Below are 115343 nucleotides of genomic sequence, written 5' to 3'. Positions count from 1 at the left end.
CTGGATCTGGTTCTGCTGCTCCGAGACGCCGCCGTTGGCGAACTGCACGTCGGCCTTGTAGCCGCCCTTGTCCAGGCCGTCCTTGAACAGGTTCTCGGCCAGCACCCAGTTCTCCGAGGTCTTCTGGGGCAGTGCGACGCCGATCAGGGAGCCCTTGTCGAACCCGGAGGTCGAGTTCGACTGCTGGGCGCTGCCCTCGCGACCGCCACAGGCGGAGAGGGCAAGGGCGGCGGCAGCCACCAGGGCGACCGCGGCCTTCGTGAACTTCTTCATGGTTCCTCTTCTTGGTGTGTGTTGCATCAGTGATCGGCGGCTGTGCCGACCAAGGTCTGGGGTTGTTCGGGCGGGTTCTGCCCGGTGGGTCCGTTCGGCTGCTGGTCGACGGATGAGAGCGAGGTCTGGTCGGGCAGGTCGGACGACGACTGGCGACGCTGCAGCCCGCGGGTCAACAGGCCGGTGATGGAGGGCTTGCCCTGGGACTTGTTGTAGACGTCGAAGGCGACGGCGACCAGCAGCACGAGGCCCTTGATCACCGAGGTGGTGTCGGCGCCGACGCCCATCATCTGCAGGCCGTTGTTGAGCACGGCCATCACCAGGCCACCGATCATCGACCCGACCACGGTGCCGACACCGCCCGAGACGGCTGCCCCGCCGATGAACACGGCGGCGATGGCGTCGAGCTCCCAGCCGACACCGTCGAAGGGCCCAGAGGCGGTGGAGCGGGCGACGAAGATCATGCCGGCCAGCGCTGCCAGCACCGACATGTTCACCATCACCAGGAAGTCGATGCGCTTGGTCTTCACGCCCGACAACTGCGCCGCGTGGCGGTTGCCGCCGACGGCGTAGACGTGGCGCCCCAGGATCGTTCGTCCGGCGACGAAGCTGTAGACCAGCACGAGGGCCACCAGGATCAGACCCGAGATCGGGAACGAGGTGCCCGGACGGCCGGTGGCGAACATGTAGGTGAGGAAGAAGATGATGGCTGCCAGGAGCACGAGTTGCACCGCCGTGACCGCGAACGGACGAAGCGTGACCCCGAGCTTGGCCTGCTGGGCGCGACGACGCAGGGCGAACACCACCAGCAGAGCGATGGCCAGCAGGCCGAGCAGCATGGTGAGGTTGTTGAACCCGGTGTCCGGCCCGATCTCGGGCAGGTAACCGGCACCGATCTGCTGGAAGTCGGCCGGCACCGGGATGGTGTTCGACTTGCCCAGCATCTGGTTGAGTCCGCGGAAGAGCATCATGCCGGCCAGCGTCACGATGAAGGCGGGGATGCCGGCGTAGGCGACCCAGAATCCCTGCCAGACACCGATCGCGGCACCGATCAGCAGGCCGATGATGATGCCCACCCACCACGGCAGGTGCGCGTCCCTCATCACCAGTGCCACCGAGATGCCGGCGACCGCGGCGACGGAGCCGACGGAGAGGTCGATGTGGCCGGCGATGATCACCAGCACCATGCCGATGGCCAGCACCAGGATGTAGGAGTTGCCGTTGAGCAGGTTCATCAGGTTGGTGGGGGTGAGCACTCGGCCCCCCGATTGCCACTGGAAGTACAACACCAGGGCCAGCAGGGCGAACAACATGCCGAACTGGCGGATGTCGCCGGAGAAGAGTTCCTTCAGAAGTTTCATGCGCTGGGCTCCTCGTTGGTCAACGCGAGCAGGTCTTCGGCCTTGGCGTTGTCGTCTGTCTTGGTGGTGCCGATGGTCATCAGCCGCATCAGCGACTCCTGGTCCGCCTCCCCGTGGGGCAGGCAGCCGGTGATCCGTCCCTCGGCGATGGTGTAGATGCGGTCACACAGGCCCAACAGTTCGGGCAGTTCCGACGAGATCACCACCACGGCCTTGCCGGCGTCGGCGAGCTTCTGGATGATCCCGTAGATCTCGAACTTGGCGCCCACGTCGATGCCGCGGGACGGTTCGTCCAGGATCAGCACCTCGGGCTGTGTGAACAGCCACTTGGCGAGCACCACCTTCTGCTGGTTGCCACCGGAGAGCTTGGTGACCCTCTCCTTGACGCTCGGGGTCTTGGTGCGCAGCGAGCGCCGGTAGTCGTCGGCCACGGCCACCTCCTGGTCACGGTCGACCACTCCGTGGTTGCTGATCCGGGCCAGGTCGGCGATCACCGTGGTCGCCTGGATGGTGTCGAGCGGGTTGAAGCCGAGGGTCTTGCGGTCCTCGGTGACGTAGGCCAGGCCCGCGCGGATGGCCTTGCTGACGGTGCTCACGTCGGCGTGGCGCCCGTTGATCCGTACCTCGCCCGAGACGTACTGCCCGTAGCTGTGGCCGAACAGTGACCGCGCCAACTCGGTGCGTCCGGCACCCATCAGCCCTGCGAAGCCGACGATCTCGCCACGGCGCACGTGGAACGAGTTCTGCTTGCTGACGAGGCGATCGGGCACCTGCGGGTGGCGCACCGTCCAGTCGCGCACCTCGAGCAGGGTCTCGCCGATGTTCGGGGTGTGGTCGGGGAAGCGGCTCGACAGTGGACGACCGACCATGCCCCGGATCACCCGGTTCTCGTCGATGTCGGCGGTCACGGGGAAGCTCTCGACGGTCTTGCCGTCGCGCAGGATGGTGATCGAGTCGGCCAGCGCGGTGATCTCGTTGAGCTTGTGGCTGATCATGATGCAGGTCACGCCGCGCGAACGCAGGTCACGCAGCAGGTCGAGCAGGTGGGCCGAGTCGGTCTCGTTCAGGGCGGCGGTGGGCTCGTCCAGGATGAGCAGCTTGACGTTCTTGCTCATCGCCTTGGCGATCTCGACCAACTGCTGCTTGCCGACGCCGATGTTCTTGATGGGCGTCTTCGGGTTCTCGACCAGGCCCACGCGGGCCAGCAGCCGGGCCGCCTCGAGCTCGCTGCGGTTCCAGTTGATCACTCCCGACGAGGCGAGTTCGTTGCCGAGGAAGATGTTCTCGGCGATCGACAACTCGGGGATCAGCGCCAGTTCCTGGTGGATGATCGCGATCCCGGCCGCCTCGGACTGGCGGATGTTCGAGAACGATGCGGGCTTGCCGTCGAACTCGATCTCGCCCTCGTAGCTGCCGTGCGGGTAGACGGCCGAGAGCACGTTCATCAGGGTCGACTTGCCGGCGCCGTTCTCGCCGCAGATCGCGTGGATCTCACCGCGCCTGACGGTCAGGTTGACGTCGTCGAGGGCCTTCACGCCGGGGAAGGTCTTGGTGATGTGGCGCATGGCCAGCAAGGTGTCGCCGGGGCGGCTGTCGTCGCTCTCGGCGGTTGGCTCCACGAAACCGGGGCCCGGGTTTGCCCCGGCTGCGGACAGCGGGGCGTGACTGTCGGTCATCTCACTCCTGTGACGTCGTTGTCAGGTCGTCGCCTCAAGCTAGGCCCTGAACCGCATGCGGTCAACTCTTGAACGCAAGCTATCTGCTTCAATTCCAGCCCTGGAGGGCGGGTCGCCTATTGCAGGCGCAGCGCCTCGGTGCGGGCCACCAGGGCGGCCGCCCCCAAGGCCGCCGCAGTCGACCCCAGCTGGCACCGGGTGATGACGGTGGTCTGCGCCACCGCCGGGATCACATGCCTGACGAAGGCCCGCTGCACGGGGTCGAACAGGGGCGCCCCGGCCTCGGCGAGGGTGCCACCGATCACGACTGTTGCCGGGTTGACCACGGTGCAGACGGCAGCCAGGGCCTGTCCGATCGCCTCGCCCACGTCCTCGAGCACCCGGAGGGCGGGCAGGTCGCGCTCCTGGGCGAGAGCCACGACACCGGCATCGGTGAGGGAGGGCAACCGGCGCGCGCGGGCCACCAGCCCTGCCACCACGGCGGACGATGCGACCGTCTGCAGGCAGCCGCGGTTGCCGCAGCGGCAGATCTCGCCACGGGGCACGACCTGGAGGTGGGCGATCCGGCCGGCCGCTCCCACCCGGCCGGAGACCAGGCGGTTGTCGACCACGAGACCGACCACCGGCTCGACGCCGAGGGTCAGGTGTGCCACCGAACTCGAACTGGCGTAGGGGCCCCACGAGATCTGGGCGAACGCGGCCAGTGCGGCGGCCGGTTCGAAGCGGCACTCGTACGAGAACGTGACCTCGGCCAGCGGCGACGGGTCGATGTCGTCCCAGGTCGAGAGCCGGTCGTCGCCGGAGAACGCATGGGTGGCCGGGGGTAGACCGATGACCGCTCCGATCACGTCGTCGACGGTGATGCCGAGGTCGTCCAGCAGGTCGTCGGCCTGTCGGCGCAGTTGTTGCAGCTGTCCCGACGGGGTGGTCGCCGTCAGGGGGACGTCCACCGATCGGAGCACCTCGTGATCGGTGCGGGCCAGCACCAGGCGCAGTCGTCCCTCGCTCAGGTCGGCCCCCACGCAGACGCGGGCATCGGCGCGTAGCGCGATCTCCATCGCCCGCCGGCCGGAGTCGATGACAGGTGTGGTGGTCACCCGCGCGGCAGCGCTGAGCTCGCGGACGATGTTCGAGATGGTGCCCGTCGACAGGCCGGTCAGTCGGCTCAACTTGGCCTGGGTGGTCGGTCCGCGCTGGGCGAGGGTCTCCACCACCCGCTGGGTGTTCTGGTGGCGAAGGGCAGGCTGGGAGCCGGGCTTGCGGCGCGCGTGCTTCGGCTGTCCGGGCATGGGCGACAGTGTGGAGCGACTTCGTTGCTGTCGTCAAACAGTGAACGCGGGCGGTCAGCCGCGGCCGGCCGGCCCCGGCAGCTCCCCGTTCGCGATCTGCCCGTTCGCGATCTGCCCGTTCGGGGTCTGCTCGTTCGGCACGGCGCCGCCGAAACGACGGTCCCGGTTCACGTACAGCTCGACGGCGTGCCACAGGTCACGGCGGTCGAAGTCCGGCCACAGCCGGTCGAGGAAGACCATCTCGGCGTAGGCCGACTGCCACACGAGGAAGTTGCTGGTGCGCTGTTCGCCCGAGGAGCGGACGAACAGGTCGACCTCGGGCACGTCGGGGCAGTAGAGGTAGCGCTCGAGCCGGTCCTCGGTGATCCGGTCGGGATCGATCCGCCCCGCCTTGGCGTCGGCCGCCAGTCGGCGTACCGCGTCGACGATCTCGGCTCGTCCACCGTAGTTGACGCAGAACTGCAGGGTGAGGGTGGTGTTGTTCCGCGACTGCTCCTCGGCCGCCCTCAGTTCGTGGATGACCGACTTCCACAACCGGGGTTCCCGGCCTGCCCAGCGGATCCGTACCCCCATCGCGTCGAGCTGGTCGCGGCGTCGATGGATCACGTCACGGTTGAAGCCCATCAACCACCGCACCTCGTCGGGGGAGCGCTTCCAGTTCTCGGTCGAGAACGCGTACGCCGACAGGTACGGGATCCCGAGCTCGATGGCGCCGGCGATGACGTCGAACAGGGAGTCCTCGCCCCGTGCGTGTCCCTCGGTGCGCTTGAGCCCACGCTGTTTGGCCCATCGCCCGTTGCCGTCCATCACGATGGCGACGTGTCGGGGCAGGTCCTTGGCGGCGATGACCGGTGGTCTGGCGCCGCTGGGGTGGGGCTCAGGGGGTCGGGGCGACATGGGGCTCCTCACTGCAGGTGGGCGAGCATCTCGGGGGCGTCGGCCAAGGTGGTGGCCGCATTCGCCAGGGTCACCGACACCGGGGTGATGAAGACCACCGGGATCTCGCCGAACCCGTTCTCCCAGTCACGGCGCGGGGAGGTCACCACGGGACGACCGGACCGCACTGTCGACAGGGTAAGGGCTGCCTGGTGGGCCAGCAGCTTCGGGTCGCGGTACTCGGTGGCCACCACGATGCCGTCGGCGAGGGCCTTCAGCCCCGCGGGCGTTGCTCCGGCCGAGACCATCAGGGGCAGTGGTCGGCGGTTCAGCTCGAAGGCGGCGCGCGCCGGTGCGATGAAGTCGTCGGTGGGTAGCAACAGGCCGTCCATGGGTTGGTTGAGGTAGGTGGCCTGGATGGTGGTCGACAACTGCTCGGTCGCCCGCCCCGGGTCGAGATCGGGCACCTCGACCTGGGTGTAGTAGAGCCTCCCGGTCTTGGTGATGGTCGGTGAGTCCGACCGGTAGGGCAGGCGCTGGACGAACGTTCCCCGGAGCCGGGCGGCGCCGGCCTTGTCGTCGGGTGCCAGACCGAGGCTCTCGACGTTCCAGCGGCGACCCTCGGTCTGGCCCAGGGCCGCTGTCAGGGCGGCGGCCTGGTTGAAGCCGCCAGCCCAGTCGTCCCAACCGACGAAGACCGAGCACATGCCCGTCGACACCTGCGGTCGCTCTCCCAGACACAACACGCTGGCCCCGGCCTTGACGACTGCCGCCAACTCGTCGGCGGGTTGGTCGGAGTGGGGAAGTTCGACCACCAGGGTGGGAGGAGGGTGGTCCTCGAGGTCGCGGACCCTGGTCCGCAGGTCTGCGGTGTTCCTCACCTGGGTGACGTCGAGGTCGAGTCCGGCAGCAGCGTAGGCCGAGCGCAGGAAGGGCCGCAGCGCCGGGTGGCCCGGGGTGCTCGGAGCGAGCACCAGCGTCTCGACCGCCCCGGCACGGGCGAAGTCGACGGTGACGGATTCGGCGTCGGCCTTGTTCGCGCAGCCCCCCAGCACCAGCGTGGTCGCCAGGGCCAGGGCACCGGCCCAGACACCCACGCTTCGCTTCACCCGTTCAGGGTATCCGGTGGGAGAATGGACGACATGCCCAGCTACCGTGACGAAGCCATCGTGCTGCGCACCCACAAGCTGGGCGAGGCCGATCGGATCATCACCTTGCTGACCCGCACCCACGGCAAGGTGCGAGCGGTGGCGCGCGGGGTGCGCCGCACCAGTTCGAAGTTCGGTGGACGGCTCGAACCGTTCCGACACGTCGATCTGCAGGTGATCGAGGGACGAAGCCTCGACATCTGCGGCCAGGTGCAGCAGTTGCACGCGTGGTCCGAGCCGATCCTGGCTGACTACGAGCGCTACACGGCCGGGCAGGTGATGCTCGAGACGGTCGACCGGTTGGTCAGCGTCGAGAACGAGCCCGCCCTTCGCCACTACCTGCTGCTGGCCGGTGCCCTCAGGGTGCTGGGGGAGGGAACCACCGACGGGCCCCGTTCGGCCGGCATGATCCTCGACTCCTACCTGCTGCGGTCCCTGTCACTCGCCGGCTACTCACCGGCCCTCGACTCGTGTGCGGCCTGTGGGCGCGTCGGGCCGCATCCGTTCTTCTCACCGTCGTCCGGAGGGATGGTCTGCGGCGGCTGCCGAGGCTCAGGAGCGGTACGGGTGTCGGCGGACGCGTCGGTCCTGCTCGCCGCCCTGGTGCGAGGGGACTGGCCCTCGACCCGTGCGGCCACGCCCATGGTGCAACGTCAGGTGAGCGGAATCGTCTCGGCGTTCGCGACCTGGCACCTTGAGCACGGGCTGCGTTCCTTCAGCCACGTCGAACGCAGCTTCTCAGCGGTCGTCGGTGAGCTGGACCCGGCCGCGGATCAGTCGGCGCAGTCGCTGCAGAGCCCGTAGAGCTCCAGTTCGTGGCCGGCATCGCTGAAACCGTGTTGGCGGGCCACTCGATCGGCCCACGACTCCACCTCGCTGGCGCTGATCTCGACGGTCCTGCCGCAGGTTCGGCAGATCAAGTGGTGGTGGTGCTCCCGGGCGGCGCAGGCCCGGTAGGCGATCTCTCCCTCAGGTTGTCGGACGGCGTCGAGCTCGCCGGACTCGGCCATCGACTGCAGGGCCCGGTAGACAGTGGCCAACCCCACCGACTCGCCGCGCAGTCTGAGGTCGTCGTGCACCTGCTGGGCGGTCCGGAACTCGTCGGTCGCGGCCACCAGTTCGCGGATGGCAGCACGCTGCTTTGTCCGGCGGACGGGAGGGGTGGTCTGCGACGTGGTCATCGTCCCCAGTGTGCCATCAGCCCAGCCTGCAGCCGCAGTCCGGCGTTGACGTCGGCTGGCTGGGCTTCGCAGGGCGGCCGGGACAGGGGAGGCTAAATTGGGCTCCGTGATCGTGCTCAACCGCTTCCGGGTCCCTGATGAACGCCGCGACCTGTTCCGCGAACAGGCCGCAGCGGCGATGGGGGTGCTACAGGCCAGACCGGGACTGATCTCGATCGAGCTCGTGCAGAACGTCGACGAGCCCGACCTGTGGGCCCTGGTGCACGTCTGGGACGAGATCGGCTCCTACCGGAGAGCGCTGCAGGGGTACGAGTCGAAGATGACGGTCGTGCCCATGCTGTCGATGGCGGTGGACGAACCCAGCGCCTACCTCTCCCCGGAGCTCCTCGGCGAGAACCGACCGCGCGGCAGCTGAGGCGAACGCCAGCCCGAATGGCGTGCACCGCCGATGTCGTGTCGGTGCTCACCGCTAGGCTCGATGCATGGCCACAGACGTTCACGCCCAGCCCTCCGCGCTGCCCACCCACCGCATCCTGCTCACCTCGGAGAAGAGCGTTGTCGCGCTGAAGATCAGTCGCGGTGACCTGCCTGCCGTGCTGCACTGGGGAGACCCCCTCGGCGACCTCTCGGTCGACCAGTTCGAGGCCATGGACTCCGTGCTGGGCGGCTCCGGCATGAACAACGGCGTGCCCGCCGACTTCCACCGCACCGCACTGGTGCCCGAGACGTGGATGGGCTGGACGGGTCGTCCGGGACTGAGCGGTTCGCGTTCGGGCAAGGACTGGGCCCCGAAGTTCGTGGTCAACCAGGTGCTGCTCGACGGTTCCGAGGCGGATCCCGATGCCGTCGCCACCGGTCACGTGCTGCAGGTGCGGGCGGGTTGCGCCAGCACCCGGCTCGAGCTGGCCATCGAGGTCGAGATCGACGATGCCGGCCTCGTCCGGGTGCGTGCGACGGTCACCAATGGTGGCGACGACGGCTACCAGGTGGGCGAGCTCAACGTCGCCCTGCCCGTGCCCTACCGCGCCAGCGAGGTGCTCGACACTGCCGGTCGTTGGGGCAAGGAGCGCGTGCCGCAGCGCACCACCCTCGGTGTCGGGGCGCACGTGCGTGAAGGACGCCACGGCCGCACCGGTGCCGACGCGGCCACCATCGTGCACCTCGGGGAGCCCGGCTTCGGGTTCGCCGAGGGCGAGGTCTGGGGCGTGCACGTGGGCTGGTCGGGCAACCACCTGCACTACGCCGAGCGCGTGCTCACGGGTGAACAGCTGGTCGGAGGCGGTGAGATCCTGCTGCCCGGTGAGATGGTGCTCGCCAACGGACAGTCCTACGCCGGCCCGTGGGTCTACTTCAGCCACGGCCACGGCCTCGACGCCATCGCCCACCAGAACCACGCCTTCCTGCGCCGGGTACACCCGGTCGGCACCGATCGTCCGGTGACCATCAACGTGTGGGAGGCCGTCTACTTCGACCACGACGCCGACCGTCTGATCGACCTGGCCGAACGCGCTGCGGCCGTGGGTGTCGAGCGGTACGTGCTCGACGACGGCTGGTTCGGATCCCGTCGCGACGACCACTCCGGGCTGGGCGACTGGGTCGTCTCCCAGGACGTCTGGCCGCAGGGCCTGCACCCCCTCATCGACAAGGTGCGTGAGTTGGGCATGCAGTTCGGGCTCTGGTTCGAACCCGAGATGGTGAACCCCGACTCCGACCTCGCGCGCGCCCACCCCGAGTGGGTGATGCAGGTGCCCGGTCGCATGCCGTTGGAGTCACGCAACCAGTGGGTGCTCAACCTGGCCGTGCCCGAGGCGTACGCCCACGTGCGCGACCAGATGATGGCGCTGCTCAACGAGTACGAGATCGGCTACATCAAGTGGGACCACAACCGCGACCTGCTCGACGCCGGCACGGCTCCCGACGGCCGACCCGCGGTGCACGAGCAGACCCTGGCCTTCTACCGCCTCGTCGACGAGCTCAAGGCGGCCCACCAGGGGCTCGAGATCGAGTCGTGCAGTTCGGGTGGTGCCCGCATCGACCTCGAGGTCATGCAGCACTGCGACCGCGTCTGGGTGAGTGACAACATCGACCCGACCGACCGTCAGCAGATGCTCCGCTGGACGACCCAACTGTTGCCGCCCGAGCTGATGGGTTCGCACATCGCCTCCGGGGCCTCGCACACCACTGGTCGCCACCACGACATCAACTACCGTGCCGCCACGGCAGTGTTCGGTCACCTGGGCATCGAGTGGGACCTGAAGCAGGCCACAGACGACGAGGTCGCAGCGCTGAAGGCGTGGGTGCAGTGGTACAAGGACAACCGTGCCCACCTGCTCGGCGGCACCTTGGTGCGGCTCGACACCCAGCCCGGGGTCTTCGTGCACGGTGTGGTCACAGCCGACCGCGGCATCTTCTCGATCACCCAACTCGAGATGTCGACCACCTGGACCATCGGGGCCATCCGTCTGCCCGGGCTCGACCCAGACGCCAGCTACCGGGTCAGCGAACTCGAACTGACGCAGGTACGTGGTGCAGTCGTTTCGCCCACGGTGCTGACCGGACGTCAGTTGGCCACCCACGGCATCCTGACCGGCGTCGGGGTGCCCGAGCGAGCCCGCATCGTCATCGCGGAGCGAGTCTGACGTGGGCGTGTGGATCGCCCTGCTGAGGGCGGTCAACGTCGGTGGGCGGAAGTACCCCATGGCCGAACTCCGTGCCGCCCTTGAGGCGGCCGGGTTCGCCGGGGTGCAGACCCACATCCAGACCGGCAATGTTCGTCTGGAGTCGCCGCTGCGCTCGCGGGAGAAGCTGGAGGACGCCCTTGAATCCGTCTTCCTCACCGACCGGGGGTTCGAGGTGAGCACGATCGTGCTGTCGACCGCCGAACTCGGTGGGATCGTGGCCGACGTGGACGACCTGGCTGCCACGTTCACGCCCAAGGTCGGATCGTACGTGTCGGTGATGAAGCGACAGCCCTCGGCGGCGGTGGCGCGCGAGATCGAGCAGATGTCGACGACAGGGGAGAGGCTGGTCGTCCGCGGCCGGGCCATCCACCTGCTGGTCGACGTGCCGTTCAACCAGGTGCGGACGAACTTCGCGAAGATCGAGCGGATCAGCGGACCATCCACGAACCGCAACGACCGGGTGCTGCGGGCACTCGCCGCGAAATGGGGCTGACGGGGCGCGCGGCGTAGGATCGTCCGTCGTGACTGTCACCACCACCGAGTTCGCACCCCTGCGCCTGCACGCCCCGAGCCGGCGCGACGCCGTCGTTGCCGAGACCCCGGTGGTGCTGGCCCCGATGGCCGGCATCACGAATGCGGCCTACCGCCAGCTCTGTCTGGAACAGGGCGCAGGACTCTATGTCTGCGAGATGATCACCAGCCGGGGACTCGTGTACGGCGACCACCGCACCAAGGCCATGCTGGCCTTCGCCCCCAATGAGCAGGTGCGCTCGGTGCAGTTGTACGGGGTCGACCCGGGCATGGTGGCCGAGGCCACGACGATCCTGTGCGAGCAGTACGGCGTGCACCACGTCGACCTCAACTTCGGCTGTCCCGTGCCCAAGGTCACACGCAAGGGCGGGGGAGGGGTGCTCCCCTGGAAGCGGGACCGGCTGCGCCAGATCCTGGAGGCGACCGTCGCGGCCGCCGACCCGTTCGGGGTGCCCGTCACCATGAAGACCAGGATGGGCATCGACGACGACCACCTCACCTACCTGGATGCCGGCCGCATCGCCGAGCAGTCCGGCTGTGCCGCCATCGCCTTGCACGCGCGCACTGTTTCACAGGCCTACGCGGGTCAGGCCGACTGGCGCACCATCGGGGCGCTGGTGGAGCACGTCGAGATCCCGGTGCTGGGAAATGGCGACATCTGGGAGGCCGCCGATGCCGTGCGCATGATGCGGGAGACCGGTAGCGCCGGGGTGGTGATCGGTCGCGGATGCCTGGGTCGCCCGTGGTTGTTCCGTGACCTGGCCGACGCGATGGCCGGCCGTGACACCCGGGCCCTGCCCAGTCTCGGCGAGGTCGCCGCCATCGTGCGCCGGCACGCGGAACTGTTGGCGGGGGTGATGGGTGAGAAGCACGGCCTGACCGACATGCGCAAGCACATGGCGTGGTACTTCAAGGGCTTCCCGGTGGGTGGGGAACTGCGCCATGCGCTCGCCATGATCTCGACCTTCGACGAACTGGACAGCCTGCTCGCGCAACTCGACCACGACGCTCCCTACCCGCAGGGAGAACTCGGACGACCGCGCGGACGCCAAGGCAGCCCGCGCCACAAGGTGGTCATGCCGACCGGTTGGCTGGACGACACCTCGGGCTGCGAACTCGACCTGGCAGAAGCCGAACTGGACAGTTCCGGCGGTTAGCCGACTGCGCCGGCCACCCCGGCGAAGAAGACGACCAGGCTGACGATCGGTGCCACGATCGCGCCCACCATCGCGATCAGCCCCTTGGTCTTGGTCTGCGGGTGCCGCATGGCGCGGATGCCGAGCACCAGACCGACGATGCCCACGACGATGGGCACCAACTGCAGCAGCACCGAGCCCCCCAGTTCGAGGGCATAGCTCGACTCTGCCGCGGCGGCGTCACCCTCGGAGTTGGAGAGGGTGACGTAGTTGGCCGCGGCGGCGGCGCCCCAGACGCTCAGCACCACACTCACCACGAAGGCGGAGCCAACCAACACCAGGGGCACGTTGCCCCGTGGTGTGGGGCCGGCGGGCTGGGCTTGGTAGGGGGTGGCACCGTAGCCGTAAGGAGCAGGCACCTGGCCGTACTGGGAGGTTTGCCCGTACTGAGGGGGCTGGCCGTACTGAGGGGGCTGCCCGTACGGAGGCGATTGCCCGTACTGAGCGGGCTGGCCGTACTGGTCCGGCTGGTTCGCCGAGGACTGCCCCCAGGGTTGCTGGGGAGCCTGCTGGTCCCAGGAGGGCGTCTGGGCATTGCCCGGCGTCTGTTCCCACGGTCGCTGCTGCCCCCATGGCTGCTGCTGAGGTGCCGGCTGTTGAGGGTTGTTTGCCGAGGGCTGGTTGGTCATCGGGAGGCTCCTTGTCGCGTGCCATCAGTATTGCCCACGGCCCCCTCCTGCCCGCGACTGGCACACTGACTGGCGTGTGTGCAGAACAACCCGATGCCGTCGTGATGCCCCGAGCACAGGCGTGGGCAGCGACCCATTCCGGCCACCCCGCTCCCAGTGGGGCCGACGTCGTCCGCGCGCACCGTGACACGGACGCCCACCTGCAGGCCCGCGACGTCACTCGTCAGGCCCGGGAGGAACGGGAGGACGCACTGCTGGCGCCCGGGGCGACCCGGGCACGTGGGGCAGGAAACCGTGCCATCGAGGAGGAACCCGACAGCGAGCGAACCTGTTTCGAGCGTGACCGGGATCGCATCATCCACTCGACCGCGTTCCGGCGACTGGCGGGCAAGACGCAGGTCGTCGTCGCACCCCGCGACCACCAGCGGACCCGTCTGACGCACGCACTCGAGGTGTCCCAGGTGGCCACCTCCATCGCCCGCGGGGTGGGTGCCAACGTGTCGCTGACCGAGGCGATCGCCATTGGCCACGACTGCGGTCATGGCCCCGGCGGACATGCGAGCGAGGACGCCTTCGACGCCTTCATCCCGGAGGGTTACGACCACGGACCCTGGGGGGCCGACGTCGTCCTCAGCGGCCTCAACCTGTGTGCCGAGACCCTGGACGGCATCCGCAACCACTCCTGGTCGAGACCCGCTCCGATGACCGTGGAGGGCGAGATCGTCAGCTGGGCCGACCGCATCGCCTACTGCGCCCACGACCTCGAGGACGCCGTTCACGCCGGCATCGTGCACCTCGACGACCTGCCCCGGCTGGTCGCCGAACGGGTCGGACGAACCCGTGGCCAGCAGTTGGGGCGGTTCATCCGTGCTGTCATCGCCACCACCCAGCAGACCGGGCAGGTGGGGATGGATGCCTACACCGCTGGCGCACTGGCGGCGCTGCGGGCCTTCAACTATGAGCGCATCTACACCCGACCCGAGTCGTTGGCGCAGTCCCACGTCGTGGTCGAGGTGCTGCACGGACTCGTGGGGGCCTACCTGGCTCGTCCCGAACTGATGCCGGCCGAGTACCGCACCGAGCAGGACCCCGTCCGGGGCGCTGTCACCTACGTGGGCGGCATGACCGACCGGTTCGCCTTCGACCAGGCCGAGTTGGTGCTGGGGTGGGGTCCGGACCGCCTGCCCGAGGGCATCGGGCGAGGCCTCGGCTGACCGTCACGGCCGCAGCGAGGCGACCAGGTCGACGGGCAGCAGCTTGGCCGCCCGGATGAGTCGGTGTGAGACGGTGACGGTCACGAACTGACCGGCGAGGATACCCACCAGGACCAGCACCTGGGCGGCCCCTGCCTGGACAGGACTGCCACCACCGAGCATGACCCCGATGAAGGCGCCCGGCAGGGTGACCAGACCAGTGGTGCGGGTGGAGTCGAGACTGGGCACCAACGACTCGGTGGCGTGCCGATGAGTGACCTCGTCGATCGCCTCGGATCGGGTCAGTCCCACCGACAACCCCGCCTCGTACTCGGTGTGCGCGTCCCGCAGCGCAGCGAACAGGCGTCGTCCATTGAGGGTGTGCACGCTCATCATGTTGCCCACCATGATCCCGGCGATCGGGATGATGCTGATGCCGGTGAAGGGTGCCACCTGCAATCCGAAGATGACCAGCAGCACCGGTAGGGCACCGGAGGCCATCGCCAGGGCCACCCAGGGCCAACGCCGCCGGGTGCCCGTCCGCGTCGCCGTGGTGTGCACGCCGATCGCGAACATCAGCAGCACGAAACCGACGGCCGCCAGTGTGTTCTGGATGGCACCGACGATGATCGCCGACACGGCCGCCAACTGCAGGGCCGCCCTCACCGAGGCCACCAGCAGGGACCGCCGCAGGGGCAACCGCCCCCAGGTCGCCGCGACCGTCCCGATCACCACCAGGACCACCAGGGCAACGGCGAGTTGCCAGGAGGGTTCGACGGTCACACCCGTGAACCTACGCCACGCGGGCGCGGCTAACATGTGCGCCATGGCCGGCCGCATCAACGACGAAGACATCGCTCTCGTCCGCGAACGCGCCCGCATCGATGACGTGGTCGGTTCGTACGTGTCCCTGCGCAAGGCCGGTGGCGGCTCGCTGAAGGGCCTGTGCCCCTTCCACGACGAACGCACGCCGAGCTTCCATGTCACACCGAGCCGCGGCTTCTACCACTGCTTCGGCTGCGGTGAGGGCGGCGACGTCATCAGTTTCGTGCAGAAGATCAGCAACCTGTCGTTCGCCGAGGCCGTGCAGCAGTTGGCCGACCGCGTGGGGGTGCAGCTGCGCATCGAGGAGGACGGACGCGGCGGCGGCCCCCGCACCCAACCCGGCACCCGGGTGAGGATTCTCGAGGCCAACGCCGCCGCCGCGGAGTTCTACGCCAAGCAACTGCTCACCACCGATGCGCTGGCCGCTCGGCAGTTCATCGACCAGCGCGGCTTCGCGCGCACCGACGCCGAACGTTTCGGCGTCGGGTACGCGCCGCGGGGGGGCCGTGACCTGCGCCACCACCTGAACCGGGCGGGATTCGCCGACGACGTCCTGGTGGCGGCCGGACTGGTACGCGAGGCGGGGTACGACTTCTTCCAAGGGCGGGTGCTGTGGCCGATCCGAGACTCGGGATCGTCCACGCTTGGTTTCGGGGCACGGCGCATCTTCGACGACGACCGCATGCCGGCGAAGTACCTCAACACCCCCGAGACCCCGGTGTACAAGAAGTCGCAGGTGCTCTACGGGCTCGACCTGGCCAGACAGCAGATCGGGAAGAAGTCCCAGGCGGTGGTCGTCGAGGGCTACACCGACGTGATGGCCGCCCATCTGTCGGGTGTCGACACCGCGGTCGCCTCGTGTGGCACCGCGTTCGGTGACGACCATGCCCGCCTGCTGACCCGGCTGATGGGCAACCACGACGCGTTCAACGGCGAGGTGGTGTTCACCTTCGACGGGGACGAGGCCGGTCAGCGGGCCGCGCTCAAGGTGTTCAGTGGTGACCAGAACTTCATCACCCAGACCTACGTGGCCGTCGAGCCCAACGGTCTCGACCCCTGTGACCTGCGTCTGCAGCACGGTGACGCGGCCGTGCGCGAACTGGTGGCCAGGCGAGTGCCGCTGTACACGTTCGTGATGCGCAATGCCTTGTCGGGCCATGACCTCGACCGCGCCGACGGACGGCTGGCCGCCCTGCGTCAGGCTGCGCCCCTGGTGTCGTCCATCCGCGACTCGAGTCTGGTTTCCGGCTATGTGCGCGAGTTGGCGAGCATGCTCGGCATGGACGTGGACGAGGTGCGTGCCGAGGTCCAGCGGGTCGGCAAGCGGGGAATTCCCCCCGAGCGGGTACTTCGTCCGACTGCTCCGACCCCGGCGACGGACGAGCCGGCGCTGCTGTCGTCTGTTCCGTTGCCTGACCCGGGTGACCGGGCGACGGCCGTGGAGCGGGGCACCTGCAAGCTGATGCTGCAGTACCCCCTGCTGTTCGATGCGGAATGGAACGGGGTCAGCAGTGACGACTTCTCCCACCCCGCCTACCGGGCAGTCTTCGAGGCGCTGGCAGCGGTCGTCTACACCGGTCCCGAGTGGTCGGAGCGAGTGCTCGAGTCGATCCAGGACGAGGTGGTGCGCCAACTGTTCACGGGACTGATGGTGGAGCCGCTGCTCCGGGAGCCCGACGAGGCCTACGCCACGGCATATGCCGACCGGTTGAAGTTGCTGCGGGTGACCCATGACCTGCGCAACCTCAAGTCGAAGTTGCAGCGCACCAACCCGGTCGAGAACACCTCGGCCTACAACCAGATGTTCTCGCGGTTGCTCGAATTGGAGGCCACGCGCAAGCAGTTGCAGCAGTCGGGGATGGGCGCGCTCGACTGATCCGGTCGCCTGCCCTCGGAGTTCTTCGGTGCGACCGTGTGTGGCGGGCACCATGTCAAGGGGTGTGGACAACGTGGTGTTGTCCGGATGCGGACTCCACAGGTGTCGTCGCTCCCCGGCGCCATCGCCCCTTCGAGGGTGGGGTGGGATCCATGACAAACACACGCCCCACCCGGTCCGCCCTGTTGAGCGCGGACGAGGAGATCGACCTGGCCCGCACCATCGAGGCCGGTGTCCTGGCCCGCGCCGCCCTCGACGGCGACTTCGACACCGACGCACCCCTCGACGACCTGCAGGCGTTGACGGTGGCCGGCGACGAAGCCTGGCAACGCATGTGGCAGGCCAATGTCGGGCTGGCCGGGATGCTGGCCGGGCGGGTGTCCCGACGTCACGGTCTTCCCGAGGACGACCTGGTCAGCGAGGCACAACTGGGCCTGGCCGAGGCGATCATGCGGTGGGACCACCGGCGGGGAACCCGGTTCTCGACCACGGCGTGGATCTGGATCACCAGTCGACTCCAGCGGGCGCAGCGCGAACTTTTCACCCAGCGCGATGAGCTGCGCAATGCAATCGACCTGCCCGAACTGGTCTCGGACGAGACCGCGGACGAGCAGATCCTGGACGAGCAGCCCCCGGCGTGGCTCGATGACCTGCCCGTGCGGGAACGGACCCTGCTGCAGCTCCTGGCGCGCCCCGATGCCACCCCTGCCCGGGTGCGAGCGCAACTGGGGCTCAGCCGCAGCGCCTATCACCGGCTGCAGCAGCGGGCCCGCGAGCTGGGTGCGGTGGCGTGGAAGTCTGCCGCCTGAGGCAGACTGGGATGGTGTTCGGACGAAAGACGTTGCCCCCCGCGGTGAGCCGCGACCTCGAGTCCCGGGTCCCGGGCGCACGGGCGCTGGCCTGGGCCGCAGGCCCAGACGACTCATGGGCCGTCGCCCTCGACAGCGCACTGGCGATCGGCCGCCGGGGTCAGTGGGAGGTGCACGGCTGGCACCTGCTGCAGGCGGGCGGATGGAACCGTGACTCGTCCTCGCTGCGCTGGACCACCAACACCGACGAGCGCGGCAGCATCGTGTTGGACGACCCCGGTCGCGTGCCCGAGGTCTTCAACGAGCGGGTGATGGCCTCGATCGTGGTGCAGCAGAACTTCGACGCACCGGGCGGAGGTCGGGTGATGGTTGCAGGCAGGCGGGCGCTGGGAGCCGCTGGTGGCGCAACCGTGTGGCAGGCGGTCAGCCAAGGGCGAGCTGACCTGGACGACCCCCAGGTGCGTGCTTTCGTGCTGGCCCGCACCACCGAGCTGCAGGAGCAGTACGACCTGTGATCCGGGCCTCGAGGATTTTTGTTCTCCGGTGCTGCTCTGCTAGCGTTTCCAAGCGTGCTCGAGAGAGCCGCACAGCGGCAACGCTGATCCCCTGTAGCTCAATTGGCAGAGCATTCGACTGTTAATCGAAGGGTTGGAGGTTCGAGTCCTCCCGGGGGAGCAAGACTTCGCCAAGCCCGTCCCACCAGCGCATGTGCGCTGGTCAGGACGGGCTTTCGTCGTTCCGGCGGGAGCGGGCACCCACGGCCCCGGCCGTGGGCGCCCAAGGTTCAGCCGTGGGCTCGGGCCACCTCGTCCAAGGTGTCGAGGAAGTTCTGCGCCCACCGGTCGATCGTGTGCTCGGTCACCTGCCTGCGCAACGCCGACATCCGGCGGCGCCGCACTCGCGGCCCGTCGGTGGCCGCCTGCATGAGCGTCTCCTTCATGCCGTTCAGGTCGTACGGGTTCACCAGGTAGGCCTGCTTGAGTTCCAGCGCGGCCCCCGCGAACTCGCTCAGCACCAGGGCGCCGTCGTCGCTGCCGTGGCAGGCGACGTACTCCTTGGCGACCAGGTTCATGCCGTCGCGCAGGGGAGTGACCACCATCACGTCGGCGATCGAGTACATGGCAGCCATCGTGTGACGGGGGAAGGAGGCGTGACGGTAGACGATCGCCGATCGTCCAACCCCTCCCACCTCGGAGTTGATGCGACCCACCAGCAGGTCGATGTCGTCACGCAGGCGCTTGTACTCCTCCACCCGCTCCCGGCTGGGGGTGGCGACCTGCAGCAGCACGGCCTCCGACGGGTCGAGCTTGCCCTCGGCGAAGAGTTCTCCCATGGCCCTGATGCGCTGGCGCAGACCCTTGGTGTAGTCCAGTCGGTCGACGCCCAGGAAGATCACCTTCGGGTTCCCGAGGTCTTCGCGCAGTTGTCTGGCCTCAGCCTTCACCTCGTCGGACTCGGCCAGTTCCCGGAAGCCGTCCGTGTCGATCGAGATGGGGAAGGCCTTCGCGACCGCCACCCGACCGTCGCCCAAGGTGATCTCGCTGCCCTTCACGGTCACCTTCTCGGGGGCGTGGCGTCGGGCGAGCCGCAGGAAGTTCTGCGCGCCGCCGGGAACCTGGAACCCGACCAGGTCGGCTCCCATCAGGCCACCGAGCAACTGTCGACGCCACGGGATCTGGTGGAACAGCTCGACGGGTGGGAACGGGATGTGCAGGAAGAAGCCGATCTTGAGGTCGGGTCGCAGTTCCCGCAGCATCGTCGGCACCAGGTGCAGCTGGTAGTCCTGCACCCACACGGTCGCGCCGGGGCCGGCCACTTCGGCCGCCCGCTGGGCGAACCGCTGGTTGACCAACTGGTAGGAGTCCCACCACTCCCGGTGGAACTCGGGGAAGGCCACGGAGTCGTGGTAGAGCGGCCACAGGGTGGCGTTGGAGAATCCCTCGTAGTACTCGTTGACCTCCTGGGCCGACAGGGGCACGGGCACCACCGTGAAACCGTCGTGCTCAAACTCCTCGACGGTCTCGTCGGGCGCTCCGTGCCACCCGACCCAGGCACCGCCCTTGGCTCGCATGACGGGTTCGAGGGCCGTCACCAAGCCACCGGGCGAGGTGCGCCAGTCAATGGTTCCGTCGGGCGAGACGGTGCGGTCCACGGGAAGTCTGTTGGCGACGACGACGAACGGGGCGCCGTCGGTGGGGGCAGCGGTCAAGGCTCACTCCTTCAGTCATTCCCACCCTAGCGGTGCCTCGCGGAACGTTGTTCCTTGTCAGCTTCGCGAGGCGCCGCCACGAGCCAGCTGACTAGGGTGGGGGCATGAGCTCATGGCAGGTGACCACCGACCGAGGGCGGGCCTTCGTCCAGGCGATCGTGGACGACCCGGGGCACGCCCTGCTTGCCTTCGACTTCGACGGCACGTTGTCGCCGATGGTCGAGGATCCCGCGGTCGCCTTCATCTCCGACGATGCCCGCGCCGCTCTGCTCGCGCTCGGCTCGAGGGTCGGTCAACTGGCCATCGTGACCGGACGACCGATCGATGCGGTGCGGCAGCTGGCCAGGCTGGACGATGACGACTTCGGCCACCTGGTGGTGCTGGGCCAGTACGGCGTGGAGCGCTTCGACTGCGCCACCGGGGTGGCCCGGGTGCCCGAGGTCTCGGCGGGATTCCGCGATGCGGTCGCTGAGATCTCGTCGCTGGTGGAGGAGAGAGCCGCCAGCGATCCAGCGCTGGGCGGCGTCCACCTCGAGGACAAGGGTCGTGCACTGGGAGTTCACACCCGCAGGGCGGCCGATCCCCAGCGGGCGCTGGAGACCCTCACCGGTCCCGTCGCGGCGGTTGCAGGCGCCCACGGGCTCCACCTCGAGCCAGGCAAACTGGTGCTCGAGGTCAGGGAACAGTCGACCTCGAAGGCCGAGGCCCTGCGCGAACTGATCGAGCATGGCTCACCGAGGACGGTGATGATGGCCGGGGACGACTTGGGTGACCTCCCCGCGTTCGAGGAACTGCACCGGTGGGCCGCCCGGGGGGTGGTTACGGCTGCCCTGGTGTCGGGGTCGACCGAGAGGCCTGAGTTGGCCGCCCACGCCGACCTCCAGGCGGACGGTGTGGAGGGAGTTGGGGCCTTTCTTGCCTGGCTGGCCGCCGAACTCACCACCAAGGTCACCACCAGGGCTGATCGGCAAGTGTGACCGGGGCGCCCCGGCGCACCGCTTCCTCGATGGCGAACCCGATGGCTGCGTCCTGGCAGGCCTCCGCCAGTGGGTAGGGCCCGGGCGCTGACGATCCCGCTTCGGAGTCCGACACCCAGGTTGCCATCTGTGCCAGGACCGCCGCGGTGGCGTGCTCATCGTCCGACCAGCGTCGACCCGGCCACGGGTTGCGCCACAGCACGTGGTCGCCGTGGCTCAGGGTCTCGGAGTCATAGCCCGACATGTCCAGGTCGTGCCCCGACTGCCGGCGTTCGATGCGCGAGCTGAGCACCGTCTCGGGTCCTCCCCAGCGCAGCACCTGCTCGCCGTCGAGTTCTCCGTGGGTGCCGCGCACCACCAGTCGGCGCACCCGCAGCAGGTTGCGGGTCTGCAGGTCGGTGAAGTCGTAGACGCCGCTGCGACCCTCACCCGGGGCGCCGAACTGGATCACCGCGTGGGTGGTGGTTGCATCCGTGGGCGCCGGGTCGGGAGTCCACCCGGCGCGTGACAAGGGCTGCAGCAGGGGTGCGGAGGTGGTCGTCGCGGTCACGAGGGCGGGGCCGGGACGGGCGTCGAGGTGGGCCCGCATCAGCGCCACGGCATGGTAGAGCTGGGTGGAACTCACCTGCACCTGGGTGGGAGTGCCGAGGGCTCCTGAGCGCACCAGCGCCAGCCGGGCCGCGTGGGAGGGGTAGTGCGGGTACTGCTCCGCCACCTGCACCAGGCCGGAGCCACCCACCTGTGACCACAGGGTGTCCAATCCCTCGAGGTCCGCTGCGGGTGGGGTCTCGCTCAGGATGGGGAGCCCCAGGTCCACGGATTCGGCGATCACCGCGGCGGCGCTCGTCCACCCCACGGACGAGACGACGAACCGCGCGCCCGTGGTGGCCACGGCCTCGGCGATCGATCCGAACGAGGGAGCTGGGGTCTCGCGCGGGCTGCGCACCACGATGCCGGCGCAGGTGACGCCGATCCCTCGCGCCGCCTCCCACCAGGCGCGGGAGCGGTAGCCCCACCCGACCAGCACGAAGGAGGGGGCAGGCTCAGGCGTGGTCATGCCCGGAGGTTAGCGGAGAGCGCTCTCCGAGCGGGCGGCTTGAGCTGATGCCGAGGCTCGCGCCGAACGGGCTCAGGCGCAGTCGACGCAGAGATCGGGATTGACCACGCCGAATCGGGCCAGCAGTCCGAAGAGCTTGCAGCCGACGCACAAGCCGAGCACTGCCTCGAGGGCGGGGAACAGCACCATGATGGCGCCGACGGCCCAGACCACCGCGATCGGCCACGACGCGGAGGTGACCAGTGATCCGACCCAGGCGACGGTGGCCAGACCGGTCATGGTCGCCCCGATGCCTGCTGCGAACTGCTTCGGTGCCGAGGCGGTGGGGCGACGGCCGACCGAGACGCGCGGACGCACGAACCGCTGAATCACGCGCGAGGTGACACCCCAGCGCGGGCCGAGGATCGTTCGACTGAGGAAGTCCGCGAACAGCACGGCGAAGAGCCACCACTGCTGGGTCAGCAGGGTGACCAGCACGACGACGAGGACGAGACCGGCGACCAGACGGACGGTCACGTCGTCCACGGATTCGGGCCAGCGGCGGCGGGCGCCGATGGCGCCGATCGGGAGGGTGGTCGTCATGACTCCTGCTTTCTCAGTCGATAAGCAGAGGTTATGTGAGGCGGTAGCGGCGGGCAACTCGGAGCGCGTCGGGCAGCCGAAGGTGGGCAGGACGGGTGAACCGATAGAGTCTGCGGGTCGCAGTCTCGGCGCACGGGGGCGTTAGCTCAGCCGGTCAGAGCAGGGGACTCATAATCCCTGGGTCGCGGGTTCGAGCCCCGCACGCCCCACCCCACACCTGATGGCCAAGCCGTCACGCTGGGCCCAATCAGAGTCCACGCTTCCCACCTTCGGCGCATCCGTCCGGTAGAACAGCAGGTGTCGTGGGCTGCGCCAGCGGCCATCACCGAGGGAGAAGCACATGCGCATCGTTGTGATCGGTGGGAGTGGCCACATCGGGTCGTTCCTGATTCCCCGCCTCGTCCGGGGCGGCCACGAGGTCGTGAACATCAGCCGCGGGACGTCGACTCCCTACGTCGACCCCCCGGAGTGGCAACTGGTCGAGCAGGTGGTGGCTGACCGCCAGCGGGAGGACGCCGAGGGGAGCTTCCCCGACCGAGTGCTCGGGCTCGGTGGCGAGGTCGTGATCGATCTGGTCTGCTTCACCCTCGCTTCGGCCGGCGCCTTTGTGGAGCGGTTGCGGGGCCGGACCGGGCACTACCTGTTCTGTGGCTCGATCTGGAGCGCGGGAGCCAGCCGGGTCATCCCGATGTCGGAGGAGAACACAACCGAACCCTTCGGCGAGTACGGCATCGGCAAGTACGAGATCGCCCGCCTGTTGAGGCAGGAGACGGCCAGCGGGGGACTGGTGACCACGAGCCTCCACCCCGGACACATCAGCGGCCCGGGTTGGGCACCCATCGGCCCCACGGGCAACCTCGACCCCACCGTCTGGACGAGGCTCTCGTCCGGCGAACCAGTCAGGATCCCCGGTCTGGGTGCGGAGACCATGGCGCACGTGCACGCCGACGATGTCGCCCAGTCGTTCGAATGTGCAGTCGAGCACCGGGACCAGGCGTCAGGCCAGGAGTTCTACATCACCGCCGCCGACGCGCTCAACGTGCGCGGCTACGCCACCCTTGCTGCGTCCTGGTTCGGCAGACCGCCCGTGCTCGAGTCCGTCTCGTGGGAGGCCTTCAGGGAGGGCTTGGCCCCCGAACACGCCGATGCGAGCTGGGAGCACCTGGTGCGAAGTCAGAGTTTCACGATGCAGAAGGCGCAGCGGTTGCTCGGTTATGCGCCGAAGTACAGCGCAGGCGAGACCGTCCAGGAGGCTGTGCGGTGGTTGGTCGACCATGGACGGATCGAGGTGGCCTCGCCCCTCGTGGTCTGACCCGGCCCGGACATGGATCGGGGGCGACGTCCGTGGACGCCGCCCCCGACCGGGAAGACCCATCAGGCCCTGACCACTCAGGCCTCGAAGGCGATGGCCTCACCGGTGCGGTGCGACTCGAAGGCCGCCTCCAGCACCTTCAAACAACGCAGCACCGTCGAGATCTCAACCAAGGGCTGCTCGCGTCCCTCGATGGCGGCGACCAGGTTGGTGTAGAAACCGTCCATCGACACCGGGATGCGCGGGATCGGCAGGATCTCAAGGTTGTCCTGCACCTTGGCGCGGGCGGCGTAGTCGACGAGCCGGGGCGCCATCGTCTTGGTCATGCCCTGCCCTGCCAGCACCGGCACCGCGTCCGAGTCCTTCTCGAGGTCGTGCAGACGCACGATCTTGCCGTTCAGGTCCCAGTCCTCGATCTCGGCGGTGCCGTGGGCACCCTCCATGTGGAAGTTGGGTCCCGAGATGAAGTTGTTGGTCGTGCACGCAGCCACGGCCTCCACGCCGTTGTCGAACGACAACTGGATGCGGAAGCCGTCGTCGACCTCGTGGCCGGCGATGTGCGAGAGACGGCAGAACACGCGGTTGAGCTTGGCGGGCACCATCAGCAGCAGCCGGTCGACGAGGTGGACACCCCAGTCGAGCACCATGCCGCCTCCGCGAACGGGGTCGCGGCGCCAGTCGCCGGGGATCCCTCGGGACCCGTCGACGCGGGACTCGACGTAGGTGACCTGACCCAGCGTCCCCTCGTCGAAGAGCTGCTTGATGACGAGGTAGTCCTCGTCCCAGCGGCGGTTCTGGTGCACGGTGAAGACCTTGCCTGCCGCCTCGGCCGCGGCCATCACTTCTTCCAGCTCGGCCGAGTTGAGCATGGCCGGCTTCTCGGTGAGCACGTGCTTGCCGGCCGCGAAGGCCGCCAGTGCGATCGGGTGATGCGCCTCGTTGGGGGTGGTGATCACGACGAGATCGATCTCGGGATCAGCCAAGCCCTCCTCCAGCGACGCGTAGCCGTGGAGTCCGGCGGTCTCGGCCTCCTCGATGGCGCGGGGGTCGACGTCGACCACGCCCTTGACCGTCACCCCCTCGGCTGCCGCCAGCTTGCGTGAGTGGTAGATGCCCATCGTGCCGTAGCCGACGATGAGGGCCGCATGAGTCATGGGTGAAGCTTCCTGGGGTGGGGGTGAATGGATGTTCAGTCAACTCTTTCAGACCCGGGCGACCCGATGGCAAGTGCCCACGCCAAAGCGCGCCAACGGGGCGATCAGTCGTCGTGACCGAGCAGCCCGAGCAGGGTTCGACCCACACCCGAGTCGTCGTGGTCGCCCGCGACCGGCAGCCCCAGTTCGTGCAACGACGGATGGGCATTCGACATCACGAACCCGCGCCCCACCAACTGCAGCATGGCGATGTCGTTGGGCATGTCACCGAACGCCACCGCCTCGGCTGCCGCGATGTCGAGGTCGTCGAGCACGCGCTGCAGTCCGCTGGCCTTGGTCACCCCGGGCGACGAGATCTCGAGCAACCCGGGGGAGACCACGAACGACCACGTGGGGGTGAGCCGGTCGCCGATGAGTGGGGCGAGTACTTCGGCGAGACGATCTGAGGGCAGGTCCGCCGAGCGGACCAGCAGCTTGACGGCTGGACTGACGTTCAGGGCCTCGTCGATCGGACGAACGGTGGCGCCCGGAACGGCCACGGTCGAATGAGCCAGGTAGACCTCGTCGCACGACCACCCGTCCACGTGTTCCAGTGCGAACCCGAGCCGGGAGTCGGCGCCACGCAGGTCGCCGATGACCTCCGCGACCACGTCGACGTCGAGGCTGTCGTGGGAGGTGACCACTCCACCGTGCAGGTCGTAGCGCACCGCACCGTTGCTGGTGAGCACGTGCAGGTCGAGGTCATGGAGGGGCTCGAGCACCTGCAGCCAGCGCCACGGCCGGCCAGTGGCCACCACCACCTCGATGCCACGATCGGCAGCCTCACGGAGAGCGCGTTGGTTGAGCCCGGAGATCACACCCTCGGCATTGAGCAGGGTTCCGTCGAGATCGGTCGCGACCAGTCTGGGCTCGGTCATCACAACTTCTTGTTCGGGGTGGGTGACCCACCCGACTTCGACCCCTGTGGGTCGGGTGACTCATAGCTGGCCGACTTGGTGGGGGAGTTGTGCCCCCCCGAAGACCCCGGCGACTCCGGTGAGGCCGACTGCGAACCCGAGGACGACGGCGAGGCCGATCCGCCGCCGGAGGCGGAGCCGGTGGTGGGCACCGGCGGTGGTGGGGAGACCGGGGGCTGCTTGGAGAAGATGAGGACGGCGATCAGCAACGCGAGGGCGGCCAGCAACAGCATCAGCAGCCACGCCACCAGGGTCGTCACCCATCCTGCGCGGTCGGTTCGTCCCGGCCACGGCAGCGGCCACAGGCGCGACGTGCCCGGCTGCTGGTTGTTGCGCCAGTGGAGGTCGTAGTCGGGGCCGCTGGGGCGTCCCAACAGCGACGTACGGGACAGGTCGACCGCTGTGAGCAGACGCTCGGCCTCGGCGACGGCGCGCGGGGAGCCGTCGTAGGCCAACGCCACCCACGGCGCGAGCGGGGCATGGCCGGGATCGACGGGATCGTCGTCCTCGGAACGGAAGGTGTGGGCCAGTCGGCCCTCGTCCTGGCCACGTCCGCCGCGGGCGATGACGGTGTCGATGTGGAGCTTGTTGACCTCACCGGCCAGGCGGTCACGAGCCGCGGCGTCATGCGCCGCGCCGTCGGAGAGCACGATCACCATGACGGGGGTGTTGTCGTGATCGTCGTGACCGACGTAGGCCACCCCGGACGGCCCGGCAGTCAGCCGCGCGTCCAGCCAGAAGTCACCCACCTTGGGTGGGTCATCGGGGAACAGCGCGGAGGCGGGTCCGGCGTGCGGCAGGTCAGACATCACCACCCATCTCACCACATCGCCGGAGCACGGCGGCTGTGGACCCGAGGGGGCGGTATCGTGGCCAAGGCGTAATCACCCCGAGCACCTCAGGAGACGTGAGTGACCAACCCATCAGGGCCACAGGCGCCCACCCGGACTGGGGCCCACGGGGGCATGACCACCAAGGAAGCCTCTGAACTGCTGGGGCAGGCGATCCAGCAGGTGCAGAGGGTGATCGTGGGCCAGGAGCACATGGTCGAACAGTTGATGGTCGGGTTGCTGGCCCAGGGGCACGTCCTGCTCGAAGGCGTTCCCGGTGTTGCCAAGACCTTGGCCGTGCGCTCGTTCGCCACCGTCGTGGGTGGTTCGTTCGCACGCGTGCAGTTCACCCCCGACCTGGTGCCGTCCGACATCGTCGGTACCCGTATCTACTCGGCGAGCAAGGAGTCCTTCGACATCGAGCTGGGCCCGGTCTTCGTCAACTTCGTGCTGGCCGACGAGATCAACCGAGCGCCCGCCAAGGTGCAGTCGGCGATGCTCGAGTTGATGGCCGAGAAGCAGGTCTCCATCGCAGGCGTGACCTACCCGGCCAAGAAGCCGTTCATCGTGATCGCCACCCAGAACCCGGTGGAGTCCGAGGGCGTCTACCCCCTGCCCGAGGCACAGCGTGACCGCTTCCTGCTCAAGGTCGACGTGCCCTACCCCCGCGGCAACGAGGAGTTCGAGATCTTGCGCCGTATGAGCGTGCGGCCTCCCGAGGCCAATGGGGTGCTGAACCCCGACCTGGTGCTGCAGTTGCAGGACATGGCCTCCAACGTCTTCGTGCACAACCTGGTGGCTGAGTACATCGTCCGCATCGTGCTCGCCACGCGCACCCCCGACGAGTTCGGCATGCCCGACCTCACCAGCGTCATCCAGATCGGCTGCTCCCCGCGAGCCACGCTCGGACTCGTGGCGGCCGCCCGTGCCCTCGCCCTCATCCACGGGCGCGACTACGTCATGCCCACCGATGTGCAGGCCGTGGCTCGTGACGTGATGGGGCACCGGCTGGTGCTCGGTTTCGATGCGGTCGCCGACAACATCGAGCCCGCCAGTGTGGTCGAGCGCATCCTGGCCATGGTGCCCGCACCGACGCCGGTGTGGAACCAGCAACAGCGCCAGGCCAGCCACGAACAGGGTCGATACAACCCCGAGTTCCGCTGACCCGGTGTGGCGGACCAGATGACCCAACACCCGTCCTTCGCACCGCCACCGGGCCCGCCGCTCGGCGGAGCCCCAGCACCGAACCGATCCGACGTCGGGGTCGCAGCGACCGTGCTGGCCGCCCCGACAGGTCCGAGCCTGCCGCTCAACCGGCTGGCACCCGAGGCTGCTCTTCGCCGACTCGAACTCACCATCGTGCGTCGACTCGAGGGCTTCCTCCACGGTGACCACCTCGGGCTGTTGCCCGGGCCGGGTTCGGACGCCAACGACGCACGCATCTACCAGCCCGGCCAGGACGACGTGCGCAAGATGGACTGGGCGGTGACGGCGCGAACCACGGTGCCCCACGTGCGCGACACGATGGCCGACCGTGAACTCGAGGTGTGGGCGCTGCTCGACGTGACCCCGTCGATGAACTGGGGTACCGACGGTGTCACGAAGCGTGACCTCGGCATCGCGGCCATCGCCACCATCGGCTTCCTGTCGCAGAAGATGGGTGACCGCTTCGGCGGCATGCTGATGCGGCAGGACTCCATCAAACGGCTTCCGGCCCGCTCCGGCCGCTCGGCCCTGTACGGGCTGCTGCGCACCATGCTGGACGAACCCATCGTCCCCGACCATGCCCCCGGAGAGCTGACGCTGGCCGCCGGCATCGAACAGTTGAGCCGGACCCAGCGGCGCCGCGGGATGAGAGTGGTCGTCTCCGACTTCCTCTCCCCGGGCGACGCCGAACTCGACCCCAACGTCAGCCCCGACTGGGAACGCGCCCTACGCAGGCTGTCGGTGCGCAACCAGGTGCTGTGCGTCGAGGTGGTCGACTCCCACGAACTGGAGTTCCCCGACGTCGGCGAGATGCTGATCAAGGACCCCGAGTCGAACTTCGCGCGCTACGTCAACACCGGCGACGAGAAGGCCAGGGCCCGCATGAATGCCGCCTCCGCCGCCCAACGTGAACGAGTGGCCATCGCCCTGCGCCGGGCCGGGGTCGGTCACATCCAGTTGCGCACCGACAGAGACTGGGTGCAGGACATCGCCCGGTTCGTGCTGGGCTACCGGCGGGTCGCGAGCATGTTGCACGCCCCGCCGCAGGGTGTCAGCCGATGAGGGGGAGTCAGTCGATGGAGGGAGTCAGCCGATGAGCTGGTTGCCGGAGTTCATGAACTCGGGACGACTGTGGGTGCTGGCCCTGATCCCGCTGCTGGTGCTGGCCTACGTCATCATCCTGTTGCGGCGCTCCCAGTTGGGCATGAGGTTCACCAACACGGCCGTGCTCGACCGCATCATGCCCAAGCAGTCGACCTGGCGCCGTCACGTGACGGTCGCCATGATGCTGCTGTCGCTGGTGGCCCTCTCCTTCGCGTGGGCTCGTCCGGTGGGTCAGGAGAAGGTGCCCCGCGAGCGGGCGACGATCGTGGTCGTGATCGACGTCTCGTTGTCGATGAAGGCCAAGGACGTCTCACCCGATCGACTCACCTCAGCCAAGCAGGCCGCCACCGAGTTCATCACCCGACTTCCCGCGGGGTTCAACGTCGCCATCGTCGAACTGTCGGGCAAACCGGCCACCAGGCTTCCACCCTCCACCGACCGGGGCGCTGCCCAGCGCGCCATCGGCGCGCTGGAGTTGAAGGAGGGCACGGCCATCGGCGACTCGATCACGAAGGCGCTGCAAGCCGTCGACCAGGCACCCAAGGGTCAGGACGACAAGCCGGCGCCCGCGGCGATCGTGATGCTGTCGGACGGCCAGAACACCGAGGGGGCTTCCCCCGCGGGACCAGCCGCGCAGGCCAAGCAACGAAAGATCCCGATCTACACCATCGCCTACGGCACCGAGACCGGCTACGTCGACCTCGACGGCAAGCGAGAACGGGTGGCACCCGACAAGGCCGCACTCAGGCAGATCGCGCAGTCCACGGGGGGCAAGGCCTGGGGGGCAGACAGTGCCAGCCAACTGAACAACGTCTACAAGGACGTTCGCAGTGAGGTCGGCTACGAGGACGTCAAGACCGAGATCACGGCCCAGTGGGCCTTCTACGCCTTGGCCTTCGCCGTGGTGGCGGCGCTGGGAGCCGTGTCGATGGCAGCGAGGTGGCCCTCATGAACCTGGAGTTCCTGCTCCCGCACCGACTGTGGTGGTTGCTGGTGCCGATCGGCATCACCTGCCTGTACGTCTTCCTGCTGCTTCGTCGTCCGCGCACCACGCCGTCACGCCCCAGCAACCTCTCACGCATCCTGCCCAAGGACCGCGCCTGGAAGCGCCACCTCGCGGTCGGTGCGGCCGTGCTCTCATTGGTCTCCCTGGTGGTCGCCTACGCCAAGCCGAAGGACTACACCGAGGTTCCCCGTGAGCGTGCGACCGTGATCGTGGCCATCGACGTGTCCCGTTCGATGATGGCCCAGGACGTGAAGCCGAGCCGGCTGGCTGCCGCCCAGACAGCCGCCAAGGAATTCGTCTCGTCGCTTCCGCCGCGGTTCAACGTCGCGCTGGTGAGCTTCGCCGCGACAGCGGAGCCACTGGTTCCGCCCACCACCGACCGTGGCGCCGTGGAACGAGCCATCGACGGACTGCAGCTGCAACCCTCGACGGCCATCGGCGAAGGGATCTACACCTCCCTTGACCAACTGAAGCTGGTGCCACCCGACCCGAAGGACCCCAAGGCGGTCGCCCCGGCTGCCATCGTCCTGCTGTCGGACGGTGCCACCAACTCCGGCCGCTCGTCCCTGCAGGCCGCGAAGGACTCGAAGAAGCTGAACGTTCCGATCTACACGATCGCCTACGGCACGGCCAACGGCTACGTGCTCGAGAACGGTGTGCGTCAGCCCGTGCCGGTCAACCACGGGGAGTTGCTCGACGTCGCACGGGCCTCCGGCGGCAAGAAGTTGTCGGCCGAGTCGGCCGACCAACTGGGCAAGGTGTACCGCACGATCGCCCAGGACATCGGCTACGAGAAGGTCTTCGTCGAGGTGACGGAGCGGTATGCGGGACTGGCCCTGCTGTGTGGCTTCGTGGCAGCGCTGAGCGTCATCTCACTGGCCGCCCGCTGGCCATGACCGGGCTCGCTGCCGTCCGGGCTCGGGTCGAGGCGGCCTGCGCCGACGCCGGGCGTGACCCCTCGGGTGTACGGCTGTTGGCGGTGAGCAAGACCCATCCTCTGCCGCTGCTGGTCGAGGCGGTCAGCGAGGGCTGCACCGAACTCGCCGAGTCGCGGGTTCAGGAGGTCGTCCAGAAGGCCACCGGCTGGCCTGACGCCACCGACCTGCCGATGCCCACCTGGGTGCTGATCGGTCACCTGCAGCGGAACAAGGTCCGCGACGTGGTCAGCCACGTCGAGGAGTTCCAGGCCCTCGACAGCCTCGACCTCGCCGCGGCGTTGGACCGCAGGCTCCAGGCCGCCGGACGAGACCTGCGCGTGCTGGTGCAGGTCAACTCCTCGGGGGAGGAGAGCAAGTTCGGTCTGGCCCCCGACGAGGTGATGCAGTTCTGTCGATCGCTACAACCGTTCTCGTCCCTGCGTGTCGACGGGCTCATGACCATCGCCGCCCGTAGCGACGATCCCCGCGAGGTCGTCGCCTGCTTCGAGACGATGCGCACTTTGCAGTCGCAACTGCGCGACGAGGGTGTTCTCGGCGGGGCGTGGGACGAACTGTCGATGGGCATGTCGGGCGACCTCGAGCAGGCCATCGCCCATGGTGCGACCACGGTTCGGGTGGGCACCGCGATCTTCGGCGCCCGCGGCTGACCTCAGGTCAGCAGTCGCATGCTGTCCCAACCGCTGCCGATCGCCTTGCCGACACTCCACGTGCCGACACGGTTGGCGTAGAAGTACAGCTGGCCGCCGTTGCGCACCGAGAGCAGGTCGGCGGTCCCGTTGCCGTCGATGTCGCCGGGCGACCACAGCTTGTCGGTGGGTTGCCATCCTCGGCCCACCACGTTGGCGGTCGAGAAGCTACCGCCCGAGAAGGCGTAGCGAATGAGCAGTCCGCTCTGGGTGACCGCCAACAGGTCGGGAGTGCCGTCGCCCGAGAAGTCGCCGGGGGAGAAGGTGGTGGCGATCCCGCCCCACCCGCGGCCGATCTTGCGGGTGTTGTTGAGGTACTTGCCGCCCGCGGTGAAGCTGTAGCGGTACAGGGAGCCGTCAGAGGTGCGGCCCAGCAGTTCGGGCAATCCGTCACCGGTGATGTCATTGACCACGGTCAGCAGGCTGAGCCCGTCGAAGCCGTGTCCGATCTCCATGGCCGAACTCCACAGCCCGCGGCCCAGGCCGAAGAAGAGGAACAGTTTCCCGGTGTCGTGCTGTCGTCCGATCAGTTCGGTGCGGCTGTCACCGTTGAGGTCGGGGACGACGGCCATCCAGTCCCAAGGTCCCCAACCACGGCCCACGACCACCCCGGGGGCGACGCTGGGCCCGGGCTTGGTCTGGTAGAAGTACAGGTCGCCGTCACCGCGCACCGCGAGGATGTCTGCCAGGCCGTCGCCGTTGTGGTCGCCGGTCACGCCCGAGGCGGGGTTGCCCGTGTCGAATCGGTACACGTGGGTGCCGGATGCGGTGGTCACGGTGCCGGTGTAGCCGCGGTTCAGGGTGAGCGGGCGCATCGGGATGACGAGCACCTTGCCGGCCATCAACGCTCGGGCCGTGGGGTTGGAGTAGCTGCTCGCCGTCCGCACGCAGACGGGGACGTTGCTCCCGTCCTCGACCAGGGTGGCAGTGGCGGAGGTGACGGTGGCCGAGGGGCCGTAGTCGATCAGGTTGGCCGTGCCGTACCAACTGCCCACGGGAGCGCCACAGCCGGCGGCGGGGTCGGGATAGGAGCCGTCCGACATCTCGAGCATGGTCGTGGTGCCCTTGGGCCAGGTGCGGGGCCACCCGCTGGTGGGCTCGGCTCCGGTGCGACCCTGCAGCACGTTCAGGGTGGCGGCGGTGCGGCCCGACTGGGTGGCCTGGCCGTAGGCCGAGGTGGTGAGCCTGCCCGACAACATCGTGATCAGGTGGAACGGTGACGCCGCCCAGGCATCGACGAATGACGTCGGCGTGGTGTAGCCGAGGGCGACGTGGGAGTTCTGCGCCGCGACGTTGCCTGCGTCGGTGTAGCCCGGTAGGGCGGGGTCCTCGGCGTTGGTGACGACGCCGTTGAGGGCCATGTAGTTCGAGTGCGCCACGGCCGCCTGGGACCACGTGCTGTTCTCGGTCACGGCCGGCACCCCGAACTGGCTGCGGTAGCTGTTCAGCCGCGCCAGCGCCTCGCTGGTCAGGGCATCGGCTGCGGGCTTCACGCCCGTCGACGTCGTGGCCGGTGCGACTGCGGTGGGGGGCGCCAGGGCCGGCCCGAGTTCAGCAGTGGTCTCGGCGTGAGCGGTGCCACCGAACAGTCCCGCCGCGGTCAGCGTCGTGGCCAGCGCCAGCACCGAGATCCTCACCGCGGTCGGAGGCGACCACCGGACACGCGGGGTGGGATCGGGGGACGGGCCGGCACTCTGGGGGGAAGGGCGCATGTCGCAGAGATTATCCGAACAGTCGCTCGTAGAAGGTGAGCTCTCGTTCCAGCGCGTCGCGGCGTGCCTCACCGCCACGGAATCCGTGGCCCTCGCCGGGGTACAGCTTCAGTTCGACGGGCAAACCCTTCGAGCGGACGGCCTCGGCCATGGCCTCGGCCTGGTTGCGGGGCACGACCTTGTCGTCGCTGCCCTGCAGGATCAGCATCGGGGTCGACAACCGGTCGACGTGGTGAATGGGTGATCGCGCGAGGTAGGTCGCTTCGTCCGCCGGCCACGGGCCGACCAGCGAGTCGAGGTAGCGGCTCTCGAACTTGTGGGTGTCGGTGGCCAGCATCACCAGGTCGCCGATCCCGTACCTGCTGACGCCGGCGGTGTAGCGGTCGGTCGAGACGAGTGACTGCAGCGTGGTGTAGCCACCCGCCGACCCGCCGGTGATGCTCACCTTGCGGGGATCGACTGCGCCTGCGTCGACCAGATGGTCGACGACCGCGACACAGTCGGCCACGTCGAGCAGGCCCCACTGGCCACGGAGACGATTGCGGTAGTCACGTCCGAATCCGGTGGAGCCGGAGTAGTTCACGTCGACCACCGCATAGCCGCGGCTCGTCCAGAAGTCGTTGAGCGGGGAGTGGGCGATCGAGGCCGACGAGGTCGGGCCACCGTGCGACTTCACGATCAGCGCCGGTGCGTGCTCGGCGGGCTCGGGGAGGTAGAGCCATGCCTGCACGTCGCCATTGCTGCCGCTGACGGTGATGCTGGTGGGAAGGGTGGGCTGCCAGTCGGGCCGACGTCCACCAGCGCGCAGTGTCACCCTGGGATGGTCCTCGTCCAGCCGCACCCGCACGAGGGCGTCGCCGGCCGCGACCAGGCCGACCAGGGCGTGGGCCTCGTTCCCGGCCACCACACACGACCGCACCTCCGCGAGTCCGTCGAACTCCGGGTGACGGACGACCCCGGCGACGAGGTCGATGACGACAAGACGGGGCCAGCCCTGCACCATCTGGTGCACCAGCAGCCGTCCGCCGCTGACCGCCCATGAGGGACCCGTGAGCGTCCAGACCGGGTGGTCGCAGTCGGCGTCGACCGGCCAGACAAGGCTCGATCCCTGCTCCGGCGTCCACGAGTGGAGGTTCCAGTACCCCGACTCGTCCGCCGTGAACCACAGCGTGGTTCTGCCGGACGGGTCCACGTCCCACTGTGGGTGCTGGGCGCTCACCTCCGGTTCGTCCATGACGGTCGTGACCTGACCCAGCTGCCATCCGGTCCCGTCCTCCTCGAACGCCAGGGGAGCAGTGCGGACAGCGCTCCGGTCCCAGGGCATGTCGGGGTGGTTCCACTCGAACCAGGCGAGGCGCCCATCGGGCGACAGGCGTGGTCCCGCGACGAAGTCGGGACCGGAGACCAGCACCCGTCCGAAGTCGTCGTTGCCACCGGACAACCGGAGCGCCACCACTGTGGTCACGGCCTCCCCGGGGCCGCGGTGGTCCTCGCGCACTGCCAGCACGAGGTCGAGGTTCGGGTGCACCTGCAGCCCGCCGTAGCGCACCTGCTGGGACGCCGGGGTCACGGGTCGGTCGGTGGCCACCTCGATCACCTGGTTGCGGACGTCGTCGACCGCCACCACAACACCGTTGCGAGCGTCCCAGGCGCCGCCGCCGTACTCCATCACCCGCGAGCGGACGCAGAACGGGGCGGGAGTCAGTTCGACACCGTCGCCGTCGACGATGGTGGTGCGGCGGTTCTCGGTGGGGCGCGACTCGAGCCACAGCAGGCGCTCGCCGTCGGCCCGGAGCTCCGACCAAGAGGGTGCACCGGCCAGCGCCTCGTCCACCGTGACCAGTCGGGGACGGGTCGATGCCGCAGAAGTGGTGGATTCGGGGAGCGGGTGCTGGGTCATGGCCACATGCTAGGGCTGGCACGACCGCTGGGAATGATGCACAATCGGCACAAGGTCATCGTGCGACCGCGACCAGACGGCTGGGGAAGGCTCATCTGGACGAGGAGGCACACGATGATCTCGAGCCGGACCATGACCGACCAGCCCGTCACGGGGGTCGTTCAGATCCATTCCACGCCGTCTGCTCTGCGTCCCCATTTGGAGTGGGCGCTCGGCGGCGTGATCGGCGTGCCCACACATCTGGAGTGGAAGCCCCAACCCGTCGAACCCAACAGCTGGCGGGCCGAACTGGCGTTCGCGGGGCGCGCTGGCACGGGCGCTCGCCTGACCAGTGAACTGGCCCGCTGGCAGCGCGTGCGATTCGACGTGACCGAGACCCCCCGATCGGGTGGCGCGGGGCAGCGCTGGTCGGTCACCCCGAGCCTGGGGGTGTTCGCTGCGGCCACCAACGAGGTGGGCGACATCGTCGTCCACGAGGATCGGATCAGGCAGGCCATGGCTGCCTCTGTCGCCCGTGGCACCGACCTGCACCACGGACTGGAGGCCCTGCTGGGCGCCCCGTGGGACGCCGAGCTGGAACCCTTCAGGCGAGCAGAGGACGACCAAGTGCGTTGGCTGCACCACGTGGTCTGAGCGCAGGGCTCACCCGAGCAAGAGCGATCGACCGGGCGAGGAGCCCGGCCGACCCCGACCCCTCACTCAGCCGGACGGAGTGACCGGCTCTGGTTGGCGTTGGTGACGGCGATGACCACGTTGTGGCCGCCGAAGCCGAACGAGTTGTTCAGACCCGCCAGGTCGCCCTCGGGCAGCGCGGTGGTGCTGGTGGCGATCTGAACGGGCAGCCCCGGCTCGAGGTTCTCGATGTTGATGGTGCCGGGGATGGTGCGGGTGTTGAGCGCCATCACCGTGGCGAAGGTCTCGACGGCGCCGGCGCCACCCAACAGGTGACCGGTCATCGACTTGGTCGAGTTCACGAGAACTCCCGAGGTGTCACCCAGGGCCAGAGCGATCGAACCGGCCTCGGCACGATCCCCTTGTGGGGTCGAGGTGCCATGGGCGTTGATGTGCCTGATGTCGGCGGCCTGCAGGTCGGCCTCCTTGAGGGCCTTCACCATGGCGGAGGCCTGACCTCGTCCCTCGGGGTCGGGCTGCACCAGGTCGTGGCTGTCGGCCGAGATGCCGGCGCCCGCCAGGGTGCCGTAGATCTTCGCCCCACGGGCCTGGGCGTGTTCGAGCGTCTCGATCACCATCATCGCCGAGCCCTCACCGAGCACGAACCCGTCGCGGTCGACGTCCCACGGGCGCGAAGCCTTCTCGGGGGCATCATTGCGACGCGACAAGGCCTGCATCTGGCCGAAGGCGGCCAGGGGCAGGGGGTGGATGACGGCCTCGGTGCCACCGACGACGGCAATGTCGGCGCGACCCAGACGCAGCATGTCGAGCCCGAACGAAATGGCCTCGTTCGACGAGGCGCAGGCCGAGACCGGGGTGTGGATGGCGGCGCGGGCACCCAGCTTCAGGCCCACGTTGGCGGCTGGCGCGTTGGCCATCAGCATGGGGATGGTGAAGGGGCTGACCCGGCGGAAGCCCTTCTCCTTCTGCACGTCCCACTGGCCCAGCAGCGACTGCATGCCACCGATGCCTGAGGCGCAGCAGACACCGAGACGGTCGCGGTCGATGCCGTTGTCGTCGCCGAGGGTCAGGCCGGCATCGGCCCAGGCCTCCAGGGCGGCGATGACGGCGTGCTGGGTGGAGCGGTCCATGCGACGGGCCGCCACGCGGTCGATCCGTTCGGCAGGGTCACCCACGGTCTCCGCGGCGAAGTTGGTGGGCAGGTCACGGGCCCACTCGTAGGGCAGGGTGTGGGCGCCCGAGACGCCCTCGAGCATGGCCTGCCAGGTGCTGGGGGCGTCGACTCCCAACGGGGTGAAGGCGCCGAATCCGGTGATCACGACAGTAGTCATGGAGTGCTCCAGTGCTGCTTGTTGGTGATGCGCGAGGTGGGTCGACCACCGCCCCGGTAGGGCGTGGTCGACCCACCCGATCAGGCTCAGGCCTGGGCGCGCTCGATGAAGGCCACGGCGTCGCCGACGGTCTTCAGGTTCTTGGCGTCCTCATCGGGGATCGACACGCCGAACTTCTCCTCACAGGCGTAGATGATCTCGACCATCGACAGCGAGTCGACGTCGAGGTCATCGGTGAAGGACTTGTCGAGCTGGACGTCGTCCGCGGCCACGCCGGCCACGTCGTTCACGATCTCGGCGAGGTCCGCGCGGATCTCTTCGGTGCTGGCCATGTGGCCCTCCTTGGTGTGGTTGGGGTGGAGCGGGTGCTCCGTCCCTGCGAACACTCGAGTAGTCCGCAGGAAGTCTGGTGGGGGTGGCGCCTCAGGGGAGGACGATGACCTGCCCGGCGAACACGAGGCCTGCGCCGAAACCGATCGTGAGTGCGGTCTGGCCGCTTTGCGCCTCGCCCGACTCGAGCAGGGCCTCCATCGCCAGCGGCACTGACGCAGCCGAGGAGTTGCCCATGCCGACGATGTCGCGGCTGACCACGACCGACTCGGGCAACTTGAGGTGACGCAGCATCGAGTCGGTGATGCGGTTGTTGGCCTGGTGGGGAATGAAGACGTCGAGTTCTTCGGGGGTGAGCCCAGCCACCCTCAGGGCCTCGCGCGCCTTGTCGGAGATGAACGTCGTCGCCCACCGGAAGACCTTCTGGCCCTCCATGGTGATGAAGGGTCCCGGAGCGTCCGACTCGTGGGTGGCGTGCCAGTCGTCGATCTCGATGACATCGGCCTGCGAGGGGTCCGAGCCCCACACGACCGGTCCAATGCCGGGGGTGTCGGAAGGTCCGATCACCACGGCGCCGGCGCCGTCGGAGAAGAGGAAGGCGGTGGAGCGGTCGGTGAAGTCGGTGACCAGCGAGAGGGCCTCGACCCCGATCACGAGCACGTACTGGCTGGCTCCCGATCGCACCAACGACTCGGCCTGGGCCACGCCGTAGCAGAAGCCGGCGCAGGCGGCCGAGATGTCGAAGGCCGCCGGGGCGGCGCAGCCCAGGTCATCGGCGACGAGCACGGCCAATGAGGGAGTCTGCTTGAAGTGGGTGACGGTCGACACGATGACGGTCGAGATCTGGTTGGCGGTGAGGTTCGCACGCTCGAGCGCCTTGCGCGCCGCGGCCACCGCCATCGTCCGGGGCGTCTCACCCTCGGCGACCCAGCGCCGTTCGACGATGCCGGTCCGCTGCCGGATCCACTCGTCGGAGGAGTCGATCATGGTGCACATCTCGGCGTTGTCGACGACCCGGCTGCCCCGGTATCCACCGACGGACAGGATCCGGGCGTACTTGGCGCCCTGGCTGGCGTGCAGGCTCATCAGTTGGTCCCGTTCTCGTGCTGGGTGGGGGTGGTGGTGACGTGTCGGGCGAGGAACTCGCGCGCGTCGTCGAGTTGGTCAGGGGTGTTCAGGTTGAACAGTTCGACTCCCTTGAGGTTGCGCTTGGCGATGCCGGTCAGCGTCCCCGCCGGGGCCAGTTCGAGCAGGCCGGTGACGTCGAGGTCGCGCATCGTCGCCAGGCACAGGTCCCAGCGAACGGGGTTGGTCACCTGGCTGACCAGGCGGGCCACCACCTCGGCACCCGAACCGATCTCGGCGCCGTCGCGGTTGCTCAGCAGGCGGGCCCTGGGGTCGTGGGTGGTCATGGCATCGGCCAGGGCCCGCAGCGCGGCCTGCGCAGGTTCCATGTGCACCGTGTGGAAGGCGCCCGCCACGCTCAGCGGGAACAGTCGGGCGCGGGCGGGGGGATCGGCGGCGAGCGCGGAGAGTTGTTCGACGGTGCCGGCGGCGACGACCTGGCCGGAGCCGTTGTTGTTGGCCGCCGTCAGGCCGTGGGCCTCGATGGCGGCGAGCACCTCGGCGGGGTCACCACCGACGACGGCGGTCATCGACGTCGGACGGAGCGCCGACGCGGCCGCCATGCCTCGTCCTCGTTCGCTCACGAAGGCCATCGCGTCCTCGGCGGAGACCACGCCGGTGAGGGCGGCTGCCGTGATCTCGCCGACGGAGTGCCCGGAGACGACGACCTCCGGGTCGAGCGGTCCCGTCCCTGCCAGGAGTTCGTCGGCCGTGGCCAACCCGGCGGCCACCAGCAGCGGCTGCGCCACGGCGGTGTCGCGGATGGTCTCGGCATCGGCCCGCGTGCCCAGCTGGGCCAGGTCGAGCGAGGCCACCTGGCTGAGGTGCGCCAAGGTCGAGCGGAACGAATCCCGCTCGAGCCAGGGCGTCAGGAAGCCGGGTGTCTGGGCGCCCTGTCCGGGCGCGACGATGGCAAGCACGAGGTCAACTCTGCCGGTCGCTGGCCTTGGACGGGCGGACTGGGGCAACGAAACTGTTCCGGGGCTGTTGTGGGGTTCCCACAACCCTGGGTCACCGCGGAGCTTCACCCGAATGGCGACGGTGGTGTCTCAGGCGGAGAGCTTTGTCGGAAAAGATGAATCACACGGGTGTGATTCACCCGTTGCACGGCCCGATGTGGCAAGCGCGAAGAGGTCAGCCGCGGGCCGGGGCGGGCCGTCCCGCCGTCAGTCGGCCCAGGGTGATCGCCAGCCGCAGCACGTAGGCGTCACGGGAGTCCATGGGGGAGTAGCCGGTCACCTCCTGGATGCGCTTCAGCCGGTAGCGCACGGTGTTGGCGTGGATGAAGACCGCACGAGCGGTCGCCTCGACAGAGCCGGACTGGTCCAGGAAGGCCACACAGGTGGCGAGCAGGTCGCCGCCGGCGTGCTCCAGGGTGCGGTAGACCTCGTCGACGAGGGCGCGACGGGCGTGACCGTCGCCCATCAGCGTGCGCTCGGGCAGCAGGTCAGCTGCAGCCATGGTGCGGGGACCCTCGGGCCACGCGATGGCCGCCCGGTGCCCGGCGATGGCGGCACGGGCCGACGTTGAGGCGTCGACCAGGTCGTCGACGAGCGGACCCACCACCACCGGCCCCGGACCGAAGTGGGGAGCCAACCAGGCGGCGGCCTCGACTGCCGAACTGGGATCGGTGATGGTCGCTCCCGAGATGATCAGCACCAGGCGGTCACCCTGCACGGCGGCGAGCAGGCCGAGCTTGTGCCGATCGGCCGCGTGACGGACGTCCTCGAGCCCTCGCTCCGCGAGGTCGGGGGCTCGTCCGACGGCGACGGCCACCTTGGTGCCGGCCACCCATCCCAGGGTGGAGGCTCGGGAGATGACCGTCTCGTCGGTCTCGGAGCGCACGACTGCGTCGACGACCAGGGCCTCCAGGCGTGAGTCCCAGGCCCCCCTGATCTCCGCTGCCCGTGCGTACACCTCAGCGGCGCCGAAGGCGACCTCGCGGGAGTACTCGACCACGGCGGAGCGCAGCACCTCACGGTCCTCCTCGGGCAACAGCGCCTCGATCTCCTCCTCGACCACCGCGATGGTGACGCGCACGAGTTCGACCGTCTGCAACAGGCTCACCCGGCGGGTCAGGGCGCGGGGGGCGCGATCGAAGATGGCAGTGGACGAGGTGTGCGCAGGATCAGCGGCCAGGATCCAGCTGGCGAAACCGTCGATGCCCCCGCGGGCGACGAGCATGATCCACGAACGCTCCTCGGCGTCCATGTCGCGGAACCACGGCAGTCGTTCCTCCATGGCCGAGACGGCCGCGGTGGTCATCTGGGCAGTGGCCTGGTTCAGGCGGCGCACCAGTGCGGCGCGGTGGTCCTCGTCGAGCTCGATCATCGAGTGCGATCCTAGATCCATGCCTGTCGACATCCCTGCGCCCGTGGCCGCACTGCGCGAAGTGGCCTTCTGGCGCGAACGTCGTCGTGACGAGACCCGGCGGGTGGAGGCCTACCGCAAGGCGGCCGACGCGCTCGCCGCGCTCGATGCCGACGACCTGGTGGTGCTGCACGAGAACAACGCCTGGCAGTCGGTGCCGGGGGTGGGGCCCAGCACGGCGGCCGTGATCCGCGAGGCGATGGACGGCAGGGTGCCACCGACCCTGGCGGAACTGCGTGAGTGGGGGCAGACCCCGCTGGCAGAGTCAGAGCTGCGCTCCCGGTTGCGGGGCGACCTGCACACCCACACGCTGTGGTCGGACGGGGGTTCGCCCCTCGAGGAGATGGTCACCGTCGCGGCCCGGTTGGGGCGGGAGTACATCGCCATCACCGACCACTCGCCACGGCTGCGGGTCGCGAACGGCCTGTCGGCGGAGCGACTGCAGGAGCAGTGGCGCGAGATCGAACGGGTGCAGGCCGGCCATGACGACATCCGGGTGCTGCGCGGCATCGAGGTCGACATCCTCGACGACGGTTCACTCGACCAGCGCGACGACCTGCTGGGGAGTCTCGACATCGTCGTCGCCTCGGTGCACTCCAAGTTGCAGATGGACGCCGACTACATGACCAGGCGCATGGTGGCAGCGATCGCCAACCCGTACACGACGGTGCTCGGTCATTGCACCGGGCGCAAGGTCGAGGGCGGCAAGGTGCGCGGACAGTCCAGCTTCGACGCGGAGGTGGTCTTCGCGGCATGTGCCCAGTTCGGCGTGGCGGTCGAGATCAACGCCCGTCCCGAGCGCAATGACCCACCCGACGACCTGCTGGCGCTGGCCCATGAGCTCGACTGCGTCTTCTCGATCGACACCGATGCCCATGCCCCGGGCCAGCTCGACTTCGCTGATCTCGGGGCGGCCCGTGCCGAGGCCGCCGGGATCGATCCCGACCGGATCATCACCACCTGGCCGGTCGAGAGACTGCTCGAGTTCAGTCGTCGCCGTCGAGCCGCTTGACCATCTCGAGTTCGCTCGAACCCTCTGGGTCGAGGGGGTAGGGGCGCACCGCTCCGGTACGCACCCAGCCCTCACGTTCGTAGAACGCGATCGCCCGGGGGTTGTGGTCGTTCACCTCGAGCCACAGTTCGTGGTGGTCGAGGGCCCGGGCCCAGCGTGACGCGGCAGCCATCAGCATTCCGGCGCCACCGCCCCCGCGGGCCGCGGGCGTGACGTAGACGGCGCCGACCCAGACTCGGGTCGGATTCGACCAGCGATCAAGGGTGACGCTGCACTGGCCGAGCCAGCGATCCTCGGCATCGGTCAGGGCGAAGGCCTCACCCCGACCCGGTGCCCAGGTGGAGATGCGGCGCTGCCAGTCCTCATCGGTCAGTCGACGCGCGTCCTCGACCCGTTCGAGGTAGGCGAGGGGGGTGTCGGCGAGCATCTCGAGCCTCAGGTCACGAACCCTGGCCCAGTCATCGGGCGTCTGCAGACGCACCCGCAGCGCGCGGTGAGGCGGTTCGGCCTGTCGGTCGGGTGCTTCGTCCATGTCAGGAGCGTGACACACCCCCGAAGGTGGGTTCCACACCCCTGCTGTGACAAACCGAACGCCACGGTGGAAGATGGTGGATGAATTTGTCAGCAGAAAGGAATGCGCAGTGACCCAGCGCGCGGAGTCCGGCCCCATCATCAACGGTCTTCCCACCAATCTCCCAGATGCGGACCCCGAGGAGACCTCGGAGTGGTTGGAGTCACTCGACGGCATCATCGAGGAGGGAGGCCGCAACCGGGCCCGGTACGTGATGCTGAAGTTGCTCGAGCGAGCCCGTGAGCAGCAGATCGGCGTTCCCTCGCTGACCAGCACCGACTACATCAACACCATCCCCGTCGAGCAGGAGCCCGACTACCCCGGTGACGAGGCCCTGGAGCGCCAGGTGCGCCGGCTACTACGCTGGAACGCCGCGGTGATGGTGCACCGTGCCCAGCGTCCCGGCATCGGGGTCGGTGGCCACATCTCGACCTACGCCTCGGCGACCACCTTGTACGAGGTGGGCCTGAACCACTTCTGGCGGGGCAAGGACCACCCCGGTGGCGGTGACCAGATCTTCTTCCAAGGCCATGCCTCGCCGGGCATGTACGCCCGCGGCTTCCTGGAGGGGCGCCTCAGCGAGGAGCAGATGGACGCCTTCCGGCAGGAGAAGTCCAAGCCGCACCCGCTGCCCTCGTACCCCCACCCGCGTCAGATGCCCGAGTTCTGGGAGTTCCCCACCGTCTCGATGGGCATCGGGCCCATGAACGCGATCCACCAGGCCCAGTTCAACCGGTACCTGCACAACCGTGGGCTGAAGGACACCTCGCAGCAGCGGGTCTGGGCCTTCCTCGGCGACGGTGAGATGGACGAGCCGGAGTCGCGCGGACTGCTGCAGCTGGCGGCCAACGAGGAACTCGACAACCTGACCTTCGTGATCAACTGCAACCTGCAGCGGCTCGACGGGCCCGTGCGAGGCAACGGCAAGATCATGCAGGAACTCGAGGCCTTCTTCCGTGGCGCCGGGTGGAACGTGATCAAGGTCGTCTGGGGTCGTGGCTGGGACCAGTTGCTCGCCCAGGACACCGAGGGCGCGCTGGTCAACCTGATGAACGCCACCACTGACGGCGACTACCAGACCTTCAAGGCCAACGACGGTGCCTACGTGCGCGAGCACTTCTTCGGTCGCGACCCGCGCACCGCGAAGATGGTCGAGGACTGGAGCGACGAGGACATCTGGCGCCTGGCGCGCGGTGGTCACGACTACCAGAAGGTGTACGCGGCCTACGACGCGGCCACCAAGGTGACCGGTGCCCCGACCGTCATCCTCGCGCAGACCATCAAGGGTTACTTCTTGGGCAAGCACTTCGCCGGCCGCAACGCGACCCACCAGATGAAGAAGCTGGCGCTGGACGACCTGAAGGGGTTCCGCGACCGTCTGCAGATCCCGATCACCGACGAGCAGCTCGAGGCCAACCCCTACGAGCCGCCGTACTACCACCCCGGTGACGACGACCCGCGCATCAAGTACCTCAAGCAGCGGCGCCAGGAGTTGGGCGGGTTCCTGCCCGAGCGACGCAACCAGCCCGCTGCCCTGACCCTGCCCGGCGACAAGGCGTATGCCTCGGTCAAGAAGGGCTCGGGCCAACAGCAGATCGCGACGACCATGGCGTTCGTCCGTCTGCTCAAGGACCTGATGCGCGACAAGGACTTCGCACCCCACGTCGTGCCGATCATCCCGGACGAGGCCCGCACCTTCGGCATGGACTCGTTCTTCCCGACGATCAAGATCTACAACCCGCACGGGCAGAACTACACCCCGGTCGACCACGAGCTGATGCTGGCCTACCGCGAGAGCCCGCAGGGTCAGATCATGCACATGGGCATCAACGAGGCCGGATCGGTGGCCGCCTTCACGGCTGCCGCAACGTCGTACGCCACCCATGGCGTACCGATGGTGCCGATCTACGTCTTCTACTCGATGTTCGGGTTCCAGCGAACCGGTGACGGCATCTGGGCCGCAGCCGACCAGTTGGGCCGCGGATTCCTGATCGGCGCCACCGCCGGGCGCACCACGCTCACCGGTGAGGGCACCCAGCACATGGACGGGCACTCTCCCGTGCTCGCGGCGACCAACACGGCTGTCCTGAGCTACGACCCGGCCTACGGTTACGAGATCGCCCACATCGTGCAGGAGGGCCTGCGACGGATGTACGGCGAGAAGCCCGAGGACGTCATCTACTACCTCACGGTCTACAACGAGCCGCTCGTGCAGCCCGCTGAGCCCGAGAACGTCGACGCCGAGGGCATCCTCAAGGGGATGTACCTGCTCAAGGAAGGTTCCTTCGACGGAGTGGGGGAGGACGCCCGCCGCGCCCAGATCCTGGCTTCCGGCGTGGGGGTGCCGTGGGCGCTGGAGGCCCAGCAGCTGCTCAAGCAGGACTTCGGAGTGGTCGCCGACGTCTGGTCGGTGACCAGCTGGGGAGAACTGCGTCGCGACGGTCTGGCCGCCGACGAGGCGAACTTCCTGCACGGCGAGGAGCGGGTGCCCTACGTCACCCAGAAGCTGCAGGATCGTCCCGGGCCCGTGATCGCGGTCTCGGACTACATGCGTCAGGTGCAGGACCAGATCGCGCAGTGGGTACCGGGCGACTTCATCTCGCTGGGTGCCGACGGCTTCGGCTTCTCCGACACCCGCGCAGCCGCCCGCCGCTTCTTCCACATCGACGGTCCCTCGATCGTCGTGCGGACGCTGCAGCAGTTGGCCAAGCAGGGACAGGTGCCGGCCGAGTGGGCCAAGCAGGCCTTCGACAAGTACGACCTGATGAACCCCGCCGCAGGCGCCTCGGGCAACGCCGGCGGGGACGCCTGACCGTCCCTCCACGGCACCGAACCGCAGCACCGCGCCGGGCCCCCACATCGGGGGCCCGGCGCGGGCTCGCTCCACGCCCAGGACGGCCGCGGACCAGACTCAGCTGGTTGCCAGGATCTCGCGCACCTGCGGGATCACAGCGGTGCCGTAGAGCTCGATCGACGCCATCAACTGCTCGTGCGGCATCGGCCCGTTCGCGTACTTCAGGTCGAAACGGTCAAGCTCCAGCAGCGTCACCGTGCGGGCGATCTTGGCCGCAACGGTCTCGGGCGAGCCAACGTAGAGCGCGCCGTGTTCGATGTCGTGGTCGAACTGGTCGCGGGTCGCCTCACCCCAGCCACGCTCAATGCCGATGCGGTCGCGGTTCGCCTTGAAGTGCGGCCACAGTTCCTCCCGGGCCTGGTCGTCGGTCTCGGCGATGTGGCCGGGGGAGTGCACCCCGACCGGCTGGGGAGCATGGCCGAACTCGACCAGGGCGCGTCGGTACAGGTCGGCGAAGGGCTTGAAGCGATCGGCGGGCCCACCGATGATGGCCAGCATCATGGGGATCTTGTGCCGCGCGGCTCGCACCACCGACTCGGGGCTGCCGCCCACGCCGATCCAGGTGCGCAGGTGGCCCGACTCCGTGGCTGGGTGCACGGTGACCCCGTCGAGCGGGGGCCGGGTGGTGCCCTCCCAGCTCACCGCACCCCCGTCCAGCAGCTTCGCGAACAGGTCGAGCTTCTCCTCGAACAGCACCTCGTAGTCGCGCAGGTCGAACCCGAACAACGGGAACGACTCGGTGAACGACCCACGACCCACCTGAACCTCGGCCCGCCCGTGCGAGAGGGCGTCGATGGTGGAGTAGCGCTCGAACACCCGGATCGGGTCGTCCGACGACAGCACCGTCACGGCGGAACCGAGCAGGATGCGCTCGGTGCGGGTGGCAACACCTGCCAGCACCACGTCGGGGGCGCTGACCGCGAAGTCGTCACGGTGGTGCTCGCCGATGCCGATGGCGTCGACCCCGACCCGGTCGGCCAGGACTGCCTGCTCGACCAGGTTCCGGATCACCGTGGCCGGGTGCTGGGTCACGCCCCTGCGGTCGACGGTGACGTCGCCGAACGTGTCGAGGCCGAACTGGGGTCCGGTACGGGTCTGGATGGTGCTCACGAGAACTCCTGAGGTCGTTTCGATTTCAACCACTCAACCGGAGGGTTGGGCGGTTTGTTCCAGCGTGCCGTCCAGTCCTGTGCCCGTCCCCCCGGTGAACCCCGCCGTGGCCGCGGCTCTGGTGGGAGAGGGGGAAAGTCTGGCAGGCTTGCCCCAACGATGCACTCGAACAGGAAGGTCTTCGTCACCGTGGGGACGACAGAGGTCGCGACTCTGCTGGGGCTCAAGCCCGGGCAGGTCGTGCAGGAACTGGGTTGGGACGATGACGTGGACGAGGTGCTTCGCGACGCCATCATGGACGCGATCGACGCCGACCTGGTCGACGAGGCCGTCGATGGGGTCGATGCCGTGCTGCTGTGGTGGCGGGCAGACGATGGCGACGTCGCTGATGCCCTCGTCGATTCGCTCACCGACCTGTCGAAGTCGGGCCACGTCTGGCTCGCCACCCCGAAGGTGGGCCGACCCGGCCACGTGGACGCGGCAGACATCTCCGAAGGTGTGACCACCGCAGGCATGGCCGTCACGGCACCGGTGGGCGTCTCGCAGACCTGGCATGTGCAGAAGGTGGTCCGTCCGAAGGCCGGTCGCGGCCGCTGAGCCTCGCGCCACGGCCCTCAGCCCACGATGCTGGCGAGGGTGGTGAACGAGTAGCCCCGGGCACGAAGCTCGGTGATCACCCGACCGAGGGCGTCGGCGTCAAGAGTCGAATGATCGGTGGGGTGAGCGCCGACATGCATCAGTACGATCTCGCCGCGACGGGCCTGGGAGATGACCCGGGAGACGACGGTGTCGACCGATTGGCCACCCGTGGTTCCCTTCCACCCCAGCGTGTCCACGGTCCAGCGGAAGGGAACGTAGCACTCGTCGTTGACCACGCTGATGCGGTGGGCGTCCATCGCCCCGAACGGGAACCGGAACAGCGGCTGCGGGTCATGCCCCGTGACGGTGCGGATCCGGCTGGCCGCTGACCGGATCTCGGTTCGTACCCGGGAATCGCTGAGCGTCGTCAGGTCAGGGTGGTGGTAGGTGTGGTTGCCGACCGGCCCATATGCCGCCATCGCGCGTGCGCTGGCGGGGAAGTCGTCCACGAAGTCGCCGGTCAGGAAGAACGTCGCTGGCACGCCCTCCCGCTTCAGGGTCGCGAGAATCGGGGCGACACCCTCATTGCTGGCACCTGCGTCGAAGGTCAGCGCAACGACCGGGCGCGACACCGGTAGCGCCGCCACGTCACGACCCAGCAGTGAGGCCGGTAGCCGGCAACTGGTCGTCGGCGGGCGCGGTGTCGGGCTGGACGGAGCTGGGCTGCTGGGTGGACGACTGGTGGGCGGACGACTGGTGGGTGCACTCGTCGTGGGAGGGGCGCTCGTGGGGGGCCGGGTGGTCGGGGGCCGAGTGCTCGGTGGTGAGGTGGTCGAGGGCGCGGGGTGCGATGCCGTCGTGGGCGCCGGCGTGGTGGGCGTTGTGATCGAAGGCGAGACCTGGGTCGTCCTCGTGGACTGCGCCGGAGTCGACTGCACGATGGAGGGCCCCGACGACGAGGGTCCACCCGACGTCGGTGCGGAGACCGAAGGCACCGAGGTGGCACTGAGGGTGGAGGTCGGCGTCACGGATCCGCCGGTGCAGCCGGCGGCGAGGATGCCCACCGAGCACAGGGCGAGCCACGTGCGCGTCGCCGCTCTCCGGTGCGAACGCCGGGACGTACTCGGCCCGCTCATGACGGACTCCTCTGCACGTGGGTCGAGGTCGACCCACTCCCAGTTCACTCCTGTGCGGTGGGGAAGTCCAGACCAGTGTGGGGTCGGCCGACGATCATTTCCTCACACCGGAGGCCGACGCCGCACGAGCCGTCAGACGGCGATGTCGAATCCCTCCAGGGCCTTGCGGCTCTTCTTGCCACCGGTGGCCTGCAGGTCGAGCAACTCGTTGTAGATCCCGCCCGAGACCGCGAGTTCGGCCGGTGTCCCGATCTCGTCCACCCGACCGTCCCGCAGCGTGACGATCCGGTCGACCGAGGCGATCGTCGAGAGCCGGTGGGCGATGATGATGCTGGTCCGGTCGGCCATCAGGTCCTCGAGCCCTGCCTGCACCAGGCGTTCGCTGCGGGTGTCGAGCGCCGAGGTGGCCTCGTCCAGGATGAGGATCGGTGCGTCCTTGAGCATCGCCCGGGCAACGGCGATCCGCTGGCGCTGGCCACCCGAGAGCTTCAGACCACGCTCACCGATCAGCGAGTCGTAGCCCGCGTCGAATCGCTCGATGAAGGGGTGCGCGTTGGCCCGCCGGGCGACGGCGATGACCTCGTCGAGGGTCGCGTCGGGACGTCCGTAGGCGATGTTGTCGCGGATGGTTCCCGAGAACAGCGCCGGCTCCTGGAAGACGACGCCGATGGTCGCACGCACGGCTGACAGGTCGGCCCGCGACTGGTCCTCACCGTGGACGAGGATCCGTCCCCCGTTGACGGGGTACAGGCCCAACAGCAGGTTGACGATGGTGGTCTTGCCACCACCGGACTCGCTGACCAGGGCGACCTTCTCGCCCTGCCCGACCTCGAAGCTGACGCCCGAGAGCACATCGGTCTTGGAGTCGGAGTAGGCGAACGATGCGTGGTCGAAGACGATGGCCGGCTCGCCGGGATGCGGGTCGGGCAATCGCAGTTCGGTGCGCGTGGCACTGCCCAGCTCCTCGGACTCCTCGGGCTCGTCCATCACCTCGAAGTAGCTCTTGGACCCGGCGACGGCACGCTGGCTGATGTCGACGAGGTAGCTCATGCCCGAGACAGGCATCTTGGCCATGGTGACCAACTGGATCAGCATCACCATGGTGCCCACGCTGTAGCGGCCCTGCATGGTGTGGACGAGGATCAGCGCGTGCACGGCGAAGAAGATGACGGCGAGGGCGCCGTTGCGGGCGACGTCCATGCGGTGCCACCAACTCGACTGGGTGTGGGTGAGGCCGATGGTCGCGTCGTAGTCGTCGGTGAACCGACGCAGCTCCCGGCGTTCGGTGACGAAGCTCTTCACCACCTTGATCTGTCCCACCACCTCGGCGAAGGCGCCACCGGCCTGGTCGACGTGGTCGTTCTTGGTTCGTTCGATGCGCTGCCAGCGGGGGCTGGTGAGCATCGTCAGCCAGGTGTAGACGGGGAAGATCACCACCAGGGCGATCACCAGCCAGGGGGAGTAGAACCCGGTGATCACGAGCACGGCGAACAGGGTGACCAACATCGGCAGGAAGTTGTTGGCGAAGGCGGTCAGGAAGTTCGTCACCTCGGTGATCGAGCGGTTGAGTCGCGCGATGATCGAGCCCGACAACGTGTTGTCGAAGTAGCGCTGGGGCAGCCTCAACAGTTTCGAGTAGTAGCGACCCGACAGGATGGCGCGCATCCGGGCGCCCATCACGTCACCCCAGTAGCCGGCGACATTGCGCAGCACCGTCTGCAACAGTTCGGCCACCAACAGGGCGACCGCGAACCAGAGGATCATCCACACCCCGCGACCGTGGCCCTGCACGTTGGCGACGACCTCGTCGGTGGCCCCCTTGATGATGAACGGGCCGAGCAGGCTGGTGCCCGCGATCAGCACGGAGGCAGCGGCGATGCCGACATAGAGCCAGGTGAGTTCTCGAACGTGACGGAGCAGTTTCGCGATGCTGCGCACAGCGGGGCCCTTCGGGGAGTGGTGGATGGGAGCCAGTCGCTCATACTACGGCGATAGAGTCGGAGCCATGACGAGCTACCTCGCTGCCGCGGACCGTTACGACCACATGACCTATCGCTTCACCGGACGCAGTGGACTCAAACTGCCACTGATCAGCCTGGGGCTCTGGCAGAACTTCGGGGACGTCGGTTCGTCCCAGACCCAACGAGCCATCCTGCGCCGCGCCTTCGACCGCGGCGTCACCCACTTCGACCTCGCCAACAACTACGGGCCCCCCTACGGGCAGGCCGAGCTCAACTACGGTGCGCTGCACGCCCAGGACTTCAAGCCCTACCGCGACGAACTGATCATCTCGTCGAAGGCCGGGTACGACATGTGGCCCGGGCCCTACGGACAAGGGGGCGGGTCGCGCAAGTACGTCCTGGCGAGCCTCGACCAGTCGCTGAAGCGCACCGGACTGGACTACTTCGACATCTTCTACTCGCACCGCTTCGATGCCGACACCCCGCTGGAGGAGACCATGGGCGCGCTCGACAGCGCCGTGCGCTCCGGCAAGGCCCTCTACATCGGCATTTCGAGCTACGACGCCGAGCAGACCCATCGTGCGGCGGCCATCGCCCGCGAGCTCGGTACCCCACTGCTGATCCACCAGCCCAGCTACTCGATCATCAACCGCTGGATCGAGACCGGTGGCCTGGTTGACGCCTGCGCCGACGAGGGCATGGGCATCATCGCCTTCTCGTCGCTCGCCCAGGGTGTGCTCACCGACCGCTACCTCGACGGCATCCCCGCTGATTCCCGTGCGGCCCGAGGGGGCTCGCTGAAGTCCGACCAGATCACTGACGCGACCATCACCAAGGTGCGGGGGCTGAACGAGATCGCGGCCAGCCGCGGCCAGAAACTGGCCCAACTGGCGTTGGCCTGGGCGCTGCGTGACGAGCGGATGACGTCGGTGATCATCGGCGCCTCGTCGGTCGACCAGCTCGAGACCAACCTGGGTGCACTCGAGCGTCTCGACTTCTCCGACGAGGAACTCGCGGCCATCGACGAGGCGGTCGCCTGATGAGCGAGCTGAAGACGACCCTCAAGGCCGACATGGTCGCCGCGATGAAGGCCCGCGACGACCTCACCAAGGGCACGTTGCGCATGGTGATCGCCGCGATCACGACCGCCGAGGTGGCCGGTGACGAGGCACGTGAGCTGGGCGACGACGAGGTGCTGGCCCTGCTCACTCGCGAGGTGCGCACCCGCAAGGACTCCGCGCAGGCCTACACCGACGGCGGACGTCCAGAACTGGCCGACAAGGAACTGGCCGAGGTGGGTGTGCTGCAGCGCTACCTGCCTGCTGACCTGACCTCGGACGAACTGGCGACCATGGTGGCCGAGGAAGTGGCCTCGGCAGAGGCTGGTCTGGGTCAGAAGCCGACGATGAAGCAGATGGGTCAGATCGTCCGCGCGGTCAACGAGCGGGCGGCGGGGCGTGCCGAGGGCGGCGAAGTGGCCAGGCTGGTGCGGCAGGCGCTGGCCTGAGCGAACCCGGCGCGGGGTCGTCCGGGCCCTCGGCCATGGCGTGGCGCACCAACACCACCACCAGCACCCCGTAGGGCACTCCCGACAGTACGTCGCCGCCGGGGAAGGTGAGGTTGAACAGCGCCTTGCTGTAACTGAGGGCAGACACCGTGGAGGTCGCCACCGCCACCCACCACAGCCGTGGACGGAGCACGGCGGCCACCAGCACGAGCGCCTCGGCGAGGAAGAAGTAACGGTTGCGCATGCCCGGCAGTGTGTAGGGCAGCAGCATCGCGAAGGCGGCCGCCAGCACGACCCAGCGGCTGCGATCGATGAACCAGACGTGGCGACGCAGGGCCCACACCATCAGGGCACCGGTCAGCACGGCAGCGAACGCCGTCATCGACGAGATCAGGTCGGGGTCGTCGGCGAACAGGCGCCACAGGTTCGGAGCCACCGTCGCCTTCGACGCCGACGTCTGTTCCGAGTAGGTCAGCAGCAGCGAGCGCCAGGGAAGCCCGATGGCCAGTGCCGGTACCGCGGTCAGGAACCATGCGACCACCGCCAACGGCGGTGCCGCCCACGACCGACGCGGGTCGCGCAGCCAGACCACCACCAGGAAGGGCAGCAGGAACACGGCCTGCAGCTTGAACGCGAACGCCAGCCCGAAGACGAACCAGGCGCGGTTCTGCTTGCCACGCAGCAGATCGGCCAGCGTGTGGATGGCGAGGGCGGTGTAGATCTGGTCGGTCTGGCCCCACACCGCCGAGTTGATCCAGATCCCGGGCACCAGCAGCACCAGCAGCCCCGCGCCCAGGGCCACGTTCCGTCCACGGAAGGGCCAGACCACCCGGACGACCCCCCACGCCAGGACCAGGTCAGCCAGGTTCGAGATCACCTTGATGGCGACCAGCCCGTTCTCGAAGACCAGGGTCGAGGCGTACAGCAGGTAGAGGTAGGGCACGTTGTAGTCGGCGAACCTGGTGCGCAGACCGGGCCAGCCGGTGCGCTCGAGTTGGTTGTACCAGCCGATGACGAAGTGCTGGGCGTCATAGGCGGCGTAGGGGGTCAGGTTCCAGCGGAACAGCACGAGTAAACCCACGACCCCGATCGTCCCCACCCAGGTGGCTGTTCGTGTCACCCAGTCGGGTCTCGGATCGGTCTGCTCCACGGGAGCATCCTGTCACGGCGGCAAGGCCGTCCCGCAGCGCCACCGCTGACGCGGATAGGGTGAGCCCATGCAGGGACTCCAACCGCGTGTGCACACCCTTTCCGTGGTGATCCCCGTCTACCGGGGTGAGAAGAGCCTCACGCCGGTGGTCGAGGAGTTGCTGGCACTGGCCGGCCCCCAGCTCACCCCGGCAGGGCACAGCTTCGCGATCACCGAGATCATGCCGGTGTGGGACAACGGACCTGATGCCTCCGACGAGACGATCCGCTCGCTGCAGGAGCGTTCCCCCTTGGTTCGCCCGGTCTGGTTGAGCCGGAACTTCGGGCAGCACCCCGCCACCATGGCGGGTCTGGCCTCGGCTGGCGGTGACTGGATCGTGACCATGGATGAGGACGGCCAGCACGATCCCGCCCAGATCGGGCGCATGCTCGACACGGCGCTGGCGGAGCAGGCGACCGTGGTCTATGCCCAACCCAGCAACGAGCCCCCGCACGGTGCCTTCCGCAATCTCGCCTCCCGCCTGGCCAAGCGGATCCTGGCGCGAGCCATGGGGTCACGTTCGGCCACCCAGTTCAACAGCTTCCGGCTCATCCTGGGCGAGACGGGTCGGGCGTTGTCAGCCTTCGCCGGACCAGGGGTCTACCTCGACGTGGCCCTCAGCTGGATCAGTCGCAAGGTCGCCTCGTGCCCGGTGCCGATGCGTTCGGAGGGTCGCGAGTCCTCGTACACGGTGCGGTCGCTCAGTTCCCACTTCTGGCGCATGGTGGTCACCAGTGGCACCCGTGCGCTGCGACTGGTCGCCTTCCTGGGCGCCATCATCGGCTTGTTGGGACTGGTGCTGACGGTCGTGGTCGTCGTCCGTCAGATCATGGATCCCGCCGCCATCGTGGGGTGGGCCTCGCTGATGTGCGTCATCCTGATCGGTTCCGGGCTGATCCTGTTCTCCCTGGGGGTGGTCGCCGAGTACCTCGGTGTGACCGTGAACCAGGCCATGGGCAAGCCGCTCTACCTCATCGTCGGCGACCCCGAGCACGGTCCACTGGGGCGCCGCGACGTCACCCCTGACCCGCAGGACGCATGACCGACACCCTGTGGGTACTGGGGGCCGGAGGGCTGCTGGGCTCAGCGGTCGTCCGCGCCTCGGCGTCGCGCGGGACGGACAGGGAGTCGCTCTTGGTCGTGCCTGTTCCCTGGGACGACCCCGGGGCGGCCGCTGTCGTCTTCAGCGAGACCGTCGCCCGGCTCAACCGTCAGTACCTCAGCAGTCCCGGCGACACCCTGCGGGTGGCGTGGTGCGCGGGTGCCGGGGTGGTGGCCTCCCAGCAGGACCAGTTCGCGCGGGAGGCCTCGGTCGTCGAGGCGTTGGTGGCGGCGCTGGGTGACCTCGTGCCCGGTCTGCTGGCCGGTCTGAGCGTGTTCGTCGCCAGTTCCGCGGGGGGTGTCTACGCCGGCAGCTCGCCGGCCCCCCATGACGAGTTCAGCGCGACCTCGGCGTTGGTGCCGTACGGGTTCGCCAAACTGCGACTCGAGCAGCAGTTCCGCGAGTTCGCCGGCGCGAGCGGCGCCCGGGTCGTCCTCGGCAGGATCGCCAACCTGTACGGTCCCGGTCAGAACCTGGGCAAGGGTCAGGGGTTGATCAGCACGCTGCTGTGGGGTGCTCTGCAGGGTTCCCCGGTCAAGGTGTACGTCGACCTCGACACGGTGCGCGACTACCTGTTCGTGGACGACGCCGCCGCCATGGTGATGGGCAGCCTCGACCTGGCGGCCCTCACCGATCCGGGTACCGTCACCATCAAGGTGATCGCCAGCGGCAACCGGGTGACCGTGTTCAACCTGCTGCACGTCGTCAGGCGGATCAGCAGCCAGCGACCCCTGGTGGTGCAGGGATCCTCACCGCTTCGCACCGGGCAGGTCCGGGACCTGTCGCTCACCTCACGGGTCTGGCCCGAACTCGACGAACTGGCCTCCACCTCACTGTTGGTCGGGGTCCACCGCACCTACCTCGACCTGCAACGTGCCCGACTGGAGGCCCATCCGTGACCACCGCACCTCCCACCGTCTCGGTGGTCGTGCCCGCCTTCCGGCAGGCCGGCCTCATCTCGCACACCCTCGACTCGGTGCTGGCGCAGACCTGGACGGACTTCGAACTCGTCGTGGCAGACCACAGTTCCGATGACGGCACGGGCGAGGTGCTGGAAGGCTACCGGCACGAACCGCGGGTGCGGCTGCTCGAGCCGACACCGGCCGGTGGTGGTGCTCCGGCCAACTGGAACCGGGTGAGCCAGGCGGCGCGCGGAGGTCTGCTGAAGCTGCTGCCCGGCGACGACCTGCTCGAGCCCACGGCCCTGGAACGGCAGGTGGCGGCCTTCCGCGACCACCCCAGCGCATCGCTGGTGTGCTCGCGGCGACGCATCATCGATGCGGGCGGACGAACGCTCAAACGCTCCCACGGGATGCCGCGCCGGTGGTGGGGGGCCCACGACGGACGCGAGGTGATCGCCGCCTCGGTGCGAGCGGGGCGCAATGTCTTCGGTGAACCCGGCTCGGTGATGCTCCGCCGTGACCTCCTCGCCGGTTCCGGCTGGTGGGACGACAGCAAGGCGTACCTGATCGACCAGGCCACCTACACCCGGGTCGTGCTCGCTGGTCACGATGCCGGTCTGACCACGGTGGTCGCGCTGGGTGAGGTGCTGGGATCATTCCGCGTCAGCTCGGGCCAGTGGTCGGTCGCGCTGGCGGGGCACCAGGCAGCCCAGGCCAAGGCCTTCCACCACGAGTTGGCCGACGTGCCCCACTTGCTGGGACGGCGCGACCTCGTCCAGGGCGACGCCACCGTGAGCGCCATGGCCGTGGCCCGCCAGGCCGTCTACTCGGTGTTGGGGCTCGTCCGGCGGGACTGAACGAGCAGCCAACCCAGCAGGATGACGGCGCCCACCACGGGTCCGGCGACCAGGCTCGCAAGCAGCCTCGGCAAGACGGGCAGGGGCACCGTGAACAACACGGTGATCGAGGTGACCGCGGCCAGCGCCCAGCCGATGCCGTAGACCCGGTGACCGTCGAGCGCGAGGGCGGCCGTGCCGACCAGCACCAGCGCCGCCATCGCGGTGCTGGCCAGGGTCAGCAGCGCCAAGGCCCACCCGCCGATGTCGAATGAGGGATCGAACAGCCTCAGGAACCACGGACCGAGCAGTCCTGCGCCGACCGCCGCGACAGCACCCACCGCGAGAACAAGGGCCACCGGAACCACCATCGCCCGCAGCGTTCCCCGTCGATGGGCCACGAACCGGGCCACGGCAACCTGTTGGAAGGTGATGATCGGCATCATCACCGGAGCGCGCGTGATGCTGACAGCCAGCATCCAGGCCGCCAACTGGGGTTCGCCGCGCAGACTCGCCTTCATCAGGGCCGGGTAACCGGTGATCATCACCGCACTCGACGCCGCCGACAGGATCGCCATTCCGAGTTGGCGCAGGCTCACCCGCGCTTCCCGGTCGCTGCGGCTGGTGAGCAGGGCCCGCGTTGCAGGGATGGCACACAGCGCGGCTGTCATGACCACGACGGCGGAGGTCATGGCCGTCTGGTAGCCGAACAGGCTGCGGACCGTCAGGGCCACGCCAGCGACCGCGATCACCCGGACGGCGACCTCTGCCGTGAGGGTTCCGGCCAACCCGGCCCATCGGCCCGTGCCGGCCATGGCGCCGAGCACCAAGGCGTAGACGGCGTAGCAGAGAGCGGTTGCCACCAACAGCGTCGTGGCCCACAGGGGGTGGCTGGGAAGCACCCAGCGAATGCCCACGGCGGCTGCGACTGAGACGAGGAGGGCAGCGGCCAGCCCCACACCCAGCACCGGCGACAACAGGCGACCGCGTTCCGGGCGTCCGTGTCGGACGGCGGCGGTGGCGCGGGTGGATTCGTTCTGGACGCCGACCAGCACCCCGAACAGGCCTGTGAGTACCGACCAGAACGCGAGTGCCTCGGACTGCTGCTCGGCATCGGTCAGGGTGCGGGTCATCAGGAACATGATGACGAAGTTGCTGAGGGCCCCCAGGCCCGACGCCGACGCGAGCGCCAGGCCCTGCCCGCGCGTGGGGTGCGGGCGCGGGGCCGGTGCGATGTCGGTCATGAGACCCGCAGGGGCCAGCGGACGTCGTTGGGTTGGCTGAGCGCGTGACCGGCCTTCATCCTGGGTTCGATCTGCATCATGCGGGTCGGCTCGCCCGGTGGCACGAACGAGATGGAGCACATGGTGAGGGTCGTCCCCTCGCCGAACGCGAAGCCGCGGCGCAACTGGGGCACCTGGCACGGTGACTGGTTCCAGTCCTTCAGCCCGTTGGGTGGGAGTACGGCCTTCTGTTTGCCGGGCATCACCTGCAACCTGATGTCGGGATACCCAGGGATGGCCGTCCCGCGCAGATAGGTGAGGCGGTAGGTGATGTAGAAAACCCGCATCCCGCCGACCTCGGTGGGATCGGCCAGGCGGAAGTCAGACATCTTTCCCTCGACCACCGAGATCGGGGTGACCTCGGTGACGTAGGACTTCGACGTGGAGTACCGATTCCACACGAGCACCGATTCGGTGGGCGAGGTGGGCCTGGCGAGCTTGGGCAGGCGGGTGTCGCCGGGAAGCAGGGGCACCTCGGCCGTGCTCCCCTTCTCGCCGACCGAGGTGTTGGCCCGGATCCCCACCCCGGCCACTGCCAGCACGACGAGTGCCACCAGCCAGACAGCGAGAGTGGGTGCCCACCGTCGGACGAGCGTCCACCGTGCCACGTGTACCCCGGCGTCGGCCGGCGGACTCGTGCTCGTCATGACCCGCAGTCTAGGGCAGCGACACTTCGTGTCCCCGACCTGACAGAATGGGGTGTCGAGCGCGCCGTCGGGTGCCTCGGGCGCATAGCTCAGGTGGTCAGAGCGCCTGCCTTACAAGCAGGATGTCGGGGGTTCAAGTCCCTCTGCGCCCACCCCCTCCCTCCGAGGCACTCGAACCTCCCCAGGACGACGAAAAGCGCCCCACCCCGTTCAGGGGTGGGGCGCTTCGTCATGATGGCGGGACACTCTTCGTGGCTCGCCCCAGGGGAAGGTCTCGGTACATCGGGGGGAAGAGACCAGTCCACCAATCGGGGGGATCGGGCGATGCGGGGTGAAGAGCGACCCGCAGATGAATCGTTGCACGGCGTACGAGGGAGGTGAACCCCGCCCACCACTATTCGGTGAACTCTCCACCACGGCTTCAGCTCCGGATGGGAAAAATCCGACGGGCCGCTCACGACCCGTCGAAGGGCCATCCGACGCACTCCTGCCCGTCTTCGTGTCCTGTCTGAAGGGTTGGCCCAAGTCCACGCCGGGCCCGTCGGCAGCACCTAGATTGAACATGGGACCGACGACCGCCGCGCCCCACCGACGAAGGAGTCACCGTGGAGACCAATCACATCAAGGACATGCGCGATCGACTCGACCTGCTGCAGGAGAGCATGGACGACATCACGCAGCGCAACGGCCAGGGCAGCGACATCGGCCGCCTCGGTCTCGCGATCCGCGAACTGAGCGTCAGCCTCGGATTCGTCCTCAACGCAGCCGAGACAGACGTGGCCGAGGGCGGCACCCTCTTCACCGACCGCACGAGGCCCATCCAGAACTGAGTACGACCCGCGAGACTCCCTTCGGGGGTCCGAGGGGTGCACCGACCAGCCGTCAGTCGGCGAATCGTCCATGTCCACCCTGCGCCATGCCTGCAGAACCTGCCCGCGCCCCGGCCGTCGCTCACTAGGCTGGGCTGGTGCCAGTCACCATCACCGACCATGCGGTCGCGGCCCACGATTCCTTCGACCTGGAACTGGAGTTCCCGTTGGGGGCCGGGGTGGGTCTGTGGACCCCCGAGGCCCGCGGCCATCGCACCCTGCCCCCCGACTGGGCGAACCGGACGACCACCAGCTTGGTCCAGTCCGCGCCCGTGGTGGTGCTGCACGACGCGGAGGGGATCGCCCTGTGGGGGCTGGCCTGCTCCGAGGTGGTCGGCGAGATCAGCATCAGTGGGGGAGTGAGCGAGGAGCACAAGTCGGTCAGGTTGTCGCTGCACGCGGCGGCCGAATCCGGTGACCGCGTGGTGCGCGTGGCGACCACGGATGCGCCCGCCCCTCTCGGCGAGGTGGTCGGTGAGCTGTCGGCCTGGCTGGGTGAGGTCAACCAGATCACGGCGCTGCCGCTGCCTCGGGCGGCCACCGAACCGGTCTTCTCGACCTGGTACACCTATACCCAGGACGTCAACCACGACAATGTCGTGGCCGAGGGCCGGATGGCCGCCGAACTGGGCTGTCGCAGCCTGTTCGTGGACGACGGTTGGCAGGTCGGCGGTCACGGCCGTGGCTACGGCCGCTGCGGGGAGTGGATCCCTGACACCGACAAGTTCCCCGACCTGCGGGCCACCGTCGATGAACTGCGGGGCCTCGAGGTCGACACCGTGCTGTGGATCGCTCCGCTCCTGCTCGGCATGGACAGCCCGATGGTGTCGCAGTTGGGCCAGTACGCCCCGAAGGGCGACGAGCGGAACCGGATGTGGATCCTCGACCCCCGCCACGCACCCGTCCGCGAGTTCGTCGCCTCCACCTGCGCCCGGATCGTCACCGACTACGGCGTCGCCGGCCTCAAGATCGACTTCCTCAACAACGCGATGGTCTACGCCGGTGAGGTCGTCGACAACCCGGGTGAAGGCTTTGTCGCCGACGTGGGCGAGGCGATGCGGATGATGCTGGGGCAGGTGCGCTCCCGGTTGGCGGAGGCGGGTCTCGCCGAGCCGATCATCGAGTTCCGACAGCCCTACGTCTCACCGGCCATCACGGCCTACGGGAACTGCATCCGGGTGGGTGACTGCCCGGCGGATGCGGTGGTCAACCGGCAGGGCTCGCTCGACCTGCGTCTGTTCGTCCGCGAGGTGGCGGTTCACGCGGACCCGCTGATGTGGGCGAGGGACGGCGGGGCGGTCGCGGTCGCCCAGCAGTTCCAGAGCACCTTCTTCTCCGTGCCCCAGGTGTCGATGCCGCTGGCCACCCTCGACGACGAGCAGCGCAAGACGCTCGCCCACCAACTGCGGCTGTGGCGCGACTGGCGCGAGGTGGCGTTGTTCGGACGGCTCTCGGTGCAGGGTTCGGAACTGGGCTACACCCACGCCCGAGCCGTCCACGACCGGCGGGCCGTGGTCGCCGTGTGGCGGCCCGAACTGGTCAACCTCACCGACCTCGACGTCGACGAGGTGCTCGTGCTGAACGGGTCCACCGTCGACGGCCTGCTGCTGCGCGACGTGGACGACTGGGAGCCGGTGAGCTGCTGGGGCCCTAGCGGTGTGCCGACGGAGTCGGACGCCCCGGCCCCAGCCTTCGGGACGGTGGTGCTCAGACCACGCCCTGGGCGAGCATCGCGTCAGCGACCTTGACGTAACCGGCGAGATTGGCCCCCACGACGTAGTCGCCTGGGTGCCCGTACTCGTCGGCGGTCTCGAGGCAGGTCGCGTGGATGTCGGTCATGATCGCCTTCAGGCGCCTCTCGGTGGCGTCGAAGTGCCACGCGTCGCGGCTGGCGTTCTGCTGCATCTCGAGCCCGCTGGTGGCAACCCCACCGGCGTTGGAGGCCTTGCCCGGCGCGTACAGCACACCCGCCTGCTGGAACAGGTCAGCGCCGGCGATGGTGGTGGGCATGTTGGCGCCCTCGGCCACCAGCCGCACCCCGTTCCTGATCAGGGTGGCGGCGTGGGTCTCGTCGAGTTCGTTCTGGGTGGCGCAGGGCAGTGCGATCTCGCAGGGCACGTCCCAGATGGACCCGGACTCGTTGAAGGTGGCGCCGGGTCGGGCGTCGGCGTAAGCGCTCAGGCGGGCTCGGTCGACCTCCTTCACCTGCTTGAGCAGGGCGAGGTCCACCCCCTGCTCGTCGACGACGAAGCCGGACGAGTCCGAGCACGCCACCACGGTCGCCCCCAACTGCTGGAGCTTCTCGACGGCGTAGACGGCCACGTTGCCCGACCCGGAGACGACGCAGCGTCGTCCTTCGAGGTCTTGGCCGCGCTGGGCGAGCATCTGCTCCACGAAGAAGACGGTGCCGTACCCGGTCGCCTCGGTACGGACGAGGGAACCGCCCCAGCTGATGCCCTTGCCGGTGAGCACCCCGGCCTCGAAACGGTTGGTGATGCGCTTGTACTGCCCGAACAGGTAGCCGATCTCGCGGCCACCGACCCCGATGTCACCTGCCGGCACGTCGGTGTGCTCGCCCAGGTGGCGGTACAACTCGGTCATGAACGACTGGCAGAAGCGCATGATCTCGGTCTCGCTGCGGCCCTTCGGGTCGAAGTCCGAACCACCCTTGCCGCCCCCCAACGGCAGCCCGGTCAGGGAGTTCTTGTAGACCTGCTCGAAGCCGAGGAACTTCACGATCGACAGGTTGACGCTCGGGTGGAACCGCAGGCCGCCCTTGTAGGGGCCGAGCACGGAACTGAACTCGACCCGGAAACCGCGGTTGACCCGCACCTCACCGGAATCGGTCATCCACGGCACCCGGAAGATGATCTGGCGCTCCGGCTCGACCATGCGCTGCAGCACCGACCACTGGGCGTAGTCGGGTCGGCGGGTCACCAGCGGCGTCAGTGAACGCATCACCTCGCCGACAGCCTGGAGGAACTCCGGCTCCCCGTGGTTACGACTGGCCACCTCGTCGAGCATGTCGGCCAGTTTGGGATGCACGGCGTCTGTCATGGTCGTGACTGTACCGATCCGTCCGGCGGCGAACCCTCGCATGTCTGGTCGTGGACGTCAGGTGCTGCGGGTGCATCGATGGGGTCGGAGCGGCGGTGGTCAGCGGTAGAGTGACCTCTCGTGGCACTTGCTGATCTGACCGAGACCATCTCGACCCTTCGACACTCCCTCGACTCGATCGAGGCAGTGCTCGACCCTGCGTCGAAGAAGAAGGAGATCGCAGACCTCGAGGAACAGGTGGCCGCTCCCGACCTGTGGAACGACCAGGAGAACGCCCAGAAGGTGACCTCCCGCCTGTCGAGCCTGCAGGGCGAGGTGCAGCGGGTCGAGAAGCTCCGCCAGCGACTGGACGATGCCGAACTGCTGCTCGAGATGGCTTCCGACGAGGGCGACTCCGACTCGGTGCACGAGGTCGAGACGGAGGTCTCGTCCCTGGCGAAGTCGATCGAGGCCCTCGAGGTGCGCACCCTGCTGTCGGGTGACTACGACTCCCGCGAGGCGGTCGTCACCATCCGGTCCGAGGCGGGCGGCATCGATGCCGCCGACTTCGCGCAGATGTTGCTGCGCATGTACACCCGCTGGGCCGAGCGACACAGCTACCCCTTCGAGGTCTATGACATCTCCTACGCGGAGGAGGCCGGTATCAAGTCCGCCACCTTCACGGTCAAGGCCCCCTTCGCCTACGGAACCCTGTCGGTCGAGCAGGGGACGCACCGTCTCGTGCGGATCTCTCCCTTCGACAACCAGGGACGACGCCAGACCTCCTTCGCCGGGGTCGAGGTGCTTCCCGTCACCGAGGAGACCGACCACATCGACATCCCCGAGGCCGACGTGCGGGTCGACGTCTTCCGCTCGTCCGGCCCCGGCGGCCAATCGGTCAACACCACGGACTCGGCGGTTCGTCTGACCCACCTGCCCACCGGACTGGTGGTGAGCTGTCAGAACGAGAAGTCGCAGCTGCAGAACAAGGCGGCCGCGATGCGGGTGCTGCAGTCGCGTCTGCTCGAGCGTGCACGGCAGGAGCGGGAAGCCGAGATGAACGCGCTGAAGGGCGACGCCGGCAACTCGTGGGGTTCACAGATGCGTTCCTACGTGCTCCACCCGTATCAGATGGTCAAGGACCTGCGCACCGACCACGAGGTGGGCAATCCCGACGCCGTCTTCGACGGTGACATCGACGGCTTCATCGATGCCGGCATCCGGTGGCGCCGCAGCGCCGAGGAGCACTGAGCCGGGTCGGGAATTGTCGGGCCGTGGGCGTGGCAGCTTGCGGCTCCGGCGGCTGCACCTAGACTCGTCGCAGTCGGCCTGAGAAACCCTCAGGAAACCCTCCAGCGTCGTCCACCGCGACGCCATGCCCCCCAAGTCCCCCGACGAAGGATGCCGTGTGATCACGTTCGAGGACGTCACCAAGCTGTACGAGGGATCCACCAAGCCCGCTCTGCGCGGCGTGAACGTGCAGATCGAGAAGGGGGAGTTCGTCTTCCTCGTGGGCCAGTCGGGGTCGGGCAAGTCGACCTTCCTGCGGCTCATCCTGCGGGAGTACCGCCCCACCAAGGGCACGGTGTTCGTCCTCGGCAAGGACCTGAACCGGCTCGCGGGATGGAAGGTTCCGGGGCTGCGCCGCCAGATCGGAACCGTCTTCCAGGACTTCCGGCTGCTCCCGGGCAAGACCGTCTACGAGAACGTCGCCTTCGCCCTGCAGGTGCTGGGTCGTCCGACCTCGGAGATCAAGAAGGTCGTGCCCGAGACACTTGACACCGTCGGCCTGGCGAGCAAGGGTGCACGTCTGCCCGAGGAACTCTCCGGCGGTGAGCAGCAGCGGGTGGCCATCGCCCGCGCCTACGTGAACAAGCCGAAGATCCTGATCGCGGACGAACCGACCGGCAACCTCGACCCGGCCACCAGCGTCGGCATCATGAAGTTGCTCGACCGCATCAACAAGACCGGCACCACGGTGATCATGGCCACCCACGACTCCACCATCGTCGACCAGATGCGACGACGGGTGATCGAGTTGGAGTCCGGCCAGGTCATCCGCGACCAGAGCAAGGGCGTCTACGGCACCGCCTGAGCGGTGACGAGCGCCCCACCCGAAAGCGAGAGAGATTCGATGCGACACACGCTGCGCGAAACGTGGTCCGGACTGCGCCGCAACCTGGCCATGAACGCCGCCGTCGTGGTGACCATCTTCGTGAGCCTGACCCTGTTCGGCATGGGACTGCTGATCAACCGACAGGTCGACGTCACCAAGGACCGCTGGTACGACAAGATCGAGGTCTCGGTCTTCCTGTGCGTCAAGGACTCGTCATCGGGCAACTGTGACCCGGGCCAGGACGCCACTCAGCCGCAGAAGGACGCCATCCAGGCAGCGCTGACGAAGAACCCCGAGGTGCAGCAGGTGCACTACGAGTCGAAGCAGCAGGCCTACGACGCCTTCCGCGAGACCTTCAAGGACTCACCCCTGCTCGACACCCTCACGGTCGACCAGATGCAGGACTCCTTCCGGGTGAAGTTGGTCAACCCGGAGCAGTACAAGGGAGTGGTGGCCGAGGCCGGCGTGATGCCGGGGGTGCAGGCGGTCGTCGACCAGCACCTGATCCTCGACAAGATCTTCTCGGCGCTGAACCTGCTCAAGTGGGGCACCGTCGCCCTGGCCGGACTCCTACTGCTGGCCGCGTGGGTGCAGATCGCCAACACGATCCGGATGGCCGCCTTCGCGCGTCGCCGCGAGCTGGGGATCATGCGACTGGTGGGGGCGAGCAACTGGTACATCATGATGCCGTTCCTGCTCGAGAGCCTGCTCACGGGGGTCATCGGCTGGGCCTTGGCCAGCGGAACACTGCTCGGTCTGCACGAGTTCGCGATCGTCCGCAACGCTCAAGTCTCACTTTCGAGTTTACGATGGATTGACCGTGCGGACGTCTATGGGGCGATCGGATGGGTTGCGGTGGCGGCCATTGGGCTGTCTATCATCCCCACGCTGATAGCAACCAAGCGATACCTGCGCGTCTGACGCCGGTGTCAGAGAAGGGGTACAGCTGTGATTCGGGACCTCCCCCCCGCCCGTAGCGGTTCCCGCGCGGGCCGAATCGCCCGATTCGGTCTGGCCGCCCTCGTGGCCCTGAGCCTGGGTCTGGGCAGCGTCCAGCTGGCCACCGCCGACCAGCTCGACATCCAGAAGAAGTCGGTGCAGACCCGCATCGCGCAGAACAAGCAGGATCTCGACGAGGCCAATGCCCAGGCCGTCGCCGCCACCCAGGCGCTGGCGCAGTCGCAGGCGGCGTTGGCAGACGCGCAGGCCAAGCTGGCCGCGGCCCAGTCCCGTCTCGAGCAGTCGCAGGCCCTCGACCAGAAGCGGGCCGCCGAACTCGAGGTGGCCCAAGCCGCCCAGCAGCTCGCCCAGGACGAGGCCGACAGTGCCCAGCGGGACGTCGCCGTCTGGCAGCACGAGTCGGGTGCCCGGGTGCGCGAGACGATGCAGCAGCAGAACCCGCTGGCCGGCTTCGGTTCGCTGTTCTCGAACACCACCATCGACGACCTGAACCAGAAGGTGCAGTGGTCGACCACCGTCCTCGACTCGACCAGCGCCCAGATGGATCGCCTGACCGCGCTGAAGTTGAAGTTGGACGCCGCCGAGGCCAAGGCCACCGAGGTCGAGGCCAAGGTCTCGAAGTTGCGCGCCGAAGCGGCTGCTGGTCTGAAGACCTCGCAGCAGCTGCAGGGGGCTGCCAGCCAGGCCGCCGCAGAGGTGGCCACCGCCAACGCGCAGAACCAGAAGGCCAAGGCCAGCGCCGACGCCCAGGTGAAGGCCGAGCAGCAGCGGCAGGTTGCACTGCAGACCGAGAGCGAGGCCGTCGACAAGCGGATCGCCCAGCGCATCGCCGCCCAGAAGGCAGCAGCAGCCAAGGCCGAGCGCGACCGCCTGGCCCGCGAGCGTGCCGAGGCCAGCCGCAGGGCGGCAGCCGCGAAGGCGGCAGCGGCCAAGGCCAAGAGTTCGTCGAAGACCTCACGTTCGACCAACCGGACGAGCGGCGGCAAGACGTCCACCAGGACCACCACCCGCACCACCACTGCCTCGCAGGGTTGGATCTACCCGTCGGGGGCAGCCATCACCTCGCAGTACGGCATGCGTCTGCACCCGGTGCTGCACATCTGGAAGCTGCACGACGGCACCGACTTCGGGGCGGCCTGCGGCTCACCCATCCGCGCGGCCCGCTCCGGAGTGGTCGCCGAGAGGTACTACAACGCCGGTTACGGCAACCGCCTGATGATCGACCACGGCCTGGTCAACGGCCGCTATGTCACCACCGGCTACAACCACGCGATCCGCTACACGGTGGGCGTCGGCCAGCACGTGTCGCAGGGCCAGATCATCGGCTACGTCGGCTCGACCGGTTACTCGACCGGCTGCCACCTGCACCTGATGGTCTGGGTCAACGGCCAGGTCACCAACGCCATGACCAGCATCTACTGAGTGAGTGTTCGGTCGTGCCCTACGATCCCGTGATCGCCGATCGACTCCGCGCCGCACTGGCCGGAGTCGACGGCGTGAGCGAGAAGAGGATGTTCGGTGGGGTCGGCTTCATGGTGAACGGCACCATGGCGGTTGCGGCCTCGTCGACCGGGGGAGTGATGCTGCGTTCCGACCCCGATGACAGCGGGGGCATCATCGACGGGGTGGCCATCACCGAGATGGAGATGAAGGGTCGTCCCATGAAGGGCTGGCTGGCGGTGCTGCCAGAAGCCGTGGCCACCGACGAGGACCTGCAACGCATCGTTGACCACGGGGTCACTGCCGCCAGGTCACTGCCCTCCCGCTGAGCCCGCCGAGGGCGTGAAGGCGCGCACGGACCGCGCCGGAGGACGCAGTGGCCCTCGAATTGGGTGGGCGGGTGATGCTCGTCGGCCTATGCTGGGAGGTCGCAGCACCCCACCAGATCGGACGACACCCATGCCACGCGAGAAGGGCCGCAAGCTCATCGCCCAGAACAAGAAGGCCTTCCACGACTTCCACGTGGGGGAGCGGTTCGAGGCTGGGCTGGTGCTGACCGGTACCGAGGTGAAGTCCCTGCGTCAGGGGCGGGCCTCGCTGGCCGATGCGTTCGCCACCATCGATGACGGTGAGGCGTGGCTGCGCAACGCGCACATCCCGGAGTACGCCTTCGGCACATGGACCAACCACGCGACCAGGCGCACCCGCAAGCTGTTGCTGAACCGCCGCGAGATCGACAAGTTGGCGCGGGAGACCGACCATTCGGGACGAACCATCGTCCCGCTGTCGATCTACTTCTCCGACGGCTACGCCAAGGTCGAGTTGGCACTGGCGACCGGAAAAAAGGAGTGGGACAAGCGGCAGACGATCGCCGAGCGCGACGCCAACCGCGAGGTCGAACGGGAGCTGGCGCAGCGCCGCCGGCGCGGCTGAGCCCTTCGGTCAACCGGCCGGCGGCCTGGGTATGGGTGGTTCGGGTCGTGTCGGGGTGCCTCGGTCCGCAGTCAGCGGACGCCGACGAGGTCGCACACGAAGATCAGGGTCTCGCCCGGCTTGATGACGCCACCGGCGCCTCGGTCGCCGTAGGCCAGGTGTGCGGGGATCACCAACTGGCGACGTCCGCCCACCTTCATCCCCTGGACCCCTTGGTCCCATCCCTGGATGACCATGCCGGCGCCGAGGGGGAACGACAGGGGCTCGCCCCGGCCGTAGCTGGAGTCGAACTCCTCGCCGGTGGAGTACGAGACCCCCACGTAGTGCACGGCCACGGTCTGGCCGGCAGTGGCCTCGTCGCCCTCGCCCTCGATCAGGTCGGTGATGACCAGTTCGGTGGGGGCAGGACCCTCGGGAAACTCAACTTCAGGCTTTTCAGTCATGGCCACGAGGGTAGTGGAAGGTACCCAATCCGGGGTGATTCGGGGTCGCGCCCGATCGCTGCCCAACGGCCCGCGCGGAAGAATGGTCGCATGATCCAGCCCGCCCCTGCCCTTCCTCCGGCGTCCCAGCACCCGAGCCTTTCCCTCCTGGTGACCGAGGCCCAACGAGACCGGGCCCTCGCCTACCTGCAGAACGCCTATGCCGAGGGTCGCATCACCGCCGAGGAGCTCGACCAGCGGGTCGGTCAAGCCCTCCTGGCCCGCACCCGCGCCGATCTCAACCGTGCCTTCGCCGGGCTCGTCAGCGTGCCCCTGTCGAGCGCCGCGGTGGGCGCCCACCCCGCCTACGCCCCGATGCTCAACCAGCACCGCGACGGGCGCACGGGCAAGGGAGCCGCCGGCTTCGCACACTTCTCGGCCCTCGCACTGGGCTTCATCGGTCCGGCCATCACCTACGCAGCCACCAGTCCCGGAACCTTCGCCCATCGCGAGGCCGCCAAGTCGTTCAACACCCAGATTGCGCTGTCGATCGCGATGGTGGGGGCCATCATCGTCGGTGCGATCATCGATCCGCTCAGCTGGGTGACGGCTGTCGTCGGACTGGCCTGGCTGATCGTGACGGTGGTCGGGGGTGCCAAGGCGGCCAGCGGCGAGGACTCCGACACGTTCCTCACCAGCATCAACCCCATCAAGCTGCTCAACGACAGCGGAAAGCCGCGTGAGCTGGGTCGCTGAACCGGGTACACTGGTTCTTCGGCGGTCGTAGCCCCCTCGGGGGAGCGGACGTCACAACTCAACAGGGGGTGACTGGTTTCGACTTGGGACGATAGTCCCAGGAGAAGCGGGCCGAGAATCTGGGGTCAACTCGTAAATGTTCCCTGGAAACCAACAACTGCCGACAACACTCGCGCAGACTTCGCTCTCGCTGCCTGAGCAGTGACCGAAGGGTCAGACCGGATGTAGCCTTCCGTCCGGATCCTGGCCTCATCAAGGAGGCTTGCTGCCTCTCCTGCGTTGCAGGGGAGAGGTGGGACTTCACTGCGACTGGGCTTGTCAGTGATCTGTCGTCAGAAGCACTGGAGCCAAGTAGAACGTCATGACGACTGCGCCCGGAGAAGTCCTGGTTCATCTCTCGAGGACGCGGGTTCGATTCCCGCCACCTCCACCCCTGCTGCACGCCCTCGTTCCCGCCACCGCGCGGGGCGAGGGCGTTGTGGTTCCCGGACCTGCGCCGCCGGTGCCCCTGCCCCCGTTTCGCCCGTGCAAGGATGGAAGGGTGAGCAGCGGCAACCGACCCACAGCGGGTGAACTCTTGGTGGCCAGCGCCGAGCAGAGTGGCGGCTTCTTCGAACAGTCGGTCGTCTACCTCCTCGACGCGGACGAGTCCGGTGCCCTCGGGGTCGTGCTCAACCGGCTCGCCGACGCCGATCTCGACGAGGTGCTGCCCTCGTGGGTGCCGCTGGTCAGCCCCCCGCAACTGCTCTTCCAGGGCGGCCCGGTCTCGCCGAACGGTGCCATCTGCGTCGCCCGCCTGAACCAGCCCGCCGAGGAACCCCCGGGCTGGAGACGGGTGCAGGGAGACGTGGGACTGCTCCACCTCGACACCCCCACCGAGATCGTCACCGGCGCCTACTCCAACCTGCGCATCTTCGCGGGCTACGCCGGTTGGGAATCAGGTCAGCTGGAGGGTGAACTGCTGCGCGGTGACTGGTACCGGGTGCCGGCCCGCGAGACCGACCTGTTCGGCTCCGACCAACGCAACCTGTGGCGACGTGTGCTGCGCCGTCAGGGCGGTGAACTCGGGTTGCTGTCGACCTGGGTCGACGACCCCGACCAGAACTGAGTCCATCGGCAGCCCGCCTGCCAGCCTCCCCGTTGTGGGGTGGGCGTTAGCATGTCGTGATGAAGCATTGCCCGGGCGGCGATGCCCGTCCGAGGAGGGATTCGCAGTGGCCGAACCGACCCGCGGTGGCACGCGGCAGCGCGTGCTGGTGGTGGACGACGATTCGGCGCTCGCCGAGATGCTGCAGATCGTGCTGCGTCAGGAGGGATTCGACACCGCGCGGTGCGGACACGGCTCGAAGGCCCTGCAGATGTTCCGCGAGACCAAACCCGACCTGGTGCTGCTCGACCTCATGTTGCCCGGCCGTGACGGGGTGCAGATCTGCCGTGACATCCGGCAGGAGTCCGGGGTGCCGATCGTGATGCTGACCGCCAAGTCCGACACGACCGACGTGGTGACAGGGCTGGAGGCCGGCGCCGATGACTACGTCTCCAAGCCGTTCCGGGCCAAGGAACTGGTGGCTCGCATCCGCACCCGTCTGCGGCGGCTCGAGGTCGAGGACAGCGTGCCCACCATCCTGCGGATCGGTGACCTGCGCATCAACACCGAACGACACACCGTCACCCGTCGGGGCGCCCTGATCTCGCTCACCCCGCTGGAGTTCGACCTGTTGCTGGCGCTGGCGCGTCGTCCCACCCAGGTGTTCAGCCGTGAGCAACTGCTCGAGCAGGTGTGGGGTTACCGCCACGCCGCCGACACCCGCCTGGTCAACGTCCACGTGCAACGCCTGCGCAGCAAGATCGAGCGCGACCCCGAGCGTCCCGAGACCGTGATCACCGTCAGAGGGGTCGGGTATCGGGCCGGGGACCCCATCGAGGACGAGTGAACCAGCGACGTCGCACGATCGGTCAGTGGTGGTGGTCGTCCCTGCCGCTGCGGGTGATCTCGTCGACCGTGATCGGCTCCATCATCGTGGTGCTGCTGAGCGGCTGGCTGATCATGCGGCAGGCCACCGACGGCGTGATGGCGGGCAAGCGGAGTGCGGCGATCGCGGAGGCGTCGAGCTCGCTGGACCGTATCCAGCGCCAGTTGCGTGACACCGACCTGCGCACCGCCAGCCTGTACGAGCGGCTCAACCAACTGGCGGACGAGGCCGGCAGTTCGGGCAGCCAGTTCCACATCGTCATCCAGGGACCCGTCTCGGGATTCGTCTCGCCCGGTATCGCCCTCGACTCGGTTCCGCAGTCCTTGGTCGACGCGGTCGCCGCCGACCCCGACGGCATGTTCGTCACACCGACCACTGTGATCTCGTCCGACGACAGGGTGGCCCCGATCCCGGGGCTCGCAGTCGGCGCCCGGTTGCAGGCCCCGGTGTCGGGGCAGTCCTATCCCATCTACTTCATCTTTCCCCTCAACCACGAGGTGCAGGTGCTCCAGGTGATGCAACGCGCCCTGATCACCACGGGAGCGCTGCTGCTGGCCCTCATGCTGGGCATCTCCGCCCTCGTGTCGGCGCACGTGGTCCGTCCGATCAGGCAAGCGAGCATCATCGCGGGACGACTGGCCGACGGCCACCTCGACGAACGGATGGCCGTGCGGGGCACCGACGACCTCGCCAGTCTCGCCACGTCGATGAACCACATGGCCTCCGAACTGCAGCAGCAGATCGTGCAGTTGGAGGACCTGTCGCGCGTGCAGCAACAGTTCGTCTCCGACGTCTCCCACGAACTGCGCACCCCACTCACCACGGTGAAGATGGCCGCCGAACTGCTGCACGACGGTCGGGAGGACTTCGACCCCTCGGTGGCACGCACCACCGAACTGCTCTACGACGAACTGGATCGGTTCGAGGGACTGCTGGGAGACCTGCTCGAGATCAGCCGGTTCGATGCCGGGGCCGCGGTGCTCAACCTCGACGAGGTCGACCTGGTGGCTCTGGTGACCGCCGAGGTCGAGAGCCAGCGACCGTTCGCCGAGAGGGCCGGTACCCAGCTGCGTCTGCACGCCGAGGGGACGGCCTATGCCGAAGTCGACGCCCGGCGGATCCGGCGGATCCTGCGCAACCTGATCACCAACGCGATCGAGCACGCCGAACAGTTGCCCATCGATATCACCGTCAAGGTGGACGACGAGGCCGTCGCCATCGTCGTGCGTGACCACGGCGTCGGCTTCCTCGCCTCGCAGGCGCGGCAGGTGTTCCACCGGTTCTGGCGGGCCGATCCTTCCCGCACCCGCACCATGGGTGGCACGGGACTGGGCCTGGCGATCAGTCTGGAGGACGCGATGCTGCACGAGGGTTGGTTGTCGGCCTGGGGACGACCCAAGCGAGGAGCCCAGTTCCGGCTGACGCTGCCGCGCCGGCACGGTCAGGTGCTCCGCAGTTCGCCCCTGCCGTTGGCCCCCACCGACTTCACCCTGGTGGAACGCAACGTCACCCACGAGGTGGGTCACCCGTGATCCGCCGTCGGGACCTGTTCGCCCTCGTCCCCGTCGCCCTGGCCGCGAGCGGGTGCGCCACCATCGCCACGTCCGGACCTGTCACCCGGATCAGCCAGACACCGCTGGAACAGAACTCGCAGGGGGTCGACATCGCTCCGTTGCCGCCATCCCGCGGAGGCAACACCGAGGTGATCCTCGCAGGGTTCCTGACGGCTATGGCCACCCCGACACCGGGGTACCAGGTGGCGCGCCAATACCTCACCGAGGGTGCGGCCAAGAGTTGGAAACCCGACAGCGGTGCTGTCATCTACGACCCCCAGGACCATCCGCCGATCACCACCGACAAGTCGGCGGTGATCACGGCGCCCCTGGTGGGGCAGGTCGACGGGCAGGGTCGTTTCGTCCCCGGTCAGGGCACGTTGCAGCACGACTTCGGGATGCAGCGGGTGGGCGGGCAGTGGCGAATCGGCAACCCCCCCGAGGGATTGCTGCTGGCCCACACCCTGTTCACCCGCTACTACTCGCCGATCACGATCTGGTTCCTGTCAGCCGACAGTTCGATGCTGGCACCGCAACTGGTGCACGTGCCCGACACCGCGGCCAACCCCAGCCGCGCCCTCGACGCCCTGCTGGCCGGCCCCAGCACCTGGCTGGGTCAAGCGGTGGGGACCGCGCTCCCGGCGGAGGCCAAGGGCAGCACGACGGTCAGCATCGATTCCGACGGATTGGCCCTGGTCAACCTGTCGACGCAGTTGAACGTGCTCTCCGAGGGGGCGCGTACCCGCGCGGCCGCACAGATCGTCACCACCTTGACCGAGTTCGACCAGGTGCAGGCGGTGCGACTACAGGCGGGCGGCCAGGTGTGGCAGATCCCACGGGCCTCCGACCCGACCCGCATCCGGCGCTCGGATTTCGACTCCTACCAGCCCGTCGAGCAGCGCGCCGCGTCAGACCTGGTGGTCGTCCGCGACCAGGTGGTGGGGCGCATCGTCGAGGGCGGTTCCCCCGAGTTCACCCCGATCAGTGGGGCCTTCGGTGGACGCAGCTGGGGCGGGGTTCCCGGCAACGTCGACGTCGGCCCCGACCTGGGCACCGTCGTGGTGGTCAACGTCGCGCGTACCGAGGTGTGGACCACCCAGTTCGGCTCGGACCAGGCCACCCGACGCGTGACCGCCACCCAACTGTGTCGACCCCAGGTGATGCTCGACGGCACCGTGTGGAGCATCGGGACGATCGAGGGGCAGCCAACCCTGCTGCGGATGACCTTGGACGGACAGGTGCACCGCTTCCTGGTGAAGGATCTGCCCGTGGGCACGGTGAGCGCCTTCCGCATCTCGCCGGACCGCACCACGATGGCCCTGATCGTCGAGTCGGGCAAGACCCGCGTGCTCGGTCTGGTGAGGCTCCGGGGGACCGAGACCATCACGGTGGACGGCTGGCTCGAGATGCCCGTCACCACCACTTCGGGGCGGCTCGAGAATCCCCGGGACGTGGGGTGGGCCGAGCCCGCGACCCTGGTGGTGCTGAGCCCCACCGCCCAGGACTCCCGCACCTCGGTGTGGAGCGTCTCGGCCGATGGCGCCCTGGTCGAGGCGCTCGGCCCGTCAGCCAGCGACATCGAACCGGTGTCGCTGTCCGCCACTCCTCGACGTCAGGGCGTGACGGCCGTGATCCGTGGCAATGACAACCGCGTCTGGCGGTTCGAGGACAGGTTCCGATGGCGGCTGGTCGTCGGCGGCGTCACCAGTGCGGTGCTCCCGGGCTGAGTCCTCACGTCGCCCGAGTTGTCCACAGGCGGTCCGCGGTGGCCACTCGAACGGGTGATGATCAGGAGATGGAACCACGCGTGCGCGCGCTGCTCGACGCCACCGCCGACCTCTTCCTGGGCTCGTCCTGCCCGGGGTGCGGTCGTCCGGGCTGGGGCGCCTGCGGCTACTGCCTGGCCGCCCTGGCCCGCCCCACCCCCCTCCGCCTGGTCGGTCCGGCACCGGGATGGCCCGTGGTGGCGGCGTGCAGCTACCGCCCACCGGTGCCGGCGCTGGTGAAGGCGTGGAAGGACGAAGGTGGTTGGGGCCTCACCCGGCCGTTCGCCGAGGCCGTCTCGCTGCGAGTGGGGCTGGCCGGCTGGTGTGAGCCGATGCTGGTCGTCCCGGTTCCCTCTCGCTCCAAGGCTGTTGCCGAGCGCGGCCACGACCATGCCCGGGCGTTGGCACGAGCGGTGGCAAGGCGCCTGGGATGGTCCCACGAGCCGCTGCTGCGGGTGGGGCAATCCGGCTCCGACCAGTTCGACCTCGGACGAACCGAGCGGTGGCAGAACATGGCCGCCGCCATGCGCGCCCAGAGCGGGTCAGGCAGGGTGCTCCTGGTCGACGACGTGATCACGACCGGAGCCAGCCTGACGGCCGCCACCACCGCCCTGACCAGGGCCGGTTGGACGGTCTCTGGGGCGGCCACAGTGGCCTCGTCCGAACTCAGACACGCGCAAAGCACGCCCCGGCAGACACCCGCTGGGTGACTCGGTAACGTTGGTGCATGGCACGACCTGCAGCCCTCGATTGCTCGCAGGTTCGTGCCTGTGTCATGTCTGGACCCAGGCAAACATAGGAGATTGAGATGGACATCGTCGTTCAGGGCCGTCACTGCAATGTCAGCGACACCGTGAAGGAGCAGGTGGTCGAACGGATCAGCACCGTTGAGAGGTTCCGTGACCGGGTGCAGCGGGTCGAGGTGGAGTTCACCGTCGAGCCGGCCCGCCGAGGTCGCGACCAGGACGTGATCGCCGAGATCACCCTGCGGAGCAAGGGTCCGGTGGTGCGTGCGGAAGGACTGGCCGACGACAAGCTGGCCGCCTTCGACAAGGCCATGGAACGTCTCAAGACCCAGCTTCGCAAGGCCCAGGATCGGCGCAAGCACCACCACCACGGGCTGCGGACCGCGGATCACTTCGGTGCCCCCCTGATCGAGGCCGGTTCGTCGGAAGGTCTGGACGGAGAACACCAGGTCAACGGGTCGGACAGCCACCACACCGTCGCCGGACTCGACGTGATCGGTGACGGCCCCCTGGTGGTGAAGGAGAAGGAGTTCAGCGGGGCCCCGCTGACGCTCGCACAGGCGCTCGACGAGATGGAGTTGGTCGGGCACGACTTCTTCCTCTACTCCGATGCCGAGTCGGGTCGGCCCAGTGTGGTCTACCGGCGCAAGGGATACGACTACGGGGTGATCCACCTGGACGTGAGGAACGCCAGTTGATCCGTCACCGCGAGGTTTGTCCCCTCGGGAATGTCGGTGGGGCCCGTTAGGTTGGGCCCATGAGTGACCTGACCCTGGCCCTGGCCCGCCGGATGGCTCTGGCGGCCCAGGGCCTTGTCTCGCACCGACGTCCGCCCGCGGTCACCATGAGGCACGTGCAGACCGAGATCGAACGGGTCGCGCAGTTCCAGATCGACACGGTCAACGTCGTCCAGCGAGCCCACTACCTGCCGCTCTTCTCCAGGCTGGGGCCCTACGACCTGGCCCTGCTCGATCGGGCCGCCGGCAAGGCCCCGCGACGGCTCTTCGAGTACTGGGGCCACGCCGCCAGTCTGATCGACGTGGCACTGGCCCCGGCCCTGCGGCACCGGATGGAGGCCATGGCGGCCAGGTACGCCGACACCTTGGCCAGGGTCGAGACGGCGCACCCCGGTCTGCCCGCCCACGTGCTGTCGACCATTTCCGACCACGGCCCACTGACGGCCCGCCAGATCGACCACGAGGAGGAGCGCAGCCGCGAGAGCTGGGGATGGAACTGGTCGTCGGTCAAGCAGGTGCTCGAGTACGACTTCTCGGCAGGCTCCGTCTCCTCCGCAGGACGCAACAGCCAGTTCGAACGACGCTACGACCTGATCGAGCGGGTGCTGCCACCGCAACACCTGCACCAGGACTGGTCGCCGGTCGAGCAGCGCCGCCAGTTGTTGGCCCGCGCTGGCCGTGCGCTCGGGGTGTTCTCGCTCACCTGTGTGAGTGACTACTTCTACCTGCGGCGTGACGCCGTCACCGCCCAGGCCTTCGAGCAGTTGGTGGGCGAGGGGCAGTTCGTGCCGGTGAGGGTGCGCGGTTGGGAGACCAGGCCCACCTGGGTCTGGCACGAGGCAGAGCGCCCCCGTCGGGCCAGTGGCCGGGCCCTGCTCAGCCCGTTCGACTCGATGATGTTCCAACGTGACCGCATCGAGGCCCTCTTCGGCTACCCGTACCGCATCGAGATCTATGTGCCTGCGCCTCAGCGGGTGCACGGGTACTACGTCTATTCCTTCCTGTTGGACGACCAGCTGTGTGCGCGGGTCGACCTCAAGGCCAACCGGGCGGCTTCCCGTCTCGAGGTGAAGGCGACCTGGCTGGAGGCCGACGCGGATCCGGTGCGCACGAGCGCCGAACTGGCCCAAGCACTTCTCGAGCTGACCGGCTGGCTGGGGCTGGACCAGGTGGTGGTCGAGCCGCGCGGCAACGGTGCAGGGCGGCTCGCACCCCTGCTGTGAGGGCCTGCCACTGCGAGGCGGGTAGCATGATCGGGTATATGTGCGCCCCCTGCGGGGCGGCCCCCAGTGAGTCAAGCGAAAAGGACGTCTGTGAGCTTCATCGATCGACTGCTGAATGCCGGCAGTGGCAGGGAACTCAAGAAGCTGTCGAAGGTCGCCGACCAGGTCAACGCCATCGAGCCTGACTTCGAGGACATGTCGGACGACGAGTTGTCAGGGATGACCGCTGAGTTCAAGCAGCGCATCGACAACGGTGAGTCACTGGACAGCATCCTGCCCGAGGCCTTCGCGACGGTGCGTGAGGCGTCCAAACGGGTGCTGGGCAAGCGCCACTTCGACGTGCAGCTGATCGGCGGTGCAGCCCTGCACCACGGACGGATCGCGGAGATGAAGACCGGTGAGGGCAAGACCCTCGTGGGCACCCTGCCCGCCTACCTCAACGCGCTGACGGGCAAGGGCGTGCACGTGGTCACGGTCAACGACTACCTGGTGCGCTACCAGTCGGAGCAGATGGGTCGCGTGCACCACATGCTGGGGCTGCGCACCGACGCGATCCTCACCTCGATGACCCCGGCCGAGCGCGCCGTCGCCTACCAGGCCGACATCACCTACGGCACCAACAACGAGTTCGGCTTCGACTACCTGCGCGACAACATGGCGCTGTCGGCCGAGGAACTGGTGCAGCGCGGTCACCACTACGCCATCGTCGACGAGGTCGACTCCATCCTGATCGACGAGGCCCGCACCCCGCTGATCATCTCGGGGCCAGCCGAGGACAACCACCAGTGGTACCCCGAGTTCGCCTCGCTGGTCACCCGCCTGCGTCGGGATCGTGACTACGAGGTCGACGAGAAGAAGCGCACCGTCTCGGTGCTGGGCCCCGGCATCAGCACCGTCGAGGACCGACTCGGCATCCACAACCTGTACGAGTCCGCCAACACCCCGCTGATCGGCTACCTGAACAACGCCATCAAGGCCAAGGAGTTGTTCAAGCGCGACAAGGACTACGTCGTGATGCAGGGCGAGGTGCTGATCGTCGACGAGCACACCGGACGAACCCTCACCGGTCGCCGCTACAACGAAGGCCTGCACCAGGCGCTCGAGGCGAAGGAGGGGGTCGAGATCAAGGACGAGTACCAGACCCTGGCCACGATCACCCTGCAGAACTTCTTCCGCATGTACGACAAGTTGGCTGGCATGACCGGTACGGCTCTCACCGAGGAGAGCGAGTTCCAGAAGATCTACGGGCTGGGTGTGGTGCCCATCCCCACCAACATGCCCATGATCCGCGTCGACCAGAAGGACCTGATCTACCGCACCGAGGACGCCAAGTTCGATGCCATCATCGCCGACGTCGTCGAGCGACATGCCAAGGGCCAGCCGGTGCTGATCGGTACCGCCTCCGTCGCGAAGTCAGAGGAACTCTCCAAGCGGCTGCGTACCGCCGGTGTGCCCCACCAAGTGCTGAACGCCAAGCACCACGAGTCTGAGGCCGCCATCGTCTCGATGGCCGGTCGCAAGGGTGCTGTCACCGTGGCCACCAACATGGCCGGACGTGGCACCGACATCATGCTCGGCGGCAACCCCGAGTTCCTGGCCGACCTCGTGCTGAGGGAGCGGGGGCTCGACCCGCACACCACCCCCGAGGAGTACGAGGCTGCCTGGGATGACACCCTGGCCGAGCTCGAGGAGCAGGTCGCGGCCGAACACCAGGAGGTCGTCGAAGCGGGTGGGCTCTACGTGGTGGGTTCCGAGCGTCACGAGTCACGTCGCATCGACAACCAGTTGCGCGGCCGGTCCGGCCGTCAGGGTGACCCGGGGGAGAGCAGGTTCTACCTGTCGCTGGGCGACGACCTGATGAGGCTGTTCAACGGGCCCGCCATGGAGCGCGCCATGGTCACCCTGAAGGTGCCCGATGACGTCCCCATCGAGTCCAACTGGGTCGGCAAGTCGATCGAGAGCGCCCAGAAGCAGGTCGAGGCGCAGAACTTCGAGATGCGCAAGAACGTCCTCAAGTACGACGACGTGATGAACCGTCAGCGCCACGCGATCTACGGCGACCGCCGACAGGTGCTCGACGGCGCCGACGTGGAGCAGCAGTTGCGCGACACCGTGTCGAGGGTCGTTGAGGCCGCCGTCCGCCAGCGCACCGAGGGACTGCCCGAGGACTGGGACCTGGAGCAGTTGATCACCGACCTGCAGACGCTGTATCCCGTCACCGTCACCTTCGATGACATCGACGACGAACATGACGCGTCTGCCCTGGTCGAGCGCTTCGTCGAGGACGCCAGCCGTGCCTACGACGTCCGTGAGGAGTCGCTGGGAGCTGACACCATGCGCGAACTCGAACGCCAGGTGATGTTGACGGTGCTGGATCGCAAGTGGCGTGAGCACCTCTACGAGATGGACTACCTGCGCGAGGGCATCGGCCTGCGGGCCATGGCCCAACGCGACCCGTTGGTGGAGTACCAGCGTGAGGGTGGCCTCATGTTCCAGCAGATGATGGAAGCCTTCATGGAGGAGGTCGTCGGCTACCTGTTCAACCTGGAGGTCACCGGCGAGGTGAGCGGTGTCGGCGTGCAGTCGGGAGTCGACCCCCGCACCTTGGTCACGTCCGAGACCGATGACGCCGACGTGCCCGAGGCGGAGGTGGAGTTCGACGCCCTGGCCGAGGTGCGGGGTGTGACCTCCACTGCGCAACCAGGGGCTGCCCGGGAGGCATCGTCCCGTCGTCCCAAGGTGCGTGCCAAGGGACTGGCAGGGTCGCAGCCCGCCCGCGAGCGCCAGCTCACCTACACCGCTCCGGACGAGCAGGGTGAGGCGGAGAGTTCCACGTCATCGGCCCGCAACACCGGTGGTTTCGCCAACGTCGGGCGCAACCAGCAGTGCCCCTGCGGGTCGGGCAAGAAGTTCAAGGCCTGCCACGGGAGGAACACGGCGGCCTGATCCTCAGGCAGCTGCCACTCCCCACCGTGCCAGGTGGCCGCGGCTGCAGAGCACGTCGATCCTCGCGCAGGCCCATCCGCGCGGGGATCGCTCCAGCCGCAGGGTGATCATCACGGAGCGATCCTGGGTGACCACCCGCACGCATCCCTCGACGTGGCGGTGGTTGAGCACCGTGGCGCGCACGCTGCCGATCCGGGCACCCTCCCAGGCAGGCACCCCCGACCACGCGCGCAGCACGGTCATCGACTCCTCGCTGAACAGTGCCTGCACGTGCTTGGCCTGGCGCCGCAGCTGCAGCACCTCGAGGGCACGGTGGGCGAGCACACCCACCAACTGGGTGGCGCGCCGCTCGCCGCCCAGCGGCGACTCCTGTGCGGAGGGCGTGGTCCGATTCGAGCTCGGACCCCGAGGAGTGGGGGGTGTGGCGGTCGCGGGATCGAGGACCAGGGTGAGTGTCGTCATGGGCCCAACTGAATCCGCAGGCCGCCCGACGGGGGAAGCCCTTCCCCATGAACGACAACACCCGGACAACACTCCACGAGTGAAGTGTTGCCCGGGTGGGCTGTCTGTCGACTGCGGGTCGAGCGGGTCCCTCAGACGAAGATGGACCGGTAGTCGTCCACGCGGCTCAACACGGAGTCGGCCTCGTCGACGCTGATCCGGTTCGCCTCGGCCTCGTAGACCAGGGGCAGCAGGCGGGATTCACCGGCGGTGGCGATGCCGGTGATGGTCGGGAACTTGCCCAGCACCCACGAGACGGCGGCCGTGACCAGATCCTGGGTGTCGAAGGGTTCGTACCACGTGGCGTAGCGGCGCTCCTGGTCATCCCACGGGCGGCGGGCCACGGCCTTGATGGTGCGCAGTCCCACGTCCTTCTGCTCGACCAGGTCAAGCAGCGTGTGGAAGTTCTCGGCGAACTCCGGCTCGGAGTAGAGCTGGTGGTTCAGCGGGGTGAGCACCGAGTCGAAGTCATAGCGGCGCAGGGCCTCGGCATGGATGCGCGGTGCGGCCTCCGTGTGACCGGTGATGCCGATGAAACGGATCAGTCCCTCCTCGCGTGCACGCTCGAGTGCGGGCAGCGGGCCCCCGTCGGCGAAGATGTCGGCGAGGTCGTCGTCATTGCAGACGGCGTGGAGCTGCAGCAGGTCGACGTGGTCGGTGTCGAGCCGCTCGAGGGAACGGTTGATCTCGGCCCACGCGGCGTCCTTGGTGCGCTGCTGGGTCTTGGTGGCCAGGAAGATCTGGTCACGCACCCCCGGCACCCAAGGGCCCATGCGGTCCTCGGCCTCCCCGTAGTTGTGGGCGGTGTCGAAGTGGTTGATGCCCGCCTCGAGGGCGGATTGCAGGGACGCGTCCGCGACCTGCTGGCTGACGGCTGACAAACCGGCGGCACCATAGACCAGCACGCTGGACTGGTGATTGGTGCGGCCGAAACGACGAAGTTCCATGGACACAATCTATGCCCGGGTGGCGGCGGAGTGGGCGGATCGAGGGTGTTCGCTCAGCCGGCGAACAGCAGCAGGAGCCCTCCGCAGGTGTAGGCCACCATCACCACCAGCAACGGCAGCTGACCTCGCGCCGTCCCCGCCGTCGGCAGCCAGCGCACCGCGAGGTCGTGGGCGACCAGTACCGCCATGACGTGCCCGAGCACTATGCCCATCACCTGGTTCCAGGCCATCAGGGTCGGATGGTCGACCAGGCCGGCGTCGACTCCGAGGGTTGCAGTCCCGAACCAGTCCTGACCACGGCTCAGGGGGTCCGAGAGGTTGACCGCCACCCGTTGCCCCTCGAGCACGAGGTAACTGGCGTAGTGCGCGAACGTGTAGCCGACCGCGATCGGCACCAGCGAGACACCCAGCCGATTGACCGACGCCCCTTCGCCCGTCCGGGTGGTTGTCTCGAGGGCGGTGGCGCCCAGCAGGTAGAGACCCACCGCGATTGCCACCAGGACCAGAAGTCCCAGCCCGGACCACAGTTGTGGCGGCCGGTCGGACGACTGGACCGTCTGCACCCAAGCCGTGGAGGAACCCAGCGAGTCGAACAGGGTCACCCCGATGAGCGCCGCGCCGACTGCCCAGGTGCCCCGGTGTGGCCTTGACGAGGCGAGGTGCCGCAGCGGGTTGACCACGTGCAGGACGCCGTCGATCCGCTGCCACGGAGAGACCCTCGACACCAGCGTCGCGTAGGCCTCGAACGGGTCGGCGGAGGCGATCCAGCGGCCGCCGAACGCCAGGGCCCCTCCCACCACCCAGACCAGCCAGATCAGGAACCACCAGCGCAGCACTGACAGGTGGGTGCGGTCGGGCTGCACCAGCTCGAGGTACCCGAAGGCGACCAGCGCCAGGGCCGCCGGCCACAGGCCCCACTGGGGCAGCGGTTCGTCCGCTCGCAGCGTCCCACGCCAGGCCATCAGCAGCCGGACGACGCTGAACCGCCGCCAGACCGCGCCGAGCAGCAGCGACACAGGCACCAGCCCGACCCACACCCACACGAAGAGCAGACCCGGGAAGGGATTGCGATCGAGGTCCGCACCGAACCACAGCGCCACCTGTCCCACCCCCGCCACCGCCAGGACGACAAGTCGTCCGGTCCACACCACCGCGGGGTGGTCCACGAGCCGTGTCAGTCGGGGCAACGGCAGGCCAGCGGCGGTCTGCCAGCGCGGTCGGGACCACAGGCGGAGCGCGACCACGAAGGTGACCACCAGGACCGCCACGGCACCGACCACCACCAGTGAGAACGGCAAGGGCAGGTCCTGGCGGGTGCCGACCCCGTGCAACGGGACCCAGACCCCCGGCGCCGATGTGAGCAGGGGCAGTGGGCTCACGAGCGAACGGCGAACTTGACGACCAGTTTGTCGAGCTCGTGCGACTCCATCTCGAACACCCCGCCCTGGTCGGCGGTGAAGGTCATGCTGGCCGGCACACCAGCCTTGACCTGCAGTTCCCGATCGAGGCCGTGCACGTGGATCTCGTCGGCCATGTCGGAGGTCACATTGACGGTGACGGACCCGCCCTTGGCGACGTCAACGGTGGTGCCGTTGGGCGTCACCGAGCCGTTCCTGATGGTGACGTCGACCGTGACGGAGTCCGGTGCCTGAGGGGAGGAGCAGGCCGTGAGCGTCAGGGTGGCCACGAGGAACAGGGCAGCGAACAGGCGACCGGGCATGGCGTTCACGGTAGCGTGACGCAGCAAGGGGACACGAAGCCGACGACAGGAGGGGATCCATGGCGGGAGTGATGGTGTTCATACCGACCGAGCGATCCGCATGGCAGTCCGCTGCCAGCGGTGACGTGGCCGCCCACGCGCCGACCGAGAGCCTGATGGAGGCCTTCGACATCACCGACCCCGAAGAGGCCGAGTACGCGGCGATGTCGGTCGCATCAGTGGCCGCCCTGACGCGGCACGGAGCCCGCTTCGTGCTGGGCGCCGAGGTGAACCCCGACCAGGTCGACGATGCCGACGACACCGGCAACGGCGAAGTTGTGGTGCACGCACTGCGCCGGGCGCAGATCGTCAGTTGGTTCAGCGAGGAACTGCCCGATGACCCCCGGGTGCGGACCGCAGCACAGGAAGCGCGCGGCCTCGGCATCGACGACGCCTGGCATCTCGACGAGGTGCAGGCACTGATCGGCACGCAGGCCCTGCTGTGGCACGCGGCCGAGGAACTGGAGGACTGATGCCTCGCTCCATGTGGAAGGGCGCCATCTCTTTCGGGTTGGTCACCATTCCGGTCAGACTGTTCGGTGCCACCGAGTCGAAGGACATCTCCTTCCACCAGGTGCATCCCGCCGACGGCGGCCGCATCAAGTACAAGCGCGTCTGCGAGAAGTGTGGCAAGGAGGTTCCCTTCGCGGAGATCGCCAAGGGATACGAGGCCCCGGACGGACGGGTGGCGATCCTGGAGAAGTCGGACTTCGACGACCTGCCATTGGCCTCGACCAAGGCAGTCGAGGTCGTGCAATTCGTGGACGCGTCCGCCGTCGACCCGACCTACTTCGAGAAGACCTATGTCCTGGAGGCCGACGGACCCGGAGGAAAGCCCTACGTGCTGTTGCGCGACGCCCTGCAGGCCACCGGGAAGTCGGCCGTGGTGAAGGTCGCCCTGCGCCAGCGCGAGTCGTTGGCGCTGATTCGTCCGCGCGACAACGTGCTGGTCATGCACACCATGCTGTGGCCCGACGAACTGCGCGACCTGGCCTTCGCCGAGCCGCCCAGTGACGTCAAGGCCTCCGCGGCCGAGGTCAAGATGGCCCAGTCGTTCATCAAGGAGTTGGAGGGGGAGTTCGACCCGAGCCAGTTCTCCGACTCCTACCGCGAGGCCCTCGACGCCGTGGTCCAGTCCAAGCTCAGCGGCGTGGCCCTCGAGGAGGCCGGCGAGGGCGAGCAGAAGCCTGCCGAGGTGGTCGACCTGGTGGCGGCTCTGAAGGCCTCCGTGGCTGCGGCCAAGGCCAAGCGGGAGGCGGCCGCCGCCGAGGCGAAGAAGGTGAAGCCGGCGAAGGCCGGCTGAGACTGGATCTTCTCGGATCTGACGCCCGTGGGCGTACAACTTCTGGCATGACCGGCTGCGGGTGGCGATTTTTGCGCCCGTGTCAGGGCTCACGCCTAGACTGCAGGCATGCAGACGTCGTCGTCGTTCCCGCATCCTGTGAACGAGCCGGTGCGGGGCTACGCGCCGGGTTCGCCCGAGCGGACGGGGCTGCTGGCGCAACTGGAGGCCTACACCTCGGCCGATCCCATCGAGTTGACCGGGCACTTCGGCCGAGGACGCCGCCCGGGTGGTGGTGAGCGGGTCGCGGTCACCATGCCCTCCGATCACCATCACGTCCTGGGCAATGTGGGACTGTCCACCGCCGACGACGTCCGTGAAGCCCTGGCTGCGGGTGAGCGGGTCGCCCGTGACTGGGACGACCTCGGGCTCGAGGCGCGGGCGGCCATCTTCCTGCGCGCCGCCGAGTTGGCGGCCGGGCCGTGGCGTGACCGACTGAATGCGGCAACCATGGTGGGGCAGGGCAAGACCGTGCAGCAGGCCGAGATCGATGCAGCCTGCGAACTGATCGACTTCCTGCGCTTCAACGTCGACTACGCCCGCCAGGTCACGGGGGTGCAGCCTGCCAGTTCGTCCGGGGTGTGGAACCGGATGGACTACCGGCCCCTCGAGGGATTCGTCTACGCCATCAGCCCCTTCAACTTCACGGCCATCGCGGCCAACCTGCCGGCGGCCCCGGCCCTGATGGGCAACGTCGTGGTCTGGAAGCCGTCGCTCACCCAGCAGTTCTCTGCCCAGGTCACGATGGACCTGTTCGAGGCTGCGGGGCTCCCGGAGGGAGTGATCTGCCTCGTGCCCGGGCGAGGTCCCGAGGTGAGCGCCGTGGCCCTCTCCGACCCACGGCTGGCGGGCATCCACTTCACCGGTTCGACTGCGACCTTCCAGCACCTGTGGGGAGAAGTGGGCCGCAACATCGCCGGCTACCACGCCTACCCGCGACTGGTGGGGGAGACCGGGGGCAAGGACTTCGTGCTCGCGCACCCCAGCGCCGACCCCCGGATGACCGTGACCGCGCTGGTGCGGGGGGCCTTCGAGTACTCCGGCCAGAAATGCTCAGCCGCCTCCCGTGCCTACCTACCGGACTCGCTGTGGCGCTCGATCAGGGACGAACTGGTCGAGACCACCGAAGCCCTCTCCGTGGGCGACGTGCGTGATCTCAGTCACTTCACCTCGGCGGTGATCGACCAGCGGTCCTTCGCCAAGCAGTCCGACGCGATCGCGCGCGCCCGGAGCACCGCGTCGACCCAGATCGTCGCGGGCGGCACCCTGGACGACACCCAGGGGTGGTTCGTGCGGCCCACCATCGTCACCGGCGACGACCCCTACGACGAGGTCTTCCGTACGGAGTACTTCGGCCCCATCCTGGGCGTGCACGTCTACCCCGACGGTGAGTGGGAGAAGATGCTCGAGGTCGTTGACGGCACCGCCTCGTATGCCCTCACCGGGGCCGTGCTCGCGACTGATCGTCGCGCGATCGAGCAGGCTCAGCGCGGGCTGCGCCGGGCCGCCGGGAACTTCTACGTGAACGACAAGCCCACGGGTGCCGTCGTCGGTCAGCAGCCCTTCGGTGGGGCTCGCGCCTCGGGCACCAATGACAAGGCAGGATCGTTGTGGAACATCGCCCGCTGGGCGAGTCCGCGGGCGATCAAGGAGACCTTGGTGCCCGTCATCGATCACCGCTACCCGCACATGGGTGCCGACCCGAAGGACCGCTGACGTGAGTGTCACCCGCATCCACCTCGACGACGAGGACGAAGCCGCCCGCCTGGCCGAGGGCATCGACGCCCTCGGCTTCGAGGTCGCCGTGATCGCCGAGCGGTTCGCCGGCGAGGACGATGACGAGGCCCTGGAGTACGTGGTCTGCACCCCCGCCGCCCGCGCCGACCTCGGCGGACTGATCGACGAGGAGTGGTTCGTCACCACCGACTGATCCCGACACCCCCGACACACCCAAACCACGACACCCACCCCGCGAGACACCCAGCCCACTACACACAAGGACGTGTGACCCATGGTGCAGACGCACCCGCTCCCGACCACCCGCGACCTCCGCGAGACCTGGGTCGAAGGCTGTCTGGCCTACGACCACCACTCCGACGACCGCTCGACCCTCGAGGCACTCGGCGGAGCGCAGGTCGACCTGGCCGCCGGGCGTCGTCCGGGCGAGGATCGGGTACGGGTGGCTCGTCCGGACGCCGGGGTCGACGTGGGCGCAGCCTGGCTGGTGCAGGTGATCGGTGACGACGGGCCGTTCCGGGTCGACTCGGTGGCGATGGCACTGACGGAGCTGGGTTGGGCCATCCGCGACCTGTACCACCCGACGCTCCCGGTGACGCACGGCGACACGACGATCGTGGAGTCATGGGTGGCCGTGCTGGCCGCGCCACCGCTGGGGGTCGACTCCGACGAGGCCGCGGGTCGGCTGCAGGAGCGGCTCGAGACGGCCTTCGAGCACCTGGCCGTGGCGGTGGCCGACTGGGGAGCCATGGCCGACCGGGCGCGCGACATCTCGGCCGGGATGCGCGGGGGCGACACCGAGACCGAGGCGTTCGCCGACACGCTGGACTGGTTCGCCGAGGTCGGGTTCTTCTTCCTGGGCGCCCGCGACCACGAGGTGGTCGACGGGCAGTTCCGCACCGTCCCGGGCAGCGGGCTGGGGGTGCTCCGCGACGGCGAACCGATGGCCTTCCACGCCACGGTCGCCACCAGTGACCCACGTCCGTGGCTGATCACCAAGGACTCGACCCGCAGCCTCGTCCACCGCTCGGGACTGCGCGACTACATCGCCGTGCGCACGTTCGACGAGGACGGCCACTTGGTCGCGGAACGCTGCCTGGTCGGCATGCTTGCCTCCAAGGCGTACTCGGAGGACCTCGCCCGCATCCCGATGCTGCGCGACAAGCTGGACCAGGTGTTGTCACTGTTGGGCGCCGACCCGCTCAGTCACCGCGGCAAGGCCGTGATCGCAGCCATGTCGACCCACCCCCGCGACGAGGTGTTCCAGTCCCGCCCCGAACAACTGGCAGAACTGGTCGGGGAGGTCGCCGAGTTGCGCGAGCGCCGACAGGTCAGGGCGTTCGTCCGGGCCGACCCGTGGGGGCGGTTCGCCTACATCACCGTCTTCCTGCCCCGCGACCGCTACAACACGCAGGTCAGGGAGGCCATGCAGGATGTGCTGCGGCGGCACACCGGTGCCACCGCCATCGACTTCCGCACCCAGGTCTCGGAATCGGCGTTGGCGCGACTGTTCTTCACGCTCACGCTGCCCGGTGCCGTGGACTGGGACCTGACGGCCCTGCAGTCGGACCTCACGCGATCGAGCCTCGACTGGACCGACGGCTTCTTCGAACAGGCCAAGGCGCTGCCCAGTTCGCAACGCGGAGTGGAGTTCTCCGCGGCGTACATGGACCACAACAGCCCCGCCCAAGGGGTGTTCGACCTGGCTGAGTTGAACTCGCTCAGGGACGACGATGACATGCGCCTGGTGATGTACCGCCCCGACCAGGCCGAGCGGGCAGACCTGCGGGTCAAGGTGTTCGTGGGCGGACCACCCATGACCCTGTCCCACGCGATGCCACTGTGGAACAGCCTGGGCCTGACCATCGTCGACGAGCGCGCCTACCCCGTCGACCTGCGTGGCCGGACCATGAGCATCGCCGACTTCGGGCTGGTCAACCCGGCCGGGGTGCGGTGGGACGTGCCCGACCGTCAGCGGGTGCTCGACGCGTTCGAGGCCTGTCACCGCGGTGCCATGGATGTCGACCAGCTCAATGCGCTGGTGGCCACCTCGGGGCTCACCTGGCGGCAGGTGGTCGTCGTCCGGACGATCTCGCGCTACCTGATGCAGGCGGGAATCTCCTACTCGCAGAGCTACATCTCGCAGACCCTGCTCGACCACCCGGCCATCACCCGCGCACTGGTGGAACTCTTCGACGCCAAGTTCGACCCCACCGTCTTCGTCGACGGGTTCGACCGACGCACCCGTGAGGTCGACGCCCTGTCCCGAGCCCTCGGGCGTGAGCTCGACGAGGTCACCAGCCTCGACGCCGACCGGATCCTGCGTTCCTTCCTGCAGGTGATCGAGGCGACGGTGCGCACCAATGCCTTCCAGCCTCAGGCGAGGGCGACGGCGCTGAAGCTCGTCCCCGAGCGTCTCTCGCTGCTGCCGAAACCTCGGCCCGCATTCGAGATCTTCGTGCACTCCCCCCGGGTCGAGGGCGTCCATCTCCGGTTCGGCTCGGTGGCCCGCGGGGGACTGCGCTGGTCGGACCGGCCCGAGGACTTCCGCACCGAGGTGCTGGGCCTGGTCAAGGCGCAGATGGTCAAGAACACCGTGATCGTCCCGGTGGGCGCCAAGGGTGGTTTCCTGCCCAGGCGGTTGCCGTCGGCGACTGACCGCGCGGCCTGGTTGGCCGAGGGCGAGGAGTGTTATCGGATCTTCATCGGATCCTTGCTCGACGTCACCGACAACCTCGTCGCCGGTGAGGTCGTGCACCCCGAGCACGTGGTGCGCCACGACGCCGACGACACCTACCTCGTGGTCGCGGCTGACAAGGGCACGGCGGCGTTCTCCGACCTGGCCAACCAGATCGCGCTGGAGCGGGGATTCTGGCTGGGTGACGCCTTCGCCTCGGGCGGGTCGAAGGGTTACGACCACAAGGCCATGGGCATCACGGCCCGTGGGGCCTGGGAGTCGGTCAAGCGGCACCTGGCCGAACTGGGCATCGATTCCCAGGCCCAGGACTTCAGCTGCGTGGGCATCGGTGACATGGCCGGAGACGTCTTCGGCAACGGGATGCTGCTGAGCGAGCACATCCGACTGGTGGCGGCCTTCAACCACCAACACATCTTCCTCGACCCCACCCCCGATGCCGCGGCCGGCTTCGCCGAGCGTCAGCGGCTCTTCCACCTGCCGCGGTCGAGTTGGGACGACTACGACCCCTCCGCCATCTCCACCGGTGGAGGGGTGCACTCACGACAGGCCAAGGCCATCGCGGTCACCCCTGAGGTGTGCGAACTGCTCGACCTGGACGCCGCGATCACGAGTCTCACCCCCACCGAGCTGATCCACGCGATCCTGCAGGCACCCGTCGACCTCCTCTTCAACGGGGGCATCGGCACCTATGTGAAGGCCGAGAGCGAGTCGCACGCCGATGTCGGGGACCGCGCCAACGACGCCGTCCGCGTCAACGGTTCCGAGTTGCGCTGCAGGGCGATCGGGGAGGGGGGCAATCTCGGGCTCACGCAGAAGGGACGGATCGAGTACGCCCGCGGGGGTGGACGGGTCAACACCGACTTCATCGACAACTCGGCGGGGGTCGACACCTCCGACCACGAGGTGAACATCAAGATCCTGTTGTCGGATGCGGTCGAGGCGGGCCGACTCGACCCAGCGGGGCGGGACGAACTGCTGCCCACCATGACCGACGAGATCGCCGACCTCGTGCTCATCCACAACATCGACCAGAACGTCGCGCTCGCCAACGCGCGCTCGCGCGCCGCGGCCATGAGCTGGGTGCACGAGTCGCTGATCCAGCACCTGGAGTCTGCGGTGGGGCTCGACCGGCAGCTCGAAGGGCTGCCGGACCAGGCGGCCATGCAGGCCATCGTCGAGCGGGGGGAGGCACTCAGCAACCCCGAACTGTGCACCCTGATGGCATGGTCGAAGATCTGGTTGGAGCGAGTCGTCCTCGAATCGGACCTGCCCGACGACCCGTACCTGCAGCACCGCCTGCACACCTACTTCCCCATGCGACTGCGTGAGCAGTTCGGCGATCTGTTCGACCGCCACGCCCTGCGTCGCGAGATCATCACCACGGTCGCCGTCAACCGCTTCGTCAACTCCCAGGGCATCAGTGCCTGTCACCGCTTGGCGACCGAGACCGGACGAACACCCGACGAGGTGATCCGGGCACAGTTGGTGGCCCGCAGCGTGTTCGGGGCGGGTCGCTACGAGGCGGCGCTGGTGCTGACCGGGATGGACCCGACCCTGCAGCTCGACCTGCGGCTCAGTGTGAGGAAGCTGGTCGAACGGGGCACCCGGTGGCTGCTCATGCACCGTCGATCGACCCTCGACATCGCGGCCGAGATCGAACTGCTGACCCCTCGGGTCGAGCGGGTGGCACGAGCCCTGCCCGACCTGCTGACGGCCCGCAGTCGGGGACTGCGCGACCAGGCACTCGAGGGGTACCTGCGACAGGGGGTCGACCGCGGGCTGGCTGAGACCGCGGCCGAGGCCAAGTACCTGCACCTGGCCCTGGCCATGATCGAGGTGAGCCGACGCGATGGCCATGACCTCGAGCTGACCGCGGCCACCTTCGTCGAGATGGTGGAGCGGCTGGGCCTGGACAACCTGCTGCCACTGATCGAGGGGCTGCCCCGATCGAGTGAGTGGGACGTGCAGGCCCGCTCGGCCATGCGGGACGAACTGCTGCAACTGCAGACCGACCTGACGGCCCAGGCCCTCCAGGTGGGGAGCGGACGAGAGACCGCATCCGAGGTGGTGCAGGCCTGGGGTGAGCGGGTGCCGCAACTGGAGCGACGACTCGAACAGCTCAAGCAGGCGGCCACCGGGGGCTCAGACCTGCCCCGTCTGTCGGTGGCCCTCAGGCTCGTCCGCGGCATGTTCGACGCCGTCAACGTCGGGTAGCTCGGTTCGCCACTGGGCCTGCCCGTGTGGGAGAATTGCCACAGGCGGGTCCATCTGACCCGACCGACGTCGTGGAGTCCCCAACGCGCGCCCTTCTCGTGGGCCCGTCTCATGCGGCGAACCCGACCATTTCCCTCATCGGTCCTGGCCGTCGCGTGCCTGCACGCCCATCGGCGGACCTGAAAGGTGTACAACCGTGCACACGTTCTCTGATTTCGCGCTGCCCAGCGCCATCGTCTCCGAGCTCACCCGACAGGGGCTCACCACGCCCTTCCCCATCCAGGCTGCCTCGCTGCCCGACTCAGTCGCCGGCAAGGACGTGCTCGGTCGTGGGCGCACCGGCTCGGGCAAGACGCTCGCGTTCGCCCTGCCGATCGTGACCCGCCTCGCGGGTGCCCCCGCCAGCCAGTCCCGCCGCCCCCGGGCGCTGGTGCTCTGCCCGACCCGTGAGCTGGCCAACCAGATCAACGCCACCATCGAGCCTCTGGCCAAGGCCGTTGGTCTGACCGCCACCACCATCTTCGGTGGGGTGGGGCCGGCGCGCCAGATCAGCGCCCTTCGCTCCGGCGTCGACATCGTGATCGCCTGCCCGGGTCGGCTCGAGGACCTGCTCGGCCAGCGTGCGCTGACCCTTGACGGCATCGAGATCACGGTGCTGGACGAGGCCGACCACATGGCCGATCTCGGCTTCCTCCCCGGGGTCAAGCGGATCATGGACAAGACACCGCAGCGCGGACAGAGGTTGCTGTTCTCGGCCACCCTCGACAACGGTGTCGACCAGCTCGTCAAGCGTTACCTGCATGCGCCGGTGACCCACTCGGTCGACAGCGCCCAGTCCCCGGTCGCGGCCATGACCCACCACTTCTTCGTCGTGGGAGACCTGGACGCCAAGCGTGACATCGTCCACGAACTGGCCTCGGGCACGGCCCGCCGGGTGCTGTTCACCCGGACGAAGCACACCGCCAAGAAGCTCGCCAAGCAGCTCACGGCCTCGGGCGTGCCTGCTGTCGACCTGCACGGCAACCTCAGCCAGAACGCCCGCGAGCGCAATCTGGCTGCCTTCTCGTCCGGCGAGGTCAAGGTCCTGGTGGCCACCGACATCGCCGCGCGCGGTATCCACGTCGATGACGTGGACCTGGTCGTGCACGTCGACCCGCCGGCAGAGGACAAGGCCTACCTGCACCGCTCGGGACGAACCGCTCGCGCCGGTCACAGCGGCACGGTGGTGACCCTCGCGCTCGCCGAACAGCGTGATGAGGTGCGCCAGCTGATGCGCCGGGCCAAGATCACCGCCGCACCGGTGCACGTGACCGTCGGCCACGCGGCCGTGAACGACCTCATCGGCGTGCGCGCAGCTCACGTCCGTCCGGCCCCGGTGGCTCCTGTGGCCACTGCGGCGCGTGGCGCACAGAGCCCTCGCGGTGGGCAGAGCAGTCGTGGTGGGCAGAGCAGTCGTGGTGGCCAGAGCACCCGTGGTGGCCGGTCGGCTCGTGGGACCCAGTCCGCCCAGAACTCCAGGAACGGCCAGTCATCCCGCAGCAGCCAGCCCGCCCGTAGCGGGCAGGGTGGGCGCGGTCAGCGGGTCACCACGGGCACCGGCGGTTCAGCCGCCGACGCCTCCCGTTCGTTCCGTCCCCGACGCAGCTCCTCCTCGCGCTGATCCTGGCTCGCTGGTCACAGGGCACCCCGGTCACTGTCCCCGGACTTCGGCGGGGCTGGTTTCTGGGGTTCCTCCGACGGGCTGTGGGTACTGCTTCGGCATGATGGGCTCATGCGCATCGACCTGCACACCCACAGCTCCGTCTCGGATGGCACCGACACCCCCAGTGCGCTGGTGCTCGCTGCCCTGGCCGCGGGTCTCGATTCGATCGCGCTGACCGACCACGACACCTTCGACGGCGTCCCCGAGGCCAAGGAGGCCGGCCGCCGGGCTGGGCTCACCGTGATAGCCGGTGTCGAGATGAGTGCCCAACTCGACGGCGTCTCCGTGCACCTGCTCGGTTACGGGATGGATCGGCGCAACCGTCCGCTGCTGGCCGAACTCGCCTTGCTGCGGGAAGGTCGGGTCGGGCGGGTGAAGGCCATGGCCGACCGGCTCACCGAACTCGGGATGCCCCTGACCGAGGCCGAGATCGTGGCCGCCGCGAAGGCGTCACCTTCGATCGGACGCCCTCACGTGGCTGACGCGATGGTGGCGAAGGGCTACGTCGCCGACCGGGACGAAGCCTTCCGTGACTGGCTCGCCGACGACAAGCCCGGCTATGTGCACCGCTACTCCTGCGAGCTCGGACGAGCCATCGACCTGCTGCACGCCGCTGGGGGAGTGGCCGTCATCGCCCATCCGTGGTCGCGATCCACCCGCTCCGTGCTCACGGCCGAGGTGATCAGTGATCTGGTGCGAGACCACCAGCTCGACGGCATCGAGGTCGACCACCAGGACCACGACGCCGACACCAGGTCGCTGCTGTCGGATCTGGCCGTCCGGCTCGGTCTGGTGCGCACGGGATCGTCCGACCACCACGGGACCGGAAAGGTGGGCTTCCCGTTGGGGGCCAACCTCACCCGGGAGACCGCGTTGGGGCAACTGCGTCGACTCAGTGCCGCGCGGGGGGGTCAGGTCGAGCAGGTGTAGGTTGGTCACCCGTGACCGACCCCGCGATGACCCCGGCCGACCAACTGACCGACGGCGACGCGCTCGAGGCCTCGACCTCGGACGCCTCCCTGGCTTCGAGCATGAGACGCAGCGACGAGATCGAGGCCGACCTCGCAGCCGGCAAGGGTGCCCGCTACCGCATGTTGACCGGCGACCGACCGACCGGACGACTGCACATCGGCCACTACTTCGGATCGCTCGCGAACCGGGTGCGCCTGCAGAACCTGGGTCTGGACACCTTCGTGTTGATCGCTGACTACCAGGTGATCTACGACCGCGATGGGGTGGGCGAGCTCGCCGACAACGTGCTCAACTGCGTGACCGACTACTTGGCCATCGGCATCGACCCCGAGAAGTCGACCATCTTCGCCCACTCGGCGGTGCCGGCGTTGAACCAGTTGATGCTCCCGTTCCTGTCGCTGGTCACCGACTCGGAGCTGAGGCGCAACCCCACCGTCAAGGACGAGATGGCCGGCTCCAACCGGCCGATGTCGGGCCTGATGCTCACCTTCCCCGTGCACCAGGCGGCGGACATCCTGTTCTGCAAGGCCAACGTCGTGCCGGTCGGCAAGGACCAGCTACCCCACATCGAGGTCACCCGGGTGATCGCCCGCCGCTTCGACGAGCGCTACGGACGAGCCAGGGCCGACCAGCCGGTGTTCCCCCAGGCGGATGCCCTGTTGTCGAAGTCGCCGCTGCTGCTGGGCATGGACGGCTCGAAGATGTCGAAGTCGCGAGGCAACACCATCGAGCTCGGGATGACCGCGGACGAGACGGCGAAGCTGATCAAGCGTGCGGTGACCGACTCGAACCGGACCATCACCTACGACCCCGCGAATCGTCCCGAGGTCTCGAACCTGCTGATGCTCGCGGCGCTGTGCACCGATCGTGACCCGATCGAGATCGCTGACGAGATCGGCGACGGTGGCGGCGGCGGACTGAAGAAGCTGGTGACCGAGGCCGTGAACGAGTACTTCGCACCGATCCGGGCCCGTCGCCTCGAACTGGCCGCCGCTCCCGACCATGTGCTCGGGGTGCTGCGCCAGGGCAATGGGCGCGCGAACGAGGTGGCCGACGCGACCCTCGACGACGTGCTCACCGCCATGCAGATGCGCTACTGAACGCGCTACCGGCGCGCACTCAGGTGGCCGGGCGTGAGCGCGCGATCCGGGTGAGCGCCGCGATGGCGACCGCCCCGACCACGAGGGCGACGGCCCCCACCAGCACCGCCCCGATCACCCCGACGGCCGACCCCAGCAGCGCCAGCGAGACACCGTTGCCCGTCCGCAGCCCGTTCGCCATCATCGAGTAGACCCCCACGACTCGTCCGCGTTCGTGGGTGGGGGCCCTGAGTTGAACCACTGCTTGGCCGATCGACATGGCGGCGAGACTGGCGACGCCCCCGATGAACAGGGCCAGCACGGTCAGGCCGAACCAGTGCGAGGTGGCCACCACCACCGTCGTGGTGCCCAGCAGCACCGTGGCCACCACCGCCGAGGCCAGCGTGGGACGAATCCGGCCGCTCGCTTCGAGCAGCACCCCGCCGAGCACCCCGCCAGCACCATTCGCGAACAGCAGCAAGCCGTAGCCGATGCCGCTCCCGGCCCCGAGACGGTCACCCAGTGACGGCATGGCCACCTGCAGGGAGGTGCCCACGCACACCGCGACCAGGCCACCCAGCGTGACCAGACCGATCAGCACCTTGTCGTCGCGAACGGTGCGCAGCACCGAGAAGGTGTCGAGGATCGAGAGGCGTCGGGTGCGGACGAAACCGTCGCGCACGTGCCCCGTGAATGGGGTCCGGAGCATGAGCAGGGTCATCGGCAGGTAGAAGACCGTGTTGGCGAGGATGCCCCAGGACTGCCCCAGACCCAGGAGCAGAGCAGACCCGACCACCGGGCCGGCCAGGATGCCCAAGCTCTTGAAGGTGGCATTCAGCCGCACCGCGCTCGGCAGTTCGGAGGGAGCGGCGAAGTCGTGCAGCATCAACTGTTCGGCCGGGCCCCACAGGGCCCCCGCGCACCCGTGCAGCACCAGCAGCACGCAGGCCTGCCACATCTGCAGGCTGCCGGTCAGGAAGAGTACCCCCCACACCAGTGAGACGAAGGCGAACAGCCCCTGCGCCACCTGGATGATCCGGCGGCAGTCGAACCGCTCGGCCAGCGAGCCGAACCAGACCGACAGCGTCAGGAAGGGCAGCCAGTGACTGATCACCTGGAAGCCGACCAGTGCGGGGGAGTGGAAGACCTGCCAGAGCACCCAGTAGGTGATCACGTGCTCGATGTTGTCACCCATCATCGACAGACCGGCCGTCACCAGGTAGGGCCTGGAGTGTCGATCGCGCAGGGCACCGAACCGTCGCAGGGGTCCGGTGGTGGGTGCTGTCGATGCGCTGGACGTGGTGAACTCCTCGAGCAAGGGCGGAACTCCAGCCTACGGCGGGCGGGACGGGTGTCCGGGAATCGTCCCAGTCGCCGAATGGCCCGGGGACGGGTGCGGGGAGGGCGACGCTTGTGTATCGTTACAGGAGCCGCTCTGTATCGTTACAACGTGTTCCCCGCCGGGCAGCGCCAAGCTGGCTCCGCACACTTCACCGCCGAAGGACCATCCGCATGATTCGTCTCGCCCCTGCCGACACCCCCGTCACCCTGGATCGCCGCATCCAGGGCCAGTTCGCCGAGCACTTGGGCCGCTGCATCTACGAGGGCATCTGGGTCGGCCGCGACTCCGAGATCGCCAACAAGAACGGCATCCGCACCGATGTGGTGCAGGCGCTGCGACACATCCAGGTGCCCCTCGTGCGCTGGCCGGGCGGATGCTTCGCGGACGAGTACCACTGGCTGAAGGGGGTCGGACCCGAGCGGCAGCCAATGGTCAACACCCACTGGGGCGGGGTGGTCGAGCCCAACGAGTTCGGGACCCATGAGTACTTCGACCTGGTCAACCAGCTCGACGCCGAGGCCTACATCTGCGGCAACGTCGGGAGCGGCACCGTGGCCGAGATGCACGACTGGGTCGAGTACATGACCCTCGACTCCACCGCCCCGATGGCCGAACTGCGCAAGCACCACGGACGCGAACAGCCCTGGAAGCTGGAGTGGTTCGGGGTCGGCAACGAGTCATGGGGCTGCGGTGGCAACATGCTGCCCCTGCACTACGCCAACCTGTACCGCCAGTACCAGACCTATGTGCGCCAGTACGGGCCCGAGCGGGTGGCGCGGATCGCCTGCGGCCCCAACGCCGAGGACTACGAGTGGACCGAGGTGTTGATGGCCCGGGCCGGCGGCCACATGGACGGCCTCAGCCTGCACTACTACACGCTCCCGACCACCGACTGGTCGGCGAAGGGGGTCGCCACCGGTTTCGACGAGTACGGGTGGTACGAGACCCTGAGGCAGACCCGACGGATGGACGAGTTGGTCACCGCCCACAGCCGGATCATGGATCGTCACGACCCCCACAAGCGGGTCGCCCTCGTGATCGACGAGTGGGGAACCTGGTACGACGTGGAGGAGGGCACCAACCCCGGCTTCCTGTACCAGCAGAACACCCAGCGTGACGCCATGGTGGCGGCCATCAACCTCAACATCTTCCACCGCCACGCCGACCGGGTGCGCATGACCAACATCGCCCAGATGGTCAATGTGCTGCAGTCGATGATCCTGACCGACGGCGCCTCGATGATCACCACTCCGACCTACCACGTGTTCGACCTCTACCGCGACCACCAGGATGCCGAGTACGTGCCCACCCCGTCGGGGGCGCTGGGTCCTGACGGCGAACTGACGGTCTCCCGCAAGGGCGACGACTGGACGATCAGCGCTGCGAACACCTCCCTGGGGCGCGAGCTGCCCGCCGAGTTCGAACTGCCTCGTGGCGTGGGTGAGCTGCTCCGCGCCCAGTTGCTGGGCTCAGACGCCCCCGACTCGCACAACACCTTCGACCAGCCCGACGCCGTCTCGCTCACCGACCTGGCCGTTCGGGTCGACGGGGGCCGGGTCAGCTTCACGCTGCCGCCCCACGCGGTGGCGACCGTCCGCGTGCGGCTCGGATAGGTTGCAGCTCCATGGGCACGATGCAGGACGTGGCTCGCCATGCGGGCGTCTCGGTGATGACGGTCTCGAACGTGATCAACGGGCACCCGCACGTGCGTGAGTCCACCCGGCAGAAGGTGCTGGCGGCGATCGCCGAACTGGACTACCACGTCAACACCGCCGCCCGGAACCTGCGCCAAGGGCGTACCGGAGTGATCTGCCTCGCCGTGCCCGACATCGATCGTCCCTATTTCGGGCTGCTTGCGACCTTGCTGATCGAGCGCGCCTCCGCACGGGGGTACGAGCTGGTGGTCGAACAGACCAGCGCGCGCCGTGACCGGGAACTCGACTCGATCACCCGCTCACGCCTGCGCAGCTACGACGGGGTGATGCTGAGCTCGGTGCAGTTGCACGACGACGATGCCACCCTGCTGCGCGGCGACTTCCCGTTGGTGGTCTTCGGCGAGCGTCCCTTCAGCATCCCCATCGACCACGTCGCCATGGCGAACGAGCGAGGCACCGACCTCGCCACCCAGCACCTGATCGATCAGGGCTGCACGAGGATCGCGATCATCGGGGGGCAGGTGGGCACCGGCGAGATCGACGTGTCGACGCTGCGCGCGCAGGGATACCTGACGGCCATGGAGCGGGCCGGGCTCACGGTCAACCCGCTCTGGGTGCACCACGCCGACTACTCCTTCGAGGGAAGTCTGGAGTCGACCAGCCGACTGCTCGACGAACTCGGCAGCGAGGGTGGTCGACCTCCCGTCGACGGCCTGGTCTGCGCCACCGACCTGATCGCCGTCTCGGCCATCAGGGTCCTGCGCGACCGGGGGTTCAGTGTGCCCGAGGACGTCCTGGTCGTCGGTTTCGACGACGTACCGTTGGCCCAGTTCCTCACGCCCTCGCTCAGCGCCGTCCGGCCCGACCACGAAGGCATGGTCGACGCGGCCCTCGACATGCTGATCGAACGCATCGAGGGCCGTCGCGACCCCGACGACTACCGCACCTTCATCGGCGACGTCACCCTCGTCCAACGCGAATCCACCAGGAGATGAGATGACCCCTCGCCCACCCATGGGCTGGAACAGCTGGGACTGCTACGGCACCACCGTCACCGAGGACGAGGTGCTCGCCAACGCCCGGTTCATGGCCGAGCACCTGCTGGCACACGGATTCGACACGGTGGTCGTCGACATCGACTGGTCGGATCCGACGGCACGTTCGCACGGGTACAACCCCGAGGCACCCCTGCAGTTCGACGGGAACGGCAGACTCGTGCCGGACCCGGGCCGATTCCCCTCCAGCGCTGGCGGGGCAGGTTTTCGTCCACTCGCCGACCGGGTGCACGCCCTCGGGCTGAAGTTCGGCATCCACACGATGCGGGGCATCCCGCGCCTGGCCGTTGCAGCAGACCTACCCATCGCCGGTTCCCCACACACCGCCCGGCAGGTGGCGGTCGAGACCAACTCGTGTGAGTGGAATCCCGACATGGTCGGCCTCGACCACACCCACCCGGGCGCCCAGGACTACTACGACTCGACCCTGGCCCTCTACGCCGAGTGGGGCGTCGACTTCATCAAGGCCGACGACATGTTGTGGCCCTACCAGGCGGCCGACATCGAGGCCTACTCCCGCGCGATCGCCAGCACCGGGCGGGAGATGCAGTTGAGTCTGTCACCGGGAAGGGACCTGTCGCTGAGCCGACTCGACCACCTGCGGGAACACGCCACCATGTGGCGCATCTGCGACGACCTGTGGGATCGCTGGGGCGATGTCGAGGCCAACTTCGCCCGCTTCGCCCGTTGGGCCCCCCACGCCGGTGAGCAGGGGTGGCCCGATGGCGACATGCTGCCCCTCGGGCGGATCGGCATCCGGGCCGAACGTGGGGAGCCTCGCGACGACCTGCTGACCCCGGACGAGCGACGCAGCCTGCTCACCCTGTGGCTGATGGCTCGCTCCCCACTCATGATCGGAGGAGACCTGCCCAGCACCCGACCCGAGACCATCGCGCTGTTCACCAACGACGAGGTGCTCGCCGTGCTGGACTCCCTCGACAACAGGGAACTCTTCCGGGAGGGTGACACCGTCCTGTGGGGGGCGCGGGGCATCCGTGAGGGACAGCCGGTGGCATGGGCTGCCTGCTTCAACCTGGCCGACGTGGGGCGCGAACTGGTGCTCGACCTCGGCAACCTGGGACTGGGGACAGGCGAGGGGTCGCAGCTGGTGGAGCTGTGGTCCGGTGAGAGGCTGCTGGTGGAGCCCGTCGACGGACAGTCCGACCGGGCGCGCGGCGTGGCTCCTGGGAGTGGGGCGGTCAGGCTGAACCTGCCGGCCCACGGGGTGGCCCTGTTGCGAGGTGCGACACTCTGAGCCGCTGGCGTGGACCAATCTGTAACGATACATTTGTGGAGTGATCACCGTGGACACCAGACAGATCGACGCCGTCAGGAATGACGTCGCACGCCTGCACGCCGAACTCGTGCGAGCCGGCTTGGTGGTGTGGACCGGCGGCAATGTCTCGGGACGGGTTCCCGGAACCGACTTGTTCGTGATCAAGCCGTCCGGGGTCTCCTATGACGACCTCGCGCCGGAGAACATGGTGGTCTGTGACCTCGACGGACGAGCCGTGCCCGGGCTGCCCGGCTCCGAGCGTCAACCCTCCAGCGACACTGCGGCCCACGCCTACGTCTACCGCCAGATGCCCGAGGTCGGAGGGGTCGTGCACACGCACTCGACCTACGCCGTCGCGTGGGCCGCCAGGGGCGAGGAGATTCCCTGCGTGATCACCGCCATGGCCGACGAGTTCGGGGGACCCATCCCGGTCGGACCGTTCGCGATCATCGGTGACGACTCCATCGGGCGCGGCATCGTCGAGACCCTGAAGGGTCACCGCTCCCGGGCCGTCCTGATGCGCAACCACGGGCCCTTCACCATCGGCAGTTCGGCCAAGGACGCCGTCAAGGCCGCCGTCATGCTCGAGGATGTCGCCAGGACCGTGCACATCGCGCGGCAGGGAGGCGACCTGGTGCCGATCGACCCGGCCGACATCGATCGTCTGTACGACCGCTACCAGAATGTCTACGGACAGCAGGGGGACGAACGTCGATGAGCACCACCTCCACGAGCGGCTCACAGCGCACCTGCCTGGGCATCGAGCTGGGATCGACCCGGATCAAGGCCTGCCTGGTCGACGCCGACCAACCGACCACCGTGTTGGCCGCCGGCAGCCAAGCCTGGGAGAACCAGTTCGTCGATCGCATGTGGACCTACTCCCTCGACGAGGTGTGGAACGGCATCCGGGCCGCCATCGCCGACCTCGGCCCGATCGCAGGGATGCGCATCGACGCCATCGGGATCTCGGCCATGATGCACGGATACCTCCCTTTCGACTCCGCCGGTGAGCTGCTGGTGCCGTTCCGCACCTGGCGCAACACCACCACCGCTCGGGCCTCGGAAGAACTGGTGAGCGAGCTGGGGGTCAACATCCCGCTTCGATGGTCGATCGCCCATCTGCACCAGGCCGTGCTGGACGACGAGCAGCACCTGGCCCGGCTGCACCACATCACCACTCTGGCCGGGTACGTGCACGAGAAGCTGACGGGGGAGCGGGTGCTGGGTGTCGGTGACGCCTCGGGTATGTTCCCCATCTCCTCGGGCCACGGCACCAGCCCCGACCACCACCTGGACTACGACCCGGAGCTGGTCGAGCGCTACGACCGCCTGGCTGCCGGGCGGGTTCCGCCCCTGCGTGACCTGCTGCCGCGGGTGCTGAAGGCCGGTGACCCGGCTGGCTCGCTGACGGCGGAGGGGCTGCGACTGCTCGACCCCGAGGGGACGCTCAGTGCCGGTGTGCTCGTCGAGGGCACCCCGGTGTGCCCGCCCGAGGGCGATGCCGGCACCGGCATGGTGGCGACCCACGCCGTTGCCCCCCGAACCGGCAACGTGAGCGCGGGCACCTCGATCTTCGCGATGGTGGTGCTCGAGCGCCCCTTGGCCACGGTGCACCAGGAGATCGACCTGGTCACCACCCCGGCGGGCGACCCGGTTGCGATGGTGCACTGCAACAACGGGGCCAGCGAACTGGCCAGCTGGGCCGGGCTGTTCCGACGATTCGCCGAGGTTGCCGGTCTCACTCTCGACGATGACGCGGTCTACGACCTGCTCTTCCGTGAGGCGCTCGCGGGCGATCCCGACGCCGGCGGCCTGCTCGCCTACAACCAGCTGGCGGGTGAGCCGATCGCCGGGCTCGAGGAGGGTCGTCCCTTGTTCGTGCGCACCCCCGACAGCTCGTTCACCCTGGCCAACACGGTCCGTGCCCAGCTGTACGGCGTCTTCTCCACCCTCGCTCTCGGCATGCACGTGCTGACCGACGAAGGAGTGCAGCTCGACTCCCTGTACGCGCACGGGGGAATGTTCCGTACCGCCGGAGTGGCCCAGAGATTCCTGGCCGGTGCCCTCGACGTGCCCGTGAGCGTCGGTGAGACGGCTGCCGAAGGGGGAGCGTGGGGTATGGCCGTGTTGGCCGCGCACGCTCTCGCCCACGGGGGACGCGACCTCGCCACCTTCCTCGACGACCAGGTGTTCGCCGACGCTGCCCTCGTCACCCACGACCCCGATCCGGCCGATGTGGCCGGGTTCGCCGCCCACCTCGAGCGCTACCGCGTCGGACTGGCCGTCGAGGCCGCCGCCGTCAAGGCTCTCTGACACCCCACCTAGGAGCCCCCATGGCACTCAGCTCGTCGTTCCACGGCCTCACCGTTTGGTTCGTCACCGGATCCCAGCACCTCTACGGCCCCGAGACGCTCCGGCAGGTGGCTGAGCAGTCCCGGCAGGTTGCCGAGGGCCTGGCGGGACTGCCCGTCCGGGTCGAGTGGAAGCCGGTGCTCACCGACACCGATGCGATTCGCAGGCTCGCACTCGACGCGAACGCAGACGACTCCGTGATCGGGGTGATCTCCTGGATGCACACGTTCAGCCCCGCCAAGATGTGGATCGCGGGGCTCGACGCACTGCGCAAACCCCTGCTGCACCTGCACACCCAGGCCAACGTGGCCTTGCCGTGGGACGAGATCGACTTCGACTTCATGAACCTCAACCAAGCGGCGCATGGTGACCGGGAGTTCGGCTACATCCAGACTCGCCTCGGTGTCCCGCGGACGACCGTGGTCGGGCACGTGTCCAATCCCGCAGTGCTGGCCCAGGTCGAGAACTGGCAGCGCGCTGCCGCCGGTGCCCAGGCCCTGCGCACGCTCAAGCTGGCCCGGTTCGGCGACAACATGCGTTACGTGGCCGTCACCGAGGGCGACAAGACCGAGGCTGAACTCCGCTTCGGGGTGCAGGTCAACACCTGGGGCGTCAACGAGTTGGCCGAGGCCGTGGCGGCCGCCACCGATGCCCAGGTCGACGCCTTGGTCGAGGAGTACGTGGCCAGCTACGACGTGGCCGCTGAACTGCTGCCCGGAGCCGAGAGGCACCAGTCGCTGCGCGACGGCGCCGCCATCGAGGTCGGTCTGCGCAGTTTCCTCGAAGCCGGGGACTTCGGCGCGTTCACCACCAGCTTCGAAGACCTGGGGGCGCTCAGGCAACTGCCCGGCCTGGCCGTGCAGCGGTTGATGGCCGAGGGCTACGGTTTCGGAGCCGAGGGTGACTGGAAGACGGCCATCCTCGTCCGGCTCGCGAACGTGATGGGCACAGGACTGCCCGGCGGCGCGAGCCTGATGGAGGACTACACCTACGACATGGTGCCCGGACACGAGGTCATCCTTGGCGCCCACATGCTCGAGGTCTCGCCCTCGCTCACCACCTCGAAGCCCCGCCTCGAGGTGCACCCGCTCGGTATCGGCGGCAAGGACGACCCGGTGCGCCTGGTCTTCACCGCCGACCCGGGCCCGGCGATCGTCGTGGCGCTCACCGACCTGCGGGACCGCTTCAGGCTGACCGCCAACCTCGTCGAGAACGTGTCGGCGCCCGACCTCCCCAAGCTGCCGGTCGGACGAGCCGTCTGGAAGCCCGCACCCGACCTCGCCACCTCCGCTGCCTGCTGGCTCGCTGCGGGGGCCGCGCACCACACCGTGATGAGCACTGCCGTGGACGTGGAGATCTTCCGCATCTTCGCCGAGATCACCCGCACCGAACTGGTCGTCATCGACGAGCAGACCACCGTGCGCGGGTTCCAGCAGGAACTGCGCTGGAACCAGGCCTACCACCGCCTCGCCCAGGGGCTCTGAGCCCGGGGGCAGCCGCCGCGGGTCCACGCGACCTCCGACTTCCAGCGCCGCCGGCGGTTAGTGTGACCGGATCGGGTACCACTCCCGTACCGGGGCTCGACGACGCACTTCGGAGGACCAGATGTCACAGCAGTTCCAGCACACCCCCACCGCACTCGGCCGCAGGGCGCTGCTCGCAGGAGGTGTCGGTGTGGGCATCGGCGCCCTCGGCGCCAAGGCTCCGACCCCTGCGCACGCAGCCCCGAACCAGAGCCAGCAGGAGCGAAAACTGCTGATGCGCTGGGGCAGGGACACCTGGCATGGCCTCGCGTCCATGGCCGATCCGCGCACCGGCCTGGTGACAGACCTGATCCAGGCCGACCTGACCGAACCCGCCACCGTGACGTCGCCGACCAACATCGGCGGCTACCTGTGGTCAGCCGTCGTCGCCCGCGAACTCGGCATCATCACCCCCGGCGAGGCCAGTCGGCGTGTCCGCCAGACGCTCGACACGCTGTCGCGGATGGAGCACCACACCGCCTCGGGCATGTACTTCAACTGGTACGACCCCCGCGACGGATCCGTCGTGACCGCGTGGCCGGGCAGCGGGGACCCCGTCGAACCGTTCGTGTCGTCCGTTGACGCCGCGTGGCTGGGGGCGGCGCTGCTGGTCGTCCGGAATGCCGACCAGGCCAACGCCACCCTGGCAGGGAAGATGTTCGACCGCATGCGCTTCGACGTCTTCTCCGACCCCACCTTCTGGAAGCCCTACCTCAACTACGGCGGCTTCTACCTGCAGGAGCCGACCCGACTGGCCCATCCTCCGCGGACCGAGGCACGTGACCTGATCGGTGCGGGAACCCCGGTCTGGTACACCGCCGACCACCACTACGACACCATCGTCTCCGAGACCCGCATCACGACCTATCTGGGCATCGCCAAGAAGCAGATCCCCGCCACCGCGTATTTCCAGGCCTGGCGAACGTTCCCCCCGGACTGGACCTGGCCCGAGATGACCCCGGTGGGTCAGTGGCGCAGCTATCTGGGTGTCGACGTCTTCGAGGGTGCCCACGACTACCTCGGACGGCGCACCGTGCCCGGCTGGGGTGGGTCGATGTTCGAGGAACTCATGCCCAATGTCTTCGTGCCCGAGGAGACCTGGGCTCCATTGTCGTGGGGGCGCAATCATGCCAACCACGTGGCCGTGCAACGAGACCATGGCCTGAAGGAGTACGGGTACTGGGGGTTCTCGCCCGCCAGCAACCCCTTCGGGGGGTACTCCGAATGGGGGGTGGACGCGTTGGGGCTCAAGCCCGACGGCTACTTCAGCGATGTGGAACACACCGACCGCACACCCACCGATCCCGACCCCCACTACGGCAACGGTGTCGTCACGCCCCACGCGGCGTTCCTCGCGATGATGCATGACCGGGCCGGGGCGATCGCTACCCTGCAGGCACTGGAGGCCAACTTCGAATGCTACGGGCCGGGCGGCTTCCACGACGCGGTTGCGGTCGGCTCGGGCACCGTCGCCCATCGGCACCTGTCGCTGGACCCGGCCATGATCATGGGAGCACTCGGCAACGTCCTCGCCAAAGGGGTGCTGCAGCGGGCCTTCTCGTCAGGCGCGGTCGAGCGACTGGTCCGTCCGGTGATCTCGCTCGAGGAGTTCGGCGCCAGCTGAGGCACCGAAGGAGGCGTCGTAGGCGTCAGCCCACCGTGCGAGATCGGCGCGGTGGGCACCGATCCGGCAACCTCGTCCGCTCGGCTTGATCGTGATGCCCTCGTCACGCCAGTGCGCGCTCGCCTCGACCGCGAGGTCGGGTGGCAGGTCACCGGAGGCGCTGGTGACGCGCCACCACGTCACGGACGAACCCCACGCGCTCATGATGGCGCCGACCCTGCGCGGACCGGTGCCGACCAGCGCGGCGATGTCACCGTAGCTGACAACCCGGCCCGCGGGGACCAGGTCGACGGCACGGAGCACCCGCTCGACCAGGTCCTCGGTCATCGGCGTCAGTCGTTCGGACCCTGGGTGGTCGAAGGCTGGGGGGTCGAACTCTGGGGGGTCGAACCTTGGGCCGGAGTCGAGTTGGGCCCGGCACCGCCGCGCGAACGGCGGCGACGGCGACGCGGGGCGCCACCCTCGGGCTTCTCGGACTCTGACACGTTCGTGGCGCTCACCTGCTCGCCCCCCGGGGTGACCGTCTCGCCGTTGCGGCTGCGGCGGCGTTCCCTCGGCTGGCGTTCGCGGCGGGGCTGGCTCTCGGAGCCGCGCTCGCCCCGTCCGCGACGATCATGGCGGCCGCCGCGGTCACGGTCCGGACGGTCCTCACGCGGCTTGGCCGGGATGAGTCGTCCCTTGGTGCCGGCGGGGATGTCCAGGTCGGTGAACAGGTGGGGGCTGGACGAGTAGGTCTCGACGGGCTCGGGGAAGTCGAGGGAGAGCGACTTGTTGATCGTCTTCCAGCGCGTGACGTCGGCCCAGTCGACCAAGGTCACCGCCACGCCCTTGTTCCCGGCTCGACCCGTGCGGCCGATGCGGTGCACGTAGGTCTTGTCGTCGTCGGGGCACTCGTTGTTGATGACGTGGCTGACTCCGGTGACGTCGATACCGCGGGCGGCGACGTCGGTGGCGACCAGGACGCTCACCGCTCCGTCGCGGAAACGCTTGAGGGCACGTTCGCGGGCGGCTTGGTTGAGGTCACCGTGGATGGGCGCAGCCGGGAAGCCCCGGTCGACCAATTCGTCGGTGAGCCGCTGCGCAGCACGCTTGGTGCGGCAGAAGATCATCACCTTCTCGACCCCGGTCGACTGCAGGATGCGTCCGATCACCTCGGGCTTGTCGAGGTCGTGCGCCTGGTAGACGAACTGGGTGGTGTCGGGCACCGTGGCCTGGGCGTCGTGTCCCTCGGCGCGCACGTTCACGGGACGCTGCAACCAGGTACGAGCCAGCGAGACGATCGCCGAGGGCATGGTGGCCGAGAACAACATGGTCTGGCGCGACTTGGGGGTCATGCCCAGCAGTCGCTCGACGTCGGGCAGGAAGCCGAGGTCGAGCATCTCGTCGGCTTCGTCCAGCACCGCGACGCGCACGTGCGAGAGGTCGAGCTTGCCACGGTTGGCCAGGTCGATGAGGCGGCCCGGGGTGCCGACGACCACGTCGACACCGCGCTCGAGGGCCTCCAGTTGAGGCTCGTAGCCCACGCCTCCGTAGACCGTCAGGACGCGGGCCTTGCGGATCGTCGATCCCGTCTCGAGGTCGCGGGCCACCTGGACGGTCAGCTCACGGGTGGGGGTGACCACCAGGGCCTGCGGCTTGCCGGGGTGCTCGAGTTCGTCGAAGAACTCGTCACCCTCGATGAGGACGCGCTGCAGAACAGCGATGCCGAAGGCGAGGGTCTTGCCGGTTCCGGTGCGGGCCTGACCGATCAGGTCCACGCCCTCGAGCGCCAAGGGCAGCGCGAGGCGCTGAATGGCGAACGGGTGGGTGATGCCCACCTGGGCGAGGGACTGTTCGATGGCCGGCAGCACGCCGAGGTCGGCGAAGGTCTGCTCGATCTCGGGGGTGGGGTTCTCGTCGGTGACGTTGTCGTCGATGTGAAGAGTCAGGGTGGTGCCTTCGTTGTGCGGCGCGGGAGGCGCCGATCGGGCTGCAGGGCTCATCCGGATCGGAGGTGCCGCTGGCACCGGGGGGACGAGGGCGCGGAGACCATGGTGTCCACCCAGTGGTGTTCCCATGGCTCCGCAGCGCACGCTGCAGGGTCGGACACGATTGCCCAACCTTGTTCAGTCTACCCCGCCCACGACACGTTCGCCGACCTCACGGGCTGTGGGCGTGGTGATGGCTACCGTGGGTGCGTGAGCAGCAGCCAGACCACCACAGCCCAGACCGGTGAGGCCAACCAGGACGACGACGGCCGGGCGAGCCTGCGGACCCTTGTCGTGCTGGGCCAGCTGGATGCCTTCGAGACGATCATCGCCGATGCGCGGCTCGCGCCAGACCTGTCGTCCCGTACCCAGTTGACGCGCCTGGGGCTGCTGCAGTTCGCACCGGTCGACCGGCTGCTGGAGTCCATCGAGCAGGCCCCGCTGGCCGGCACGGTGGCGGAGGCGCTGAAGAACTTCCACCAGTACACGCCGACATCCATCTGGCCACAGGCGCTGGTGAAGACGGTGCTCACGTCCGGCATGGCCACTGACCTGCTCGACCTGCTGGATGGCTCGGCCATCGACGGGCTCGACCTGAGGGCCGTGGGGGTCGCCCATGCCGAGGCCGGACGCTGGGCGCGAGATCAGCTGTCAGGGGTACTCGAGGAAGACCCCGAGGTGGCCGGCCGGTTGGCGCTGTTCGCGCGCAGGATGCTCGGTGAGGCCAGCGCCCAGACCCAGCGCGTGGCGGGCCGGGCATCGGCCCTCGCGGCCCTGCTCACGGGACAACCGGCGGGGTCCTCCGCCGAGGTGGCAGCCACCAGTCAGTTGGTCGGACGACTCGTCGAACTCTCGGCGGCGCGCCTCGAGGAGCTGGGGCTCCAGCCCTGAGCCGGGCGGTTCAGACCGAGCCGAAACCCACCTGACGAGACTGCTCGATCCCGAGGTCGAGGTATCCCACCTGCTCGGCCGGGACGGCGATGGTGCGGCCCCGGTCGTCGGTGAGGGTGAACAGGCCGTTGTTGTCGCGCGCGTCGGAGAGCGCCTTCAGCACCTCGTCGGCCGTCGACTTCGACTCGAGCTGAATCTCGCGGGACACGTGCTTGATACCGATCTTGATCTCCACGGGACCCACCGTAGCGGTGTGTCGGGTTGGATCGGAGCGCGTGGGGTCGGTTGCGCCGAAGGCGGAGCCGCCTGATGTCCGTCAGTCCACGTGAGCCAGGGCGACGGTGATGTTGTCCCGTCCACCTTGCTGACAAGCCCACTCGGTGAGGGTCCTGGCCACGTCGCGCAGGTCCGTGCTGGCCCCCGCGGCCACTCGGCCGCCGCCGACCTCGGCAAGGGTCCGGCCGACGAGGTCACCCATCGCCTCGGGCGCCGAGGCGTAGTTCCACAGCCCGTCCGAGCAGACGACCAGGATGCCCGGCGCCTCGGCGCGGAAGTGCCTCATGCGCGGGTTGAGTTCCGGGGCGTCGGGTCCGATCCAGCGGGTGATGGCGTGGGCCTGGCGGCTCGACTCGGCCTGCTCACGGCTGTAGCCCAGCTCGATCTGGGCCTGGGCCAAGGAGTCGTCCACGCTCAACTGCACGGTCGCAGGTGCCGGCGCACCCGGGGTGGGGGCGTCGGGCACCCAGTAGGCGCGGGTGTCGCCGATGTTCCCGAGATGGATCTCACGCCCGTGCACCAGGGCAGCGACCAGGGTGCACGAGCCGACGGGTGAGCCGTCCTCGCCCAGCGCCAGCACCGCGCGCTGGGCCGCCTGGTAGGCCGAACCGAAGGTGGCGTCCCAGTCCCGGTCCGCGTCGGGCCCGACCGCGTCGAGCAGGGCATTGCGGACCGTGGTCGCCGCGACCTGGGAGGCCCGTTCAGCGCCGATGGAGCTCGAGACACCGTCGCAGACCACCAGCGCAGCCCAGTCACCGCTCACGCCGGCGGAGTAGGCATCCTGGTTGGTGCGGTGCCGTCGTCCGATCTCCGTGGCGACACCGACCCATGCGGCCGGGGCCTCGGCGTGTCGGGTGCGCTCGGGCGCCTCCTGGGGACGCTGCAACACCCGGGTCGGTTCGTCGGCCTGGTGTTCTGGCGGTGGGGACTGGTCGAACATCGTCTGCTCTCCATTAGTCGAGGGGCGATGGACGAGGCACAGTCCATCACGAACGGGGTCCGACGGCGTCCGGCGCGCTGGCCCCGGGGTGGCCGACTTTCACTGCTCGGGTGCGACGAACCGGGGCAGCGGTGCGGCGACCTCGGGGTCGAGCAGATGTTCCCACACGTCACCCAGCGTGGCCACCCGCTCGGGGACGTCCCGGATCGTGAAGTGCAACTCATCGCCGGGACCGACTGCCGCCACCTCGTCCCAGGTCAGGGGTGTCGACACGCGTGGTTCGGCGCGTCCGCGGGCCGAGTACACGCTGATGGTGTTGCGGTCGGCCCGGTTCTGCAGGTGGTCGACGTAGATGCGCTCGGGTCTGGCCGCCTTGTTCATGGTGATCACGAACAGGTCGGGGCGGGCGCGGGCCAGGCGCAGACCCAGGATCCGAACCTGGTCGACCACCTCCCGCCAGGCCGACGGTTCGATGGGCGCCATCACCTGCAGGCCCTTCGAGCCGGTGGTCTTCACGAAGGGAACCAACCCCTCCCCGGCGAGTTCGGTGGCCGCCATCATCGCCGCAGCCGCCAACTGGTGTGCGCTGATGCCCGGTCCCGGGTCGAGGTCGACGACCAGGGTGGTGGCCCGTACGGAGTTCTCGCCGTCGAAGCCGATCGGTTCACCCGCACCGGTGGGGGAGTCGCCGAGCCGCCACTGCGGGGTGTGCAGTTCGATGGCCGCGAGGTTGGCCAGCCAGACCAAGGTCGCGGCGTCGTCGGCGACCACGTAGTCGATCCGTGAACCGGCAGCCAGCACCTGCTGGATGTGCACCCACTCCGGGGTGCCGGCCGGGGCGTTCTTCTCGTAGAACGACTCGGCATCGGCACCGTTGGGGAAACGCAGCCGGGTGATGCATCGCCCAGCCAGGTGCGGCAGCAACGTCGGCGCGATAGCGACGTGGTAGTCGATCAGCTCGGCCTTGGTGGTGCCGTCGGGGAACAGGACCTTGTCGAGATTGGTGAGGGTGAGCACGTGGCCGTCGACCTCGGTGCGCAGCCCCTCTGATTCGGCGGGCATTCCCGCAGCGTAGCCGTCGTGGGGTGACGCGGTCAGGCTCCCTGCCGGCGGTGCGGCCTCGGTGCCTCAGCACGGGGCCCGACGGGATGGGGGAACAGACAACGGGGCCCGTCCGTGTGGACGGGCCCCGTTGGGAAGTCTGGAGTCCAGACGGGTGATCAGCCGATCACGCGAACGTTCTCAGCCTGCTGGCCCTTCTGGCCCTGCGTCACCTCGAACTCGACGGCCTGACCTTCTTCGAGAGTCTTGAATCCCTTGGTCTCGATCGAAGAGTAGTGAACGAAAACGTCCTCGCCTCCGCCATCGATCGCAATGAAACCGTAGCCCTTGCCGGCATCGAACCACTTGACGGTTCCCTGTGCCATGTAAATCTCCTCGTGCACCGATCGGGGTGGATGCATTACCGCCCCCTGCTGCCATCGGTCTTTCCGTTGGCTGCAGTGTGACCACTCTTGCACAATCTGAGGCCAACCCCCACACCGGAGGGCCACGAATTTGTCAGATCGGGCTGATTGGATGTCCCTGTGACCCCAACGACGCCCCCCTCAGCCGTCCCAGTCGCCGGTGGCGACGGCACCAGGCAGGCGTCGACGAGGCCGCGAAGGGTGGTCCTGCCGCAGGCGCCGGCGCCCCTGGTGCCCGATCCCACCCAGGTCGCAGCCCTCTCGGCTGCCGCCACCACCGACTCGCTTCTGGTGCTCGGAGGCCCGGGCACCGGGAAGTCGAGCCTGGTCGTCGAGTCGGTGCGCCGCTCGGTCCTGTCGGGTGTGGCGTTGGAACAGTGTCTGGTGCTCGCCCCGACGCGCCCTGCGGCGCAGGCCCTGAGGGCCACCATCGCCCGAACCCTTGGGGGTTCGCACCTGCGCCCCCGGGTGATGACCGTCCACGCCCTGGCCCACTCGATCCGAGACCTGGCCGAGTCGCGTCACGACGACCCGTCCGGAGAGGGCGGGCGGGCACGTCTGTTGACGGCCCCCGAGGCCGAGTTCCGCATCCGGGAGCTGTTGCTCCGCCACGATGTCACCGGTTGGCCGTCCCACCTGCGCCACGCATCCAGGACCCTGGCCTTTGCCCGGGAGGTGAGGCAGGCGATCTCACGCGTCCGTCAACTCGGACTGGATCCCGAGCGGGTGGCAGCACTCGGTCGCGAGACCGATCGTCCCGAGTGGGTGGCACTGGCCGAGTTCTTCGAGGAGTACCTCGACGTGCTCGACTCCGAGCAGGTGCTCGACTACGCCGAGATCGTCCACCGGGCTCGCCTGGCCTTGCTCGACGACGACACGCTGGCGGCGGTCAGGCGCCCGATCTCCCGGGTCTGGGTCGACGACCTCGGCGAGCACGACCCAGCCCAAGTTGCCCTGCTGGTCGAGGTGGTCGGAGCCGCCATCCCGATCCTCGCCACAGGTGACCCCGGCACCAGCGTCTTCGGGTTCCGGGGTGCGGACGCCCGCGTCCTGGCCGACTTCGAGCAACTGTTCGGCGCAGCGGGCAGGCAGGTGGCGACCCTCATCCTTGAACACAACCACCGCAATGCGCCGGAGGTTGCCGCCGCGGTGACCCGGATCGAGGCCAGGCTGCCACGCCCGGTGGCGTTTCGTCCCGCATCCCGGGCCGCCGAACCACCCACTGCGGTCCGCCCCGGAACTGTCCGTGCCCGCGTCTTCGACTCCTTGGGCGCAGAGGCCGAGCACATCGCCCACACCCTGCGCCGGGCCCGACTCGAGGACGGCGTGCCGTGGGAGGGGATGGCAGTGATCACCCGCAGCGGGCGAGGCCTGCTGCCGCTGCTGGCGCGCACGTTGGCGGTGCAGGGGGTGCCGGTACGACTCGGCGCCGATGACATGCCGCTGCACGAGTCCGCCGCTGTGCGCGCCCTCCAGCACGGACTGGAGGCTGCCTTGGCGCTCTGCTCGGCCAGTGGCGGCGGCGCCGAGCAGGAGGCGGCTGCCGGCCCGGATCTGGCCCCCGATGTTGTCGACGCCCTGCTCAGGTCACCCCTGGGTGGGCTCGACGGACTCGCCCTGCGGCGACTGGGTCGTCAACTGCGCAGCCAGGCGGACGACATGCACGTGGACGTGTTGTCGTCGCAGGCCTGGCGCGCGGCTCTGGTCAGTCACCCGGACGAACTCCCGCACGTGGGTCCATCGCCGGAGGTCGACGCGGCGCGCAGGCTGGGTCGTCTGCTTCGGTCCGTGGCGGAGGTCGTGCGACGCGACGAGAGCTCCGCCGCGGCCCTGTGGGCGCTCTGGGAAGGAACTGGGTGGCCCACCGCACTGGAGCGTCAGGCCTTGGCCGAGGATGACGGGTCGGCCACCGCTCACCGCGACCTCGACGCCGTGATGGCCTTGTTCGATGTCGCGAACCGTGATTCCTCCCTCGTGGGTGCACGGGCGGTGCGTGCGTTGGTGGCCGAGATCGATGCCCACGACATCCCCGCAGACCATGCCCGCGAGACCGGGCCCCGAGCGCGGGGGGTTCTGCTCACCACGGCCCATCGCGTCAAGGGCGAGAGCTTCGACGTGGTCGTCGTCGCGGGCGTGCAGGAGGGCCAGTGGCCGACGACCAGGCGGGTGGGCACGATCCTCGACGCCAACCAGTTGACCGAACACGGCGTCACCGGGCTCGAGCCCTTCTCGGTGCGGGTCAACAACGAACGCCGACTGTTCCTGTTGGCGGTCAGCCGGGCGCGCACCCGCGTCGAGGTCACCTGCAGCACCGGGGTCGAGGGTGAGGCGGACCAGCCGTCCCGGTTCCTGGCCGAACTGGTGGGTGCTGAGCCTCAGCGCGTGGTGGGCCGCCCTCGACGTCCCCTCACGATGACCGCCCTGGTGGCCGAGCTGCGGCGCACGGTGGAGGATCCCCATGCCTCCCCGGGGCTGCGCGAGCACGCCGCTGCCAAGCTCGCCTCACTCGGCCGCGCCCGCGGTGCCCACCCCGACCAGTGGTGGGGGATGCATGACTACACCCAGTCCGCCGCGCCGGCCAGCGACCGGACCCGCCCCGTTCGGCTCACCCCGTCCGAGGTCGAGAGCCTGCTCGGCTGCGCCCGGCGCTGGTTCCTCGACAGGCGCGCACGTGCCGAGTCCAGTCGGGGATCAGCGGCCAGCCTGGGCTCGGTGATCCATGTGCTGGCTGAACACGCCTCGGCCGCCCAGATCGGCGCCGGAGAGCTGATGGAGCGGCTCGACGAGGTGTGGGACCGCATCCCCTTCGACGCCGCGTGGCTCTCCCACTCGGAACGGGTGGTGGCGGAAGAAGCACTGGAGCGGTTCGCGCGTTGGGATGCGCGCTCGACCCGCACCGTGGTGGGAACCGAGGTGCCCTTCCGTGTCGTCGTTGACGTCCCCGACGGTGACAGCCTCGACCGGGTCGAACTGGTGGGCAAGGTCGACCGGCTCGAACTCGACGCCGAGGGACGACTGCACGTGGTCGACCTGAAGACGGGGCGGATGGTGCCCAACCAGAAGCAGGTGGACGAGCACGCCCAACTCGGGGTCTACCAACTGGCTGCCATGCAGGGGGGCTTTGCTGAGGTCGTCCCCGAGCACAGGGACGTGGGCGGGGCCGAACTGGTCTACCTGCGCAAGGCCGACTCGTCGGGCGGTCCGACCGTACTGCGCCAAGGATCACTGCAGAACCATCCCTGGACGGCCACCACCCCCGACGACGGATCGGCCGACAACTGGGTGCGGCACAAGCTGGCCCGGGCTGCGGCCACGGTCCGAGCCGAGCAGTACCCGGCCACGGCCAATGACATGTGCCGATTCTGTTCCCACGCGGGCTCGTGCCCGCTCTGGACGAACGAGCGCGGCACCATCCAGCCAGGGAGACGATGATGCGCACGTTCCATGACCCGGGCGAGCTCGTCGACGCCATGGGCATCCCCTTCTCGGCGCAGCAACTGCGTGCCATCACCGCCCCCCTGGAGCCGGCCGTGGTGATCGCCGGGGCAGGGTCGGGCAAGACAACGGTGATGGCCGCGCGGGTGGTGTGGCTCGTGGGAACGGGGCAGGTTCGTCCCGATCAGGTGCTCGGCCTCACGTTCACCCGCAAGGCCGCCGCCGAACTGGGGCATCGAGTGCGGGCCGCGCTGCTGAAGGCGGGGGTGATCACCGCCGGCGTCGACGAGCAGGGCGAGGAGGTGGTGATGACCTATGACTCGTTCGCGGGTCGACTCGTCACCGAGCACGGCTCCAGGATCGGTGTCGAGAATGCCTCGGCGCTGATCACCGGCGCCGCTCGGTACCGGTTGGCCTCGCGGGCCGTGAACCGGGCGCCGGGCCCCTTCCAGCACGCCTCCAGACTGCGCCCCGACTCGCTCACCGAGCGGGTACTCGGTCTCGAGGCGATGATGAGCTCCCATCTGGTCACCGCGGAACAGATCAGGGAGCACGCCCTCGTCCACGAACGCCGACTCGACGAGGCCCCCCGCTGGAGGGGAAACCCCTACAAGGCCATCGAGCAGGCAGCGGCCACGTCCGCGGAACGGGTCGAGCTGCTGGGTCTGGTCGACGACTACCGAAGCCTCAAGAACTCCCTGGGGGTCACCGAGTTCGCCGACCAGATGGCGGTTGCTGCCCAGTTGGCCGACCAGGTGCCCCACGTCGGACGAGTGCTGCGCGAACAGTTCCGGGTCGTGCTCCTGGACGAGTACCAGGACACCTCGTCGGCCCAGGCGCAGCTGCTGCGAGCGCTCTTCTCCGGCGACACCCCCGCCAACGGGCTGGGCCACCCCGTCACCGCGGTGGGAGACCCCTTCCAGGCCATCTACGGATGGCGCGGCGCCGCGGCCAGCAACATCCTCGCCTTCCATCGCGAGTTCCCCCGCGTGGCCGGCACGGGTTCGCAGCCCGCGGCTGCCTACCAGCTCACCGTCAACCGGCGCTCCGGGCCGCACATCCTCGAGGTCGCCAACGACATCGCCGGATCACTGCGGGGCGACCCGGTGCTGCTCAAGCACGACCCCAGCGGTGCGCAGACGCCGGGCGCGCTCGTCGCGCCCGATGATCGACCCGGCGGGGTGGTGCGGGTGGCAAGCTTCGACACCTGGCCGGAAGAGGTTGCCCACATCGCCGACGACATCGTCCGGCTGCATCGGGAACGGCCAGACCTGGACTGGAAGGACTTCGCGGTGTTGCTGCGGAGGAACGCCGACTCGGGTGATGTGCACCAGGCCCTGGTCGGGCGAGACGTGCCCGTCGAGATCGTGGGCCTCGGTGGTCTGCTGGGCCTGCCCGAGGTGGCCGAGGTGGTCGCGACGCTCAGGCTGGTCAACGACGTCACGGCGAACCCCGAACTCGTG

103 protein-coding genes, 3 tRNA genes and 1 other RNA gene (2 of these 107 only partly in view) are annotated in these 115343 nt (G+C 68.5%); 64 read left to right on the top strand and 43 right to left on the bottom strand.

Annotated elements, in window-relative coordinates; translation table 11 throughout:
* The 6 genes from QQZ11_RS12995 to QQZ11_RS12970 all read right to left on the bottom strand — a co-directional run.
* A protein-coding gene (locus tag QQZ11_RS12995) for a substrate-binding domain-containing protein (RefSeq protein WP_022910539.1) crosses the window boundary here: on the bottom strand, positions 1 to 273 show its 5' end (the start). 822 nt of this gene lie to the left of the window's left edge; only the first 273 of its 1095 coding nucleotides appear in the window; it begins with the start codon at positions 271 to 273; its stop codon lies beyond the left edge, outside the window.
* A 26-nt stretch (positions 274 to 299) separates the two neighbouring features.
* Positions 300 to 1634, bottom strand: coding sequence for a multiple monosaccharide ABC transporter permease (gene mmsB, locus QQZ11_RS12990; protein ID WP_284550717.1), 1335 nt, complete (start codon positions 1632 to 1634; stop codon positions 300 to 302).
* Positions 1631 to 3310, bottom strand: a complete 1680-nt coding sequence (gene mmsA, locus QQZ11_RS12985; RefSeq protein WP_284550716.1) for a multiple monosaccharide ABC transporter ATP-binding protein — start codon at positions 3308 to 3310, stop codon at positions 1631 to 1633. The genes mmsB and mmsA overlap by 4 nt, the downstream gene beginning before the upstream one ends.
* Positions 3311 to 3426: 116 nt before the next feature.
* Positions 3427 to 4599 (bottom strand): ROK family transcriptional regulator, encoded by a 1173-nt coding sequence (locus tag QQZ11_RS12980; protein WP_284550715.1) that lies wholly within the window; start codon positions 4597 to 4599, stop codon positions 3427 to 3429.
* A gap of 54 nt (positions 4600 to 4653) precedes the next feature.
* Positions 4654 to 5496 (bottom strand): isoprenyl transferase, encoded by an 843-nt coding sequence (locus tag QQZ11_RS12975; protein ID WP_284550714.1) that lies wholly within the window; start codon positions 5494 to 5496, stop codon positions 4654 to 4656.
* A gap of 8 nt (positions 5497 to 5504) precedes the next feature.
* Positions 5505 to 6584, bottom strand: a complete 1080-nt coding sequence (locus tag QQZ11_RS12970; protein ID WP_284550713.1) for a substrate-binding domain-containing protein — start codon at positions 6582 to 6584, stop codon at positions 5505 to 5507.
* Positions 6585 to 6617: 33 nt separating this feature from the next.
* Here QQZ11_RS12970 and recO point away from each other — a divergent pair, with 33 nt between their 5' ends.
* Positions 6618 to 7427 carry a DNA repair protein RecO gene (gene recO, locus QQZ11_RS12965; RefSeq protein WP_284550712.1) on the top strand — a complete coding sequence of 270 codons (810 nt, stop codon included), beginning with the start codon at positions 6618 to 6620 and terminating at the stop codon, positions 7425 to 7427.
* Here the strand turns inward: recO and QQZ11_RS12960 are convergent.
* Complete coding sequence (locus QQZ11_RS12960) at positions 7397 to 7804, bottom strand: Fur family transcriptional regulator (RefSeq protein ID WP_284550711.1); 408 nt, start codon at positions 7802 to 7804, stop codon at positions 7397 to 7399. The genes recO and QQZ11_RS12960 overlap by 31 nt on opposite strands.
* A gap of 106 nt (positions 7805 to 7910) precedes the next feature.
* On the opposite strand from QQZ11_RS12960, the gene QQZ11_RS12955 reads away from it, so the two are divergent.
* From QQZ11_RS12955 to dusB, 4 genes are all read left to right on the top strand, one after another.
* Complete coding sequence (locus tag QQZ11_RS12955) at positions 7911 to 8219, top strand: antibiotic biosynthesis monooxygenase family protein (RefSeq protein WP_284550710.1); 309 nt, start codon at positions 7911 to 7913, stop codon at positions 8217 to 8219.
* 67 nt (positions 8220 to 8286) lie between these two features.
* Positions 8287 to 10443: an alpha-galactosidase gene (locus QQZ11_RS12950; RefSeq protein WP_284550709.1), complete on the top strand. Its 2157-nt coding sequence runs from the start codon at positions 8287 to 8289 to the stop codon at positions 10441 to 10443.
* 1 nt (position 10444) lies between these two features.
* Positions 10445 to 10978 (top strand): DUF1697 domain-containing protein, encoded by a 534-nt coding sequence (locus QQZ11_RS12945; protein WP_284550708.1) that lies wholly within the window; start codon positions 10445 to 10447, stop codon positions 10976 to 10978.
* 112 nt (positions 10979 to 11090) lie between these two features.
* Complete coding sequence (gene dusB, locus QQZ11_RS12940; RefSeq protein WP_284550785.1) at positions 11091 to 12173, top strand: tRNA dihydrouridine synthase DusB; 1083 nt, start codon at positions 11091 to 11093, stop codon at positions 12171 to 12173.
* Here dusB and QQZ11_RS12935 read toward each other — a convergent pair.
* The gene (locus QQZ11_RS12935) at positions 12170 to 12841 is read right to left on the bottom strand and encodes a hypothetical protein (RefSeq protein WP_284550707.1); all 672 of its coding nucleotides are present in this window, start codon (positions 12839 to 12841) and stop codon (positions 12170 to 12172) included. The genes dusB and QQZ11_RS12935 overlap by 4 nt on opposite strands.
* A gap of 104 nt (positions 12842 to 12945) precedes the next feature.
* Here QQZ11_RS12935 and QQZ11_RS12930 point away from each other — a divergent pair, with 104 nt between their 5' ends.
* Entirely contained in the window at positions 12946 to 14055 is a 1110-nt protein-coding gene (locus QQZ11_RS12930) for an HD domain-containing protein (RefSeq protein WP_284550784.1), read from the top strand.
* Positions 14056 to 14058: 3 nt separating this feature from the next.
* On the opposite strand, the gene QQZ11_RS12925 is transcribed toward QQZ11_RS12930, so the two are convergent.
* Positions 14059 to 14817: an ABC transporter permease gene (locus QQZ11_RS12925; RefSeq protein ID WP_284550706.1), complete on the bottom strand. Its 759-nt coding sequence runs from the start codon at positions 14815 to 14817 to the stop codon at positions 14059 to 14061.
* 43 nt (positions 14818 to 14860) lie between these two features.
* On the opposite strand from QQZ11_RS12925, the gene dnaG reads away from it, so the two are divergent.
* From dnaG to QQZ11_RS12905, 4 genes are all read left to right on the top strand, one after another.
* A complete protein-coding gene (gene dnaG, locus QQZ11_RS12920) occupies positions 14861 to 16735 on the top strand; it encodes a DNA primase (RefSeq protein ID WP_284550705.1) in 1875 nt (624 codons plus the stop codon).
* Between the two features lie 152 nt (positions 16736 to 16887).
* Positions 16888 to 17544 carry a sigma-70 family RNA polymerase sigma factor gene (locus QQZ11_RS12915; protein ID WP_284550704.1) on the top strand — a complete coding sequence of 219 codons (657 nt, stop codon included), beginning with the start codon at positions 16888 to 16890 and terminating at the stop codon, positions 17542 to 17544.
* A gap of 14 nt (positions 17545 to 17558) precedes the next feature.
* Complete coding sequence (locus QQZ11_RS12910) at positions 17559 to 18059, top strand: hypothetical protein (RefSeq protein WP_284550703.1); 501 nt, start codon at positions 17559 to 17561, stop codon at positions 18057 to 18059.
* Between the two features lie 87 nt (positions 18060 to 18146).
* A tRNA-Asn gene (locus QQZ11_RS12905) sits at positions 18147 to 18219 on the top strand.
* A gap of 109 nt (positions 18220 to 18328) precedes the next feature.
* On the opposite strand, the gene QQZ11_RS12900 is transcribed toward QQZ11_RS12905, so the two are convergent.
* Complete coding sequence (locus QQZ11_RS12900; RefSeq protein WP_284550702.1) at positions 18329 to 19753, bottom strand: alpha,alpha-trehalose-phosphate synthase (UDP-forming); 1425 nt, start codon at positions 19751 to 19753, stop codon at positions 18329 to 18331.
* Between the two features lie 104 nt (positions 19754 to 19857).
* Here QQZ11_RS12900 and otsB point away from each other — a divergent pair, with 104 nt between their 5' ends.
* A complete protein-coding gene (gene otsB / locus QQZ11_RS12895; protein WP_284550701.1) occupies positions 19858 to 20730 on the top strand; it encodes a trehalose-phosphatase in 873 nt (290 codons plus the stop codon).
* On the opposite strand, the gene QQZ11_RS12890 is transcribed toward otsB, so the two are convergent.
* Positions 20702 to 21787 (bottom strand): hypothetical protein, encoded by a 1086-nt coding sequence (locus tag QQZ11_RS12890; RefSeq protein ID WP_284550700.1) that lies wholly within the window; start codon positions 21785 to 21787, stop codon positions 20702 to 20704. The genes otsB and QQZ11_RS12890 overlap by 29 nt on opposite strands.
* A 72-nt stretch (positions 21788 to 21859) precedes the next feature.
* On the bottom strand, positions 21860 to 22369 hold the full coding sequence (locus QQZ11_RS12885; protein WP_284550699.1) for a DUF4395 domain-containing protein: 510 nt from the start codon (positions 22367 to 22369) through the stop codon (positions 21860 to 21862).
* A 135-nt stretch (positions 22370 to 22504) separates the two neighbouring features.
* On the opposite strand from QQZ11_RS12885, the gene QQZ11_RS12880 reads away from it, so the two are divergent.
* Positions 22505 to 22578: transfer RNA gene (locus QQZ11_RS12880), tRNA-Ile, on the top strand.
* 131 nt (positions 22579 to 22709) lie between these two features.
* Positions 22710 to 23681: an NAD-dependent epimerase/dehydratase family protein gene (locus QQZ11_RS12875; protein WP_284550698.1), complete on the top strand. Its 972-nt coding sequence runs from the start codon at positions 22710 to 22712 to the stop codon at positions 23679 to 23681.
* A gap of 77 nt (positions 23682 to 23758) precedes the next feature.
* On the opposite strand, the gene QQZ11_RS12870 is transcribed toward QQZ11_RS12875, so the two are convergent.
* The 3 genes from QQZ11_RS12870 to QQZ11_RS12860 form a co-directional block, all read right to left on the bottom strand.
* The gene (locus QQZ11_RS12870; RefSeq protein ID WP_022910513.1) at positions 23759 to 24835 is read right to left on the bottom strand and encodes a Gfo/Idh/MocA family protein; all 1077 of its coding nucleotides are present in this window, start codon (positions 24833 to 24835) and stop codon (positions 23759 to 23761) included.
* A gap of 104 nt (positions 24836 to 24939) precedes the next feature.
* Entirely contained in the window at positions 24940 to 25752 is an 813-nt protein-coding gene (locus QQZ11_RS12865; protein ID WP_284550697.1) for an HAD family hydrolase, read from the bottom strand.
* Positions 25752 to 26600: a hypothetical protein gene (locus QQZ11_RS12860; RefSeq protein WP_284550696.1), complete on the bottom strand. Its 849-nt coding sequence runs from the start codon at positions 26598 to 26600 to the stop codon at positions 25752 to 25754. Before QQZ11_RS12860 ends, QQZ11_RS12865 begins: the two co-directional genes overlap by 1 nt.
* A 156-nt stretch (positions 26601 to 26756) precedes the next feature.
* Between QQZ11_RS12860 and QQZ11_RS12855 the strand changes: the two genes are divergently transcribed.
* Genes QQZ11_RS12855 through QQZ11_RS12835 form a run of 5 tightly spaced genes read left to right on the top strand, consistent with a single transcriptional unit; the run spans position 26757 to position 31522 of the window.
* Entirely contained in the window at positions 26757 to 27785 is a 1029-nt protein-coding gene (locus QQZ11_RS12855; protein WP_284550695.1) for an AAA family ATPase, read from the top strand.
* An 18-nt stretch (positions 27786 to 27803) separates the two neighbouring features.
* Positions 27804 to 28889 (top strand): DUF58 domain-containing protein, encoded by a 1086-nt coding sequence (locus QQZ11_RS12850; RefSeq protein WP_284550694.1) that lies wholly within the window; start codon positions 27804 to 27806, stop codon positions 28887 to 28889.
* A gap of 31 nt (positions 28890 to 28920) precedes the next feature.
* A complete protein-coding gene (locus tag QQZ11_RS12845; RefSeq protein ID WP_022910508.1) occupies positions 28921 to 29883 on the top strand; it encodes a VWA domain-containing protein in 963 nt (320 codons plus the stop codon).
* Positions 29880 to 30833, top strand: coding sequence for a VWA domain-containing protein (locus tag QQZ11_RS12840; protein WP_446698859.1), 954 nt, complete (start codon positions 29880 to 29882; stop codon positions 30831 to 30833). Before QQZ11_RS12845 ends, QQZ11_RS12840 begins: the two co-directional genes overlap by 4 nt.
* A complete protein-coding gene (locus QQZ11_RS12835; RefSeq protein WP_446698858.1) occupies positions 30830 to 31522 on the top strand; it encodes a YggS family pyridoxal phosphate-dependent enzyme in 693 nt (230 codons plus the stop codon). The genes QQZ11_RS12840 and QQZ11_RS12835 overlap by 4 nt, the downstream gene beginning before the upstream one ends.
* Before the next feature lie 2 nt (positions 31523 to 31524).
* On the opposite strand, the gene QQZ11_RS12830 is transcribed toward QQZ11_RS12835, so the two are convergent.
* Positions 31525 to 33273 (bottom strand): FG-GAP-like repeat-containing protein, encoded by a 1749-nt coding sequence (locus tag QQZ11_RS12830; protein WP_284550692.1) that lies wholly within the window; start codon positions 33271 to 33273, stop codon positions 31525 to 31527.
* Between the two features lie 10 nt (positions 33274 to 33283).
* Positions 33284 to 35173 (bottom strand): alpha/beta hydrolase family protein, encoded by a 1890-nt coding sequence (locus tag QQZ11_RS12825; protein WP_284550691.1) that lies wholly within the window; start codon positions 35171 to 35173, stop codon positions 33284 to 33286.
* Positions 35174 to 35287: 114 nt separating this feature from the next.
* On the opposite strand from QQZ11_RS12825, the gene QQZ11_RS12820 reads away from it, so the two are divergent.
* A complete protein-coding gene (locus QQZ11_RS12820) occupies positions 35288 to 35806 on the top strand; it encodes a DUF3145 family protein (protein WP_284550690.1) in 519 nt (172 codons plus the stop codon).
* Between the two features lie 62 nt (positions 35807 to 35868).
* Here QQZ11_RS12820 and QQZ11_RS12815 read toward each other — a convergent pair whose 3' ends face one another.
* The 5 genes from QQZ11_RS12815 to QQZ11_RS12795 all read right to left on the bottom strand — a co-directional run bounded on the left by QQZ11_RS12815 (position 35869) and on the right by QQZ11_RS12795 (position 40857).
* Entirely contained in the window at positions 35869 to 37137 is a 1269-nt protein-coding gene (locus QQZ11_RS12815; RefSeq protein ID WP_284550689.1) for a beta-ketoacyl-[acyl-carrier-protein] synthase family protein, read from the bottom strand.
* Positions 37138 to 37223: 86 nt separating this feature from the next.
* Positions 37224 to 37469, bottom strand: coding sequence for an acyl carrier protein (locus QQZ11_RS12810; protein ID WP_022910501.1), 246 nt, complete (start codon positions 37467 to 37469; stop codon positions 37224 to 37226).
* 91 nt (positions 37470 to 37560) lie between these two features.
* A complete protein-coding gene (locus QQZ11_RS12805) occupies positions 37561 to 38556 on the bottom strand; it encodes a beta-ketoacyl-ACP synthase III (protein WP_446698870.1) in 996 nt (331 codons plus the stop codon).
* Complete coding sequence (locus tag QQZ11_RS12800; protein ID WP_284550687.1) at positions 38553 to 39512, bottom strand: ACP S-malonyltransferase; 960 nt, start codon at positions 39510 to 39512, stop codon at positions 38553 to 38555. Before QQZ11_RS12800 ends, QQZ11_RS12805 begins: the two co-directional genes overlap by 4 nt.
* A gap of 214 nt (positions 39513 to 39726) precedes the next feature.
* Complete coding sequence (locus QQZ11_RS12795; RefSeq protein WP_446698869.1) at positions 39727 to 40857, bottom strand: PucR family transcriptional regulator; 1131 nt, start codon at positions 40855 to 40857, stop codon at positions 39727 to 39729.
* An 85-nt stretch (positions 40858 to 40942) separates the two neighbouring features.
* Here QQZ11_RS12795 and QQZ11_RS12790 point away from each other — a divergent pair, with 85 nt between their 5' ends.
* Complete coding sequence (locus QQZ11_RS12790) at positions 40943 to 41974, top strand: PHP domain-containing protein (protein WP_284550685.1); 1032 nt, start codon at positions 40943 to 40945, stop codon at positions 41972 to 41974.
* Here the strand turns inward: QQZ11_RS12790 and QQZ11_RS12785 are convergent.
* Positions 41949 to 42506 carry a GNAT family N-acetyltransferase gene (locus QQZ11_RS12785; protein ID WP_284550684.1) on the bottom strand — a complete coding sequence of 186 codons (558 nt, stop codon included), beginning with the start codon at positions 42504 to 42506 and terminating at the stop codon, positions 41949 to 41951. The two genes, QQZ11_RS12790 and QQZ11_RS12785, sit on opposite strands and share 26 nt — an antisense overlap.
* 109 nt (positions 42507 to 42615) lie before the next feature.
* Between QQZ11_RS12785 and aceE the strand changes: the two genes are divergently transcribed.
* On the top strand, positions 42616 to 45357 hold the full coding sequence (gene aceE, locus QQZ11_RS12780) for a pyruvate dehydrogenase (acetyl-transferring), homodimeric type (protein WP_284550683.1): 2742 nt from the start codon (positions 42616 to 42618) through the stop codon (positions 45355 to 45357).
* Positions 45358 to 45456: 99 nt separating this feature from the next.
* Here aceE and QQZ11_RS12775 read toward each other — a convergent pair whose 3' ends face one another.
* Complete coding sequence (locus tag QQZ11_RS12775; protein WP_284550682.1) at positions 45457 to 46509, bottom strand: LLM class flavin-dependent oxidoreductase; 1053 nt, start codon at positions 46507 to 46509, stop codon at positions 45457 to 45459.
* 159 nt (positions 46510 to 46668) lie between these two features.
* Here QQZ11_RS12775 and QQZ11_RS12770 point away from each other — a divergent pair, with 159 nt between their 5' ends.
* A complete protein-coding gene (locus QQZ11_RS12770; protein WP_284550681.1) occupies positions 46669 to 47106 on the top strand; it encodes a DUF3052 domain-containing protein in 438 nt (145 codons plus the stop codon).
* A gap of 17 nt (positions 47107 to 47123) precedes the next feature.
* Here QQZ11_RS12770 and QQZ11_RS12765 read toward each other — a convergent pair whose 3' ends face one another.
* From QQZ11_RS12765 to QQZ11_RS12755, 3 genes are all read right to left on the bottom strand, one after another.
* Complete coding sequence (locus QQZ11_RS12765) at positions 47124 to 47720, bottom strand: polysaccharide deacetylase family protein (RefSeq protein ID WP_284550680.1); 597 nt, start codon at positions 47718 to 47720, stop codon at positions 47124 to 47126.
* A 16-nt stretch (positions 47721 to 47736) separates the two neighbouring features.
* Entirely contained in the window at positions 47737 to 48171 is a 435-nt protein-coding gene (locus tag QQZ11_RS12760) for a hypothetical protein (RefSeq protein ID WP_284550679.1), read from the bottom strand.
* 185 nt (positions 48172 to 48356) lie between these two features.
* A complete protein-coding gene (locus QQZ11_RS12755) occupies positions 48357 to 50162 on the bottom strand; it encodes an ABC transporter ATP-binding protein (protein WP_284550678.1) in 1806 nt (601 codons plus the stop codon).
* A gap of 67 nt (positions 50163 to 50229) precedes the next feature.
* Here QQZ11_RS12755 and mgrA point away from each other — a divergent pair, with 67 nt between their 5' ends.
* Both mgrA and QQZ11_RS12745 read left to right on the top strand, forming a co-directional pair.
* Complete coding sequence (gene mgrA, locus QQZ11_RS12750) at positions 50230 to 51225, top strand: L-glyceraldehyde 3-phosphate reductase (protein WP_284550677.1); 996 nt, start codon at positions 50230 to 50232, stop codon at positions 51223 to 51225.
* The gene (locus tag QQZ11_RS12745) at positions 51225 to 51692 is read left to right on the top strand and encodes a GatB/YqeY domain-containing protein (RefSeq protein ID WP_284550676.1); all 468 of its coding nucleotides are present in this window, start codon (positions 51225 to 51227) and stop codon (positions 51690 to 51692) included. The genes mgrA and QQZ11_RS12745 overlap by 1 nt, the downstream gene beginning before the upstream one ends.
* Here QQZ11_RS12745 and QQZ11_RS12740 read toward each other — a convergent pair.
* Positions 51622 to 52842: a glycosyltransferase family 39 protein gene (locus QQZ11_RS12740; protein ID WP_284550675.1), complete on the bottom strand. Its 1221-nt coding sequence runs from the start codon at positions 52840 to 52842 to the stop codon at positions 51622 to 51624. The two genes, QQZ11_RS12745 and QQZ11_RS12740, sit on opposite strands and share 71 nt — an antisense overlap.
* 67 nt (positions 52843 to 52909) lie before the next feature.
* Here QQZ11_RS12740 and QQZ11_RS12735 point away from each other — a divergent pair, with 67 nt between their 5' ends.
* Genes QQZ11_RS12735 through QQZ11_RS12725 form a run of 3 tightly spaced genes read left to right on the top strand, consistent with a single transcriptional unit; the run spans position 52910 to position 55742 of the window.
* Entirely contained in the window at positions 52910 to 53923 is a 1014-nt protein-coding gene (locus QQZ11_RS12735) for a glycosyltransferase (protein ID WP_284550674.1), read from the top strand.
* Complete coding sequence (locus QQZ11_RS12730; protein WP_284550673.1) at positions 53920 to 54882, top strand: NAD-dependent epimerase/dehydratase family protein; 963 nt, start codon at positions 53920 to 53922, stop codon at positions 54880 to 54882. Before QQZ11_RS12735 ends, QQZ11_RS12730 begins: the two co-directional genes overlap by 4 nt.
* Positions 54879 to 55742, top strand: coding sequence for a glycosyltransferase family 2 protein (locus tag QQZ11_RS12725; protein WP_284550672.1), 864 nt, complete (start codon positions 54879 to 54881; stop codon positions 55740 to 55742). The genes QQZ11_RS12730 and QQZ11_RS12725 overlap by 4 nt, the downstream gene beginning before the upstream one ends.
* Here the strand turns inward: QQZ11_RS12725 and QQZ11_RS12720 are convergent.
* Together QQZ11_RS12720 and QQZ11_RS12715 are read right to left on the bottom strand one after the other, a co-directional pair.
* Positions 55709 to 56965 carry a hypothetical protein gene (locus QQZ11_RS12720; protein WP_284550671.1) on the bottom strand — a complete coding sequence of 419 codons (1257 nt, stop codon included), beginning with the start codon at positions 56963 to 56965 and terminating at the stop codon, positions 55709 to 55711. The two genes, QQZ11_RS12725 and QQZ11_RS12720, sit on opposite strands and share 34 nt — an antisense overlap.
* Positions 56962 to 57651, bottom strand: a complete 690-nt coding sequence (locus tag QQZ11_RS12715; RefSeq protein ID WP_284550670.1) for a hypothetical protein — start codon at positions 57649 to 57651, stop codon at positions 56962 to 56964. The genes QQZ11_RS12720 and QQZ11_RS12715 overlap by 4 nt, the downstream gene beginning before the upstream one ends.
* A gap of 78 nt (positions 57652 to 57729) precedes the next feature.
* Here QQZ11_RS12715 and QQZ11_RS12710 point away from each other — a divergent pair.
* The 3 genes from QQZ11_RS12710 to QQZ11_RS12700 all read left to right on the top strand — a co-directional run bounded on the left by QQZ11_RS12710 (position 57730) and on the right by QQZ11_RS12700 (position 60268).
* Positions 57730 to 57803, top strand: a tRNA-Val gene (locus QQZ11_RS12710).
* 453 nt (positions 57804 to 58256) lie between these two features.
* A complete protein-coding gene (locus QQZ11_RS12705; protein WP_284550669.1) occupies positions 58257 to 58481 on the top strand; it encodes a hypothetical protein in 225 nt (74 codons plus the stop codon).
* A gap of 137 nt (positions 58482 to 58618) precedes the next feature.
* On the top strand, positions 58619 to 60268 hold the full coding sequence (locus QQZ11_RS12700) for a glycoside hydrolase family 36 protein (RefSeq protein WP_284550668.1): 1650 nt from the start codon (positions 58619 to 58621) through the stop codon (positions 60266 to 60268).
* Here QQZ11_RS12700 and gdhA read toward each other — a convergent pair.
* Entirely contained in the window at positions 60228 to 61577 is a 1350-nt protein-coding gene (gene gdhA / locus QQZ11_RS12695; RefSeq protein ID WP_026378045.1) for an NADP-specific glutamate dehydrogenase, read from the bottom strand. The genes QQZ11_RS12700 and gdhA overlap by 41 nt on opposite strands.
* Positions 61578 to 61697: 120 nt before the next feature.
* On the opposite strand from gdhA, the gene prfB reads away from it, so the two are divergent.
* From prfB to smpB, 6 genes are all read left to right on the top strand, one after another.
* Positions 61698 to 62807: a peptide chain release factor 2 gene (gene prfB, locus QQZ11_RS12690; protein ID WP_284550667.1), complete on the top strand. Its 1110-nt coding sequence runs from the start codon at positions 61698 to 61700 to the stop codon at positions 62805 to 62807.
* A gap of 157 nt (positions 62808 to 62964) precedes the next feature.
* Entirely contained in the window at positions 62965 to 63651 is a 687-nt protein-coding gene (ftsE, locus tag QQZ11_RS12685; protein WP_022910478.1) for a cell division ATP-binding protein FtsE, read from the top strand.
* A gap of 39 nt (positions 63652 to 63690) precedes the next feature.
* Positions 63691 to 64593 (top strand): permease-like cell division protein FtsX, encoded by a 903-nt coding sequence (gene ftsX / locus QQZ11_RS12680; protein WP_284550666.1) that lies wholly within the window; start codon positions 63691 to 63693, stop codon positions 64591 to 64593.
* A gap of 27 nt (positions 64594 to 64620) precedes the next feature.
* Positions 64621 to 66054 carry a M23 family metallopeptidase gene (locus tag QQZ11_RS12675; RefSeq protein WP_284550665.1) on the top strand — a complete coding sequence of 478 codons (1434 nt, stop codon included), beginning with the start codon at positions 64621 to 64623 and terminating at the stop codon, positions 66052 to 66054.
* Positions 66055 to 66068: 14 nt separating this feature from the next.
* On the top strand, positions 66069 to 66401 hold the full coding sequence (locus QQZ11_RS12670; protein ID WP_284550664.1) for a TfoX/Sxy family protein: 333 nt from the start codon (positions 66069 to 66071) through the stop codon (positions 66399 to 66401).
* 130 nt (positions 66402 to 66531) lie between these two features.
* Positions 66532 to 67005: an SsrA-binding protein SmpB gene (gene smpB / locus QQZ11_RS12665; RefSeq protein WP_022910474.1), complete on the top strand. Its 474-nt coding sequence runs from the start codon at positions 66532 to 66534 to the stop codon at positions 67003 to 67005.
* A 71-nt stretch (positions 67006 to 67076) separates the two neighbouring features.
* On the opposite strand, the gene QQZ11_RS12660 is transcribed toward smpB, so the two are convergent.
* Positions 67077 to 67448, bottom strand: a complete 372-nt coding sequence (locus tag QQZ11_RS12660) for an FKBP-type peptidyl-prolyl cis-trans isomerase (protein WP_022910473.1) — start codon at positions 67446 to 67448, stop codon at positions 67077 to 67079.
* Positions 67449 to 67538: 90 nt separating this feature from the next.
* Here QQZ11_RS12660 and QQZ11_RS12655 point away from each other — a divergent pair, with 90 nt between their 5' ends.
* From QQZ11_RS12655 to secA, 10 genes are all read left to right on the top strand, one after another.
* Entirely contained in the window at positions 67539 to 68183 is a 645-nt protein-coding gene (locus QQZ11_RS12655; protein WP_022910472.1) for a DUF1707 SHOCT-like domain-containing protein, read from the top strand.
* Between the two features lie 64 nt (positions 68184 to 68247).
* Positions 68248 to 68616: a transfer-messenger RNA gene (ssrA, locus tag QQZ11_RS12650) on the top strand.
* A 108-nt stretch (positions 68617 to 68724) separates the two neighbouring features.
* The gene (locus QQZ11_RS12645; protein ID WP_022910471.1) at positions 68725 to 69291 is read left to right on the top strand and encodes a YqgE/AlgH family protein; all 567 of its coding nucleotides are present in this window, start codon (positions 68725 to 68727) and stop codon (positions 69289 to 69291) included.
* A gap of 178 nt (positions 69292 to 69469) precedes the next feature.
* On the top strand, positions 69470 to 70117 hold the full coding sequence (gene mtrA / locus QQZ11_RS12640; protein WP_051139766.1) for an MtrAB system response regulator MtrA: 648 nt from the start codon (positions 69470 to 69472) through the stop codon (positions 70115 to 70117).
* 41 nt (positions 70118 to 70158) lie between these two features.
* On the top strand, positions 70159 to 71688 hold the full coding sequence (gene mtrB, locus QQZ11_RS12635) for an MtrAB system histidine kinase MtrB (protein ID WP_281166935.1): 1530 nt from the start codon (positions 70159 to 70161) through the stop codon (positions 71686 to 71688).
* Positions 71685 to 73436 carry a GerMN domain-containing protein gene (locus tag QQZ11_RS12630; protein WP_284550663.1) on the top strand — a complete coding sequence of 584 codons (1752 nt, stop codon included), beginning with the start codon at positions 71685 to 71687 and terminating at the stop codon, positions 73434 to 73436. Before mtrB ends, QQZ11_RS12630 begins: the two co-directional genes overlap by 4 nt.
* Positions 73437 to 73504: 68 nt before the next feature.
* Positions 73505 to 74185: a ComF family protein gene (locus QQZ11_RS12625; RefSeq protein WP_284550662.1), complete on the top strand. Its 681-nt coding sequence runs from the start codon at positions 73505 to 73507 to the stop codon at positions 74183 to 74185.
* A 98-nt stretch (positions 74186 to 74283) separates the two neighbouring features.
* Entirely contained in the window at positions 74284 to 74919 is a 636-nt protein-coding gene (hpf, locus tag QQZ11_RS12620) for a ribosome hibernation-promoting factor, HPF/YfiA family (protein WP_026378042.1), read from the top strand.
* A gap of 59 nt (positions 74920 to 74978) precedes the next feature.
* Positions 74979 to 76181 (top strand): winged helix-turn-helix domain-containing protein, encoded by a 1203-nt coding sequence (locus QQZ11_RS12615; protein ID WP_284550661.1) that lies wholly within the window; start codon positions 74979 to 74981, stop codon positions 76179 to 76181.
* A gap of 90 nt (positions 76182 to 76271) precedes the next feature.
* Positions 76272 to 79127 carry a preprotein translocase subunit SecA gene (gene secA / locus QQZ11_RS12610; protein ID WP_446698857.1) on the top strand — a complete coding sequence of 952 codons (2856 nt, stop codon included), beginning with the start codon at positions 76272 to 76274 and terminating at the stop codon, positions 79125 to 79127.
* A 3-nt stretch (positions 79128 to 79130) separates the two neighbouring features.
* On the opposite strand, the gene QQZ11_RS12605 is transcribed toward secA, so the two are convergent.
* From QQZ11_RS12605 to QQZ11_RS12590, 4 genes are all read right to left on the bottom strand, one after another.
* Positions 79131 to 79589 (bottom strand): Rv3235 family protein, encoded by a 459-nt coding sequence (locus QQZ11_RS12605; RefSeq protein ID WP_284550660.1) that lies wholly within the window; start codon positions 79587 to 79589, stop codon positions 79131 to 79133.
* A 131-nt stretch (positions 79590 to 79720) separates the two neighbouring features.
* Positions 79721 to 80575: an aldo/keto reductase gene (locus QQZ11_RS12600; RefSeq protein WP_284550659.1), complete on the bottom strand. Its 855-nt coding sequence runs from the start codon at positions 80573 to 80575 to the stop codon at positions 79721 to 79723.
* Between the two features lie 53 nt (positions 80576 to 80628).
* The gene (locus QQZ11_RS12595; protein WP_284550658.1) at positions 80629 to 81954 is read right to left on the bottom strand and encodes a hypothetical protein; all 1326 of its coding nucleotides are present in this window, start codon (positions 81952 to 81954) and stop codon (positions 80629 to 80631) included.
* Complete coding sequence (locus QQZ11_RS12590; RefSeq protein WP_022910462.1) at positions 81951 to 82295, bottom strand: cupredoxin domain-containing protein; 345 nt, start codon at positions 82293 to 82295, stop codon at positions 81951 to 81953. Before QQZ11_RS12590 ends, QQZ11_RS12595 begins: the two co-directional genes overlap by 4 nt.
* A gap of 59 nt (positions 82296 to 82354) precedes the next feature.
* On the opposite strand from QQZ11_RS12590, the gene QQZ11_RS12585 reads away from it, so the two are divergent.
* The 8 genes from QQZ11_RS12585 (at position 82355) to trpS (ending at position 94099) form a co-directional block, all read left to right on the top strand.
* Positions 82355 to 82807, top strand: a complete 453-nt coding sequence (locus QQZ11_RS12585) for a DUF6912 family protein (protein WP_284550657.1) — start codon at positions 82355 to 82357, stop codon at positions 82805 to 82807.
* A complete protein-coding gene (gene ku, locus QQZ11_RS12580) occupies positions 82807 to 83637 on the top strand; it encodes a non-homologous end joining protein Ku (protein ID WP_022910460.1) in 831 nt (276 codons plus the stop codon). The genes QQZ11_RS12585 and ku overlap by 1 nt, the downstream gene beginning before the upstream one ends.
* Before the next feature lie 108 nt (positions 83638 to 83745).
* Entirely contained in the window at positions 83746 to 85392 is a 1647-nt protein-coding gene (pruA, locus tag QQZ11_RS12575) for an L-glutamate gamma-semialdehyde dehydrogenase (RefSeq protein ID WP_284550656.1), read from the top strand.
* Between the two features lies 1 nt (position 85393).
* Entirely contained in the window at positions 85394 to 85606 is a 213-nt protein-coding gene (locus QQZ11_RS12570; protein ID WP_022910458.1) for a hypothetical protein, read from the top strand.
* Positions 85607 to 85687: 81 nt separating this feature from the next.
* Positions 85688 to 90325, top strand: coding sequence for an NAD-glutamate dehydrogenase (locus tag QQZ11_RS12565; protein ID WP_284550655.1), 4638 nt, complete (start codon positions 85688 to 85690; stop codon positions 90323 to 90325).
* A 196-nt stretch (positions 90326 to 90521) separates the two neighbouring features.
* Complete coding sequence (locus QQZ11_RS12560; protein WP_284550654.1) at positions 90522 to 91985, top strand: DEAD/DEAH box helicase; 1464 nt, start codon at positions 90522 to 90524, stop codon at positions 91983 to 91985.
* 111 nt (positions 91986 to 92096) lie between these two features.
* On the top strand, positions 92097 to 92957 hold the full coding sequence (locus tag QQZ11_RS12555) for a PHP domain-containing protein (protein ID WP_284550653.1): 861 nt from the start codon (positions 92097 to 92099) through the stop codon (positions 92955 to 92957).
* A gap of 26 nt (positions 92958 to 92983) precedes the next feature.
* The gene (gene trpS, locus QQZ11_RS12550) at positions 92984 to 94099 is read left to right on the top strand and encodes a tryptophan--tRNA ligase (protein WP_284550774.1); all 1116 of its coding nucleotides are present in this window, start codon (positions 92984 to 92986) and stop codon (positions 94097 to 94099) included.
* 19 nt (positions 94100 to 94118) lie between these two features.
* Here trpS and QQZ11_RS12545 read toward each other — a convergent pair whose 3' ends face one another.
* A complete protein-coding gene (locus QQZ11_RS12545) occupies positions 94119 to 95396 on the bottom strand; it encodes an MFS transporter (RefSeq protein WP_284550652.1) in 1278 nt (425 codons plus the stop codon).
* 194 nt (positions 95397 to 95590) lie between these two features.
* Between QQZ11_RS12545 and QQZ11_RS12540 the strand changes: the two genes are divergently transcribed.
* The 7 genes from QQZ11_RS12540 (at position 95591) to QQZ11_RS12510 (ending at position 104905) form a co-directional block, all read left to right on the top strand.
* On the top strand, positions 95591 to 97033 hold the full coding sequence (locus tag QQZ11_RS12540) for an alpha-N-arabinofuranosidase (RefSeq protein WP_284550651.1): 1443 nt from the start codon (positions 95591 to 95593) through the stop codon (positions 97031 to 97033).
* Between the two features lie 11 nt (positions 97034 to 97044).
* Positions 97045 to 98070, top strand: a complete 1026-nt coding sequence (locus QQZ11_RS12535) for a LacI family DNA-binding transcriptional regulator (protein WP_284550650.1) — start codon at positions 97045 to 97047, stop codon at positions 98068 to 98070.
* Position 98071: 1 nt separating this feature from the next.
* The gene (locus QQZ11_RS12530) at positions 98072 to 99385 is read left to right on the top strand and encodes a glycoside hydrolase family 27 protein (RefSeq protein WP_284550649.1); all 1314 of its coding nucleotides are present in this window, start codon (positions 98072 to 98074) and stop codon (positions 99383 to 99385) included.
* Positions 99386 to 99428: 43 nt separating this feature from the next.
* Positions 99429 to 100124 carry an L-ribulose-5-phosphate 4-epimerase gene (locus QQZ11_RS12525; RefSeq protein WP_446698868.1) on the top strand — a complete coding sequence of 232 codons (696 nt, stop codon included), beginning with the start codon at positions 99429 to 99431 and terminating at the stop codon, positions 100122 to 100124.
* The gene (locus QQZ11_RS12520; protein WP_284550648.1) at positions 100121 to 101719 is read left to right on the top strand and encodes a xylulokinase; all 1599 of its coding nucleotides are present in this window, start codon (positions 100121 to 100123) and stop codon (positions 101717 to 101719) included. The genes QQZ11_RS12525 and QQZ11_RS12520 overlap by 4 nt, the downstream gene beginning before the upstream one ends.
* A 20-nt stretch (positions 101720 to 101739) precedes the next feature.
* A complete protein-coding gene (gene araA / locus QQZ11_RS12515; RefSeq protein WP_284550647.1) occupies positions 101740 to 103242 on the top strand; it encodes an L-arabinose isomerase in 1503 nt (500 codons plus the stop codon).
* A gap of 121 nt (positions 103243 to 103363) precedes the next feature.
* Entirely contained in the window at positions 103364 to 104905 is a 1542-nt protein-coding gene (locus tag QQZ11_RS12510) for a glucoamylase family protein (protein ID WP_284550646.1), read from the top strand.
* Here QQZ11_RS12510 and QQZ11_RS12505 read toward each other — a convergent pair.
* A complete protein-coding gene (locus QQZ11_RS12505) occupies positions 104843 to 105232 on the bottom strand; it encodes an MGMT family protein (RefSeq protein WP_284550645.1) in 390 nt (129 codons plus the stop codon). The two genes, QQZ11_RS12510 and QQZ11_RS12505, sit on opposite strands and share 63 nt — an antisense overlap.
* A gap of 5 nt (positions 105233 to 105237) precedes the next feature.
* Complete coding sequence (locus QQZ11_RS12500; protein ID WP_284550644.1) at positions 105238 to 106887, bottom strand: DEAD/DEAH box helicase; 1650 nt, start codon at positions 106885 to 106887, stop codon at positions 105238 to 105240.
* Positions 106888 to 107082: 195 nt separating this feature from the next.
* Here QQZ11_RS12500 and QQZ11_RS12495 point away from each other — a divergent pair, with 195 nt between their 5' ends.
* Complete coding sequence (locus QQZ11_RS12495) at positions 107083 to 107763, top strand: ferritin-like fold-containing protein (protein ID WP_284550643.1); 681 nt, start codon at positions 107083 to 107085, stop codon at positions 107761 to 107763.
* Between the two features lie 10 nt (positions 107764 to 107773).
* Here the strand turns inward: QQZ11_RS12495 and QQZ11_RS12490 are convergent, their stop codons facing one another.
* From QQZ11_RS12490 to QQZ11_RS12475, 4 genes are all read right to left on the bottom strand, one after another.
* Positions 107774 to 107998 carry a DUF3107 domain-containing protein gene (locus tag QQZ11_RS12490; RefSeq protein WP_022910442.1) on the bottom strand — a complete coding sequence of 75 codons (225 nt, stop codon included), beginning with the start codon at positions 107996 to 107998 and terminating at the stop codon, positions 107774 to 107776.
* Between the two features lie 81 nt (positions 107999 to 108079).
* Complete coding sequence (locus QQZ11_RS12485) at positions 108080 to 108979, bottom strand: PP2C family protein-serine/threonine phosphatase (RefSeq protein ID WP_284550642.1); 900 nt, start codon at positions 108977 to 108979, stop codon at positions 108080 to 108082.
* Between the two features lie 99 nt (positions 108980 to 109078).
* A complete protein-coding gene (gene ligD / locus QQZ11_RS12480) occupies positions 109079 to 110041 on the bottom strand; it encodes a non-homologous end-joining DNA ligase (protein ID WP_022910440.1) in 963 nt (320 codons plus the stop codon).
* Positions 110042 to 110199: 158 nt separating this feature from the next.
* Complete coding sequence (locus tag QQZ11_RS12475) at positions 110200 to 110406, bottom strand: cold-shock protein (protein WP_022910439.1); 207 nt, start codon at positions 110404 to 110406, stop codon at positions 110200 to 110202.
* Positions 110407 to 110676: 270 nt separating this feature from the next.
* Here QQZ11_RS12475 and QQZ11_RS12470 point away from each other — a divergent pair, with 270 nt between their 5' ends.
* Positions 110677 to 113877, top strand: coding sequence for an ATP-dependent helicase (locus tag QQZ11_RS12470; protein ID WP_284550641.1), 3201 nt, complete (start codon positions 110677 to 110679; stop codon positions 113875 to 113877).
* Positions 113877 to 115343 carry the start of an ATP-dependent DNA helicase gene (locus QQZ11_RS12465; protein WP_284550640.1) on the top strand. 1791 nt of this gene lie beyond the right edge of the window, so the window shows 1467 of its 3258 coding nt (coding positions 1–1467); its start codon is at positions 113877 to 113879; its stop codon lies off the right edge, out of view. Before QQZ11_RS12470 ends, QQZ11_RS12465 begins: the two co-directional genes overlap by 1 nt.

It is taken from the genome of Aestuariimicrobium sp. T2.26MG-19.2B (assembly GCF_950101875.1).
In the GTDB taxonomy this organism is placed as follows: Bacteria; Actinomycetota; Actinomycetes; order Propionibacteriales; family Propionibacteriaceae; genus Aestuariimicrobium; species Aestuariimicrobium kwangyangense.
This window is presented reverse-complemented; position numbering and strand designations above follow the sequence as displayed.

What these genes read in the sequence shown, in the direction of transcription:
- QQZ11_RS12520 (WP_284550648.1), top strand. Translation starts at nt 100,121, where the DNA reads ATGAGCACCACCTCCACGAGCGGCTCACAGCGCACCTGCCTGGGCATC.
- QQZ11_RS12660 (WP_022910473.1), bottom strand. Translation starts at nt 67,448, where the DNA reads ATGACTGAAAAGCCTGAAGTTGAGTTTCCCGAGGGTCCTGCCCCCACC.
- otsB (WP_284550701.1), top strand. Translation starts at nt 19,858, where the DNA reads ATGAGCTCATGGCAGGTGACCACCGACCGAGGGCGGGCCTTCGTCCAG.
- QQZ11_RS12715 (WP_284550670.1), bottom strand. Translation starts at nt 57,651, where the DNA reads ATGACGAGCACGAGTCCGCCGGCCGACGCCGGGGTACACGTGGCACGG.
- QQZ11_RS12530 (WP_284550649.1), top strand. Translation starts at nt 98,072, where the DNA reads ATGACCCCTCGCCCACCCATGGGCTGGAACAGCTGGGACTGCTACGGC.
- QQZ11_RS12815 (WP_284550689.1), bottom strand. Translation starts at nt 37,137, where the DNA reads ATGACTACTGTCGTGATCACCGGATTCGGCGCCTTCACCCCGTTGGGA.
- QQZ11_RS12820 (WP_284550690.1), top strand. Translation starts at nt 35,288, where the DNA reads ATGATCTCGAGCCGGACCATGACCGACCAGCCCGTCACGGGGGTCGTT.
- QQZ11_RS12475 (WP_022910439.1), bottom strand. Translation starts at nt 110,406, where the DNA reads ATGGCACAGGGAACCGTCAAGTGGTTCGATGCCGGCAAGGGCTACGGT.
- gdhA (WP_026378045.1), bottom strand. Translation starts at nt 61,577, where the DNA reads ATGACAGACGCCGTGCATCCCAAACTGGCCGACATGCTCGACGAGGTG.
- QQZ11_RS12860 (WP_284550696.1), bottom strand. Translation starts at nt 26,600, where the DNA reads ATGTCTGACCTGCCGCACGCCGGACCCGCCTCCGCGCTGTTCCCCGAT.
- QQZ11_RS12565 (WP_284550655.1), top strand. Translation starts at nt 85,688, where the DNA reads ATGGTGCAGACGCACCCGCTCCCGACCACCCGCGACCTCCGCGAGACC.
- QQZ11_RS12810 (WP_022910501.1), bottom strand. Translation starts at nt 37,469, where the DNA reads ATGGCCAGCACCGAAGAGATCCGCGCGGACCTCGCCGAGATCGTGAAC.
- mgrA (WP_284550677.1), top strand. Translation starts at nt 50,230, where the DNA reads ATGACGAGCTACCTCGCTGCCGCGGACCGTTACGACCACATGACCTAT.
- QQZ11_RS12500 (WP_284550644.1), bottom strand. Translation starts at nt 106,887, where the DNA reads ATGAGCCCTGCAGCCCGATCGGCGCCTCCCGCGCCGCACAACGAAGGC.
- hpf (WP_026378042.1), top strand. Translation starts at nt 74,284, where the DNA reads ATGGACATCGTCGTTCAGGGCCGTCACTGCAATGTCAGCGACACCGTG.
- QQZ11_RS12930 (WP_284550784.1), top strand. Translation starts at nt 12,946, where the DNA reads ATGCCCCGAGCACAGGCGTGGGCAGCGACCCATTCCGGCCACCCCGCT.
- QQZ11_RS12960 (WP_284550711.1), bottom strand. Translation starts at nt 7,804, where the DNA reads ATGACCACGTCGCAGACCACCCCTCCCGTCCGCCGGACAAAGCAGCGT.
- QQZ11_RS12510 (WP_284550646.1), top strand. Translation starts at nt 103,364, where the DNA reads ATGTCACAGCAGTTCCAGCACACCCCCACCGCACTCGGCCGCAGGGCG.
- QQZ11_RS12730 (WP_284550673.1), top strand. Translation starts at nt 53,920, where the DNA reads ATGACCGACACCCTGTGGGTACTGGGGGCCGGAGGGCTGCTGGGCTCA.
- QQZ11_RS12850 (WP_284550694.1), top strand. Translation starts at nt 27,804, where the DNA reads ATGACCCAACACCCGTCCTTCGCACCGCCACCGGGCCCGCCGCTCGGC.
- QQZ11_RS12890 (WP_284550700.1), bottom strand. Translation starts at nt 21,787, where the DNA reads ATGACCACGCCTGAGCCTGCCCCCTCCTTCGTGCTGGTCGGGTGGGGC.
- QQZ11_RS12840 (WP_446698859.1), top strand. Translation starts at nt 29,880, where the DNA reads ATGAACCTGGAGTTCCTGCTCCCGCACCGACTGTGGTGGTTGCTGGTG.
- QQZ11_RS12505 (WP_284550645.1), bottom strand. Translation starts at nt 105,232, where the DNA reads ATGACCGAGGACCTGGTCGAGCGGGTGCTCCGTGCCGTCGACCTGGTC.
- QQZ11_RS12865 (WP_284550697.1), bottom strand. Translation starts at nt 25,752, where the DNA reads ATGACCGAGCCCAGACTGGTCGCGACCGATCTCGACGGAACCCTGCTC.
- QQZ11_RS12585 (WP_284550657.1), top strand. Translation starts at nt 82,355, where the DNA reads ATGGCGGGAGTGATGGTGTTCATACCGACCGAGCGATCCGCATGGCAG.
- QQZ11_RS12935 (WP_284550707.1), bottom strand. Translation starts at nt 12,841, where the DNA reads ATGACCAACCAGCCCTCGGCAAACAACCCTCAACAGCCGGCACCTCAG.
- QQZ11_RS12485 (WP_284550642.1), bottom strand. Translation starts at nt 108,979, where the DNA reads ATGTTCGACCAGTCCCCACCGCCAGAACACCAGGCCGACGAACCGACC.
- trpS (WP_284550774.1), top strand. Translation starts at nt 92,984, where the DNA reads ATGACCCCGGCCGACCAACTGACCGACGGCGACGCGCTCGAGGCCTCG.
- QQZ11_RS12845 (WP_022910508.1), top strand. Translation starts at nt 28,921, where the DNA reads ATGAGCTGGTTGCCGGAGTTCATGAACTCGGGACGACTGTGGGTGCTG.
- QQZ11_RS12790 (WP_284550685.1), top strand. Translation starts at nt 40,943, where the DNA reads ATGCCTGTCGACATCCCTGCGCCCGTGGCCGCACTGCGCGAAGTGGCC.
- QQZ11_RS12875 (WP_284550698.1), top strand. Translation starts at nt 22,710, where the DNA reads ATGCGCATCGTTGTGATCGGTGGGAGTGGCCACATCGGGTCGTTCCTG.
- QQZ11_RS12980 (WP_284550715.1), bottom strand. Translation starts at nt 4,599, where the DNA reads ATGCCCGGACAGCCGAAGCACGCGCGCCGCAAGCCCGGCTCCCAGCCT.
- ku (WP_022910460.1), top strand. Translation starts at nt 82,807, where the DNA reads ATGCCTCGCTCCATGTGGAAGGGCGCCATCTCTTTCGGGTTGGTCACC.
- QQZ11_RS12600 (WP_284550659.1), bottom strand. Translation starts at nt 80,575, where the DNA reads ATGGAACTTCGTCGTTTCGGCCGCACCAATCACCAGTCCAGCGTGCTG.
- QQZ11_RS12825 (WP_284550691.1), bottom strand. Translation starts at nt 35,173, where the DNA reads ATGACCCAGCACCCGCTCCCCGAATCCACCACTTCTGCGGCATCGACC.
- QQZ11_RS12555 (WP_284550653.1), top strand. Translation starts at nt 92,097, where the DNA reads ATGCGCATCGACCTGCACACCCACAGCTCCGTCTCGGATGGCACCGAC.
- QQZ11_RS12540 (WP_284550651.1), top strand. Translation starts at nt 95,591, where the DNA reads ATGATTCGTCTCGCCCCTGCCGACACCCCCGTCACCCTGGATCGCCGC.
- dnaG (WP_284550705.1), top strand. Translation starts at nt 14,861, where the DNA reads ATGGCCGGCCGCATCAACGACGAAGACATCGCTCTCGTCCGCGAACGC.
- QQZ11_RS12830 (WP_284550692.1), bottom strand. Translation starts at nt 33,273, where the DNA reads ATGCGCCCTTCCCCCCAGAGTGCCGGCCCGTCCCCCGATCCCACCCCG.
- QQZ11_RS12855 (WP_284550695.1), top strand. Translation starts at nt 26,757, where the DNA reads ATGACCACCAAGGAAGCCTCTGAACTGCTGGGGCAGGCGATCCAGCAG.
- QQZ11_RS12590 (WP_022910462.1), bottom strand. Translation starts at nt 82,295, where the DNA reads ATGCCCGGTCGCCTGTTCGCTGCCCTGTTCCTCGTGGCCACCCTGACG.
- ftsX (WP_284550666.1), top strand. Translation starts at nt 63,691, where the DNA reads ATGCGACACACGCTGCGCGAAACGTGGTCCGGACTGCGCCGCAACCTG.
- QQZ11_RS12625 (WP_284550662.1), top strand. Translation starts at nt 73,505, where the DNA reads ATGGAACCACGCGTGCGCGCGCTGCTCGACGCCACCGCCGACCTCTTC.
- QQZ11_RS12535 (WP_284550650.1), top strand. Translation starts at nt 97,045, where the DNA reads ATGGGCACGATGCAGGACGTGGCTCGCCATGCGGGCGTCTCGGTGATG.
- QQZ11_RS12655 (WP_022910472.1), top strand. Translation starts at nt 67,539, where the DNA reads ATGATCCAGCCCGCCCCTGCCCTTCCTCCGGCGTCCCAGCACCCGAGC.
- QQZ11_RS12605 (WP_284550660.1), bottom strand. Translation starts at nt 79,589, where the DNA reads ATGACGACACTCACCCTGGTCCTCGATCCCGCGACCGCCACACCCCCC.
- mmsA (WP_284550716.1), bottom strand. Translation starts at nt 3,310, where the DNA reads ATGACCGACAGTCACGCCCCGCTGTCCGCAGCCGGGGCAAACCCGGGC.
- QQZ11_RS12915 (WP_284550704.1), top strand. Translation starts at nt 16,888, where the DNA reads ATGACAAACACACGCCCCACCCGGTCCGCCCTGTTGAGCGCGGACGAG.
- QQZ11_RS12735 (WP_284550674.1), top strand. Translation starts at nt 52,910, where the DNA reads ATGCAGGGACTCCAACCGCGTGTGCACACCCTTTCCGTGGTGATCCCC.
- QQZ11_RS12870 (WP_022910513.1), bottom strand. Translation starts at nt 24,835, where the DNA reads ATGACTCATGCGGCCCTCATCGTCGGCTACGGCACGATGGGCATCTAC.
- QQZ11_RS12770 (WP_284550681.1), top strand. Translation starts at nt 46,669, where the DNA reads ATGCACTCGAACAGGAAGGTCTTCGTCACCGTGGGGACGACAGAGGTC.
- mtrA (WP_051139766.1), top strand. Translation starts at nt 69,470, where the DNA reads ATGCTGCAGATCGTGCTGCGTCAGGAGGGATTCGACACCGCGCGGTGC.
- QQZ11_RS12885 (WP_284550699.1), bottom strand. Translation starts at nt 22,369, where the DNA reads ATGACGACCACCCTCCCGATCGGCGCCATCGGCGCCCGCCGCCGCTGG.
- QQZ11_RS12950 (WP_284550709.1), top strand. Translation starts at nt 8,287, where the DNA reads ATGGCCACAGACGTTCACGCCCAGCCCTCCGCGCTGCCCACCCACCGC.
- QQZ11_RS12720 (WP_284550671.1), bottom strand. Translation starts at nt 56,965, where the DNA reads ATGACCGACATCGCACCGGCCCCGCGCCCGCACCCCACGCGCGGGCAG.
- araA (WP_284550647.1), top strand. Translation starts at nt 101,740, where the DNA reads ATGGCACTCAGCTCGTCGTTCCACGGCCTCACCGTTTGGTTCGTCACC.
- QQZ11_RS12745 (WP_284550676.1), top strand. Translation starts at nt 51,225, where the DNA reads ATGAGCGAGCTGAAGACGACCCTCAAGGCCGACATGGTCGCCGCGATG.
- mmsB (WP_284550717.1), bottom strand. Translation starts at nt 1,634, where the DNA reads ATGAAACTTCTGAAGGAACTCTTCTCCGGCGACATCCGCCAGTTCGGC.
- QQZ11_RS12835 (WP_446698858.1), top strand. Translation starts at nt 30,830, where the DNA reads ATGACCGGGCTCGCTGCCGTCCGGGCTCGGGTCGAGGCGGCCTGCGCC.
- recO (WP_284550712.1), top strand. Translation starts at nt 6,618, where the DNA reads ATGCCCAGCTACCGTGACGAAGCCATCGTGCTGCGCACCCACAAGCTG.
- ligD (WP_022910440.1), bottom strand. Translation starts at nt 110,041, where the DNA reads ATGCCCGCCGAATCAGAGGGGCTGCGCACCGAGGTCGACGGCCACGTG.
- QQZ11_RS12795 (WP_446698869.1), bottom strand. Translation starts at nt 40,857, where the DNA reads ATGACCACCGCGGCCGTCTCGGCCATGGAGGAACGACTGCCGTGGTTC.
- smpB (WP_022910474.1), top strand. Translation starts at nt 66,532, where the DNA reads ATGCCACGCGAGAAGGGCCGCAAGCTCATCGCCCAGAACAAGAAGGCC.
- pruA (WP_284550656.1), top strand. Translation starts at nt 83,746, where the DNA reads ATGCAGACGTCGTCGTCGTTCCCGCATCCTGTGAACGAGCCGGTGCGG.
- QQZ11_RS12785 (WP_284550684.1), bottom strand. Translation starts at nt 42,506, where the DNA reads ATGGACGAAGCACCCGACCGACAGGCCGAACCGCCTCACCGCGCGCTG.
- QQZ11_RS12615 (WP_284550661.1), top strand. Translation starts at nt 74,979, where the DNA reads ATGAGTGACCTGACCCTGGCCCTGGCCCGCCGGATGGCTCTGGCGGCC.
- QQZ11_RS12975 (WP_284550714.1), bottom strand. Translation starts at nt 5,496, where the DNA reads ATGTCGCCCCGACCCCCTGAGCCCCACCCCAGCGGCGCCAGACCACCG.